At 60.0% G+C, this 112,266-nt stretch carries 111 protein-coding genes and 2 pseudogenes (2 of these 113 cut by a window edge); 65 read left to right on the plus strand and 48 right to left on the minus strand.

The features are described 5' to 3' along the window. Positions 1-861, plus strand: the 3' portion of a protein-coding gene (locus JNB85_RS22060) for an endonuclease/exonuclease/phosphatase family protein (RefSeq protein ID WP_220336431.1). 66 nt of this gene lie to the left of the window's left edge; 861 of the gene's 927 nt are visible here — the last part of the coding sequence; its start codon lies off the left edge, out of view; its stop codon occupies positions 859-861. Here the strand turns inward: JNB85_RS22060 and JNB85_RS22065 are convergent. Beyond that, the gene (locus JNB85_RS22065; RefSeq protein ID WP_220336566.1) at positions 835-2,733 is read right to left on the minus strand and encodes an ABC transporter ATP-binding protein; all 1,899 of its coding nucleotides are present in this window, start codon (positions 2,731-2,733) and stop codon (positions 835-837) included. The genes JNB85_RS22060 and JNB85_RS22065 overlap by 27 nt on opposite strands. Before the next feature lie 161 nt (positions 2,734-2,894). Here JNB85_RS22065 and JNB85_RS22070 point away from each other — a divergent pair, with 161 nt between their 5' ends. Then, positions 2,895-3,146, plus strand: a complete 252-nt coding sequence (locus JNB85_RS22070) for a CopG family ribbon-helix-helix protein (RefSeq protein ID WP_183825764.1) — start codon at positions 2,895-2,897, stop codon at positions 3,144-3,146. A 63-nt stretch (positions 3,147-3,209) separates the two neighbouring features. Here the strand turns inward: JNB85_RS22070 and JNB85_RS22075 are convergent, their stop codons facing one another. Next, positions 3,210-5,066 carry an ABC transporter ATP-binding protein gene (locus JNB85_RS22075; protein WP_220336432.1) on the minus strand — a complete coding sequence of 619 codons (1,857 nt, stop codon included), beginning with the start codon at positions 5,064-5,066 and terminating at the stop codon, positions 3,210-3,212. Between the two features lie 381 nt (positions 5,067-5,447). On the opposite strand from JNB85_RS22075, the gene JNB85_RS22080 reads away from it, so the two are divergent. Together JNB85_RS22080 and JNB85_RS22085 are read left to right on the plus strand one after the other, a co-directional pair. Next, positions 5,448-5,909 carry a tRNA (cytidine(34)-2'-O)-methyltransferase gene (locus JNB85_RS22080; RefSeq protein WP_220336433.1) on the plus strand — a complete coding sequence of 154 codons (462 nt, stop codon included), beginning with the start codon at positions 5,448-5,450 and terminating at the stop codon, positions 5,907-5,909. A gap of 189 nt (positions 5,910-6,098) precedes the next feature. Continuing rightward, positions 6,099-7,745 carry a Na/Pi cotransporter family protein gene (locus JNB85_RS22085; RefSeq protein WP_220336434.1) on the plus strand — a complete coding sequence of 549 codons (1,647 nt, stop codon included), beginning with the start codon at positions 6,099-6,101 and terminating at the stop codon, positions 7,743-7,745. 2 nt (positions 7,746-7,747) lie between these two features. Here the strand turns inward: JNB85_RS22085 and JNB85_RS22090 are convergent, their stop codons facing one another. Then, on the minus strand, positions 7,748-8,008 hold the full coding sequence (locus tag JNB85_RS22090; RefSeq protein WP_220336567.1) for a hypothetical protein: 261 nt from the start codon (positions 8,006-8,008) through the stop codon (positions 7,748-7,750). A 132-nt stretch (positions 8,009-8,140) separates the two neighbouring features. On the opposite strand from JNB85_RS22090, the gene hemF reads away from it, so the two are divergent. From hemF to JNB85_RS22105, 3 genes are all read left to right on the plus strand, one after another. Then, on the plus strand, positions 8,141-9,052 hold the full coding sequence (hemF, locus tag JNB85_RS22095) for an oxygen-dependent coproporphyrinogen oxidase (protein WP_220336435.1): 912 nt from the start codon (positions 8,141-8,143) through the stop codon (positions 9,050-9,052). Positions 9,053-9,173: 121 nt separating this feature from the next. Further along, complete coding sequence (locus JNB85_RS22100) at positions 9,174-9,449, plus strand: hypothetical protein (RefSeq protein ID WP_220336436.1); 276 nt, start codon at positions 9,174-9,176, stop codon at positions 9,447-9,449. Positions 9,450-9,573: 124 nt separating this feature from the next. Next, a complete protein-coding gene (locus JNB85_RS22105; RefSeq protein WP_220336437.1) occupies positions 9,574-9,759 on the plus strand; it encodes a DUF1059 domain-containing protein in 186 nt (61 codons plus the stop codon). Here the strand turns inward: JNB85_RS22105 and JNB85_RS22110 are convergent, their stop codons facing one another. Genes JNB85_RS22110 through JNB85_RS22120 form a run of 3 tightly spaced genes read right to left on the minus strand, consistent with a single transcriptional unit; the run spans position 9,760 to position 12,295 of the window. Continuing rightward, positions 9,760-11,016 (minus strand): CCA tRNA nucleotidyltransferase, encoded by a 1,257-nt coding sequence (locus JNB85_RS22110; protein ID WP_220336438.1) that lies wholly within the window; start codon positions 11,014-11,016, stop codon positions 9,760-9,762. Continuing rightward, positions 11,013-11,663 (minus strand): CoA pyrophosphatase, encoded by a 651-nt coding sequence (locus JNB85_RS22115; RefSeq protein WP_220336439.1) that lies wholly within the window; start codon positions 11,661-11,663, stop codon positions 11,013-11,015. The genes JNB85_RS22110 and JNB85_RS22115 overlap by 4 nt, the downstream gene beginning before the upstream one ends. After that, on the minus strand, positions 11,660-12,295 hold the full coding sequence (locus JNB85_RS22120; protein WP_220336440.1) for a DUF1285 domain-containing protein: 636 nt from the start codon (positions 12,293-12,295) through the stop codon (positions 11,660-11,662). Before JNB85_RS22120 ends, JNB85_RS22115 begins: the two co-directional genes overlap by 4 nt. Before the next feature lie 160 nt (positions 12,296-12,455). On the opposite strand from JNB85_RS22120, the gene JNB85_RS22125 reads away from it, so the two are divergent. Genes JNB85_RS22125 through JNB85_RS22145 form a run of 5 tightly spaced genes read left to right on the plus strand, consistent with a single transcriptional unit; the run spans position 12,456 to position 19,710 of the window. Continuing rightward, on the plus strand, positions 12,456-13,466 hold the full coding sequence (locus JNB85_RS22125) for an AAA family ATPase (RefSeq protein ID WP_220336441.1): 1,011 nt from the start codon (positions 12,456-12,458) through the stop codon (positions 13,464-13,466). Between the two features lie 13 nt (positions 13,467-13,479). Continuing rightward, the gene (locus JNB85_RS22130) at positions 13,480-14,400 is read left to right on the plus strand and encodes a DUF58 domain-containing protein (RefSeq protein WP_220336442.1); all 921 of its coding nucleotides are present in this window, start codon (positions 13,480-13,482) and stop codon (positions 14,398-14,400) included. Next, positions 14,397-17,216: a DUF4159 domain-containing protein gene (locus tag JNB85_RS22135; protein WP_220336443.1), complete on the plus strand. Its 2,820-nt coding sequence runs from the start codon at positions 14,397-14,399 to the stop codon at positions 17,214-17,216. The genes JNB85_RS22130 and JNB85_RS22135 overlap by 4 nt, the downstream gene beginning before the upstream one ends. A gap of 2 nt (positions 17,217-17,218) precedes the next feature. Further along, positions 17,219-19,291: a hypothetical protein gene (locus JNB85_RS22140; protein ID WP_220336444.1), complete on the plus strand. Its 2,073-nt coding sequence runs from the start codon at positions 17,219-17,221 to the stop codon at positions 19,289-19,291. Positions 19,292-19,293: 2 nt separating this feature from the next. Continuing rightward, positions 19,294-19,710, plus strand: coding sequence for a GNAT family N-acetyltransferase (locus JNB85_RS22145; RefSeq protein ID WP_220336445.1), 417 nt, complete (start codon positions 19,294-19,296; stop codon positions 19,708-19,710). Between the two features lie 101 nt (positions 19,711-19,811). Here the strand turns inward: JNB85_RS22145 and JNB85_RS22150 are convergent, their stop codons facing one another. Next, entirely contained in the window at positions 19,812-20,363 is a 552-nt protein-coding gene (locus JNB85_RS22150; protein WP_338050343.1) for a GNAT family N-acetyltransferase, read from the minus strand. A gap of 231 nt (positions 20,364-20,594) precedes the next feature. On the opposite strand from JNB85_RS22150, the gene JNB85_RS22155 reads away from it, so the two are divergent. After that, the gene (locus JNB85_RS22155; RefSeq protein ID WP_220336446.1) at positions 20,595-21,584 is read left to right on the plus strand and encodes a glutathione S-transferase family protein; all 990 of its coding nucleotides are present in this window, start codon (positions 20,595-20,597) and stop codon (positions 21,582-21,584) included. A 3-nt stretch (positions 21,585-21,587) separates the two neighbouring features. Here the strand turns inward: JNB85_RS22155 and JNB85_RS22160 are convergent, their stop codons facing one another. Next, positions 21,588-22,067 (minus strand): NUDIX domain-containing protein, encoded by a 480-nt coding sequence (locus tag JNB85_RS22160; RefSeq protein ID WP_220336447.1) that lies wholly within the window; start codon positions 22,065-22,067, stop codon positions 21,588-21,590. A 68-nt stretch (positions 22,068-22,135) separates the two neighbouring features. On the opposite strand from JNB85_RS22160, the gene JNB85_RS22165 reads away from it, so the two are divergent. The 4 genes from JNB85_RS22165 (at position 22,136) to JNB85_RS22180 (ending at position 25,339) form a co-directional block, all read left to right on the plus strand. Beyond that, positions 22,136-23,044: a metallophosphoesterase family protein gene (locus tag JNB85_RS22165; protein ID WP_220336448.1), complete on the plus strand. Its 909-nt coding sequence runs from the start codon at positions 22,136-22,138 to the stop codon at positions 23,042-23,044. A 159-nt stretch (positions 23,045-23,203) separates the two neighbouring features. Further along, positions 23,204-23,764, plus strand: a complete 561-nt coding sequence (locus JNB85_RS22170; protein WP_220336449.1) for a tetratricopeptide repeat protein — start codon at positions 23,204-23,206, stop codon at positions 23,762-23,764. A gap of 220 nt (positions 23,765-23,984) precedes the next feature. Continuing rightward, positions 23,985-24,497: an RNA polymerase sigma factor gene (locus JNB85_RS22175; RefSeq protein WP_220336450.1), complete on the plus strand. Its 513-nt coding sequence runs from the start codon at positions 23,985-23,987 to the stop codon at positions 24,495-24,497. Positions 24,498-24,502: 5 nt separating this feature from the next. Continuing rightward, positions 24,503-25,339 (plus strand): anti-sigma factor family protein, encoded by an 837-nt coding sequence (locus JNB85_RS22180; RefSeq protein WP_220336451.1) that lies wholly within the window; start codon positions 24,503-24,505, stop codon positions 25,337-25,339. Positions 25,340-25,440: 101 nt separating this feature from the next. Here JNB85_RS22180 and leuA read toward each other — a convergent pair whose 3' ends face one another. From leuA to JNB85_RS22195, 4 genes are all read right to left on the minus strand, one after another. Continuing rightward, complete coding sequence (gene leuA, locus JNB85_RS22185; RefSeq protein ID WP_220336452.1) at positions 25,441-27,165, minus strand: 2-isopropylmalate synthase; 1,725 nt, start codon at positions 27,163-27,165, stop codon at positions 25,441-25,443. Positions 27,166-27,322: 157 nt separating this feature from the next. After that, on the minus strand, positions 27,323-27,448 hold the full coding sequence (locus JNB85_RS30970; protein ID WP_262928191.1) for a hypothetical protein: 126 nt from the start codon (positions 27,446-27,448) through the stop codon (positions 27,323-27,325). 44 nt (positions 27,449-27,492) lie between these two features. Continuing rightward, entirely contained in the window at positions 27,493-28,707 is a 1,215-nt protein-coding gene (locus tag JNB85_RS22190) for a benzoate/H(+) symporter BenE family transporter (RefSeq protein ID WP_220336453.1), read from the minus strand. Between the two features lie 160 nt (positions 28,708-28,867). Continuing rightward, positions 28,868-29,455, minus strand: a complete 588-nt coding sequence (locus tag JNB85_RS22195) for an ATP-dependent Clp protease proteolytic subunit (RefSeq protein WP_112543526.1) — start codon at positions 29,453-29,455, stop codon at positions 28,868-28,870. Positions 29,456-29,612: 157 nt separating this feature from the next. On the opposite strand from JNB85_RS22195, the gene JNB85_RS22200 reads away from it, so the two are divergent. Together JNB85_RS22200 and JNB85_RS22205 are read left to right on the plus strand one after the other, a co-directional pair. Then, complete coding sequence (locus JNB85_RS22200) at positions 29,613-30,323, plus strand: hypothetical protein (RefSeq protein ID WP_220336454.1); 711 nt, start codon at positions 29,613-29,615, stop codon at positions 30,321-30,323. Between the two features lie 114 nt (positions 30,324-30,437). Continuing rightward, positions 30,438-31,199, plus strand: a complete 762-nt coding sequence (locus JNB85_RS22205; RefSeq protein ID WP_220336455.1) for a DUF2076 domain-containing protein — start codon at positions 30,438-30,440, stop codon at positions 31,197-31,199. Positions 31,200-31,304: 105 nt separating this feature from the next. On the opposite strand, the gene queF is transcribed toward JNB85_RS22205, so the two are convergent. Then, on the minus strand, positions 31,305-31,769 hold the full coding sequence (gene queF / locus JNB85_RS22210; RefSeq protein ID WP_220336456.1) for a preQ(1) synthase: 465 nt from the start codon (positions 31,767-31,769) through the stop codon (positions 31,305-31,307). Beyond that, complete coding sequence (emfA, locus tag JNB85_RS22215) at positions 31,769-32,683, minus strand: CDF family cation efflux transporter EmfA (RefSeq protein ID WP_220336457.1); 915 nt, start codon at positions 32,681-32,683, stop codon at positions 31,769-31,771. The genes queF and emfA overlap by 1 nt, the downstream gene beginning before the upstream one ends. A gap of 253 nt (positions 32,684-32,936) precedes the next feature. On the opposite strand from emfA, the gene JNB85_RS22220 reads away from it, so the two are divergent. The 4 genes from JNB85_RS22220 to JNB85_RS22235 all read left to right on the plus strand — a co-directional run bounded on the left by JNB85_RS22220 (position 32,937) and on the right by JNB85_RS22235 (position 34,999). After that, complete coding sequence (locus JNB85_RS22220; RefSeq protein ID WP_220336458.1) at positions 32,937-33,431, plus strand: MarR family winged helix-turn-helix transcriptional regulator; 495 nt, start codon at positions 32,937-32,939, stop codon at positions 33,429-33,431. Beyond that, positions 33,428-34,108, plus strand: a complete 681-nt coding sequence (locus tag JNB85_RS22225) for a GNAT family N-acetyltransferase (protein WP_220336459.1) — start codon at positions 33,428-33,430, stop codon at positions 34,106-34,108. The genes JNB85_RS22220 and JNB85_RS22225 overlap by 4 nt, the downstream gene beginning before the upstream one ends. A gap of 104 nt (positions 34,109-34,212) precedes the next feature. After that, positions 34,213-34,734, plus strand: coding sequence for a hypothetical protein (locus tag JNB85_RS22230; RefSeq protein WP_220336460.1), 522 nt, complete (start codon positions 34,213-34,215; stop codon positions 34,732-34,734). A gap of 100 nt (positions 34,735-34,834) precedes the next feature. Continuing rightward, complete coding sequence (locus JNB85_RS22235) at positions 34,835-34,999, plus strand: DUF1328 domain-containing protein (RefSeq protein WP_007824505.1); 165 nt, start codon at positions 34,835-34,837, stop codon at positions 34,997-34,999. Positions 35,000-35,074: 75 nt separating this feature from the next. Here the strand turns inward: JNB85_RS22235 and JNB85_RS22240 are convergent, their stop codons facing one another. Then, positions 35,075-37,264 carry an anthranilate synthase gene (locus tag JNB85_RS22240; protein ID WP_220336461.1) on the minus strand — a complete coding sequence of 730 codons (2,190 nt, stop codon included), beginning with the start codon at positions 37,262-37,264 and terminating at the stop codon, positions 35,075-35,077. Positions 37,265-37,531: 267 nt separating this feature from the next. Further along, complete coding sequence (locus JNB85_RS22245) at positions 37,532-39,760, minus strand: TonB-dependent hemoglobin/transferrin/lactoferrin family receptor (RefSeq protein ID WP_220336462.1); 2,229 nt, start codon at positions 39,758-39,760, stop codon at positions 37,532-37,534. Positions 39,761-40,022: 262 nt separating this feature from the next. On the opposite strand from JNB85_RS22245, the gene JNB85_RS22250 reads away from it, so the two are divergent. Beyond that, complete coding sequence (locus tag JNB85_RS22250) at positions 40,023-40,946, plus strand: extensin-like domain-containing protein (protein ID WP_338050344.1); 924 nt, start codon at positions 40,023-40,025, stop codon at positions 40,944-40,946. A gap of 81 nt (positions 40,947-41,027) precedes the next feature. On the opposite strand, the gene JNB85_RS22255 is transcribed toward JNB85_RS22250, so the two are convergent. Then, positions 41,028-42,707: a formate--tetrahydrofolate ligase gene (locus JNB85_RS22255; RefSeq protein ID WP_220336463.1), complete on the minus strand. Its 1,680-nt coding sequence runs from the start codon at positions 42,705-42,707 to the stop codon at positions 41,028-41,030. A gap of 172 nt (positions 42,708-42,879) precedes the next feature. Between JNB85_RS22255 and JNB85_RS22260 the strand changes: the two genes are divergently transcribed. Further along, positions 42,880-43,407, plus strand: coding sequence for a TIGR00645 family protein (locus JNB85_RS22260; RefSeq protein WP_220336464.1), 528 nt, complete (start codon positions 42,880-42,882; stop codon positions 43,405-43,407). A 63-nt stretch (positions 43,408-43,470) separates the two neighbouring features. Here JNB85_RS22260 and JNB85_RS22265 read toward each other — a convergent pair whose 3' ends face one another. Together JNB85_RS22265 and putA are read right to left on the minus strand one after the other, a co-directional pair. Further along, a complete protein-coding gene (locus JNB85_RS22265) occupies positions 43,471-43,743 on the minus strand; it encodes a hypothetical protein (protein WP_220336465.1) in 273 nt (90 codons plus the stop codon). A gap of 247 nt (positions 43,744-43,990) precedes the next feature. Beyond that, entirely contained in the window at positions 43,991-47,107 is a 3,117-nt protein-coding gene (gene putA / locus JNB85_RS22270) for a bifunctional proline dehydrogenase/L-glutamate gamma-semialdehyde dehydrogenase PutA (RefSeq protein ID WP_220336466.1), read from the minus strand. Positions 47,108-47,219: 112 nt separating this feature from the next. Between putA and JNB85_RS22275 the strand changes: the two genes are divergently transcribed. The 3 genes from JNB85_RS22275 to JNB85_RS22285 all read left to right on the plus strand — a co-directional run bounded on the left by JNB85_RS22275 (position 47,220) and on the right by JNB85_RS22285 (position 49,061). Further along, the gene (locus JNB85_RS22275) at positions 47,220-47,681 is read left to right on the plus strand and encodes an Lrp/AsnC ligand binding domain-containing protein (protein ID WP_113428410.1); all 462 of its coding nucleotides are present in this window, start codon (positions 47,220-47,222) and stop codon (positions 47,679-47,681) included. Positions 47,682-47,827: 146 nt separating this feature from the next. After that, positions 47,828-48,553, plus strand: coding sequence for a helix-turn-helix transcriptional regulator (locus tag JNB85_RS22280; protein WP_220336467.1), 726 nt, complete (start codon positions 47,828-47,830; stop codon positions 48,551-48,553). 46 nt (positions 48,554-48,599) lie between these two features. Further along, complete coding sequence (locus JNB85_RS22285; protein WP_220336468.1) at positions 48,600-49,061, plus strand: PAS domain-containing protein; 462 nt, start codon at positions 48,600-48,602, stop codon at positions 49,059-49,061. Between the two features lie 62 nt (positions 49,062-49,123). Here JNB85_RS22285 and JNB85_RS22290 read toward each other — a convergent pair whose 3' ends face one another. The 3 genes from JNB85_RS22290 to JNB85_RS22300 form a co-directional block, all read right to left on the minus strand. Beyond that, positions 49,124-50,245 (minus strand): DUF2333 family protein, encoded by a 1,122-nt coding sequence (locus tag JNB85_RS22290; RefSeq protein WP_220336469.1) that lies wholly within the window; start codon positions 50,243-50,245, stop codon positions 49,124-49,126. Between the two features lie 152 nt (positions 50,246-50,397). Next, on the minus strand, positions 50,398-51,471 hold the full coding sequence (locus JNB85_RS22295) for a hypothetical protein (protein ID WP_220336470.1): 1,074 nt from the start codon (positions 51,469-51,471) through the stop codon (positions 50,398-50,400). 71 nt (positions 51,472-51,542) lie between these two features. Then, the gene (locus JNB85_RS22300; RefSeq protein WP_220336471.1) at positions 51,543-52,145 is read right to left on the minus strand and encodes a thymidine kinase; all 603 of its coding nucleotides are present in this window, start codon (positions 52,143-52,145) and stop codon (positions 51,543-51,545) included. A gap of 232 nt (positions 52,146-52,377) precedes the next feature. On the opposite strand from JNB85_RS22300, the gene JNB85_RS22305 reads away from it, so the two are divergent. From JNB85_RS22305 to JNB85_RS22325, 5 genes are all read left to right on the plus strand, one after another. Beyond that, positions 52,378-53,334, plus strand: coding sequence for a choline ABC transporter substrate-binding protein (locus JNB85_RS22305; RefSeq protein WP_220336472.1), 957 nt, complete (start codon positions 52,378-52,380; stop codon positions 53,332-53,334). A 77-nt stretch (positions 53,335-53,411) separates the two neighbouring features. After that, positions 53,412-54,257 carry a choline ABC transporter permease subunit gene (choW, locus tag JNB85_RS22310; protein ID WP_007824530.1) on the plus strand — a complete coding sequence of 282 codons (846 nt, stop codon included), beginning with the start codon at positions 53,412-53,414 and terminating at the stop codon, positions 54,255-54,257. After that, positions 54,254-55,300, plus strand: a complete 1,047-nt coding sequence (gene choV / locus JNB85_RS22315; RefSeq protein WP_220336473.1) for a choline ABC transporter ATP-binding protein — start codon at positions 54,254-54,256, stop codon at positions 55,298-55,300. The genes choW and choV overlap by 4 nt, the downstream gene beginning before the upstream one ends. Before the next feature lie 37 nt (positions 55,301-55,337). After that, a complete protein-coding gene (locus JNB85_RS22320) occupies positions 55,338-56,087 on the plus strand; it encodes a HugZ family pyridoxamine 5'-phosphate oxidase (RefSeq protein WP_220336474.1) in 750 nt (249 codons plus the stop codon). Between the two features lie 114 nt (positions 56,088-56,201). Continuing rightward, the gene (locus tag JNB85_RS22325) at positions 56,202-56,519 is read left to right on the plus strand and encodes an ArsR/SmtB family transcription factor (protein ID WP_183741204.1); all 318 of its coding nucleotides are present in this window, start codon (positions 56,202-56,204) and stop codon (positions 56,517-56,519) included. A gap of 145 nt (positions 56,520-56,664) precedes the next feature. On the opposite strand, the gene JNB85_RS22330 is transcribed toward JNB85_RS22325, so the two are convergent. Beyond that, complete coding sequence (locus JNB85_RS22330) at positions 56,665-57,414, minus strand: PhoX family protein (protein WP_223216574.1); 750 nt, start codon at positions 57,412-57,414, stop codon at positions 56,665-56,667. Here JNB85_RS22330 and aptA point away from each other — a divergent pair. Continuing rightward, complete coding sequence (gene aptA, locus JNB85_RS22335) at positions 57,413-58,741, plus strand: omega-aminotransferase AptA (RefSeq protein ID WP_183741206.1); 1,329 nt, start codon at positions 57,413-57,415, stop codon at positions 58,739-58,741. The genes JNB85_RS22330 and aptA overlap by 2 nt on opposite strands. A gap of 141 nt (positions 58,742-58,882) precedes the next feature. Beyond that, positions 58,883-59,938 (plus strand): alpha/beta hydrolase family protein, encoded by a 1,056-nt coding sequence (locus JNB85_RS22340; protein ID WP_220336475.1) that lies wholly within the window; start codon positions 58,883-58,885, stop codon positions 59,936-59,938. A gap of 69 nt (positions 59,939-60,007) precedes the next feature. Here JNB85_RS22340 and JNB85_RS22345 read toward each other — a convergent pair whose 3' ends face one another. After that, positions 60,008-60,919, minus strand: coding sequence for an HD-GYP domain-containing protein (locus tag JNB85_RS22345; protein ID WP_220336476.1), 912 nt, complete (start codon positions 60,917-60,919; stop codon positions 60,008-60,010). A 619-nt stretch (positions 60,920-61,538) separates the two neighbouring features. Here JNB85_RS22345 and JNB85_RS22350 point away from each other — a divergent pair. Both JNB85_RS22350 and ade read left to right on the plus strand, forming a co-directional pair. Then, positions 61,539-62,642, plus strand: coding sequence for a branched-chain amino acid ABC transporter substrate-binding protein (locus JNB85_RS22350; RefSeq protein WP_220336477.1), 1,104 nt, complete (start codon positions 61,539-61,541; stop codon positions 62,640-62,642). Positions 62,643-62,759: 117 nt separating this feature from the next. After that, a complete protein-coding gene (gene ade, locus JNB85_RS22355) occupies positions 62,760-64,457 on the plus strand; it encodes an adenine deaminase (RefSeq protein ID WP_220336478.1) in 1,698 nt (565 codons plus the stop codon). On the opposite strand, the gene bglA is transcribed toward ade, so the two are convergent. Beyond that, a complete protein-coding gene (bglA, locus tag JNB85_RS22360) occupies positions 64,450-66,099 on the minus strand; it encodes a beta-galactosidase BglA (RefSeq protein ID WP_220336479.1) in 1,650 nt (549 codons plus the stop codon). The genes ade and bglA overlap by 8 nt on opposite strands. Positions 66,100-66,373: 274 nt before the next feature. Here bglA and JNB85_RS22365 point away from each other — a divergent pair, with 274 nt between their 5' ends. The 6 genes from JNB85_RS22365 (at position 66,374) to JNB85_RS22390 (ending at position 72,852) form a co-directional block, all read left to right on the plus strand. Beyond that, positions 66,374-67,954, plus strand: coding sequence for a peptide ABC transporter substrate-binding protein (locus tag JNB85_RS22365; RefSeq protein ID WP_183741218.1), 1,581 nt, complete (start codon positions 66,374-66,376; stop codon positions 67,952-67,954). Positions 67,955-68,002: 48 nt separating this feature from the next. Then, a complete protein-coding gene (locus tag JNB85_RS22370) occupies positions 68,003-68,926 on the plus strand; it encodes an ABC transporter permease subunit (protein WP_220336480.1) in 924 nt (307 codons plus the stop codon). Continuing rightward, positions 68,923-69,840, plus strand: coding sequence for an ABC transporter permease (locus tag JNB85_RS22375; RefSeq protein ID WP_220336481.1), 918 nt, complete (start codon positions 68,923-68,925; stop codon positions 69,838-69,840). Before JNB85_RS22370 ends, JNB85_RS22375 begins: the two co-directional genes overlap by 4 nt. Before the next feature lies 1 nt (position 69,841). Continuing rightward, a complete protein-coding gene (locus JNB85_RS22380) occupies positions 69,842-70,849 on the plus strand; it encodes an ABC transporter ATP-binding protein (RefSeq protein WP_220336482.1) in 1,008 nt (335 codons plus the stop codon). Next, on the plus strand, positions 70,842-71,828 hold the full coding sequence (locus tag JNB85_RS22385; protein WP_183741226.1) for an ABC transporter ATP-binding protein: 987 nt from the start codon (positions 70,842-70,844) through the stop codon (positions 71,826-71,828). Before JNB85_RS22380 ends, JNB85_RS22385 begins: the two co-directional genes overlap by 8 nt. A 112-nt stretch (positions 71,829-71,940) precedes the next feature. After that, on the plus strand, positions 71,941-72,852 hold the full coding sequence (locus JNB85_RS22390; RefSeq protein WP_220336483.1) for a sugar kinase: 912 nt from the start codon (positions 71,941-71,943) through the stop codon (positions 72,850-72,852). A 90-nt stretch (positions 72,853-72,942) separates the two neighbouring features. On the opposite strand, the gene JNB85_RS22395 is transcribed toward JNB85_RS22390, so the two are convergent. After that, the gene (locus JNB85_RS22395; protein ID WP_220336484.1) at positions 72,943-73,134 is read right to left on the minus strand and encodes a DUF2735 domain-containing protein; all 192 of its coding nucleotides are present in this window, start codon (positions 73,132-73,134) and stop codon (positions 72,943-72,945) included. A gap of 427 nt (positions 73,135-73,561) precedes the next feature. On the opposite strand from JNB85_RS22395, the gene JNB85_RS22400 reads away from it, so the two are divergent. After that, positions 73,562-74,602: a glutamine synthetase beta-grasp domain-containing protein gene (locus JNB85_RS22400; RefSeq protein ID WP_220336485.1), complete on the plus strand. Its 1,041-nt coding sequence runs from the start codon at positions 73,562-73,564 to the stop codon at positions 74,600-74,602. Positions 74,603-74,845: 243 nt separating this feature from the next. After that, positions 74,846-76,024 carry a glycosyltransferase family 4 protein gene (locus JNB85_RS22405; protein ID WP_220336486.1) on the plus strand — a complete coding sequence of 393 codons (1,179 nt, stop codon included), beginning with the start codon at positions 74,846-74,848 and terminating at the stop codon, positions 76,022-76,024. A gap of 3 nt (positions 76,025-76,027) precedes the next feature. Here the strand turns inward: JNB85_RS22405 and JNB85_RS22410 are convergent, their stop codons facing one another. Next, positions 76,028-77,041, minus strand: coding sequence for an alpha/beta hydrolase (locus tag JNB85_RS22410; RefSeq protein WP_220336487.1), 1,014 nt, complete (start codon positions 77,039-77,041; stop codon positions 76,028-76,030). 164 nt (positions 77,042-77,205) lie between these two features. On the opposite strand from JNB85_RS22410, the gene JNB85_RS22415 reads away from it, so the two are divergent. Beyond that, a complete protein-coding gene (locus tag JNB85_RS22415) occupies positions 77,206-77,643 on the plus strand; it encodes a MarR family winged helix-turn-helix transcriptional regulator (RefSeq protein WP_220336488.1) in 438 nt (145 codons plus the stop codon). A 60-nt stretch (positions 77,644-77,703) separates the two neighbouring features. Here the strand turns inward: JNB85_RS22415 and der are convergent, their stop codons facing one another. The 3 genes from der to JNB85_RS22430 all read right to left on the minus strand — a co-directional run bounded on the left by der (position 77,704) and on the right by JNB85_RS22430 (position 80,523). Beyond that, positions 77,704-79,128, minus strand: coding sequence for a ribosome biogenesis GTPase Der (gene der, locus JNB85_RS22420; protein ID WP_220336489.1), 1,425 nt, complete (start codon positions 79,126-79,128; stop codon positions 77,704-77,706). 13 nt (positions 79,129-79,141) lie between these two features. Continuing rightward, positions 79,142-79,825: a tetratricopeptide repeat protein gene (locus JNB85_RS22425; RefSeq protein ID WP_220336490.1), complete on the minus strand. Its 684-nt coding sequence runs from the start codon at positions 79,823-79,825 to the stop codon at positions 79,142-79,144. A gap of 101 nt (positions 79,826-79,926) precedes the next feature. After that, positions 79,927-80,523: an NnrU family protein gene (locus JNB85_RS22430; RefSeq protein WP_220336491.1), complete on the minus strand. Its 597-nt coding sequence runs from the start codon at positions 80,521-80,523 to the stop codon at positions 79,927-79,929. A 129-nt stretch (positions 80,524-80,652) separates the two neighbouring features. Between JNB85_RS22430 and JNB85_RS22435 the strand changes: the two genes are divergently transcribed. Then, entirely contained in the window at positions 80,653-81,642 is a 990-nt protein-coding gene (locus JNB85_RS22435) for a polysaccharide deacetylase family protein (RefSeq protein WP_220336570.1), read from the plus strand. A 116-nt stretch (positions 81,643-81,758) separates the two neighbouring features. Here JNB85_RS22435 and sbmA read toward each other — a convergent pair whose 3' ends face one another. Together sbmA and JNB85_RS22445 are read right to left on the minus strand one after the other, a co-directional pair. Then, positions 81,759-83,024: a peptide antibiotic transporter SbmA gene (gene sbmA / locus JNB85_RS22440; protein WP_220336492.1), complete on the minus strand. Its 1,266-nt coding sequence runs from the start codon at positions 83,022-83,024 to the stop codon at positions 81,759-81,761. Positions 83,025-83,146: 122 nt separating this feature from the next. After that, positions 83,147-84,328 (minus strand): YbfB/YjiJ family MFS transporter, encoded by a 1,182-nt coding sequence (locus tag JNB85_RS22445; protein ID WP_220336493.1) that lies wholly within the window; start codon positions 84,326-84,328, stop codon positions 83,147-83,149. A 163-nt stretch (positions 84,329-84,491) separates the two neighbouring features. On the opposite strand from JNB85_RS22445, the gene JNB85_RS22450 reads away from it, so the two are divergent. Further along, on the plus strand, positions 84,492-85,097 hold the full coding sequence (locus JNB85_RS22450) for a PadR family transcriptional regulator (protein ID WP_220336494.1): 606 nt from the start codon (positions 84,492-84,494) through the stop codon (positions 85,095-85,097). A 44-nt stretch (positions 85,098-85,141) separates the two neighbouring features. Here the strand turns inward: JNB85_RS22450 and JNB85_RS22455 are convergent, their stop codons facing one another. Next, positions 85,142-85,732: a TetR/AcrR family transcriptional regulator gene (locus tag JNB85_RS22455; RefSeq protein ID WP_220336495.1), complete on the minus strand. Its 591-nt coding sequence runs from the start codon at positions 85,730-85,732 to the stop codon at positions 85,142-85,144. A 189-nt stretch (positions 85,733-85,921) separates the two neighbouring features. Here JNB85_RS22455 and JNB85_RS22460 point away from each other — a divergent pair, with 189 nt between their 5' ends. Continuing rightward, entirely contained in the window at positions 85,922-86,320 is a 399-nt protein-coding gene (locus tag JNB85_RS22460) for a RidA family protein (protein ID WP_220336496.1), read from the plus strand. A gap of 55 nt (positions 86,321-86,375) precedes the next feature. On the opposite strand, the gene greA is transcribed toward JNB85_RS22460, so the two are convergent. From greA to glpK, 6 genes are all read right to left on the minus strand, one after another. Continuing rightward, a complete protein-coding gene (greA, locus tag JNB85_RS22465) occupies positions 86,376-86,858 on the minus strand; it encodes a transcription elongation factor GreA (RefSeq protein WP_220336497.1) in 483 nt (160 codons plus the stop codon). Positions 86,859-86,889: 31 nt separating this feature from the next. Beyond that, entirely contained in the window at positions 86,890-87,639 is a 750-nt protein-coding gene (gene map / locus JNB85_RS22470) for a type I methionyl aminopeptidase (RefSeq protein WP_183825880.1), read from the minus strand. 40 nt (positions 87,640-87,679) lie between these two features. Beyond that, the gene (locus tag JNB85_RS22475; RefSeq protein WP_220336498.1) at positions 87,680-88,741 is read right to left on the minus strand and encodes an LLM class flavin-dependent oxidoreductase; all 1,062 of its coding nucleotides are present in this window, start codon (positions 88,739-88,741) and stop codon (positions 87,680-87,682) included. A gap of 181 nt (positions 88,742-88,922) precedes the next feature. Beyond that, complete coding sequence (locus JNB85_RS22480; RefSeq protein WP_220336499.1) at positions 88,923-90,182, minus strand: RNA polymerase sigma factor; 1,260 nt, start codon at positions 90,180-90,182, stop codon at positions 88,923-88,925. After that, complete coding sequence (locus tag JNB85_RS22485; protein WP_220336500.1) at positions 90,179-90,553, minus strand: YciI family protein; 375 nt, start codon at positions 90,551-90,553, stop codon at positions 90,179-90,181. Before JNB85_RS22485 ends, JNB85_RS22480 begins: the two co-directional genes overlap by 4 nt. Positions 90,554-90,849: 296 nt before the next feature. Continuing rightward, positions 90,850-92,343, minus strand: coding sequence for a glycerol kinase GlpK (gene glpK, locus JNB85_RS22490; protein WP_220336501.1), 1,494 nt, complete (start codon positions 92,341-92,343; stop codon positions 90,850-90,852). Positions 92,344-92,524: 181 nt separating this feature from the next. Here glpK and JNB85_RS22495 point away from each other — a divergent pair, with 181 nt between their 5' ends. Together JNB85_RS22495 and xdhA are read left to right on the plus strand one after the other, a co-directional pair. Next, positions 92,525-93,301 carry a 3-hydroxybutyrate dehydrogenase gene (locus JNB85_RS22495; protein ID WP_220336502.1) on the plus strand — a complete coding sequence of 259 codons (777 nt, stop codon included), beginning with the start codon at positions 92,525-92,527 and terminating at the stop codon, positions 93,299-93,301. Positions 93,302-93,328: 27 nt separating this feature from the next. After that, positions 93,329-94,795, plus strand: coding sequence for a xanthine dehydrogenase small subunit (gene xdhA / locus JNB85_RS22500; protein ID WP_220336503.1), 1,467 nt, complete (start codon positions 93,329-93,331; stop codon positions 94,793-94,795). A gap of 27 nt (positions 94,796-94,822) precedes the next feature. Here the strand turns inward: xdhA and JNB85_RS31285 are convergent. Beyond that, positions 94,823-94,954, minus strand: a pseudogene (locus JNB85_RS31285) (endonuclease domain-containing protein); the annotation flags it as partial. A gap of 22 nt (positions 94,955-94,976) precedes the next feature. Here JNB85_RS31285 and xdhB point away from each other — a divergent pair. Together xdhB and xdhC are read left to right on the plus strand one after the other, a co-directional pair. Further along, a complete protein-coding gene (xdhB, locus tag JNB85_RS22505; RefSeq protein ID WP_220336504.1) occupies positions 94,977-97,313 on the plus strand; it encodes a xanthine dehydrogenase molybdopterin binding subunit in 2,337 nt (778 codons plus the stop codon). A gap of 2 nt (positions 97,314-97,315) precedes the next feature. Beyond that, entirely contained in the window at positions 97,316-98,167 is an 852-nt protein-coding gene (xdhC, locus tag JNB85_RS22510; RefSeq protein WP_220336505.1) for a xanthine dehydrogenase accessory protein XdhC, read from the plus strand. On the opposite strand, the gene JNB85_RS22515 is transcribed toward xdhC, so the two are convergent. After that, on the minus strand, positions 98,143-98,340 hold the full coding sequence (locus tag JNB85_RS22515; RefSeq protein ID WP_220336571.1) for a hypothetical protein: 198 nt from the start codon (positions 98,338-98,340) through the stop codon (positions 98,143-98,145). The genes xdhC and JNB85_RS22515 overlap by 25 nt on opposite strands. 100 nt (positions 98,341-98,440) lie before the next feature. On the opposite strand from JNB85_RS22515, the gene JNB85_RS22520 reads away from it, so the two are divergent. After that, positions 98,441-99,337 carry a LysR substrate-binding domain-containing protein gene (locus JNB85_RS22520; protein ID WP_220336506.1) on the plus strand — a complete coding sequence of 299 codons (897 nt, stop codon included), beginning with the start codon at positions 98,441-98,443 and terminating at the stop codon, positions 99,335-99,337. Positions 99,338-99,373: 36 nt separating this feature from the next. On the opposite strand, the gene JNB85_RS22525 is transcribed toward JNB85_RS22520, so the two are convergent. Together JNB85_RS22525 and JNB85_RS22530 are read right to left on the minus strand one after the other, a co-directional pair. Further along, positions 99,374-99,706 (minus strand): hypothetical protein, encoded by a 333-nt coding sequence (locus JNB85_RS22525; protein ID WP_220336507.1) that lies wholly within the window; start codon positions 99,704-99,706, stop codon positions 99,374-99,376. A 434-nt stretch (positions 99,707-100,140) separates the two neighbouring features. Continuing rightward, the gene (locus JNB85_RS22530) at positions 100,141-100,335 is read right to left on the minus strand and encodes a hypothetical protein (RefSeq protein WP_220336508.1); all 195 of its coding nucleotides are present in this window, start codon (positions 100,333-100,335) and stop codon (positions 100,141-100,143) included. Positions 100,336-100,502: 167 nt separating this feature from the next. Between JNB85_RS22530 and JNB85_RS22535 the strand changes: the two genes are divergently transcribed. From JNB85_RS22535 to JNB85_RS22545, 3 genes are all read left to right on the plus strand, one after another. After that, positions 100,503-101,741, plus strand: a complete 1,239-nt coding sequence (locus tag JNB85_RS22535; protein ID WP_220336509.1) for a urate hydroxylase PuuD — start codon at positions 100,503-100,505, stop codon at positions 101,739-101,741. Then, positions 101,738-103,045: a guanine deaminase gene (guaD, locus tag JNB85_RS22540; RefSeq protein WP_220336510.1), complete on the plus strand. Its 1,308-nt coding sequence runs from the start codon at positions 101,738-101,740 to the stop codon at positions 103,043-103,045. Before JNB85_RS22535 ends, guaD begins: the two co-directional genes overlap by 4 nt. A 99-nt stretch (positions 103,046-103,144) precedes the next feature. Then, on the plus strand, positions 103,145-104,287 hold the full coding sequence (locus JNB85_RS22545) for an alpha-hydroxy acid oxidase (protein ID WP_220336511.1): 1,143 nt from the start codon (positions 103,145-103,147) through the stop codon (positions 104,285-104,287). 90 nt (positions 104,288-104,377) lie between these two features. Here JNB85_RS22545 and JNB85_RS22550 read toward each other — a convergent pair whose 3' ends face one another. From JNB85_RS22550 to JNB85_RS22565, 4 genes are all read right to left on the minus strand, one after another. Beyond that, positions 104,378-104,932, minus strand: coding sequence for a cytochrome c (locus tag JNB85_RS22550; protein ID WP_220336512.1), 555 nt, complete (start codon positions 104,930-104,932; stop codon positions 104,378-104,380). Positions 104,933-105,021: 89 nt separating this feature from the next. Next, positions 105,022-105,354, minus strand: coding sequence for a four-helix bundle copper-binding protein (locus JNB85_RS22555; RefSeq protein WP_220336513.1), 333 nt, complete (start codon positions 105,352-105,354; stop codon positions 105,022-105,024). Between the two features lie 11 nt (positions 105,355-105,365). Beyond that, positions 105,366-105,806 carry a CopM family metallochaperone gene (copM, locus tag JNB85_RS22560; RefSeq protein ID WP_220336514.1) on the minus strand — a complete coding sequence of 147 codons (441 nt, stop codon included), beginning with the start codon at positions 105,804-105,806 and terminating at the stop codon, positions 105,366-105,368. Between the two features lie 37 nt (positions 105,807-105,843). After that, positions 105,844-106,170: a hypothetical protein gene (locus JNB85_RS22565; protein ID WP_220336515.1), complete on the minus strand. Its 327-nt coding sequence runs from the start codon at positions 106,168-106,170 to the stop codon at positions 105,844-105,846. Positions 106,171-106,324: 154 nt separating this feature from the next. Here JNB85_RS22565 and JNB85_RS22570 point away from each other — a divergent pair, with 154 nt between their 5' ends. Continuing rightward, positions 106,325-106,828, plus strand: coding sequence for a cytochrome b/b6 domain-containing protein (locus JNB85_RS22570; protein ID WP_220336516.1), 504 nt, complete (start codon positions 106,325-106,327; stop codon positions 106,826-106,828). On the opposite strand, the pseudogene JNB85_RS22575 reads toward JNB85_RS22570, so the two are convergent. Further along, a pseudogene (locus JNB85_RS22575) lies at positions 106,811-107,252 on the minus strand (YqaA family protein). The gene JNB85_RS22570 and the pseudogene JNB85_RS22575 overlap by 18 nt on opposite strands. Before the next feature lie 160 nt (positions 107,253-107,412). Between JNB85_RS22575 and JNB85_RS22580 the strand changes: the two are divergent. The 7 genes from JNB85_RS22580 to JNB85_RS22610 form a co-directional block, all read left to right on the plus strand. After that, positions 107,413-107,811, plus strand: a complete 399-nt coding sequence (locus JNB85_RS22580; protein WP_420852289.1) for a hypothetical protein — start codon at positions 107,413-107,415, stop codon at positions 107,809-107,811. 92 nt (positions 107,812-107,903) lie between these two features. Continuing rightward, complete coding sequence (locus tag JNB85_RS22585; protein WP_220336519.1) at positions 107,904-108,131, plus strand: hypothetical protein; 228 nt, start codon at positions 107,904-107,906, stop codon at positions 108,129-108,131. 17 nt (positions 108,132-108,148) lie between these two features. Beyond that, on the plus strand, positions 108,149-109,594 hold the full coding sequence (locus JNB85_RS22590; protein WP_222858749.1) for a TolC family protein: 1,446 nt from the start codon (positions 108,149-108,151) through the stop codon (positions 109,592-109,594). 14 nt (positions 109,595-109,608) lie between these two features. After that, on the plus strand, positions 109,609-110,955 hold the full coding sequence (locus tag JNB85_RS22595) for a multicopper oxidase family protein (RefSeq protein ID WP_220336521.1): 1,347 nt from the start codon (positions 109,609-109,611) through the stop codon (positions 110,953-110,955). 33 nt (positions 110,956-110,988) lie between these two features. Further along, the gene (locus tag JNB85_RS22600) at positions 110,989-111,468 is read left to right on the plus strand and encodes a cupredoxin domain-containing protein (RefSeq protein WP_220336522.1); all 480 of its coding nucleotides are present in this window, start codon (positions 110,989-110,991) and stop codon (positions 111,466-111,468) included. 24 nt (positions 111,469-111,492) lie between these two features. After that, on the plus strand, positions 111,493-111,780 hold the full coding sequence (locus JNB85_RS22605; protein WP_220336523.1) for a copper-binding protein: 288 nt from the start codon (positions 111,493-111,495) through the stop codon (positions 111,778-111,780). Positions 111,781-111,835: 55 nt separating this feature from the next. Then, on the plus strand, positions 111,836-112,266 hold the 5' portion of the coding sequence (locus JNB85_RS22610) for a DUF411 domain-containing protein (RefSeq protein WP_220336524.1). Its footprint extends 31 nt past the window's final position; only the first 431 of its 462 coding nucleotides appear in the window; the start codon lies at positions 111,836-111,838; the stop codon falls past the right edge of the window.

Below are 112,266 nucleotides of genomic sequence, written 5' to 3' on the forward strand. Positions count from 1 at the left end.
CGTTATCTTACCGATTTCTGGTTGCTTTCGCTCGTTTACAGCTTCCAGATTCATCTCGGCATCCTCTGCGCCATCGGCGCTGTCGTTGCCCTATTCGTCAAGCGGCACTGGTACGGTTTTCTAATGCTGGTGGCAGCAATCCTCCTGACCCTCCACGGCGTCATCATGCTGCGTGAATTCGCAGGCAAACCGCCGGCCGACGATACTCCTCGCCTTTTCCGGCTGATGTCCTTCAACATCGAGAATGACAATTTTGAAAACGGCGGGCGGATTGCTGACGCCATACTGGCTTCAGGCGCCGATGTAGTCGACATCATGGAGGCTGAGCCGGTCTTTGCGCAGTTACCGCGGCTCTCGCAGCTCTATCCCTATCGTATCGGCTGCAGTGCAAGCGAAACATGCGACACGCTTGTGCTGTCGAAACGACCATTTACCAGACAGGAGATCCATGACATCGGCGAGCTTTGGAAACAGCGGCTCGTGTCGGTATCGATCGACTTCGACGGAACGCCTGTCGATTTCCTGTTCCCTCACCTGTCAAAGCCGTATTTTGATGATTTCCAGTCTGACGAGCTTCAGGATCTCACGGCTTTCATGCAGCCTCACACGGGTGCACTTGTGGTCGCCGGAGATTTCAACTCCTCGATCCTCGCGCCGACGATTCAGCAGTTTTTGCGCGGAACCGGCCTAACTACAGATTTCCCCGAACCCACCACTTGGCCAGTCGCCGCCGGGCCATTCGGCATCAGCATCGACCACATCTTCACAAGACCGCCGCTGCTCATCCGCGCGACGAGCCGGCTGGAAGACAGCTTCGGCTCGAACCACTACGGCCTAGTCAGCGATTTCGTTCGCCAATAGTGAGCGCGCATCGTTATCGCCGGAAGCGAGGAAGCCGCCGGACTGGCGTGCCCAGAGCTCGGCATAGAGCCCGCCCTGCTTGAGAAGCGCATCATGCGTGCCTTCCTCGATGATCTTGCCGCGATCGATCACGACAAGCCTGTCGAGTGCGGCGATCGTCGAAAGCCGGTGAGCGATCGCAAGCACCGTCTTGCCTTCCATCACACGGTTGAGGTTCGACTGGATCGCCTCTTCGACTTCCGAATCCAGCGCCGATGTCGCTTCATCGAGAACGAGGATCGGCGCATCCTTGAGCATCACACGCGCAATGGCGATGCGTTGGCGCTGGCCGCCCGAGAGCTTGACCCCCCGCTCACCCACATGCGCGTCAAAACCCCTGCGGCCCTGCTGATCCCGCAGCCGCTCGATGAAATCGAGCGCCTCGGCGCGGCTGGCCGCCTCGACAAGGCGCTCCTCGCCGGCATCCGGCCGGCCGAAAAGGATATTGTCTCGCACGGAACGATGCAGCAGCGACGTATCCTGGCTGACCATGCCGATCTGCATACGTAATGATTCCTGGGTAACGGCGGCAATATTCTGCCCATCGATCAAAATGCGCCCGCCTTCGAGATCGTAGAGACGCAGGAGAATATTCACGAGCGTCGACTTGCCGGCACCGGAGCGGCCGATGATGCCGACCTTTTCGCCAGGACGGATCGTCAGCGAGAAATTGTCGATGACCGCATTCTCCTTGCCGTAGTGGAAGGAAACATTCTCGAAGCGAATACTCGGCTGCTTGATGACGAGTGCCTTCGCATCGGGGCGGTTGACGAGATGCAGCGGTTGGGAAATCAGCTCGGCCGCATTCTGAATGGTGCCGAGATTGCGCATGATGCCGTTAAATTGGGTCATCAACCGCCCAAGCAAGAAGTTCAGCCGCAGAACCAGTGTCAGCGAAAAGGCAACTCCACCCGAGCTGATCAGCCCGCGCAGCCACAGATCGACGCTGAGGCCGGCCATGGTGACGATCATCAGGCCTGAGAGCAGCGCCATGGATGCACGAACGCCGGTGATGAAACGCGTGAACTGCAGCACCGTTTCCTGATACGTATTGAAGCCGTCAAGCATATAGCGGTCGCTCTCTTCGTCGCGTGCAAAGAGTTTCAGCGTTTGGATATTGCTGTACGCATCGACGATGCGGCCATTGAGCAGCGAGGCCGCCTCTGCCGTTTCACGCGAATGATAGCGGATGCGTGGCACGAAGTAGCGGGCAAGTATACTGAAAGCGGCCAGCCAGAAGAGGACGACCGCCGCCAGCGCGAAGTCGAGCCGTCCGACGAGAATGAGTGTGGTGACGGCATAAATGCCGACGAACCAGACGCTTTCCATCAGCGATGTCACGAGATCGCCCGTCGCCTGCCCCGCGGACCAGACCTTGGTAACGATGCGGCCGGAAAAGTCGCTCTGGAAGAAGGCAAGCGACTGGCGCGACACATGCAGATAGGACTGCCAGCGCGCCAAATTGTAAAAACCCGGCGTGATCACCTGCTGGTCGATCAGCGCAATCAGGAAGGCGACGACGAAACGGACAATGCCGATCAGGGCCAGCATGCCGAAAATCTCACCACCATGAGCGGCCAGAAGTGTGCTCCAGCCGGCTCCAGGCCTGACCGTGCTGAGGATGTCGACGAGGCGCCCTACAAACCAGAAAAGGGCTGCTTCGATTGCCGCCGACATGCCGCCGAGCACCAGCATGGCGACAAACGGCCACTTGGCCTGACCGATATAGAACCAGATGAATCCGAGTGTATTACGCGGCGGCTGGACGTCGTTGCGGGCGCGGAAGGGATCTATCCAGGTTTCGAACAGGCGAAGGATCGGAGTGAGCAGCATCACCGCGATATAGGCCCGTTCGGAATAGCGGCAAAGAGGATTGGGGCGGGCACAACCTTATATTTTGGTAATCATCGGTAATATCGGCGTCATCTCCATTGATACGGGTGGAAGCGGCCACGATCTCATGCCATGATCGCGTCTTACCGGAGACTGCGGATATGGAAACGAAAACGCTCAATGCGCATCTTCCGCTTCCCCTTGCGGAAAAGCTAGACGCCCTGGCGGACGCGCTGGATGTGCCGCGCGACAGCATCGTGACGGAAGCGATAGCAAACTGGATCGAGCGCGAGGAGCGGCAGCGCATCTTCACGCTGCAATCGCTTGCTTCGAGCTCGATCATGGTCGTGGAACACCATCGCGTCATCGACTGGGCCGACAGCCTCTGCGCCGACCGGGTCCGCTCGCTATAAGCGAGCAACTGCAATTCTTCAGTCAAACAAAAGCCCTTCCCGCAGCAGCGGGAAGGGCTGTTTTTACTGGGCTGCGACCTCGGCGTCTTCTTCGTGATCGGCGAGGAATCCCCCGGACTGGCGGGTCCAGAGGTCGGCATAAATGCCGCCGCTGCTTACCAGTTCGCCATGGGTGCCGCTTTCGATTATACGGCCCTTGTCCAGAACGATCAGCCGGTCCATCTCGGTCAACGTCGACAGGCGGTGAGCGATCGCGATAACAGTCTTGCCTTCCATCAGTGCGAAGAGGTTTTCCTGGATCGCCGCTTCCACTTCGGAATCGAGCGCCGAGGTCGCCTCGTCGAGCACCAGGATCGGCGCGTCCTTCAGGAAGACACGGGCGATCGCGATGCGCTGGCGCTGGCCGCCGGAGAGCTTTACGCCGCGCTCGCCGACCTGCGCATCGAGTCCCTTACGGCCGTGCATGTCGACAAGCCCTTCGATGAACTCCCAGGCATTCGCCCGTCTTGCCGCCTCGATGACGTCCTCATCGGTCGCATCAGGACGCCCATAGGCGATATTGTCGCGGATGGAGCGATGCAGCAGCGATGTATCCTGCGTCACCACACCGATCAGCGAGCGAAGGCTATCCTGCGACACTTCGGAAATATCCTGGCCGTCGATGGTGATCCGCCCGGCCTCCAGATCGTAGAACCGCAGGAGAAGGTTCATCAGCGTCGTCTTGCCGGCGCCGGAGCGGCCGACCAGGCCAACCTTCTCACCGGCCTTGATATCGAGCGACAGGTTGTCGATGACGCCCTTGCCCTTGCCATAGTGGAAGCCGATGCGTTCGTAATGGATCGCACCCTTCTTCGCCGTCAGCGCAGGCGCACCCGGCTTGTCGACAATATCGTGCTGCTTCGACATCATCTCCATGCCGTCATAGACGGTGCCGATGTTCTCGAAGAGCGCCGAGACTTCCCACATGATCCACTGCGACATGCCGTTGACGCGCATCGCAAGGCCGATGGCGATTGAAATCGCACCGACCGAGATCGTGCCGTTCAGCCAGAGCCAAATGGATAGGCTCGAAATGATGAACAGTGAGACGCAGTTGTTCAGGTAGACGCTCATATGGAAGAGCGTCACCTTGCGCATTTGCCGGTGCACCGTGTCCAGGAAGCCCTCCATGCTCTCCTTGGCATAGACCTCTTCACGGCCTGCATGGGAGAACAGCTTCACGGTGGCAATGTTCGTGTAGCTGTCTACCACGCGACCGGTCATCAGCGAGCGGGCATCCGCCTGCTGTGCCGCAATCTTGCGAAGCCGCGGCACGAAATAGGCGACGATGCCTATATAGATGCCGAGCCAGGCGAGGATCGGCAGCATCAGCCGCCAGTCGGCAGCGGCGATGATGACGATCATCGACAGAAAGTAAGTCACGACATAGACAAAGACGTCGAGGATCTTCATGACCGTTTCGCGCACGGCAAGCGAGGTCTGCATGACCTTTGTGGCAACGCGTCCGGCAAACTCGTTGGCAAAGAAGGTCATGCTGTGGCGCAGCAGGAAGCGGTGCATCTGCCAGCGCGCGATCATCGGATAATTGCCGAGCATCATCTGGTGCATGATGAGCGAATCGAGACCGGCAATGACCGGCAGTCCGATCAGCACCAGCGCACCCATCCAGATCAGCTTGTGACCCTCATTCTGCAGGAAGGTCGCCTTATCGGCATTTGTCAACCAGTCGACGATATCGCCAAGGAACTGGAAGAGCGCCACTTCACCGACTGCGATCAGTCCCGTGAGGAAAGCCATGAGCGCAAGCCATCCCGCCGCTGGCTTGCTATAGTGCCAGCAGAACGCGAAAAGACCTTTCGGGGGAGCGATCGGCTCTTCGCTAGGATAGGGATTAAGTCGCCGTTCGAACCAGTCAAACATGAAATCGCTCCAGAACTTCCGCGTTCCGGCCCCGGCTTTGCGCTCGTAGGGCGCACGAAAGCACATATGGGAACCGGAGGCTCAAGGGGCGAGGCCGTAATGGCCGCGCAATTTTCAAAATAGGCAATTGGGAAAGAAAGGCGCCTTATATGCGCCAGATCGCCAAGCGTGGCATCACGGGCGGGAGACGCATCAGCACAAATGTATCCATGTCGGCGCTCCCTGTTGGCGATTGAAGATATGCACCGATAACGCGAAAATGCTCAAATTTCCAGTCCCAGCTACCCCGAAAGCGACCATCGAACGGTCAAAAACTGGTCTGTTGCCTCAAAATCACAGTTCGGATAGCCAAGTGCGTATTATCTCAATGGACAATGTCCCATGGCAGACCTCAGACTGGCCCTCTATCAACCCGATATTCCAGGCAATACCGGAACGATCCTGCGCCTTGCCGCCTGCCTGGGCTTTGCGGTCGACATCATCGAGCCTGCCGGTTTCGACATTTCCGATCGAAATCTGAAGCGCGCGGGCATGGATTATCTGGCGGCCGCCGCCCTCACCCGACATATCAATTGGGAACGCTTCGAGGAATGGCGTGCAGCTACTGGCCGCCGCCTGATCCTCGCCACGACAAAAGCCTCGCAGCGCTACACGGATTTTGCCTTCCGCCCCGACGATATCCTGCTCTTCGGCCGCGAAAGCGCCGGCGTACCCGATCATGTGCATGAATGCGCCGACGGACGCATCTTGATCCCGATGGTGGAAGGCCAGCGTTCGATCAACCTTGCCGTCTCCGCCGCGATGGTCACCGGCGAGGCAATGCGGCAGACCCTCTGGTCGTAAATCGGCATCAATGCCGATCCTTGGCGGCTTCTACGTCGCAACCAACGCTATGAATCAGCGTAAAAGGGTCTATATTATTTACCCAGGCAATCAATAATTCTGCTGAAGCAGTGAGATTCCAATGATTTACTCGACTGCGGAAATGTAGATCCGAGCAGACTCTCTCAATAAGAAGAAAAAGACGACGCCATGGAATCCACGATCGTGATGATCAACCTGTTCGGCGCGATTGCGCTGCTGCTCTTCGGCCTTGCGCAGGTCAAGGACGGCGTCACGCGTGCCTTCGGCGCACGCCTGAGGACCGGGCTTGCGACAGGCACGGCGAACGGATCGCGCTCGATCCTGTCAGGTTTTCTGGCAACCGTCGCCCTGCAGAGTTCGACTGCCACCGCCCTGATGACGGCCTCGTTTGTGGAACGCGACCTCATCAAGCCGCGTATGGCCCAGATCGTGCTACTCGGCGCTAATGTCGGGACCGCCGTGACCGCCTGGATAGTCGCTACCGGCATCGAATGGCTTTCGCCGCTTCTCATCCTTGGCGGTATCGTGCTCTATCGCGGAAAGTCCAGCGCTCGCCACGGCGGCGGCGCGGCCATGATCGGCATCGGCCTGATGCTGCTCTCCCTGCATCTGCTCGGCAATGCGACGGAGCCCATGCGCACGTCGCCGGCACTGGCTGCCTTCGTCAGTCTGCTCGGCGATGCCTGGCCGGTCGCTCTGGGTCTTTCTGCAGCGCTCGCCTTCATCTCGTCGTCGAGCCTTGCGGTCGTCGTTCTGATACTGTCGCTAGCTTCGACGGGCATCCTATCATCGGAACTGATCATCGTTCTCGTTCTAGGCGCCAATCTCGGCGGCGCGATTCCGCCGGTTGTCGCCACGCTCTCCGGCCCTGCCTCGGCGAGACGCGTCACGCTCGGCAATCTCATTGTCCGCACCGGGGGCTGCCTGGTTGCGCTGCCGCTTGCCGCCTATGCGGCGCCACTGCTCCAAACGCTGCCCTTCGGCCCGGCCAAGCTGCCAGTCGATACGCATCTGATCTTCAACATCCTTCTTGCCGCCGTAGCCTGGCCTTTTTCGCGGATGTTGGCCGCTTTTACTGCCCGCCTCGTGCCCGATGACGTGCAGCCGGATCAGGGCCCCAAGTTTCTCGATATGCAGGAGCTGTCGACGCCCGTCGTGGCCCTTGCCAGCGCAACGCGCGAAGTGCTCGGCGTCGGCGATCTGATCGAGCGCATGCTCCTGCGCGCTTCCGATGCCTTCGAACATAACGATATGTCCAAGCTCGCCGAGATCCCTGCGCTCGAAAAACGCGTCGATCTGCTGCAGCAGGAGGTGAAGGTCTATCTCTCCAAGCTCGGCCGCAGCGGTCTCAGCGACGACAATGCCCGCCGCTCTATCGTTATCATCGACTACGCGATTAACCTCGAGCATATAGGCGACATCATCGAGAAAGGCTTGCTGGAGCAGGTCGGCAAGAAGGTCTCGCTCGGCCTGAAATTTTCCGAAGACGGCTACAGGGAATTGCGCAAACTGTTTGATCTGACGATCGACAATCTGCGCGTCGCCCAGACGATCTTCGTCACCCGCGACTTCAATCTCGCCAGGCAGATGATGGAGGTGAAGGTGGAGGTCCGCCGGATGGAAAAACAGTCGGCCGAGAGGCATCTGGAGCGCCTGCGCGACGGGCGTGCCGACAGCCTTCAGACGAGCTCGCTGCATCTCGATATGTTGCGCGATCTGAAGCGTATCAATGCACACATCGTCTCAGTGGCGCATCCGATCCTCGACGAGAGCGGCCTTCTGATCGAAAGCCGCCTGCGTGATGCAGCCGAATAAGTTCAATCGGCGGATGGCAAGCGACGCATGGTGAATTCGATCTCGTCGCCTTCCAGCTGGCGCCAGCTTTCCACTTCGGTCCAATAGGCAGCTTTCGGATATTCGTCGAACCATTCGCGCGCCTTGGCGCGGGCTTCCAAAAGCCCCATCCGGTACGTTTCGCGGACAAAGTGATCTCGCGCGCGGGCGGACGTCTCTGCCCGATGCTTTGCAATTCTGCGCTTCAAGCCTTCTAAGGGCGGAGGCCCCGGAATTTTCGCCATAAACCTACCTCTAAATGAAAAGTAGTATCGAAATCCGCCCTTTGCGAGTCGAATCTGCAGGAGCCTTCGACTGCTGGCGAGCTTCTGCTGCACCTGCTAAAGCGGGATTGTAATCAACAAAGAGCGAATCGCATGGAAAGACCGGAACTGCCGATCGGCCTGCCCGAAGACATCGAGGACAAGAAGACGACTGCCCGTACATGGTTTGAGGGGTTGCGGGACACGATCTGTGCATCCTTCGAAGTGCTGGAAGATGAACTCGAAGGTCCCCTCTCCGATCAGGAGCCTGGCCGCTTCGTCGCCAAGGACTGGTCGCGCGAAAACGGAGCGGGCGGCGGTGGCCGCATGTCGATCATGGAAGGCCGCGTCTTCGAGAAAGTCGGCGTCCACACTTCCACCGTCCATGGCGAATTCGCGCCAGACTTCCGGTCGCAGATACCCGGCGCCAGCGAGGATCCGCGCTTCTGGGCATCGGGGATCTCGCTTATCGCCCATCCGGTCAATCCCAATGTGCCGGCCGTTCACATGAACACCCGTATGGTTGTCACCACCAGCCGCTGGTTCGGCGGAGGTGCCGACCTGACGCCGATGCTTGCTCGCCGCCGCACGCAGGAGGATGAGGACACGCAACTCTTCCACAGGGCCATGGAAATCACCTGCCGCAACCATGCGGTCGCCGATTACGATGCCTACAAGAAATGGTGCGACGACTATTTCTTCCTCAAGCACCGCAACGAGGCGCGAGGTGTTGGTGGGATTTTTTACGACTGGCTGCATTCCGCAGAGGAATCCGGCGGCTGGAATGCCGATTTCGCCTTCACCCGCGATGTCGGTCGTGCCTTCGCGATGGTTTACCCGAGGATCGTCCGCTCAAACTTCAACAAGGAGTGGACGGAGGCCGACCGTGACGAACAATTGATCCGCCGTGGTCGCTATGTCGAGTTTAATCTGCTCTACGACCGGGGAACGATCTTCGGTCTGAAAACCGGCGGCAACGTCGAATCCATTCTGTCATCCTTGCCGCCCGTCGTGCGCTGGCCCTAAACTGTGGCTGCCTGCTGATAAAATTGAAATACTATTCCGGTAAAATTGCGTTGAAGGGCCTTCATCAGAACGGAGTACGTCCTAAATACTTACTGTGCGTTACAATCGGAGGAGGATTGTCATGACGGTACAAAGTGGCTTGCCTGCGTCTGCAGGTATTCAGGAAACGCCCCGTGCAATCGACGCGCCCGAGTTCCTGAAGCGCATTGCCGAAAATTTGAGAGCAAGAAGCGGCTCTGATCTGCCGCTGTCCTGCTTTATAGAGCAGGTGAAACTGCAGCTCGCAGGCGGCAAGACTCCGGAAGAGCTTCAAGAGCAGGCAACTGAGGCTGCCAACAGCAACAGGCCCGCGCAGCTTTCGGACACCTATATGGCCTGGGCAATGCCCCACCAATAACAGAACCTGTCGGCCGACGTCCGAGTCGGCCGAAGCTTTCTTCCCCGGAACCTTCTCCGTTGCCGCACATTCCTCAAGCGCGCGAAAGCGCGATGGTTTTGCATTTCAGAGACAGGAGAAGACCATGCGACTTTTCGAATGCGGTACACTCGTCCCCGGATGCGATTGGCATACCAGGGCCGATAATGACGCTGAAGTCGTTCGCCGCGCGGTCGAACATATGAAAAGCGCACACGGCGAAACAACTATTCGCGAAAACATGGTAGACAATATCAAGGCCCGCATCCGCGACGAAGCGAACGCGGCCTGATCAGCCTGTAATCTCCGAAAGCCGGGCGAGCAATGCCGCCCGGTCAGAGACAAAATTCTCTTCTACCCACTGGTTTTCCAAGGTCGACAGGATTTCACCGACCTTCGGGCCGGGCCGTATACCCGTGGCCATCACATCCGCACCATTCAGCGGAAACTGCGGCTTCCTCCAGATGCGTGCATGATCCAGAAGCTTCGAAAGCCGGGCCGAACGGCTCATTTCATCAAAACTACCATTCTCTGCCTTGCCCCGAGCAACGCCAAGCGCCAGTTTCAACCGCACGATGATGCCGTCTGCACCGTTTCTGTAGAGCAGCTTTTCAAAGGCGGCAGCGGAGATCTCATCATTGACTGGAGCGGCTTTTGCCCAGACCCTGAAATAAGTGGCTTCCGCATTCGAAAATTTCAGCCGCGCTGCCAATTCCTCCAGCCGCGCCGGATCGGGTGGAATAATCGAGGCAAGCCGAAGCAAGGGATCAGGTGCCCAGCCGAGCGCCTTTTCGGTCGAAACGAGTGCCGGAATGGCATCGATGCCCCATTTTTCCGTCTCCGGCAGAATTTCCGAGAGAACTGCAACCTGCCGCATCCAGAGAAGCGCCCGGCCCGGATCTTCCGCCGACAGAAGCTTTCTGAGTTCCGACCAGACCCGTTCAGCCGACAGCGTTTTCAGCTTCGAACGCGCGGCAGATGACGCTCTCAGCCCTTCTGCATCGGGCCGTCCCGAACCGTACCAGGCGAAGAAACGGAAGAAGCGCAGAATGCGCAGATAGTCCTCGGCGATCCGCGTCGCGGCGTTGCCGATGAAGCGGATATTGCGCTTCTCGATATCATCGAGCCCACCGACGAGATCGATCACCTCGCCCGCAGCATTTGCGTAAAGTGCATTGATGGTGAGGTCGCGCCGTTCCGCATCCGATTGCCAGTCCGCGCTGAAGGCCACTTTGGCGCGACGGCCATCCGTTTCCACATCGGTACGCAAAGTCGTCACTTCGAAGGGGCGGCCATCGATGACGAGCGTCACCGTTCCGTGGTCAATGCCGGTCGGCACCGCCTTGACGCCGGCAGCAGTGGCCCGCTCCATGACGGCTTCCGGCAACAGCGTGGTGGCGACATCGATATCGGCTACCGCAAGCCCCATCAGGCTGTTACGCACGGCACCCCCGACCACGCGCCCTTCCCCGCCCTCGGCGTTGAGCAGCGCAAAGACCCGGCCGAGCGCCGGATCCTGAAACCATGCCTGGTCGGCCACTGAGGTCATGCATAGAGCCTTTCATAGAGCGTGCGGACGATGCCCGCGGTGATGCCCCAGATCATCCGCGTTTCATAGGGCATGCGGTAGAAATGCCGGTCGATACCATCAACCACGCGCTTGTCCCTGTTGTGATTGGCCGGATTCATCAGGAAGGAAAGCGGCACCTCGAAAACGTCGTCCACTTCGATCGGATTGAGCCGAAGCGAAAAACCGCGTCGCACCACGCCGAGTACGGGCGTAATGCGGAAACCGGTGGACGACAGATAGTTCGGCAGCCGGCCGACTGTTTCGACAAAGCCACCGCCAAGGCCGATCTCCTCCTCGGTTTCCCGGATCGCGGCCATCTCGGGCGAGACATCCCCGGGATCGATCGAACCACCGGGAAAGGCGATCTGGCCGGAATGCTTGCGCAGTGTCGACGTCCGCTTGGTGAAGATCACCTTCGCCTCATCGCCATCATCGACCACGGGCACCAGCACGGCCGCATCACGGAGCTTCAATTTCTCGGCCAGCGCAACGATATCGGGATTGAGCAGATGGTCGCCGTGGTCGCGCCAGGCATGATCGATGGGGGCTCCGACCTGGTTGAGCGCTCGGCGCCGGAACTCGGCAGCCGAAAACAGGGGATGGGTCTTGCTGATCGCTTCGCTCATCGGGAGGCTGCTTCCAGTTCGTCGGCCGGCATCATCGGAAAAATTTCGCCGCCAGAGCGAACGACGAACATCTCCCGGCCGGCGACCTCCAACACCTCACCGAGGCCGACCATTTCATACATCACGGCGCGGGACACGAGGGCTTCAAGCCGGCCCCGCACATGCAGATAGGGCTTTAATTCGCTGTCTTTCCCATACCCTGGCCCATGACCCGGAAAGCGCAGAGGATGATCCCTGCCGGCCTCTATGACATCGCCGACATTGGTGCGGAAGGTCAGCATCTGCTGGCCATCCCGCTCGCTCACATTCATCTCGACAGCGACAAACGGGGCGTCAATGACTCTGATGCCGACCTTTTCCACAGGAGTTACGAGATAGGTTTTCCCGTCTTCGTCCTTCCTCAAAACGGTCGAAAAGAGCTCGACCAGGGGCAGCCGGCCGATCGGCGTACCCATGTAGAACCACGTGCCATCCGCCCGAATTTCCATGTCGATATCGCCGCAAAAGGGCGGATTCCATTTCTCGACAGGCGGCAACCCGCGCTCTTTACCGGATTTCGCTTCGGAAGCGCGCGAAATCAGCGCGGCAAGCCCCGCTGCATCCGCCGTATGCCTCATTTCCTCGGCTGCCATTCTTCCGTCCCGGTTTGCTCTTAACAAAATAAAGTCACGAGATAGTCATTTGGAACAAACTTGTCAGCCCGCAACATCTTCATAACTGTATCGGGTATGAGGCACGCCTATTAAAGTCAGACGATTCGCAGCCGAATGATTTCAGCCGTTGGAGATGCCCGTGGGTATGATCAAGACCGAAGCCAGCCTCGATGAACAGGCGATTGTCGCCGCCGCAGAAAGAGCGCTATCCGATATCGCCGCCATCCGTACGGAAGTTTCCAAGGTCATCTTCGGTCAGGAAAGCGTAGTCGAAAACACGCTTCTCGCCGTCCTCTCCGGTGGTCACGCCCTCCTCGTCGGCGTTCCCGGCCTTGCCAAGACGAGGCTCGTGACGACGCTTGGCGAAGTCCTGGGACTTGCTGCAAACCGCATCCAATTCACCCCCGACCTGATGCCATCTGATATCCTTGGCTCTGAAGTGATGGACCAGGACGACAGTGGCCGCCGCTCCTTCCGCTTCGTCAAGGGGCCGGTCTTCGCCCAGCTTCTGATGGCTGACGAAATCAACCGCGCCTCGCCGCGCACCCAGTCGGCACTTCTGCAGGCGATGCAGGAATATCACATCACCATTGCCGGGCAGCGTTATGACCTGCCCTCGCCCTTCCACGTTCTGGCGACGCAGAACCCACTGGAGCAGGAAGGCACCTATCCTCTTCCCGAAGCCCAACTCGACCGCTTCCTGCTGCAGGTCGACGTTCACTATCCCGAGCTCGCCGCCGAGCGCCAGATCCTTCTGGAAACCACGGGTCTGACCGAAGCCAAGCCCGAACCGGTCATCGATGCCGCGCGTCTTGTAGAAATTCAGACGCTTGTCCGCCAGATGCCGGTTAGCGATACCGTCGTCGACGCTATTCTCTCGCTGGTTCGCTCCGCTCGTCCGGGCCAGGGCAATGCCTCCACCGACAAGCATGTCGCCTGGGGTCCCGGCCCGCGCGCCGGCCAGGCGATGATGCTCTGCGCCCGCGCCCGCGCGCTCTACGAAGGCCGTCTGGCACCTTCGCTCGATGATATCTACGCTCTGGCCGAACCCGTTCTCGAGCACCGCATGGCACTGACCTTCGCGGCCCGTGCCGAGGGAATGTCGGTGCGCGACGTCATTGCCGGATTGGTCAAGCAGGCAAAGGCATAAGGAAGCGCAGCGCGTGGCATCCATCGGACAGATCGTCGACCCGACGTCAGGCAATGATGCCCTTTCCCGCGCAAGGCAGCGGGCCGCCCTCGTGCCGGATTGCCTGGTTGAAGCCAAGCGCATTGCCAACACCGTGATTGCCGGCTGGCATGGCCGCCGCAAGCGCGGCATCGGCGAGAATTTTTGGCAATTCCGCCCTTATAGCGAAGGGGAAAGCCTGTCGCGCATCGACTGGCGCCGCTCCGCACGCGACGACCACACTTATGTGCGCGACCGTGAGTGGGAAGCTGCGCACACGATCTGGCTTTGGGCCGACATGTCGCCCTCGATGATGTACAAGTCGACCTATGGCAGCGTGTCCAAAGAAAGCCGGGCGCTGGTCATCATGCTGGCGCTTGCCGAGATTCTCGCCCGTTCCGGCGAGCGCATCGGCTGCCCCGGGGTGATGGAGCCAATCTCAGCCCGCAATGCTGCCGAGAGACTCGCAGCTGCCCTGATGCACACGCCGCTGACCGGCGGCCTGCCGGAAACCGTGATGGTGCGGGGCTGGAGCGATCTCATCCTCATCGGCGATTTTCTCGATGACGCGCCCGCTATCATGGCCCGCCTCGGTCCGCTCGCCCGCCGAGGCCTCCGCGGCCACGTGGTCGAGATCGCCGATCCCGCCGAGGAAATCTTTCCCTATAACGGCCGCACCGAATTCACCGATCCCGAGACCGGCGAAAGGCTGACATCAGGCCGGGCAGAAAGCCTGCGTGAGGCCTATCGCAACGCCTATCTGGCCCGACGCGAAAATCTTGGTCAGTCGCTGCGCCATCTCGGCTGGACCTTCGTTAGCCACCGCACCGATCACCTGGCATCCGAAGCGCTGGTCGCTGTCCACATGTATCTTTCCGGCATGCCGGCAAAGGCAACGCACGGAGGACAGCTTTGAGCGCGCTTCCCTTTGCCTTCGCCTATCCCGCGGTCCTTGGTGCGCTTATTGCCCTTCCCCTCATCTGGTGGCTGTTGCGGCTAACCCCGCCGCGCCCGCAAGCGGAAGTCTTCCCCCCACTGAAAATTCTCGCAACCGTGTTGAAGCGCGAGGAAACGCCGGCGCAAAGCCCCTGGTGGCTCACGCTGTTGCGCATGCTTCTGGCTGCCGCCATCATCTTTGCGATCGCCGATCCGGTCTTCAATCCGCGTACCAGCTCGCTTGCATCAGGCGGCCCGCTCGTCCTCTTCGTCGATAATAGCTGGGCTTCGGCACCCGACTGGGAGCGCCGTGTTCAGACGGCCGATGCACTGATCGACGACGCCGAATCCGCCGGTGCTGTCGTCTCTATCGCATTCACCGCCGATCCAACCAATGATGCGACACCCGGCACTGCTTCTGCCGCTCGCGAAAAGCTGCGTGCCGCCGAGCCGAAGCCGCTCGTGCCGGATCGCCAGCGAGCTTTCGAGGCTCTGCGCTCTGCTCTGAACGGCACGCATCCAGGCACTCTCGCCTTCCTCACCGATGGTGCGGCAAGCAGCGAAAACGACACTACCGTCCGTCAACTCTCCGATCTCCAGCCCGCCGAACTGCGCGTGATCGAAGGCGATTCTGCCCAGACGGTAGCAATCTCGGGCGCTACCAATGCGGCCGATGCAATGACGGTCAAGGTGACCCGGCTCAGCCCCGCTGGCGCGGCCTCCGTCCCGCTCAATGCACAGGACGCGCAGGGTCGCGTGATCGCTACCGGCAGGGCCGACTTCGCCCCCGGTCAGAGGGCCGTCAATGCCGGCATTTCCGCCCCCTTCGAGATGCGCAATGATTTTGCCCGCGTCAGCATCAATACCGGCGCCACCGCCGGCGCGGTACACCTGCTCGATGATGCCTTCAAGCGCCGTAGGGTCGTGCTTCTTTCGGGCGAAAGCGGCGATGAATTCCAGCCGCTGCTGTCCCCGCTCTACTACATCCAGCGGGCGCTCGAACCTTATGCGGATCTCGTGCGGCCGACCGATGCCGATCTCTCGGTCGCGATCCCGAAACTGCTCGCCAACAATCCCTCTGTTATCATCATGGCTGATATCGGCCGCCTTCCGGAGGATACCTACGCGCCCCTGCAGCGCTGGATATCGAATGGCGGTATGCTGCTGCGCTTTGCCGGCCCGCGTCTGGCCGCGGCACCTGCCGAAGATCCGCTGATCCCTGTCATACTGCGCCAGGGCGAACGCGCGCTTGGCGGCAGCCTGTCCTGGAGCGAGCCGCAAGCACTCGCCGAATTTCCTGGATTCAGCCCGTTTGCCGGCATACCGCGTCCGGCCGACGTGACCGTCAACCGCCAGGTGCTGGCAGAGCCGACACCCGATCTTGCCGAGCGCACATGGGCAAGCCTCGCCGATGGTACGCCGCTCGTGACCATGAACAAGATGAATGCCGGCCAGATCGTGCTCTTCCATGTGAGCGCCGAGGCGACCTGGTCGAACCTGCCGATCTCTGGCACTTTCGTCGAAATGCTGCGCCACCTCATCCAGATCTCGCGCTCCGGCGGGGTAACCTCGGAATCATCAGGCAGTGCGCGCGTTGCCGAAACCCTGCCGCCCTTCCGCATGCTGACCGCCAAGGGCATTCTGGTCACCGAAACCGGCAATGCCCGCCCGCTGATCCCGAACGCCAAGGCAGCACCCATTGCCAATTTCGACAACCCACCCGGCCTCTATGGCTCCGAAGACGGCTTCATGGCGCTGAACGTTCTGCCCGACAATGCCGAGCTGAAACCGCTCGACATTGATGGCATCAATGTCGTGCGCGCCGGCCTTGTCGGTGGCCAAAGCTGGTCGGCCAAGCCGCTGCTCTTCTTCATCGCCTTCCTGCTGCTTCTGGCCGATAGCCTGATCGTGCTCTTCATGAACGGTGCCTTCTCCCGCCTGCGCCCGCGCGCTCGAGCTGCGGCGACGATCGCCGCGGTACTTGCGGCCGGCCTGATGCTGCGGCCGGACCTCCTGCATGCCAACGACGGCCAGCCGGGCGACGACATCGTCATGCAGCGGCTGGATAATACCCATCTCGCCTATGTCGTGACCGGCGAGCAGGATGTGGACAATATTTCTGAAGAGGGGCTCAATGGCCTCACGAGGTTCCTGACCTACCGCACCACGCTGGAGCCGTCCCCACCCGTCGGCATTGACCTGAATAAGGACGAGCTATCCTTCTACCCGATCATCTACTGGCCTGTTTCGGCAACAGCGCCGATGCCGTCCAACGCTGCCATCAGCCGGATCGACGCCTATATGCGCAATGGCGGAACGGTGCTTTTCGATACGCGCGACCAGTTCGACTCTATCGAAGGCGGCAGCGACACGACCGCCAACGGTCAGCGCCTGCAGCAGATCCTCGCCAATCTGGATATTCCGCCGCTGGAACCCGTTCCGCACGATCACGTGCTGACCAAGTCCTTTTATCTGCTGTCCAGCTTCCCCGGCCGCTACGCAGGCAGCCCGCTCTGGATCGAAGCTCGGCAGGGCGCCCAGAATCAGAACAACGCCAACAGGCCGGCCGCTGCCGCAGACGGCGTCTCGCCGATCCTGATTACCGCCAATGATTTTGCCGGCGCGTGGGCCGTTGACGACAACGACACGCCGCTGCTGCCCACTGTGCCGCCGGATGAGACGCAGCGCGAATATGCCTTCCGCGCCGGCGTCAACATCATGATGTACATGCTGACCGGCAACTACAAGACAGACCAGGTTCACGTGCCCGACCTGCTCGAACGGCTGGGGCAGTGACAATGACGCTCGATTATTCGCCCTTCCTGCCCTGGCCCCTTTTGGCAGTACTGACCGGCGTCGTCCTCCTGATCGCCGTATTCGCGATCTGGCGCGGCATACGCGGCGCGTGGATCCGCACGCTTGCGGCGCTGGCGCTACTGGCGGCACTTGCCAATCCGGTACTGCTGCAGGAAGACCGCGACCAGCTTTCGACCATCGTCCCCGTTATCGTCGACCGCAGCCAAAGCCAGCAGACGGCCGACCGCATGACGATGACGGACGATGCGCTGGCGTCCTTGAAAACGCAGCTCGCCCGCTTTCCGCAAATCGAGCCGCGTTTCGTAGACGTGAACGAGGACCGCAATTCTGATGTGCCCTCCACCCGTCTCTTCGATGCCCTCACGGCTTCGATCGCCGATGTGCCGCCTTCGCGGATTGGCGGCGCGATCATGCTGACGGATGGCGAAGTACATGATGTGCCAGGCGTCAATCAGGCGCTCGGCTTCGACGCACCGATCCACGGCCTCATCACCGGCAAGCCGAACGAGTTCGACCGCCGCATCGAAGTCATCAAGGCGCCCCGCTTCGGTATCGTCAACGAGGAGCAGCAGCTCGTCCTGCGGGTCTTCGACGACGGCCCGAGCCCGGGCGGCGTGGCAAATGTGACGGTGCGCCTCAATGGCGACGAGATCGCCACCCTTCAGGCAACACCCGGCCAGGATACGCCCTTCTCCTTCAAGGTGGCCCGCGGTGGCCCGAATGTGCTGGAATTCTCCGTTGCCGGTATTCCCGGTGAGGTGACGGATGCCAATAACCGCGCCGTGCACATCATCGATGGCATCCGCCAGAACCTGCGCGTCCTCCTCGTCTCGGGCGAGCCGCATGCCGGCGAACGCGCCTGGCGTAACCTCCTGAAGTCCGACGCGTCGGTCGATCTCGTGCATTTCACCATCTTGCGCCCGCCGGAAAAGCAGGACGGCACGCCGATCAACGAGCTGTCGCTGATCGCCTTCCCGACGCGGGAGCTTTTCGTCGACAAGATCAAGGATTTCGATCTGATCATCTTCGACCGCTATCAGGATCGCGCCAATGTGCTGCCGATGCTCTATTACGATAACATCGCGCAATATGTGGAAAACGGCGGCGCATTGCTGATCGCCGCTGGTCCTGAACACGCAAGCCCGGAGTCGATCGCGATGACCCCGCTTGCTTCCGTCCTGCCGGCAGAGCCAACCGGACGTATGATCGAACAAGCCTTCTATCCCCGTCTTTCCGAACAGGGCCGCAAGCATCCTGTCACGCGCGGGCTTGACGGCTCCGGCGACGAGCCGCCGCATTGGGGCCGCTGGTTCCGCAGCGTCGATGTCGACCGGCCGCAGGGCCAGACCGTTATGGTTGGCGCCGACAACCATCCGCTGCTGGTTCTCAACCGCGCCGGCCAGGGACGTGTCGCCATGCTGCTTTCCGACCAGGGCTGGCTCTGGGCGCGTGGCTTCGAGGGCGGCGGCCCGCACGTTTCGCTCTATCGTCGCATCGCCCACTGGCTGATGAAGGAACCGGCGCTGGAAGAGGAGGCACTAACGGCCCGCACCTCCGGCCGCACGCTGGAAATCACCCGCCAGACGATCGGTGATGCCCCCGGAGATGCGGTCGTCCGTTACCCCTCGGGCAAGACCGAGAACCTGCCGCTGACGCAGACCGAGCCCGGCCTCTACAAGGCCGAAAAGCGCATGGACGAAATCGGCCTTTTCGAAATCCGCAATGGCGACCTGACGACACTCGCCCATGTCGGCGCCGTCGATGCCCCTGAATTCAAGGCGATGATCTCGACGACGGCGGCTCTGAAGCCGATCACCGACAAGAGCCGCGGTCTCGTCACACGCGTCGTCAACAATGCTGGCGCTGTCACGGTCCCGCCGATCCTTCCGGTGCGGGGACAGGTGCGTGTGGCCGACAATGATCGCATGGCGATCCGCATGACCAATGAGACCGTGCTGAAGGGCATCGATACCTTGCCGCTCTTTGCGGGCTTCGCAGGTGTCGGAATTCTGCTTCTGGCCTTTGGCGCCATGTGGTGGCGTGAGGGACGATAACGATGCCGGAATTCGAGCTCACCGCCGCCCCTTCACCGGAAGAGCTCGCTGTTATCACCGATGGCCTGACGGCTTTCAACACCGAGGATGTCGGCCCGTCCGAGCGGCAGGCGCTTGCCGTTCTGATCCGCGATACCGACGGCAAGGTTTCCGGCGGCCTGTCCGGCTACACTGCCTGGGGCTGGCTCTTCGTACAGTTGCTCTACATTCCCGATACGCTGCGCGGCAGCGGCATGGCCGGCAAGATCCTTGCAAAGGCGGAAGAAGAAGCCACCGCCCGCGGCTGCCGCGGCGCCTGGATCGATACGTTCAACCCGCATGCGCTCAGCGCCCACAAGCGTCAGGGCTACGAGGTCTTCGGCGAACTACCGGATTTCCCCGAAGGCAGGACGCGGACCTTCCTCAAGAAGATGCTCTGACGAGAGCAATTCCAGCAAAAGTGCGCAGCGGTTTTGCGTCGGGAATTACGTAAAACAAAGCGATAGAGCGTTTCCGGGATTCGAAGAAGAACGGAAATGCTCTATCGCCGCCAGGCGATCGTGCCTTTCAACCGCGCATGCGTGTCTTCGGCGATCGGGACGACGAGCACACGGCTCGGATCGACGGGACCGGGAAAAGTCAGCGCGCCATAGGCGACCTTCTCGAAGCCGAGCGGGCCGTAATACGGCGGATCGCCAACGAGAATGACGGCTTCCGAACCCTTGCGTTTGGCGGCCTCGACGGCGATACGCACCAGTTCCCGGCCAATGCCCCTGCTCTTGTGCGACGGCCGCACGGCAAGCGGTCCGAGCAGATGGCCTTTCACTGTCCCGGCCAAAACCGGCGTCATCCGCACCGAAGCGATCGTCTCGCCGTCATCTGCGCAGATGAAGGAGAGCGACAGGTCATGCGGTCCCTGCTCGCGAATACGGGCAGCAGCGCGCGTGTGCCGGCCGGGGCCGAATGCTTCTTCGTTGATGTGTTCGATTGCGGCGTCGTGAGACGCATCCTCAGTGAGGTAGACGAGATCGTGCTTGTACATGAGCATGGGAACAGAGACCGGATAGACGCAGATATATGGGTTCGCGAACACGCCTCAGGCGTTCGGGAGCATCAGCGTCGTCGCAGGCCTCTGAGAATAGACATCAAGCAGGATTCCAAAATTTGTGAAGAAGGCGGATAGCAGGAAAAATTTCTGTCGTCCATTGCAAAAATTCGGTCAAGAATTGGGTGGCCAAGACGCAGTGTTCAATCTTTGCCGACCTGCAAAATGCAGCGCGCTGCAATATCTATGCTGCAACAACCAATTTCAGAGGTAGAAAACATGGGCATGCTGGTGGACGGCGTCTGGCATGACGTCTGGTACGACACGAAGGAAACGAAGGGCCATTTCAAGCGTCAGCCCTCGCAGTTCCGCAACTGGATCACGGCCGATGGAGAGGCCGGTCCCAGCGGTAAGGGCGGCTTCAAGGCAGAAGCGGGTCGCTATCATCTCTATGTTTCGCTCGCCTGTCCGTGGGCGCATCGCACGCTGATCTTCCGCAAGCTGAAGAAGCTCGAAGACCTGATTTCCGTTTCCGTCGTTGATCCGCTGATGGTGGAAAATGGCTGGGAGTTCAAGGTCGGCAACGGCGCCACCGGCGACCACCTTTTCGGCTCCAAGGCGCTCTGGGAAATCTACGTGAAGGCCGATCCGCGCTATTCCGGCCGCGTCACTGTCCCTGTTCTCTGGGACAAGCAAACCGGCACGATCGTCAACAACGAGTCGGCCGAAATCATCCGCATGTTCAACAGCGCCTTCAATCACCTAACGGGCTCAACAGCGGACTATTACCCGGAAGACCTGCGGACTGACATCGATGCGCTGAACGACGTAGTCTATGACACTGTCAACAACGGCGTCTACAAATCAGGCTTTGCCACCACGCAAGCAGCTTACGAGGAGAACGTCGTCAAGCTCTTCGAAACGCTGGACAGGCTCGATGAGCGTCTCGGCAAGCGCCGTTACCTTTTCGGCGATCGCCAGACCGAAGCCGACTGGCGGCTCTTCACGACGCTCGTGCGTTTCGATCCTGTTTATGTCGGCCACTTCAAATGCAATATTCGCGGCGTCGAGGACTACCGCAATCTACCGGCCTATCTGCGTGACCTCTATCAGACACCCGGCATTGCCGACACAGTGAACCTGCGGCACATCAAGGAACACTATTACCGAAGCCACAAGACCATCAACCCGACCGGGATCGTGCCCGTTGGTCCGGCACTCGATCTCGACCGGCCGCATGGCCGTGACAAACTGGCAGCCGCAGCCTGAGCTTCACCAGTAATGCGCCGGCTCCGCCTCGCCGCGGAGCTCGGCAAGCCTTCTATGCGTTGCTTCGGTCGTCCCCGCCGGCAGATTGTCGATTTCGAAAAAGCCGCTCTCGGCAATTTCCCAGTCTGGCAGTCGCGGCGCTGTCTGTTCCACCGCAGCACGGTAGAAGACCACATGATCGCGCCGGGTGATACTCGTGTTGAAATAGACGTGAAAGAGCTGCGGCTTGCCCACGATCCTGAGGTTGCCTTCCTCCCGCAACTCCTTGACGAGCGCTTCTTCTGCCGTCTCGTTTCGCTCCAGCCCGCCGCCTGGCATATGCCATCCGCCTGTATAGCCGTGACGGACGAGAAAGAGGCGCCCCTGCTCGTCGAAACACGCTGCACGCACCCCCATCGTCATGCCGCGCGCGACGGAAAAATACACGTGCAGCAATCGCACCAACACTTTCATGTGAAGGGGCCATGTTTGTTTGTCTGCCATGGGCTCTTTCATATTCTCATCGCGCGGATGTGTTTGAATTGTAAATAAGCTGGTCTATGTGTCGTTGCATGTTCAAGCTCGCGCATATCTCCGACGTCCATCTCGGACCCCTGCCCCGCCTTTCCATTCACGAACTTTTCTCAAAACGTATTACGGGCTTTGTGAACTGGCACCGCAACCGGCGCAAGCATCTTTTCGGCAGCACGCTCGATCTCCTGCTGGAGGATATCCGCTCCCACAAGGCAGACCATCTGGCGGTGACCGGCGACCTCGTCAACCTCGCAAGTGGCATCGAGATCCGGAGCGCGGCAGCCTGGCTGCGCGAACTCGGCGATCCCGCTGCTACATCGGTCGTTCCTGGCAACCACGATGCCTATGTGCCGGGCGCCTATGAGAAATCGATGCGCGCCTGGTACGACTATGTGCGCGGCGATCTCGCTCCGCAGCAATGGGAAGAAGACCGGCACATATTCCCTTACCTTCGCATCCGCGACAAGGTCGCGATCGTCGGCTGCTCGACCGCCGTTGCAACTCCGCCCTTCGCGGCCTCCGGCTTTTTCGGCGCGCGCCAGGCGCGCGACACGGTCAACATGCTGCGCGCTGCCGGCGAGGCCGGTCTGTTCCGTGTCGTCATGATCCACCATCCGCCAATCCGCGGTGCGACCTCCTTCTACAAACGCATGATCGGCATCCGCCGTTTCGCAGCCGTCGTTTCCACCGGTGGAGCCGAGCTCGTGCTGCATGGCCATACCCATCTCAACACTCTCTACTGGCTGCGCGGACAGACAGGCCCGGTGCCGGTCGTCGGCATCGCCTCGGCCTCGCAAGGACCGGGCGGCATCAAGCCGCGCGCTGCCTACAATCTCTTCTCCATTTCCGGTTCTCCCGGCGCCTGGGAAGTCAAGGGCCAGCGCTTCAGCATAAACGATATGGGCGACGGCATGATGCCGGAAAGCACTGATATCTTCGGAGTTTGAGGGCGATTGCGGAATCAATTCCGGAAGCCGTTGAATCAAACCGTGAAGAGCGTTCGCCGGTGTCGCGACATAGGCAATAAAGGCCGCCGGGGCTCTTGGTATTTTTAAGCGTCGGCGTACAATTCAGCAACCGCAGCGTTTCAAAACGGAGTACGCCCGATGATCGCTTCTCTTCATCGCCTGTGCAAACTTTCGCTTGTTTCCGTCTTTGCTTTCGGCCTCGCTACGTCGGCTTTCGCGGTCGGCGGCGGGAACGATGACACCTCGCCGCCGCAGAAAACCCAAACGACCAAGACCTGCACCAAGGGCAAGGTATGGGACGCCAAGAAGAAGGAATGCGTCGATCCGAAGAAGCAGAGCTTCAACGATGACGATCTCTACAAGTTCGCCCGCGAATTCGCCTATGCCGGCCAGTATGAAAACGCCGTCACGGTGCTCAATCTCGCCAAAAACCAGAACGATCCGCGCATCCTGAACTATCTCGGTTATGCCAACCGCAAGGCCGGCCGCATGGAGCTCGGCATGTCCTACTACAAAAAGGCGCTGCAGCAGGACGAGAACTACATCCTCGCACGCTCCTACATGGGCATGGCGCTTGCCGAGCAGGGCGACATCCAGGGCGCTCGCGTCCAGCTCGTCGAGATTCGCGATCGCGGCGGCGAAAATACCTGGGCCTATCGCGCTCTGCTTCAGAGCCTGAACGGCTACAGGACATATTGAGGCAAGCTCCGCGGGCTATGGTGCGGAAATCCCTTGGGATGGGGATGGATGAATTGGACCGCGCGCTTGCGAAATACAGGCGACTTGCTCCATAAAGCCGCCTGCATAGCCAGGATGGATACGATGGCTTCGCACCCGCCGGGCAAAGCTCGTATGCAAAGCTGGCCATATATGAAGCCGGTATGAGTTTCGGCCGATGTGAACGCTTCTTGGAAAGACCATGCGCCAACCCGCCACCACCACCGATATCCGGCGTGATCTCGTCGGTCTCCTGCCCCGCCTTCGCCGCTTTGCCATCACGCTCGCGGGAGAGACGGCGGCGGCCGATGAGCTGGTCCAGGCGGTCTGTCTGCGTGCAATTTCCAAAGGGCATCAGTGGAATGGCGAAGGCCGGCTGGAAAGCTGGATCTATACACTGGCACGCCAGCAATGGGCGGACGACAGCCGCAAGCGCAAGCCGCGGCCGGCTGCGCGAGGCAATGTGACCGATATCCGTGACGCCATTCGCGATCGCGCAACCGTCGTCGATACCGACGCCCTGCACCGCATGCTTGCGGAAATGCCGGAGGGCGTGGCCAGCATCTTCGTGTTGATCGACGTGGAAGGCCACAGCTATCAGCAGGCAGCGGAAATCATGGGCATCGCAATTGGCGGCATTGCCGGTCAGCTTGCCACTGCACGACTCCATTTCGCCGCATTGTCCGGTCACAATCCGCCCGTCCACAGGTACTGACTGATTTGCTCGATTTCAAAAAACAGCCGCTCGAAGCCCAGCTTGCCGCCCTCCTCGACGGCGAAACCACACCGGAACAGAAGCTGGAGCTGGAAAGCCGGCTGGCGACGGATGAAAACGCTCGCAAACTCTACGACAAGCTCCGACACGGCGTTGATTTCGGCCGCCGCAAGTTGGACGACATGCTGAAGGAACCGGTTCCGCTGGCGCTTGTGCGCTCCATCAAGAGCACGCAGCCGCCGAAGACGCCGATCGCCCAGCGCAACGCGCGCGCGCAGTTGAAACTCGCGCCAAACGGACGCCAGGCGCTTGCAGCAGCCCTCATTCTCTTCGTCGTCGGCGGTGGCATCGGCTATTTCATCGGCAATGCGCCAGATACGGATGACGCCACACCGATTGCAGCCCCTCAGATCAATACCAATGACTGGCTAGGTGACGTCACCGCCTTCCAGCGGCTTCTCGTGCGCCAGCCGCGTCACCTCGTCGAAGTGCCAGCCTCACAGTCAGAGGAAATCTCCTCCTGGCTGACGACCGCGATCGGTGTGCCATTCCGCGTGCCGAACCTTTCGGCAGAATCCTGGACCTTTCAGGGCGCGCGTGTGATCCTTGGTGACAGCCGCCCTGTCGGCCAGCTCGTCTATTCCAATGCCGACGGCGATATCATCTCGATCTGTTTCCGCAAGGATGCGCAGCCACCGGAAACGGAAGACTTCAAGGAAACGATCCGCGACGAGATCGGCCTCGTAACCTGGCACAATGCCGGCACGTCCTATGTGCTGGCAGGCCCCTCCGCCGAAGCCACGCTGAGCCAACTCGCCATGGAAATCGCCGCCGCCATCTGAACCCGTTTGGTCGTGTGAAAGCAGGGGGCGATCTCGACGAGCTCGCCGATTGCATCATCAGGCCGCGTCGCCCTGCAGCGATCGCGGCCTGAGCAGAATAGTCAGGCCTTGCCGGCCTTCACGTCGAGCACTCGATTGGCAGCCGAGACGATCGCTTCGAGCGATGCGGCCACGATATTGGTGTTGATGCCGGCACCAAAGAGCTTGCCACCCGGATAGGACGTCTCGACGTAGGAGATAGCAGCGGCATTGGAACCGTGCTGCAGCGAATGCTCCGAATAGTCTTCGACCGACATGGCGATGCCGAGATAATGCGACAGCGCATTGATGAAGCCGTCGATCGGACCGTTGCCGCGGCCTTCGATGCGCTTGATCTCGCCGTTGTCGGTAATCTCGGCCGCGATGATCCGCTGTCCCTTGTGCTCGGTATCGGGGTAGGTGTGGTGATCGACGAACCGGAGACGCGCGCCCGGCTGGGTCACGTAACGCTCGATGAAACGATCATGGATACGCTTCGAGGGAAGTTCTTTGCCCTCTTCATCGGTAATGCGCTGGATGTCTTCGCGGAATTCCACCTGCAGATTGCGCGGCAGATTGAGCCCATAATCCTGCTGCAGGATATAGGCGATGCCGCCCTTGCCGGACTGCGAATTGATGCGGATGATCGCCTCGTAGGAACGGCCGACGTCGCGCGGGTCGATCGGCAGGTAGGGCACCTCCCAGACTGGATGGTTGGCAACCTGCGCTGCCTTCATGCCCTTGTTGATCGCATCCTGATGCGAGCCGGAGAAGGCTGTGTAGACCAGTTCGCCCACATAGGGGTGGCGTTCGGCGATCGCCATCTGGTTCGAATATTCGAACACTTCCTTGATGCGTTCGATGTTGGAGCAGTCGATTTCGGGATCGACACCCTGCGTGAACATGTTGAGCGCCATGGTGACGACATCGACATTGCCGGTGCGCTCGCCGTTGCCGAAGAGCGTGCCCTCGACGCGGTCGGCACCTGCCAGCAGGGCCAGCTCGGCAGCCGCGATACCGGTGCCGCGGTCGTTATGCGGATGCAGCGAGATGATCAGGTTCTCGCGGTTGTCGAGATTGCGGCACATCCACTCGATCTGGTCGGCATAGACGTTCGGCGTCGCCATTTCGACAGTCGACGGCAGGTTGATGATGAGCTTGTTGTCGGGCGTCGGCTTCATCACCTCGATGACGGCGTTACAGATTTCCAGCGCCACATCCAGCTCGGTGCCGGTAAAACTTTCCGGCGAATATTCGAAACGATAGCCGCCTCCGGCCTTGGCCGCCATGTCGCTGATCATCTTGGCGGCATCGACCGCAATCTGCTTGATGCCCTGCACATCCTTGGCGAAGACCACGCGGCGCTGCAATTCGCTCGTGGAATTGTAGAAGTGCACGATCGGCCTGTTGGCGCCTTCCAGCGCCTCGAAGGTGCGCGTGATCAGCTCAGGCCGGCACTGCACCAGCACCTGCAGCGAGACGTCGTCGGGCACATTGCCCTCTTCCACGCACCAGCGGGCGAAATCGAAGTCGGTCTGCGAGGCGGACGGGAAACCGATCTCGATTTCCTTGAAGCCCATATCCAAGAGCAGGTGGAACATGCGTGCCTTGCGGTCATGGCCCATCGGATCGACGAGCGCCTGGTTGCCGTCGCGCAGGTCGACGGAACACCAGACGGGCGCCTTGGTAATGGTCTTGGCCGGCCAGGTGCGGTCGGGAATGTTCACCTGCGGATAGGGCCGGTATTTGACGGCGGCGTCGGGCATGCCTTTGGCGCCTGCGGAGGATCGGCGGGTGGTCGTATCCATTGTCTTGTCTCCTCGTCCCGGCATTTGCCTCGCGTCTTAGCCGATCACATCAGGCTTGGCGACTGCAAATGCGGACCTTTGATCGGTCGTTTGGTCAATTTTGAATGTGAGTCGCGAGGAGCGATGGCCGGGCGGGCTTTCGGCCGCCGGGCGCTCCTCAAAGGACCCGGCAACCGCGCGTAAGGCCGAGGAGAAGAAGCGAGGTCAGGGCGCGCGTATTGTCACGCAGCGCCGTGCGGCCGCGTGCAATCGTGTCGGAAATCCGTGCGCTTGTGTTCTTCATGACCGCGCTTATAGCCTCCGCCGGAAAATCCGGCAACCCCTCGCCTATTTTTTCCTCGCCTGCACGATACGGGACAGCGCCAGCATCAGCCCGCCCGCGATCAGCCCCCAGAAGGCGCCCGATATGCCGCCGAAGGAAACGCCCGACGCAGTGACGAGGAAGGTGATTGCCGCCGCCTCACGCGATTCCGGCGCCTGGAAAGCCGCCATGGCTGAACTGGAGAAGGCGCCGACAAGTGCCAGGCCGGCCACGGCCTCGATCAGGATCGGCGGCGCCAGCGCGACAAAGGCGGTCACGGCTCCGGCAAGCAGGCCGAAGATGACATAGCCCACGCCTGAGATCAGCGCCGCCCAATACCGCCGCGAAGGATCGGCATGCGCGTCCTGCCCCGCGCACATCGCGGCCGTGATCGCCGCCAGGTTGACCGCATGGCCGCCAAAAGGCGCCGCCAGAAGCGAGAAGACGCCGGTCACCGCAAAGAGCAGCCCCGGCATCGGATCATAATGATTGACCTTCAGCACCGCAATGCCAGGAATATTCTGCGACGCCATGGTCACGATGAAGAGTGGCAGGGCAATCGATACGAAACCGGCAAGATTGAAGACCGGATGCACGATATCGATGACCGGCACCAGCGACTGCTCGACCGACGACAGAGCGCCCACGGGAATATCGACACCGAAGGCCAGCACCAGTGCGAAGGCCACGAGCGCCGCCGGTACCGCCCAAAGGCGCTTGAAGGCGCCGACCACGATCCAGGTCAGAATGATCGGCAGGCCGAGCAGCGGATTGAAAGCGACGGCCTTGACCGGCGCAAAACAAAGGCCGAGCAGCACGCCCGACAGCATTGCATTGGCAAGCGGCGCAGGAATAGCGGCAACCGCCCGTCCGAGCGGCTTGAACAGCCCGGCAACAACGATCAACACGCCGCAAAGAATGAACGCGCCGACCGCTGCATTGAAGCCACCGTCAATCGTTCCGATGCTCGCAAGGAGCGCAGCCCCAGGCGTCGACCATGCGATACTGACCGGCAGACGCGTGACGGCGCTGAGCATGACGGCGCAAAGCCCCATCGAGATCGACAACGCCATCAGCCCCGAAGCCGCCTGCGCATCCGTCGCACCCACCGCCTGAAGCCCATGCAACACGACGGCAAAGGAACTGGTGAACCCGACGAACGCCGTCAGAAGCCCCATGAACAGGCTCTGTACGGAGAAATCTTTGAGCATAACGCGACTCCGGCTGCGAAGATTGCGCATGGAGCAGCATAAGCGGATTGCACGCAAGCCGAATTGCCCCTCGAAATGTTCGCTTACGCGGCAATCCCACGAGATTGCATGACAGTATGCCGGCAGATATGGAAACGCCCCGCCTGCGGGCCGCAGACGGGGCGCCAATTCAAGACAGTATCAGCAGAAATCAGATTTCGCTCTGCGAGGTCACGACGCGAGCGACGAGACCATAGGCAACGGCGTCTTCAGCCGAGAGCCAGTAATCACGGTCGATATCCTTGGCGATCTTTTCTTCCGACTGGCCGGTTGCCTTCGAGAAGATCTTGATCAGGCGCTCGTTCATCTTGATGATCTCGCGTGCCTGAATCTCGATATCCGAAGCCATGCCGCGGGTGCCGCCGGACGGCTGGTGCAGCAGGAAACGGGTGTTCGGCAGGCAGATGCGGCGTTCCTTCGGAGCCGCGGCATAGATGAGCGCGCCGGCCGAGGCAACCCAGCCCGTACCGATCATCCAGACCTTCGGCTTGATGAACTTGATCATGTCGTGAATGGAATCGCCGGATTCGACGTGGCCGCCAGGCGAATTCACATAGATCCGGATGTCTTCGTCATTGGCAGCGGCGAGCGCCACGAGCTGGGTGCAGACCTTCTGCGCCAGTTCCTGCGTGATCGGCCCATAGATGAAGATCGAACGCGACTTGAAAAGGTTCGCCTCCGTTTCCTTGCCGAGCGGCAGTTCCTTCGTCTTGTCGTCCTGTTCTTCTTCGTCGTTCATTCGAACCTCTCTCGTCCAATGCGGTTCCTCGCACATAGTGCGACTCAATGCGTAAAACAATGCGGGAAAAAGAGGAAGGCCAGAACCGGTGAAGATATTCTTATGACAAACGGACGATATCATCGCATCATCTGAAAAGCCCCGGAGAAATTATAAAATGGCCTCCTCCTTTCTGCGTGCTGCCATCAGCAATAATGCATTCTGGTGCGATGCCGTCTGCAAGGCGCTGGGCTCGCCAGGTGAGTTCACGTCCACAATCTGGTTTCACCGCCGGGGCACGCCGCCCTTCTATCCGGATGTCGTAACGCTGATGGAGGCGGACGGCGAGCAGACGGAGGCGATAGCGACGCTGGTCAACAGCGAGGGACGCGTTTGGGCGATCAAGGATAGCTATGCGGCCCTCGATCTTGAGCCGCTCGGCTTCAGGCTGCTGTTCGAGGCCGAATGGATTGGAATGCGCACTCCAGTTTCAGTGCCATCCCCAATCTCGTGGCAGCGCATGGAAAGCGCTGCCGATCTTGCGCGATGGGAGATGGAATGGCGCAAGGCGAACGGCCCGGTAGCTCAGAGGATCTTCAGCGAACCCTTGCTCCACGATCCCGAAATCGCCTTTCTGCTCGCCTTCGAACACGGCAAGCCGATTGGGGGCGGCATTCTCAATCGCGCTGCCGGGGTGGTCGGCCTATCGAACCTGTTTGCCGAGGGCCGGCACGGCGAAACCATCCGTCGCGGGCTAATTGCGCAGGCGGCCGAACTCTATCCGCGAGAACCTCTTGCCGGTTACGAACACGGCGACGATCTCGACGAAGCGCTACGCGCGGGCTTCGAACTTCTGGGGCCGCTGCGCGTCTGGCTGAAGGAGGCCTGAGCTTACTGAAATGTAAGGTATCAAGGCTTTGAAATGCCCTAATCGCTTCTTAACTCAGCGTTAGCGGCCCATCCGCCGAATGTTGAAGCCGCAGAACTTTAGAGGAGACAGGACATGTCACCGGAAGAACGCCAATTGCTGACCGCCCTCTTCGATCGCGTCCGTACCGCCGCCGCCACGCCGCGCGATCCGGAAGCCGAAGCGCTGATATCGGAAGCGACCCGCACGCAGCCCTCCGCCACCTACTATCTGGCGCAGGCCGTCATCGTGCAGGAAAAGGGCCTGGAGGCAGCCGCCAACCACATCAAGGAGCTCGAAGAGCGCGTCCGTCAGCTTGAAGCCGGCGCCGGTGATCACCGCCAGGCTGAACAGGGCGGTTTCCTGAGCTCGATCTTCGGCAGCACCCAGACGCAGCAGCCGGCCCCCGCTCCCGGTCCATGGGGTGGCGCGCCGAGGGACAGCTACGAGCAGCCGCAGCGTGGCTATGACAATAGCCGCCAGACGCCGCAGCAGCCGACCGGCCCCTGGAGCCAGCAGGCCTATGCACCCTCCGCCGGCGGCAGTTTCCTGCGCGGTGCTCTCGGCACGGCAGCCGGCGTGGCCGGCGGCATGCTTCTGGCCAACTCCCTGTCAGGCATTTTCGGCAACCACATGTCGTCGCTCGGCTGGGGCTCGCCTTTTGGCGGCGCCAATCCCTTCGGCAATGCCAGTGCGCCCACCGAGGAAACCGTCATCAACAACTACTACGGCGACAACAGTCAGGCGGATGATTCCAGAGCTGATAACGATGACAACAACGACAACATCCAGCAGGCCGATTACGACGACAACGACGACTTCATGGATGATTCCGGCGACGACACGACGGATGTTTAAGGCTCGTGGCTAGGGTCGGGTGACAAGAGGTATTTAACCGCCACACCGTTGCCCGGCCCTTCGCCTTTCACCGGATCGATTGCCCGGGCCAGGCCCGGCCGCCGCTTACCCACGCCCACGATAGGTCGCAACACCCTGATCCGGCAGCCACACACCTTCCGGCGGCTTGCCGGTCTGCCAGAAGACGTCGATCGGAATGCCGCCGCGCGGATACCAGTAGGCGCCGATGCGCAGCCATTTCGGATCCAGAAGCTCGACGATCCGCTTGGCGATATAGATCGAGCAATCCTCGTGAAAGGCGCCGTGATTGCGGAAGGAATGCAGGAAGAGCTTCAGCGACTTCGATTCCACCAGAAATTCGTTCGGAATGTAATCGATGACGATATGGGCGAAATCCGGCTGTCCGGTCATCGGGCAGAGCGACGTGAATTCCGGCGCGGTGAAGCGAACCACATAGTCGGTTCCGGCATGATTGGACGGCACTTTTTCCAGAACCGCCTCTTCGGGGCTTCTGGCGGTTTCCGTCTGCTGGCCCAGCATCGAAAGGCTGGAAACGTCTGTCTTCGGCATTACGCCTCCTTGATCACTTTGACGCGGATGCCATGGGCCTTTTCGCCCTCCGGCTCCACATGAATGGCAATTGTCGAGCCCGAATGCGCGGCTCGAATGGCATCTTCAAGGCGATCGCAAATATCATGCGCTTCCCGCACAGTCATCTTCGCGGGCACGACGAGATGAAAATCGACGAAGGTCACCGACCCGGCGCGCCGCGTCTTCAGGTCATGCACGCCGATGGAGCCTGCCGCATGGGTAGTGATCGCCTGCTTGATCGCCTCCTCCTCCTGCGGCTCGACCGCCTGGTCCATCAGCCCGCCGATCGACTGCGAGATCACCTTCCAGCCCTGATAGAGGATGTTGAGCGCGACGAGAATGGCAAGAATGGGGTCGAAGATCGCATAACCGGTTGCAAGCGCCAAAAGCAGGCCAACGAGTACGCCGACGGAAGTGACGACATCCGACATGATGTGCTGCCCGTCCGCCGTCAAAGCCGCAGAGCGATGCCTGCGTCCCGTGCGGATCAGAAGCCGCGCCCAGACCGCATTGATGACACCGGCGGCGAAGTTGATCGCAAGACCAAGCACTGGCGCCTCGAGCATGCGTGGATCGACGAGATGGTTCACTGCCTCCTGCACGATCAGCAACGCGGCTACGACGATCATCGCCCCCTCGGTGACAGCGGACAGATACTCCGCCTTGTGGTGGCCGAAGGGATGATCGTGGTCGGCGGGCTTCTGCGCATAGCGGATGACGAAAAAGGCGATGAAGGCCGCGACCACATTGACGAAGGATTCCAGCCCGTCCGAGAGCAGAGCCACGGAGCCCGTTACCCACCAAGCGACCATCTTCAGCCATAGAACGCCGAGCGACAGGGGAATGCCCCAGAACGCCAGTTTCCGCACCGTGAGATTGCTCTCGTCGTTCATATCGTCCCCCTGCGGATGCGAATGAATTGCAGCATTTAAGCCATTGAAACGCAAAACCGCCCGCGCGGAAATCGCGCAGGCGGTCAATGCGGGTGATATGGGCAATCCGGTTCGAAAAGTCAAAGGCTTTGCCACATCGCCGCCAAAGCCAGATCCATCCCGTAAGAAGGCCGTCGTCAGCCGTTTGATCATTTGACGCAAACTCCATAAACGGTTATATAACTTGTTATGCAATTGGAATAAGGAGCCTGTCTTGGTTGAAGATGTCGTGAAATCGCTGGGCTACCTTTGTCTCGGCAGCCGCTTCCGCCGCATCGGCGAGCGTTTGCAGGCTGACACGCAACACGTAATCGAAGAACTGGGCGTCTCCATCCAAGCCGCCCAATATCCGTTCCTCAGCGCCATCGACAGGCTCGGCCCGCTGACCATCGGGGAATTGGCGCAAGCAGTAGGCATCACCCAACCTGGTGCCACACGCACGGTTTCCCAACTCATCGAAGCCGGCTTGCTCGATATGCAGCCTTCATCGGAAGACCAGCGACGCAGGGTCGTCTCGCTGACGAGTGGGGGCCATGAACTCGTCGATTATTCGAAACAACATGTCTGGCCGCGGGTTGCGGCAGCCGTTGCCGATCTCTGCGGGGATCTCGACGGCCCGCTGCTTGAACAACTTGCTGCGATTGAGGATGGGCTCGCCGAAGCATCGCTCATTCGCCGTGCCGGCGTCGCACGGGAGAAAACACCATGAGCCATATCCTCGACCGGCCAATCTGGAATGCGCTCCAGACGACGCATGCCGATCTTGCCGAAGGCAGCGAACTCGCGATGCGTTATCCGCCGTCGATCGTTCCCTTCGCCGCCGCTGCCGACCGCACGCGTGAAAGCCTCGAAGCGCTCGAAAGTCTGCCGGCTGCAGATGAAGTCATGGCGATCGTCGAAGCCGGCCCGTGTACTATTTCGGATGGCCTGACGGTTGTCACCGAAGGCAGACTGGTGCAGATGGTCGCCGAGCGGCCCTATGAACGCATTTCCGACAGCAGGCTGCAGCGCCTGACCACCGACGATGCGGAGGAGATGCTGGCTTTGGCGACGCTGACCAAACCCGGTCCTTTCACCCTTCGTGCCCAAAGCCTCGGAACCTTCTGGGGCATCAAGATCGACGGCCGTCTCGTCGCCATGGCCGGACAGCGGCTGCGCCTGCCTGGATTTGGCGAGCTCAGCGGCCTTTGCACCCATCCTGATTTTCAGGGCCGAGGCCTCGGCACCCTGCTCTTCCGCTTCGTCGCCGGCGAAATTTCCGCCAGGGGCGACACCGTCTTCCTGCACGCCTACCGCACCAATACGCTGGCCATAACGCTCTATAAGGCACTCGGCTTCAAGCTGCGGTCGGAAATGAACCTGCGTGTCGTCAAGCGCCACGCATAGGTTACGAAAATGCCACAGGCTAACGCTTTTGCCATTTGCGCCATGATAGCGTCCCAATTGCGTGGTGTTGACGGCCTTGCAGTCAATTGGGGACCGCGTGAGACATGCATTGGATCAATCGTTATATCGACCAACCGTTGCTCGACGGTGCGGCAAGCTCCTTACGCGCCTGGCACATCCGGACCGGCCTGTCGCCGGAACGGTTGGAGCCGCTCTGGAACATCGTCGTGACCGGCCTGCTGGTCTTCGCGGCCGGGCATTTCCTCGCTGGCCCAGCACTTCTTCTGTGCTACGGCGGCCTCGTTATGCTCGCCCTACCCTCGGCCTGGACGCTGTTCACCGGCCGCAATGCGGACGACTATAACATCGCCGCCTACAAGAGGCTCAGGACCAGGGCTTTCATGAAGCGAGAGGCGGAATGGGCCGTCCGGCTCGCCATCCTGTTCACCGCTGCCTGCCTTCCCTTCCTAACCCGCTCCGGCGATCCGTCCGCAGCCTATTTCATGATCGGCGCCAGCCTCTGGTTCGTGCTGACGGGACCGGCCAGATCCTATCTGGCGGCAGCAGAACCGCCCATGCCGCGCGATGGCGACCCGTCCTTCAAGGCGGATCTGCAGTTCGGCTGAGCAAAGTTAAATCAGCGCGCAATTCAATTGTCGCAGCGGCAATGGAACGAACGGCTCACGCTTCCGTTATCCTTGCCAGCAGCAGACAAAGGAGATCGTGATGCTGTACTATGCTCTGGTATTTCTCGTCGTAGCCCTGATTGCAGGCGTCCTTGGATTTGGCGGCATCGCCGGCGCATCCGCTTCGATAGCCCAGGTTCTGTTCTTCATCTTCCTGGTGCTGTTCGTCGTATCCATCGTCGCCCGGCTCATGCGGCGCGTATAGACTGACAATTCAACGCACATAAAAAACCCGCTTCCGGCGGGTTTTTTATTGATTGTCGCTTTGCAGGATCGGCGTTCAGGCCGCCTTGGTCTTAGCTCTCCGGGCGAGATGCGCCACCACATTCTCGATCATCCGCATGCCGGCATCACCACCGAGCGTCATGATCGATTCCGGATGGAATTGCACGGCAGCGATCGGTTCCTTGGCATGTTCGATACCCATGATCGTACCGTCTTCGCTTTCAGCAGTAATGACGAACTCCCGCGGCAGCGTCGAAGGATCGGCAAAGATCGAGTGATAACGGCCGACCGTCACCTCTTTGGCAAGGCCGGAGAAGACGATGCCCGGCTCCAGCACGCGGATGCGCGACGGCTTGCCATGCATCGGCAGCGCCAGATGGCGAAGCTCGCCGCCATAGGCTTCCGCAAGCGCCTGCAGGCCGAGGCAGACGCCGAAGATCGGCAGGTTGCGTGCTCGCGCCTTCTTGATCGTCGCCTTGCAGTCGAAATCCTTGGGATTGCCCGGGCCAGGCGACAGCACCACGAGATCCGGATTCAGTCGATCGAAGATTTCCTCGGGCACCGGCGTGCGCACGGTCGAAACTGTGGCGCCTGTCTGACGGAAATAGTTCGCCAGCGTGTGCACGAAACTGTCTTCGTGGTCGATCAGCAGGATGTTGATGCCCTTGCCGACGGAAGCGACGTCGCGTTGGGTCTTGCCGGAATTGCCCGTCTTGGCATCGCGGATTGCGGAAAGCATGGCAGAGGCCTTCAGTTCGGTTTCGGCTTCTTCTTCGTCGGGAATGGAATCGTTCAGCAGCGTCGCACCGGCGCGCACTTCGGCAATGCCATCCTTGATGCGCACGGTGCGCAGCGTCAGGCCGGTATTCATGTCGCCGTTGAAGCCGACCATGCCGATCGCCCCACCATACCACGCGCGTGGGCTTTTCTCATGGGATTCGATGAAACGCATAGCCCATAGCTTCGGCGCGCCGGTGACGGTAACTGCCCATGCGTGGCTCAAGAAGCCGTCAAAGGCATCCATACCGTCCCGCAGGCGGCCTTCGATATGGTCGACCGTGTGGATAAGACGCGAATACATCTCGATCTGGCGGCGGCCGATGACCTTGACGGAGCCAGGCTCGCAGACGCGGCTCTTGTCGTTACGGTCGACATCCGAGCACATGGTGAGCTCGGACTCGTCCTTCTTGGAATTCAGGAGCTTGAGGATCTGCTCGCTGTCGGCGATCGGATCGTCACCGCGCTTGATCGTGCCCGAGATCGGGCAGGTCTCGATGCGGCGGCCGGAAACGCGCACGAACATTTCCGGCGAAGCGCCGACGAGATATTCCTGGTTTCCGAGATTGATGAAGAAGGAATAGGGCGACGGATTGATCGCCTTCAGCCGCTTGGAAATGTCCGAAGGCTTGCTTTCGCAACGCTCCATGAACTTCTGGCCAGGCACCACTTCGAACAGATCGCCCTTTCGAAAGCTCTCCTTCGCCTTGACGACGAGCTCGGCATATTCGCCCGGGCGATGATCGCTCTTCGGCGGGATGGCGTCGGTGCGGATGAACGGTTCGGCAGCAATATCGCCTGCCTTGCCCTCGGTCGTCTTGCCATTCTTGGCGAAGTCGTAACGATCGACCCAAGCCTTGGCGGCATAGTTATCAACGACGAGGATTTCATCCGGCAGGTAAAGCACCATGTCGCGCTGGTCGGAAGGCCGCTCCAGCTTCAGGCTGATCGCGTCGAACTGGAAAGCAAGATCGTAGCCGAAAGCGCCATAGAAGCCGATGCTGGCATCGGCCTGCGAATGGAAGAGATCGGTGATGGCGCGAAGCACCGTAAAGACCGTCGGCATCTTCGAGCGCTCTTCTTCGGTGAAGACACGGTTCGGCAACTTGACCGTCAGATCGAGCCTGCGTGCCGTGAGTGCGCCGAGTTCAAGCTCACTGACCGTCTTCAGCCGCTCGACGATGAACTCGAGGATGACTTCGCCGCGCTCATTATAGGCTTCGATCCAGACATTGCGGCCGAAGGAAGAAACACCGAGCGGCGGATCGACGACGGCCGTATCCCAACGCGTGTAGCGACCGGGATATTCATAGTTCGACGAGAAGACCGCGCCGCGCCGCTCGTCGAGCTTGTCGACATAGGACGAGACAGCATCAGCATAGGGAATGGCCCGCCGTTGCCGGGTGACGGCAATACCGCCTTTGGTCTCGTAGATTTCCGCACCATCATCCCGCAGGATCGTTACCATAGTTCCACTCCGTTATCGGGCCCGGACGAAAGGCGGCCTTTGAAACAAAAAAGCCGCCTCGAAGTTTCGGGCGGCTCGTTCGTCGTCTTTGGACACGATTGGTCGAGGCCGCCTCAGCGAGCCCACCACCAAACTGCAATGTTCAAGGACTTCTTCATGGGCCAAATTGTTAGCCTGAGATGAAGCCAAGCGCAAGAGGCGATCACCTCACGAAAAAGGGCGGCCCGAAAGCCGCCCCGACCCCAGCCTGATAGGGCTGATTCTTGCTTAGAACGTCTTGGTGACCGAAATCTTGAAGGTACGACCCGGTTCCGAATACCACTCCTTCGGCTGCGAAGAACTTGAACTCAAATTGACGTCGCGAACGGCGAGAGCGTTGTAATATTCCTGATCGAAGATGTTGTAGACGCCGCCTTGGATGCGAAGCCCCTTGACCTGTTCAGGCGTCCACCATGCCGTCAGGTCGACGATGCCGTAACCCGGCGCGTCGAACGAGGTCGTCGCGTTGTCGTTGCCGGTCATCTGCGACGAGAGAGTCGAAGACAAGTCGAATCCGTACTCATCATTGCTCCAGCCACCGCCAATGATGGCCTTGAACGGCGCCACAGAGCGCAGCCGCTCCTGCGTATCGTCATTGCGGCCGTATGTATAAGCAAGCGACGTGTGAAGGTTCATACCATTGTCGAACGTCTTGATCAGGTTCGCTTCGAGACCGGAAATGGAAGCCGAAGATACGTTCGTGTAGTTGAAGGTCGTGAAGCCGGTGGCATCGACCGTCGTAACCGTTTCGATGAAGTTCTGATAACGGGTGTGGAAAGCCGCAACGCGACCCTGGAGACCACCGGTATCGAAATTCGCACCGATCTCAACTCCGCGGCCAATTTCCGGGTCGAGATCCGGATTACCCAGCTGGGCATAGCGACCTGTCGGATTGTAGAAGCGGCTATAGAGCTCATCGACGGTCGGTGCGCGGAAGCCAACGGCCAACTGCGCATAGAGCTGAACGTCAGGGGTCAGGTCGTAGGTCGCAAGCAGCTTAGGTGACATGCCGGCTTCGGTGCGATCGCGCAGATCACCGAAACGGGTAATGCCAGTGTTGGTGGCAAAACCGCCACCGGTCGACGGATTGTAATTGAACCAGTCGAAGCGGAAGCCCGGAGTCAGTGCAAAGCCGGTATTACCGATCTCGATCTTGTCTTCGAACATCAGCGCGAGATTTTGGCTGTCGACATCGGGCACTTCCGCCTGATTATTCAACGAAGGGCACGTTGTCGGTGTCGGGCAAAGCGCCCAGCTGTACTGGGTCCACTTCGACACACCAACGTCAAGGCCGACGCGAACGGAGTGGTTCAGACCGGAATATTCGAAGTCTTTCGTTGCCGTACCGCTGAAGCCCCAGGTTTCGTTTTCGATTTCGTTATTACGGCCATAGGCAACATTAGCTGCCGTGCGACCGCCGCTGCCTGCTTCCTTCTTCAAATCCAGCCAATAGAGTGTGGCCCGAGCACTGCTGAAAAATGCGTCGGAAGACTGCGCTTCATAGTCATAATCGAGCGAAACACGATCGCGGTCGCGCAAGTCACGGCCATCGAAATTGTCGGTCATATATGTGCGACCTGTGCCCTGCTGCTCCCGGAGATCGGTCTTCAGATCGCGCCGGAAACGCTCGGCCGTCAGGCCGATGCGATGGCCGCCTTCGAGATCCTGACGCAGCTTGAAGAGCAGGTTGTGTTGATCGAAATCGGCCGGATCCGCCTCGGTGCGCAAACGGCCGTAGCTGTCATTGTCACCCTTGTTGTCGCGCTCATGTCCCTTCCGATAGCTGCCTTGGAAGAGGATCGACGTATTGCCGACCTTCTTGGCAGCGGCGGCGGAGCCGGCAATGCTGCGGTCTTCGCTGTCATAGGTCGACTTGACGATCGCGCCCCAGTCGCGGTCCTCGGGGATCAGATCCTCGGGCTCGAGCGTATTGAGGACGAAGGCGCCGCCGAGCATGCCCGAACCGCCCTTGCTCGAATCCGCGCCGCGGACGATGTCGAGAGAGGAGAGTGAATCGAAATCGAAGGTATCGCCGCCGCCATTGGCGTTGCTGGTCGCAAAAGCGCCCTGACGAGAGCTGTTGGAAACATAGGGGATCGGGATGCCGTCGATCGTCGTCAGGATACGTGCGCCGGAAAGGCCGCGCAGGTTGAAGCCCGCATCCGCACGCGAATAGTTCACGGTTGCATCGACGCTGCGGCCGAGATCGTCGTAATTCGTGACCTGCTTCTCTTCCAGCTCCTTCTTGTCGATCTGGGTCGCAAGCGGCGTGTCGGCAACACTGCCGGGGGCCGCACGGTTTCCCTTGACCACGATTTTCTGAAGGACGGTTGCGCCTTCAGCATTCGTGGCCGGCGTACTCGCCGGAGCGCTCTGAGCGAAAGACTGTGAAACGGGAAGAACAAGTGCGGCTGCTGTGCAGACCATTAGAACCGAGCGCCAATGCCGGACGATCATAACCTACCCTCAAATGAAAATTACCGGGCTGGCTGTCGTGGCGTGTCAGACGCTCGAGGGGCTGGCTAGGCTTGCGGACGACGGCGGAGATTTCCGCCTTCTTTTTGCCGCATAAAAAACATGAGTTTTCTTGTCAATATATTCCGCAGACTTATCTTGAACAACATCATCAAGTTTTAAGGGATCTCAGGAAACGTTGCGCAATTGCAACGAATCCGCCGTTCTTGCGTTTCCCTTCCGCTCGATCAACGGGAAACGACGTGTGAGAGAATTTCGGAAGATGGCGGTCATTCTGGCCGCACTCGCCCTGCTCCCCGGCGCAAAACTGCCCCGAACCGGCCCCCTGCCTCAGGCAAAGCCGGAAGCAGCAATCGAAGCACCTGCGGCCCCTCAGCCAGAAAAGAAGCAGGAAGAAGAGCAGGTTCCCAAGCCTGCGCCAGCGCAAAACCTCGAAACATTGCCGGCGGCGTCCGAGGTCCCGACACCGCAGCTCAAACCCAGCGAAACCCCGGCGGCGCCAGCCGGCGAAAAATTTGGCCCCCCCTCTCCCGCACCGGAAGACCTGACACCGAAGCCGCCGACTGAACAGACGCTCGAAGAGCAGCATCTGACCGTCGAACCGGAAAGCGATGCGGACCATGCCGAATGCACTAGAGAATTGCAGAGCCTCGGCGTCGTCTTCCGCGAGACACCCCGCATCGACGACGACAACGGCTGCGGCATCGACAAGCCGATCATCGTCTCCCAAGCGCTGCCCGGCATCGCACTGAAGCCCGAAGCAACACTACGCTGCCCAACGGCACTGGCGCTCGCACGATGGATGAAGGGAAGCGTCATTCCCGCAGCCTTGGTCGCTTTGCCGGAAAGCGGCGGTATCACCGCCATCAATCAGGCTTCCGCTTACATCTGCCGGCTGCGCAACGGCGCCGATACCGGCAAGATGTCCGAACATGCCCGCGGCAATGCCATCGATATTGCAAGCTTCAGCTTCAAGAAGGGCGAGGATGTTGCCGTCCGCTCGCGCCGCGATGATTCGACGCTGACAGGGGCATTCCAGCGCACCGTCAGCGCCGCAGGCTGCCTCTATTTCACCACCGTGCTCGATCCCGAGAGCGATGCTGCCCACGAGACCCACTTCCATCTCGATGTGATCGAGAGAAAAGGCGGCTTTCGTTACTGCCACTGAAATAGGAGACGGACCAATGATGATCGCAAGATGGGTATCCAGTTGCGAAAGCCTTGAATCGGACTGTGAAGTGACCGCCGCCTAAAACAGCCCTTCGATATAACCCTGGTCGTTGAGGTAAATCCGCTCCGCCGACGGCGATTTCGGCAGACCGGGCATGGTCATGATCTCGCCGGTGATAACCACCACGAAACCGGCGCCGGCTGACAGCCGCACCTCGCGCACCGATACGATATGCCCCTCGGGCGCACCGCGCAGGTTGGGATCGGTGGAGAAGGAATATTGCGTCTTCGCCATGCAGACCGGCAGCTTGCCGTAGCCCTGTTCCTCCCAAGCCGCCAGCTGATCGCGTACAGCCTTATCAGCCGTCACCTCGCCAGCGTAATAGATCTTCGAGGCGACGATCTCGATCTTTTCGAGCAGCGGTAGGTCGTCGCCATAGAGCGGCTCGAACTTCGCCTGTCCGGATTCGGCTAGCTCCACGACCTTATAGGCGAGGTCCTCGATGCCTTCAGACCCTTCCGCCCAGTGACGGCAGAGGATGGCTTCCGCACCGTGACGCGCGACGAAATCTTTGACGGCAGCGATTTCGGCATCTGTATCAGACGTGAAATGGTTGATCGCGACCACAACGGGAACGCCGAACCGGCGCACATTGGCAATGTGGCGGCCAAGGTTGGAGCAGCCGCGAACCAGCGCCTGAACATTCTCCGCGCCGAGATCGTCCTTCTTAACGCCGCCGTTCATCTTCAGCGCCCGAACCGTCGCCACGATCACGGCAGCATTCGGCTTCAACCCTGCCTTTCGGCACTTGATGTCGAAGAATTTCTCCGCCCCGAGATCGGCTCCGAAGCCCGCTTCCGTCACCACATATTCGCCGAGTTTCAGCGCGGTCTTCGTCGCAATCACCGAATTGCAGCCATGAGCGATATTGGCGAAAGGACCGCCGTGAACGAAAGCAGGATTGTTCTCCAGGGTCTGCACGAGGTTCGGCTGCATGGCGTCTTTCAGAAGTACCGCCATGGCCCCATCCGCCTTGAGATCGCGGGCATAAACCGGCGTCTTGTCGAAGCGATAGCCGATGATGATATCGCCAAGACGACGTTCCAAATCCCTGAGATCGGTCGCAAGGCACAGGATTGCCATAACCTCGGACGCGACGGTAATATCGAAGCCGTTCTGCCGCGGGAAGCCGTTGGATACGCCCCCGAGCGAGGACACCATGCTGCGAAGCGCCCGGTCGTTCATGTCCATCACCCGCCGCCAGGTGACGCGGCGCAGGTCGATATTCTCTTCGTTGCCCCAGTAGATGTGATTGTCGATCATCGCCGCGAGCAAATTGTGCGCCGAAGTAATCGCGTGGAAATCGCCCGTGAAATGCAGGTTGATGTCTTCCATCGGCACGACCTGCGCATAACCGCCGCCTGCCGCCCCGCCCTTCACACCGAAGCAGGGGCCGAGCGAGGCTTCACGTATGCAGACGATCGCCTTCTTGCCGATGCGGTTCAGCCCGTCGCCGAGACCGACCGTGGTCGTCGTCTTGCCCTCGCCTGCCGGCGTCGGATTGATAGCGGTAACGAGGATCAGCTTGCCGTCTTTCTTGCCCTCCTGGGCAGCAATGAACTCGGCGCTGATCTTCGCCTTGTCATGACCATAGGGAACAAGCTGCTCCGATGGGATGCCAAGCTTGGCGCCGATCTCGAAAATCGGCTTCTTTGTTGCCGCACGCGCAATTTCGATATCGGATATGATGGCAGCCATGGATCCTGTTCCCGTTTTCTCTGCGCCCGATTTCTCTATGCGCGATGGACTCGGCGCTTATTTCAATCGGATAGCGAAATATGCCCACCCTGTGAATAGCGCCGCGCCTTGCCCTGCGGCTATTCCATTGTTTATTAGGGGTCAGCGATTCTAAGACTTACGGGGGTAGACCGTGAAATCACTCGAACTTTTGGTCGAGCGCATTATCCTTTCCAGCCGTTGGCTGCTTGTGGTCTTCTATATCGGCCTTGTGCTTGCCTTGGCCGTCTATGCCGTGTCCTTCGCTTCCAAATTCCTGAAGGTCGCAGGAAGCGTGTTCGAGCTCGACGAGGCCGAAATGATCCTCGCCATGCTCGGTCTCATCGATGCGGCACTCGTCGCAAGCCTCATCGTCATGGTGATGATCTCCGGCTACGAGAATTTCGTCAGCCGCTTCGACGAGGCGGAGAAAGAAGGCGAAGTGTCCTTCCTCGGCAAGCTCGATTCCGGCAGCCTGAAGATCAAGGTCGCCTCGTCGATCGTCGCCATTTCCTCCATCCACTTGTTGCAGGTCTTCCTCAACGTCAATCAATATGACGACGGCAAGATCATGTGGCTGACCCTCATGCATCTCGCCTTCGTCGTCTCGGCGCTCATGCTCGGTTTCCTCGAGAAGCTGATGAGTGTGACCTCGAAGAACGACCTGAAGGATAAAGGGTAAAGCCGCAAGAGCCGGAAGCACTGGTGCGCAGCAGAAGCGCGTGTTGCTACGGCCTCCTCAGCATCAATTTACCGATGCCAGAACGATCGCCGCCTCGGATTTCCTGGGGCATCGGACATTTTCCTTCACATTCGGTCCGCAGAAATGAGATCCAGGCTCTTCATCGTCACGGATCGCACCATCGATAATATCGAGCGCGATCGCCTGCGGATAAAGGATATCCCCTCTCCCATCGGGCGGTGTGATCATCATCGTGTCAAATGCATCAGGGCTAACGCCCATTTCCGTGAAATAGCTGTAAAATTCTTCACGATCAGTGTCGGTAAGCGTGTTCATCGGCCGGCTGAGGCCAAGCGCCGAATTTCCTACAAGCCGCAACTCTCCGCCCATGAAAGCAAGCGTGCAGCTCGAAAAACAATACGCACCACCGGTAAAGACCTCCCCTTCGGTCGGCCCGTCTTTTGCCATGCTTGCCGTGCAGCGCGCACGACTAGATTGCCTCAGTTGCATTCCGTCATACGATTAGCAATCGGTTTCAGCGGCAGCAAGCGGAGTTCCAAACACTTGCTGCCGCCTCATTACTTTATTCGCCCATCGCGATCAGGCTGGCATTGCCACCAGCCGCGGCGGTGTTTACCGAGATCACCTGTTCCAGCGCAAAACGCTGCAGATAGGCCGGACCGCCAGCCTTGAAGCCGGTGCCGGAAAGACCCGAGCCGCCGAAAGGCTGGGTGCCGACAACGGCGCCGATCATGTTGCGGTTGACATAGATATTGCCGGTATCGAGCGCGTCGGTGACGGTGCGGATCGTCGATTCGATACGGCTGTGAACGCCGAGCGTCAGGCCGTAGCCGGAGGCCTCGATCTCCTGCAAAACCTTCGGCAATTCCTTCGCCTTCCATTTGACGATGTGCAGAACCGGACCGAAGACCTCCTTGGTCAGTGCGGCAGCCTTGTCGAGTTCGACGATATGCGGTGCAAAGAAGCTGCCGCCAGCAGGCGCCTTGCCGGCAAAACGCACCTTCTGGGTCTTCTGCATGTCGGCGATATGGGCCTCCAGCATGGCCTTCTGCTTGCCGTCGATGATCGGACCGACATCGGTGGTTTCGAGTGCGGGATCACCGAGTTGCAGTTCGCGCGCCGCGCCTTCGATCATCTGTGTCATATGCTCGGCCACGTCCTCCTGCAGGAAGAGCAGACGAAGTGCGGAGCAGCGCTGGCCGGCCGAACGGAAGGCCGAGAGGACGACGTCGTCGGCGACCTGTTCCCCCAGTGCCGTCGCATCGACCACCATGGCGTTGAGGCCACCGGTTTCGGCAATCAGCGGCACGATCGGCCCGTCCTTGGCGGCAAGCGCCCGATTGATCGCCCATGCCGTCTTCGTCGAGCCGGTGAAGGCGACGCCGGCAAGAGCTGCATGCGCCGTGATCGCAGCACCGACGTCAGGCCCGCCAGGCACGAAGAGCAGTGCATCTTCCGGCACGCCCGCCTTGTGGAACAGTTTGACAGCCTCATAGGCGATCAGCGGTGTCTGCGGTGCTGGCTTTGCGAGCACCGCATTGCCGGAGACGAGAGCAGCCGAAACCTGCCCGAGGAAGATCGCCAGCGGGAAATTCCAGGGCGAGATGCAGGCAAAGACACCACGGCCGCGCCAGAGGTAACGATTGTCCTCACCTGTCGGCCCCGGCATCTTGGTAACAGTACCGAACAGTTGGCGCGCCTCACCGGCATAATAGCGGCAGAAATCCACGGCTTCGCGCACCTCGGCAACGCCGTCATCCAACGTCTTGCCGGCTTCTGCAGCGAGAAGCACCAGCAGCCTGTCGCGGTTCTCTTCCATAAGATCGGCCATTCGCTCCAGCGCCGATGCGCGCTCCTCGACGGAACGGCGCGACCATGCCTTGAAACCCTTGGTGGCAACAGCAAAAGCCTTGTCGATATCGGCGGCAGTAGCGTTGCGAATGGAGCCTACCGTCTTCGAATGATCGGAAGGCGAAATGACGGGGACATCTGCACCACCTGCCGCGACGCCGGGGATGAGCGGCGTGGCGGAAATAGCGGGAATACCCTTGCTGATACTGCCCATTAGCCTATCAAGCGTCGCCCGATGGCCGAATTCCAGTCCGGAGCTGTTCTTGCGCTTGCCGTAGAGCTGCAGCGGCATCGGAATCTTGGAATTACGGGCGCTGGCGCCGACGTCGAATTGCAGCTTGTCGGCAGGCCGCTCGAGCAATGCCTTGACCGGCACGTTCTTATCACCGGCCATAGCGACGAAAGAGGAGTTGGCGCCGTTCTCGAGAAGACGACGGACGAGGTAGGCGAGCAGATCGCGATAACCTCCGACCGGCGCATAGATGCGGCAGGCGATCCGATCGTTGGTTTCAAGCAGATGGTTGTAGAGGCTCTCGCCCATGCCATGCAGGCGCTGAAACTCGAAGCCGGAGCGGTCATTGCCGGCAAGTTCCAGAATGGTAGAAACCGTCAACGCATTGTGGGTGGCAAACTGCGGAAAGATGCGCGCCCGCTTGGCAAGCATGTGCTGCGCGCAGGCGAGATAGGAAAGATCCGTCGCCTGCTTGCGTGTCCAGACCGGATAATCATCGAGCCCGCGTTCCTGCGCCCGCTTGACCTCCGTATCCCAATAGGCGCCCTTGACCAGTCGCACCATCATACGACGGCCAAGCTTTGCGCAGAGTTCGTCAATATAGTCGATCACGGCGACGGCGCGCTTCTGATAGGCCTGGATCGCGAGACCGAAGCCATCCCAGCCGGCAAGCGACGGATCGGAAAAAACGGCGGCGATAACATCCAGCGAAAGCTCCAGCCGGTCAGCCTCTTCGGCGTCGACGGTGAAATTGAGCTGGTGGGCTTTCGCCATCTGCGCGAGCTTCAGCAGATCCGGCACCAGCTCCTTCATCACCCGATCGCGATGCGTGGCGAGGTAACGCGGATGCAGCGCCGAAAGCTTGACGGAAATGCCCATCCGGTCGGGCAGATACTTGCCCTTGCCGTTCTTCGCCATCCAGCCGCCGATCGCCTCGATCGCCACGGCATAGGACTGCCAGTAGCGCTTGGCGTCCTCAGCCGTGCGTGCGCCTTCGCCCAGCATGTCGAAGGAGTGGCGATAACCCTTCTCCTCGCTCTTGGCCGCACGGTTCAGCGCATCCTTGATCGTCTCACCGAGCACGAAATGATGGCCGAGGAAGCGCATGGCCTGCTTGGTGGCGTTGCGCACGGTCGGCAGCCCCATGCGCTTGACGAGGCCTCGCACCACGCCTTCGGGCGTTTCGCCGGGGCGGATGATGCGGGCGGAAAGGCCGAGCGCCCAGGCCGATGCCGAGACGAACCAGCTATCGGCCTTACCCTCATGTTCGCTCCAGCCGCCCTCCTTCAGCTTGTCCTCGATCAGCTTATCCTGCGTCAGCGCGTCGGGCACGCGCAGCAGCGCTTCGGCAAGTACCATCAGCGCCAGACCTTCCTTGGTGGAAAGCCCATACTCCCTGAGGAAATCCTCCACGCCGCCGATCGATCCGGAATTGCTGCGGATCGCCTCGATCATCCCGCCGGCGCGCTTGTCGATCGCCGCATCCTGGGAGGCCGAAAAACGTAAGTCTTCGGCAAAACCGTGCAGCAGGCGATCGTCGTCACCGGCAAATGGAGCGTTGAACGGTGCAAAAGGCGTGAAAATCTGGGTCGGCATGAACTGTTCTCCGTGATTTCGGCAACATAGCTGTTCATTCGTGGTGTTTTTCACTAAACTGAGCCCCGCCAACATGATCTTCGCCTACCGACTCCCTGAAAGGCCGCGAAAGATGAAAGAGCTCGACCGTCTCGACCGCAAGATTCTCCGTGCGCTGCAGAAGGAGGGGCGGCTCTCCAACATTGAGCTCGCCGAACGCGTCAACCTGTCTCCCACGGCGACTGCAGAGCGCGTCAAGCGGCTCACCCGAGACGGTTACATCACCGGCTATATGGCAATCCTTTCGCCGGAAAAGCTCGGCCGCAGTCTCCTCGTCTTCGTACAGGTGAAGCTCGATCGTACCACACCTGACGTTTTCGACGCCTTTGCCGCGGCAGTAAAACGCAGCGACGACGTCATGGAATGTCATATGGTCGCAGGCGGCTTCGACTATCTTGTGAAGGCGCGCATGGCCGGGATGGAAGCTTATCGCCAGTTCCTCTCCGAAGTGATTCTTTCCCTCCCCGGAGTACGCGAAACACACACCTATGCGGTCATGGAGGAGGTAAAAGGCACAGCCCTTCTACCCGTATAGCTCAAACATCAACTTAAACGCGTTTTTCATCTGGTTAATTTTTCAGAAAATGAATTAATCAGCGCCAGCTAAGTCAATTAGAGCTAGCGTACAACCGGATTTATGTATTTCATATTGGTCACATAGGGACTATGCGGGGGCATATAATGTCTTACATGACTACCTCTGAAAGGCATTCATTGCTGTCAAGCGAATTGGCAGGGGCGCGTACGCGCGGCCTCTTCGTGCAAACGCTCGCAAGGGTGGCCGCCGCATTCGGTTTTCAACATGCCACTCTGCTGAACGCGCCGACAATAGAAGATTTGCTGCTCAAGCCGCTGATCATCGAGAGTTCGCTTCCGGTTTCATACATCAGAGATTTCGACCGCGGGCATATGCTGCGCGTCTCACCCTTTGCCGCACGCATGAGGGAATCGGTCGTGCCGCAGGTCTGGCATCTCAACGACCCCGGTGACGCCCAGTCTTTCCCCGCCGGCGTCAGGAACTTGATGCTGCAGCACGGCATGACTACCGGCATTGCCATGCCGATTAACTCCCCCGATGGACAGCGCCTCGCCTTCTGGTTCGCCGGCGAACGCACGTCCCTCGGCCAGGCCGAGATCAACGAGCTTGCGATGGTCTTTCTTCACGCCCTCGACACCTACAACAGCGTCAAGCGCAATGAGGTGAGCGCCCATAGCGCGCTCTCGGCCCGCGAACTCGAGGTCGTGCGGTGGACGGCGCAGGGCAAAACCTCGATCGAGATCGGCCAGATCCTGGCGCTATCGGATCATACGGTAAATGCCTATATGACCAACGCAATTAAAAAACTCGATTGCGTCAACCGCACCCAGTTGGTAGCAAAAGCCATCCGATTGAAGCTGATCAACTGAGGAATCAGAAGAGAATCAGCGCGTCGTCCCGAATTAGGGGGAAACCGTGCCTCTTCGTTTCGAACAGCCAGCCGTCGAACATCGGCTGCAATCTCGCGCCCACATCGGCGTTACCGATGCCGAAGCGGTGACGATGTTCGCCGCCTACCGCCTCTTCGGCTTTTGGCGGATGGACCTTGAGACCGGACATTTCTTCGCCAGCGAAGACGTCCACCAGATCTTCGATCTTCCCTACAGTGACGGTCCGGTCAACCTGACCGAGCTCATGTCGCGCATCCATGAAGAAGACCGGTTGCTGATCGCCGAGACCTTCGAGCAGGCCAGCCTCTACCGGGTAGGCTTCCATTATGTCTATCGCGTCGACAACAGACACGGCGGCTACAAGATGGTGCGCTCGGTCGGGCAGTTCCGCGACGACGTCAGCGGCGGCGGCATCGTCGGCATCACATATGAGTTTGTAGAGAAGCTGCGAATCGTCGGCTTCGAGGACGGCGGCACTCCGATTTAACCGGGAAGCTTGGTTTCGAAGAGTTAGAGCGTCTTTGTGCGCCCGAATGGCCGCGCGGCGCTCTAACGGTCCAGCACTGAGCGGATTTCAACGAGGTTCGATCGAACCCTCAATATATAGAAGCCCATCGTGGCGAGGTGGCTCGGCATGATCCAGCCGTCCTCTCGTCCGTTGGAGATGATTGCCGGCTGAATGCGAAGTGCCGCCTGAAATTGCCGTGTCGTGCCGGCCCAGATCGCCCCGAGGTTTCGCTCCGACACAACCTGAGAGAAATCCGCCTGCGCCGCCGACAGAATCGCGTAATAGGCGTAGAGCTGGCCATAGGCGAACCAGAACCGATCGTCGGCACGCGTGTCGAACCAGCCACGATTGTGGTTTTCCGAGCGCTCGGCCAGCATGTCGGAGGTGCTACCGAGATCGTTGGCGATGCGGTCGATGAACTGCATCAGGTTGTCGGCACGGCCGTCGAAGACCGCATTGCAGCCGGCGAGATCGGTATTGAACTTGCGCAGACTGTCGATCGCCGCGCGATAATAGGCCGGCGTCGGCGTCTTTGGTCCAAAAGGACTGAGGCCGAAATACCAGCTAGATTCATCGAATTGCAGGTTGCCGCGCGCACTTTGCAGATCATTGTTGATCCCTGATGTGCCGCGCACGCGCCCCAGCGTGTCGACAAGCTCCGCCGATGTCCGACGAAGCGCCTGGTTGATGCCGCGCTGGAAGGAGGCCTTGTTGTCGAAGAAGGGTGTATGGTCCCAATCGATGCCGAAGAAGCCCATCTTGTAGAGCACCATCGACGATATCCAGGCGTTCTGGTTGACGTTAAAATCCGTCAGATCGGCCGCGACATCGACGATCGCCGAACGCTGGCAGGTCTTGGCGGCAGTTCCGTCCGCCGCTCGAATTTCCTGCCCTACCGGTGCCTTGCGATCGGAAAGGCGGTACTGATCCACGAAATTGGTATTGAAATTCGACCAGACCTGCGTCTGCCAGACGAAATAACCGTAGAGGACGACGAGAAGTGCGAGAAACGCGATGATCGGCAGCCGGATCATCCAGGTCCGCCGTGCATACCATCCGTGCGCAGCCATGAATGGCCAGATGGCCCAGGCGGCGAAAAGGCGAACCCAGCGGCTGACCGTCTTGCCGATCAGTCTGAAAAAACCGGTAATCCGGTCGAGCATCGTCGTCTCCTGTCAGGCGGCGAAAACGGGGATATCCTTTCCACCCACATATGCGCTTGATGGCCCAAGTACAACAACAGACAAGGATATTTCGGCCAAACGGCAAGCGAACCAGACGTGACAGATCGGATGCGCCTTCCCTCGCCGCCCTGTTAGGAGCGCAGCGAACGGAAGAAGCCGAGCCCGAACGTGGGAGATTTTCGCACCACATCGATCAGTGGCGCGTCCGAGCGCTCCTCGGCATAGGTGGGAAATTTCCGCGCAAATTCCTGGTCTGCGCGGCTCTTTCGCTGAACCAGATCCTGAGGCACCAGCATGCCCTTTTCGAAAAGCGCGATGGATGCGGCGATATAAGGAAAAAGCTCCGGCTTGATCCTCACCTTCATGCCTGGACGGTCAGTATCGACTTGCGCCTGATAGATGATGAGGCGCTCCTCGGTATCGACCGAAAGCTTGCGAATGAGCACGTTGCAGCTGGCGATACCGCCATTCAGCCTGTCGACGAAGGCCTGGAACATGTTGATGAAGCGTTCGCGCCGCTGGCTCTCGTCGCGCATCGCATGTTCTTCGACGGAAATGCGCTCGGCTTCCGCTTTTAGCGCCAGGCGCTCCGCCTCCATCTGCTCCCAGTGCGCCTTGTTGCCATAGACGCCGATGCGCCCCTGCGTGTTCAATGCCTTGGCGTTGAGCTCCTTCATCCGCATCCGTGCTATATCGATCTCGTCGACCAGCCGTCGCCGGTGCTCCACGATGTCGAGGAGACCAAATTCGGCGCTCTTGTGACGCGCGGCAAGGGATCGCCTCTGGCCATCGAGCAGCGCCGCCAGAAGATCGGATTTCGTCAGAAGATCGAGCAGTTGCTCCACAACCGGCGCCTCCCGCACCCGCGCGCTATGCATGCGCCACATGCGCTGTCGGGAAAACCATCCGGCCATCTTTTCGCGCCGTGTCAGCCCGCGAAAACTGTCGAGATCGGCCGAAACCTTTGATGTCAGCCGGTCGAGGGAAAAAACGAGCTCGGCAAGCAGCACGTCGAGCGCGGTACTGTCGCTCAAGAAGGCCTGAAAACGCGCATTCTGCTCCAGGAAAATCTCGTCGGATGAGCGCGACCCATCGCCATCGAAACCTGCGATGCAGGCAGCACAATAATCAGCCTCGCCAGCCGTCGCCTCGGCTAGGTCACGGGCGGCATTGTACTGGCTATCGAAAGGCGGGCTTTTGCGCACCGGGCACTCCCAGGGAATCTCCGTTCCAGACTATTCACTTGTTGCTTCAAAGAAAACAGGCGTGGATCTATTCAGACCGGCTCGGCAATCCATTCGCCGTTCATTGCATCGTCCCAATGGCGGCGACACAACGAAACATATTTCTCGTTCCCGCCGACATCGATCTGCGCGCCCTCATGCAACACCTTGCCTTTGGTATCGAGCCGCACGACCATGGTCGCCTTGCGCCCGCAATGGCAGATGGTGCGCACTTCCCGCATCTCGTCGGCAATCGCCAGCAGTTCCTGCGAAGCCGGGAAGAGCTTGCCCTGGAAATCCGTCCTCAGGCCGTAGACCATCACGGGAATACCAAGCCTGTCGACCACGCGGGCAAGCTGCCAGATATGATCGCGCGTCATGAAATGCGCCTCGTCGACGAAGACGCAGGAGATCGCCTGTCCTTCACTGCTGAGTTTGCGGACCAGCGCGTAGAGATCACTGTCACCCTCGAAAGGAATGGCCTCTGCTTCGAGCCCGATGCGGGAACCGATGACGCCCCGGCCCACCCGATCGTCGAGGGCCGCGATCAACAGAACGGTGCGCATGCCGCGCTCCTGATAGTTATAGGAGGCCTGCAGCAGCATGGTCGACTTGCCGGCATTCATCGTCGAGTAGTTGAAATAGAGCTTTGCCATCGGATTCTCCTTATCTGGCTTCTTGAAAGGTGGAGAACGCAAAGAAAAGCCCCGGCAAATCGATAGTCACAGGAAATCCGGCGATGAAATCGCCAAAAGCCTTGCAATTCAGGCTTTCCCAAAATGCGGCACGTCGCAATCGCATAGTCCGGAACGCCGCAAACGCGCCGAGATCGCTTGTAAAACTGGTCTATTGATGGTTGGCTTGGGAACGTAAGACTGGGAGTCTAAAATGAAAACAACAAGCGCATTCAAACTCGTCACCGCAACTGCGATCGCTGCCCTCTCCGTCGCGACGGCTGCTTTCTCCGCAGATCCTGAAAGCTGCTCCACCGTCCATCTCTCGGACATAGGCTGGACGGACGTCACGTCCACTACTGCGACCGCTTCGCTGCTTCTCAAAAAGCTCGGCTATGAGACCGACATCAAGGTTCTCTCCTTGCCGGTCACCTACACCTCGATGAAGAACAAGGACATCGACGTCTTCCTCGGCAACTGGATGCAGTCACAGAAGGCAGATATCCAACCCTACCTCGACGACAAGTCAGTCGAGTCCTACGGTCCGAACCTCGTCGGCGCCAAGTACACGCTGGCGACCAATGCAAAGGGCGCCGAACTCGGCATCAAGGACTTCAAGGATATCGCTGCTCACAAGGACGATCTTGAGGGCAAGATCTACGGCATCGAGCCCGGCAATGACGGCAACCGCCACGTCATCGACATGATCGACAAGAACACCTTCGGTATGAAGGAGATGGAACTGGTCGAATCCTCCGAGCAGGGCATGCTGGCGCAGGTTGCCCGCGCCGAGAAAGATGGCAAGCCCATCGTCTTCCTGGGTTGGGAACCGCATCCGATGAATACCAACTTCAAGATGACCTATCTGTCAGGTGGCGACGACACCTTCGGACCGAATTTCGGCGGTGCCGAAGTCTATACCAACGTGCGTGCGGGCTACCTCGCCGAGTGCCCGAACGTCGGGACGCTGGTCAAGAACCTCAAGTTCTCCCTGAAGATGGAGAACGAGATCATGAACAAGATCCTGAATGACGGCGAAGATCCGGAAAAGGCAGCGGGCGAATGGCTGAAGGCCAATCCGTCCACGATCGAGCCCTGGCTCGCCGGCGTCAAGACGCGCGATGGCAGCGGCGACGGTCTCGCAGCCGTCAAGTCCGGCCTCGGCCTCTGATGAAATGACCGGGGCGGATATGCCGCCCCGTTTCCGTTTTCATCCCGATCTTCATTTTCAAAAGACAGGCGCGCCTCGTGAATTGGATCACCGACGCTAAAATTCCTATTGGCCCCTGGGCCAAGTCCTTTGTCGATTGGCTGACATCGAACGGCGAATGGTTTTTCAACCAACTCTCCGCCCTGTTGTCGCACGTCATCAATGCCTTACTTTTCGTGCTGCAGACGCCCAATCCGCTGATTGCCGTCCTTGCCATCAGCCTCCTCGCCTGGTGGCTGCGCCGATCGATTACAGTGGCGGTGTTCACCTGTCTTGGCCTGCTGCTCATCATGAACCAGGGCTACTGGAAGGAGACAACGGAAACGCTGGCGCTCGTGCTCGCGGCGACCTTCGTCAGCATGGTGATCGGCATTCCGCTCGGCATCGCGGCTGCCCGCCGCGCTTGGATCTATGCCGCGATGCGGCCCGTTCTGGACCTCATGCAGACTATTCCGACTTTCGTCTATCTGATTCCAGCCCTTATCCTTTTCGGCCTCGGCATGGTGCCGGGCCTGATCGCAACCGTCATCTTCGCCATCCCCGCCCCCATCCGCCTCACCCGCCTCGGCATCATCTCGACGCCCCCTTCCCTCGTCGAAGCCGCCGTCGCCTTCGGCGCGACGCCGATCCAGGTTCTGCGCAAGGTCGAGCTGCCCTTTGCAACGCCGCAGATCATGGCCGGCCTGACACAGACCATCATGCTCTCCCTCTCGATGGTCGTCATCGCCGCCCTGGTTGGCGCTCCCGGTCTCGGTGTACCGGTCGTGCGTGCCTTGAACACCGTCAACATCGCCAAGGGTTTTGAGGCCGGTTTCTGTATCGTCATCCTGGCAATCATTCTGGACCGCATGTTCCGCACCGCAGGCGAAGGAGACGGCGCATGACCGCGGTCAGTTTCAGAGACGTCAACATCATCTTCGGCGACCGGCCGGAAATTGGCCTCGCCATGGTCGACCAGGGTCGCTCACGCGACGAGATCGGCGCCGAGACCGGCCTCGTGCTCGGCGTCGCCAATGCCTCGCTGACCATCGAGGAAGGCGAGATCCTCGTGCTGATGGGCCTCTCGGGTTCCGGCAAGTCGACGCTCCTGCGTGCCGTCAACGGGCTTGCGCCCGTCGTGCGCGGCGACGTCGCTGTTTCGACGGCAACGGGACCGGTAAACCCCTACAAATGCAATGCCAAAGCGCTGCGCGACCTGCGCACGCATACGGTCTCCATGGTGTTCCAGCAGTTCGCCCTCCTGCCCTGGCGCACGGTTGCAGAGAACGTCGGCTTTGGGCTCGAGTTATCGGGTGTGCGAGAGGCCGAGCGCAAGAGCCGGGTCGACGAACAGCTCGAACTCGTCAATCTGACGAAATGGGCGGACCGTAAGGTCAACGAGCTCTCCGGCGGCATGCAGCAGCGCGTCGGCCTTGCCCGCGCATTTGCCACCGGCGCTCCGATCCTGCTGATGGACGAGCCGTTCTCCGCGCTCGATCCGCTGATCCGCACGCGACTGCAGGACGAGTTGCTCGAATTCCAGCGGCGCCTGAAGAAAACCATCCTCTTCGTCAGCCACGATCTCGACGAGGCTTTCCGCATCGGCAACCGCATCGCCATCATGGAGGGCGGGCGGATCATCCAGTGCGGAACGCCGCAGGAGATCGTCAAGAACCCGGCCGATCAATATGTCGCTGATTTCGTGCAGAACATGAACCCGATCAACATGCTAATGGCTTCCGACGTGATGCAGCCCGGTCTTGGCGATGCGGCAATGGGCATGTCGGTCAGCGCCACCGCACGCCCCACGACGCCGCTTGTCGACATCCTTGACTCCCTCTCCCGCCAGCCCGGCAGTATCGGCGTGGTCGACAACGGCCAGATCGTCGGCACGATCTCGGCGCAGGATGTCGTTACCGGCCTCACACGGCACAGGCGAAAGGAATAGACTTGATCCTCTCACTCCGCTTTGCGACAAAGCGGATATGAAAGAACCGTCCTCTACGCTCCGCGAAACCGACGATGAGGCCCGCAAGCTGGCGCGCACCCTCTTACGCTCCGCCCGCTATGCGGCTCTCGCCGTTCTCGATGCTGAAACCGGCTTTCCCTTTGCAAGCCGGGTTCTGCTTGGCACCGATATAGACGGCGTGCCCGTTATCCTCGTTTCCGCGCTGTCGACCCACACGAAAGCGCTCGCCACCGACGCCAGAGCTTCGCTCCTGACCGGCGAGCCCGGCAAGGGCGATCCGCTCGCCTATCCCCGCCTGACGACCCAATGCCGTGCGGAACAGGTGGAGCGGGATACGCCCCTCCATGCGCGTATCCGCGCCCGTTTTCTCGGCCGTCATGCCAAAGCGGCACTCTATATCGATTTCCCGGATTTCCGTTTCTTCCGCCTCATCCCGCAATGGGCCAGTCTCAATGGCGGATTCGGCCGTGCGTACGTTTTGGACGGGAGCGATCTCGTGATTCACTCCCTGGCAAATGATGACATCGCCGAAAAAGCTGATGCTGCAGTGCAAGATTTAATAGTGCGCCATCCGGACCTGCTATCAAAGCTGACATTGAGGCTGAAGGCCTCTGAGGCGGGTCCCTGGCGCATCTGTGGGGTCGATTCGGCGGGTTTCGATATGATTTCAGGTGACTTGTTGGTGCGTTGCGAGTTCGACACACCCGCTGAAGACCTAGATCACATTTGTTCAAACATATCTAAAATAGCATACCTGATACCTTAAATTTAGGTATATACAATCTTCGAGCCCAATTGCTAGTTTTTGCCGTCAGTCAAAGAACCGTCTGACGGCCTGTGCCTGTACGGATGATGTACGTTTCGCATTAGGAAGAAAAATATGGAAACCTCTGATTTGGCCGAGCACACGAATGTGGCGGCAGCTTTATTATCGGCCATGGCCAACCCCAAGCGTTTGCTGATCCTCACCAGCCTGGTAAAGGGAGAAGTGCCTGTCGGCATTCTCGCTACCCAGGTCGGCCTGAGCCAGTCGGCGCTCTCCCAGCATCTGTCGAAATTGCGCGCTCAGAAGCTGGTCAAGACTCGTCGTGACGCACAGACGATCTACTATTCCAGCAACTCCGAGCCTGTCATGAAGATCCTCGCAACGCTCGAGGATATCTACGTGACCGAGAATCGGAGCAGGTCTGCAGCCTGATGTTAGTGCTGACATGATGTCAGTCTGAGCAACGCGCCAAGGATATGTTTCCTCAGACGCTGCTTATACTATTTCAGCACGTGAAGCCTTAGCTAGAGGCCGGCAATTCGCAAGAATTGCCGGCTTTGTTGCGGAGAAAGCAGACTTAGCTGCCCCCCACTCTGTTGCTGCCGTGCGTCAGCACGACGAATGACGGGCGGGCCGGTACGCCCGGCTTGAAGTCCGGCCAGTTGGTGCCGGCATCTTCCATCGAGGTCGCATCCTCGTTGTCGGCCACGTGCAATTCGCCCGGATGCTGAACCGAGAGAAAGACGCTGGAACCATCAGAGTTGAAGGTCGGCGAGCAGGTTTCCGAACCGACCAGCGCGATATAGATAAGCTTCGGCAGCGCGCGACCCGGACTTTCCGTATCCATCACATAGACGGAATCGGCGATCCCTTCCGGCGGCGGGCCATCGGTCGTCACCCAAAGACGGCCTGCCGGATCGACGGCAAGGTTATCAGGATCAGCAAACCAGCCGGCTGAGGTGGTCGCCGGATGGAACATCGCCTGGTCCTCGGGCTTGGCCGGATCGCCGCAGAGCGCGAAAACGTCCCACTTGAAACTTTCGGCTGCGTAATCAGGCTTATTCGGGCTGCCGGGAGTTACAAGCTCCAGTAAATGCCCATGCGGATTGGGGCCGCGTGGATTAGCGACGTTGACCTGTTCGGCCATCGATTTTTGCAGCAATGCCCTAAAGGATTGATGACGTCCGAAGTGTCCGGAAGCGACAGACAGCGGTGCTTCTTCGGCTTGACGCCTTGCCGAGCGCTGATAATTTGACCGGGCAGTAAAAATAAACGGCGCCAAGCCTAAAAACGGGAATGGCTTCCCCAACGGCCAGGAGAACAGCATGTCCAACCGCCTGAATGCAACGCCAAACGACCTTCGCGCCTTTTGGATGCCCTTTACCGCTAACCGCCAGTTCAAGAAGGAACCGCGCCTCTTTGTGAGCGCGAAGGATATGTACTACCAGACTCATGACGGGCGTCAGGTTTTGGACGGTACGGCTGGCCTCTGGTGCGTGAATGCCGGACACTGCCGACCGAAGATCACCGAGGCGATCCGCGAACAGGCAGGCGAACTCGATTATGCTCCGGCCTTCCAGCTCGGCCATCCCAAGGCTTTCGAACTCGCCAACCGCCTGGTCGACATCGCCCCCGAGGGCATGGATCACGTCCTCTACACCAATTCCGGTTCTGAATCGGTGGAAACGGCCCTCAAGGTGGCGCTCGCCTATCACCGCGTGAAGGGCAATGGCTCACGCTTCCGTTTGATCGGTCGCGAGCGTGGCTATCATGGCGTGAATTTCGGCGGCATCTCCGTTGGCGGCATCGTCACCAACCGCAAGATGTTCGGCACGCTGCTGACCGGCGTCGACCACATGCCGCACACCCACCTGCCCGGCAAGAACAACTTCACCCGCGGCGAGCCCGAAATTGGCGGCGATATCGCGACCGAACTCGAGCGCATCGTCACCCTGCATGACGCTTCCACGGTCGCCGCCGTCATCGTCGAGCCGGTCGCCGGTTCCACCGGTGTTCTCATTCCGCCGAAGGGCTATCTGCAGAAGCTGCGCGAAATCTGCACCAAGCACGGTATCCTGCTGATCTTCGACGAAGTCATCACCGGCTTCGGCCGCCTCGGCGCTCCCTTCGCCGCCCAGTATTACGACGTGAAGCCCGATATCATCACCACCGCCAAGGGCCTGACCAACGGCGTCATCCCGATGGGCGCCGTCTTCGTGACCTCGGAAATCCATGATGCCTTCATGAACGGCCCCGAGCATATGATCGAGTTCTTCCACGGCTACACCTATTCGGGTAACCCCATCGCCTCGGCCGCAGCACTTGCAACGCTCGACACGTACAAGGAAGAGGGCCTGCTGACCCGTGCAGCCGAACTCTCGGACTACTGGGCCGATGCGCTGCATTCGTTGAAGGATTGCCCCAACGTCATCGACATCAGAAACACCGGCCTCATCGGCGCCATCGAGCTCGACCCGATCGCCGGCGAGCCGACCAAACGGGCCTTTACGGCCTTCCTCAAAGCTTACGAAAGCGGTCTGCTGATCCGCACGACAGGCGATATCATCGCTCTCTCCCCGCCGCTGATCATCGAGAAGAAGCACATCGACGAACTCTTCGGCAAACTGCGTACGATCCTGCAGAATAACATCTGAACTCGATCGTCCTGATTGTGAGTTCAAGGGCGAGGCTCCGGCCTCGCCCTTTTCTTTTGATATTGGCGCCCTCGATCGCGTTATCGGTCTCCGGCGTGAGGAATTTCCTTCAGACAGCGCAAATCAGCCGATGGAGATCCCATGCAAAGACTTGCCTTCCTTCTCTTCCTCGTCCTGCTCGCATCTGCAGCACAAGCAGGAACCGGTTTCCGCGAAACCACCCTGTCCGGCACAAACGTCGATCGCCCGATGCATGTCAGTATCTGGTATCCGACAGCGTCTGACGCCACGCCGGTCCTTCTCGGCGAAACACCGGCCTTCATCGGCCAACCTGTAATCAAAAACGCCGAACCCGTAGCCGGCCCGCATCCGCTGGTCGTCCTCTCCCACGGTTATGGCGGCAGTTGGCGCAATCTCGCCTGGCTCGCCGCCGCTCTCGTAGACGCCGGCTATGTCGTCGCCGCACCCGATCATCCCGGTACGACCACATTCGACATGCGAAAGCCCGACGCCGTCGAGCTGTGGAAGCGTCCCGGCGATCTCAGCCACGCGATCGATGCTCTGCTCGACAATCCTGATCTGACGGGTGGCGTGGCATCCGATCGGATTGACGCCATCGGCCATTCGCTCGGCGGCTGGACGGTCGTCGAACTGGCGGGCGGCCGCTTCGATGCGGCCAAGGTGACGGAGAATTGCCTGGCTGAATTCAGCCCGATCTATTGCAAAATATTCGAAGCGCTCGGCATCGGGCGCGATGCGGCCTCCAATGCGGCGATGGCCGCCGACCTCGGTGATGCAAGGATTCGTGCGGTCGTGACACTTGATCTCGGCCCCGGCCGCGGACTGACACCAGCAAGCCTTGCGGCAATCCATATCCCCGTCATGGTGCTAGCTGCTGCTGCGGATGTCGACGCGGACACGGCAACCAAGGCGGACATAGCCGCTAGCAACACGGATTCCGGCTACGTAGCCCGCTATCTGCCGTTAGTGACCACCACCTACAACCTTGTCCCCGGATCGCTGCATTTCAGCTTCATGCAGCCCTGCAAACCTGGCGCCGCCCAGCTGATCGAGAAGGAAGCGCCAGGCGAGAGCATCGTCTGTCGGGACGGAATGGGCGCGGACCGAGAAGTTATTCATCGGCAGGTTGCCAGCATGGTCACCGATTTCCTGGGAAAGGCACTTCCTCGACAATAGCGCAGGTCTCATCTCGCGAGCTTCGGCGGACCAGATCCCGCAGACTCTTGTCATGAAAACAGGATTGCCTCAGGAAACGGAAGCGACCGAAAGGCAGAGAGCGAATTTTTTGACGAGCCGGCGGTCGAAATGCCCTTCATTGGCTAGCATCCAGGTCAGGGCCTCCTTTGGGCTCCACGGCGTCTTGTAGGGGCGCGCCGAAGTAACGGCGTCATAGACATCACAGATCGCGGCAAGACGTGCGTGAAGGCTGATATTATCGCGGGACAGTTTGCGTGGATAACCCTTGCCGTCGATCCGTTCGTGATGATTGAGGCAGACGTCGAGGACGATTTCCGACATGCCCTCCTGGCGCGACAGGATCGCATGCCCTTTTTCCGGATGATCACGGATCAACTGGATCTCGTCTTCGTTCAGGCGCCCTTCCTTGTTGAGCACTTCGAGCGGAATTTCGAGCTTGCCGACGTCGTGCAATAGACCTGCCGTGCCAAGCGTCTGCACCACCTCCTCATCCAGTCCGAGGTGGCGACTGAAAAGGATCATCAAGGCACTGACCGAAAGGGAATGCAGAAATGTCACTTCGTCCTTCGACTTCAGTCGGGTGACGCTGATGAAGACGGCGGGGTAGTCATCCATCGATTTGGAAACGGAGGAAATTACCGGCTCGACCTGATCGACGGTAATCGCATCTCCACCCTGCAGCCGACCGAAGACATTTTCCAGCACCTCGACGGATTTCTGAATGGTCTCGCGCGCTGCCCTGACGTCGATCTCGATCTTACGCGAGTTGTTCCTGACATCGAGGCCTTTGGTAGTGTTGATCACGACACCTGCGTCCGCACACTCGTTAAGCTTCAGCGTATCGCTCTCGCGCCGCAGTAAGAACCGCCGCCGAGATAGAAGAGGATCGTGCCAGATACCCTCGACCATCTCGATAAACATTCCGGTCCGCACCTGCCTGGCTTCAATACGCTTGAGCATCCGGATATCTGTTCCCGCTATATGTCTGCATCGACAAATCGATTTTATTGCACCGCAACAATATACTAGGGACTGGTAGTTATACTGGGATTGTTAGAATCAATTGTTAACTTGCTAAAACAGCAAAGCCGAAACACTGGTCAGCGGCGCCATTACCAGGTGTCTGCTTATCCGCAGCCGTCGATGTGCTCTGTCGGGGAATCTTCGCCTCGACTTTCTGCACTGGTTGCAAGGTATGCACGACTGAAAGCGTGCGGCCGGAAAAAACTCGCCCACACACCTGCAGATCGAGACTGCCCTGACACCGGCGCCGGGACCTGCGGAACAGCTTGGGCAGGACAGACCGAAAATTGCGGGAAACGGACTGAAAAATCAAAGAGTCAGGTGCAATCTTTCCGGATTCGGCGAAACGAGCCCAATCTTGTTATCATCTTGCGGAATCTCATCGAAATTCCTAGAAATCTTGCCATGCGCCGCGCGAGCCAAATATGGCCGCGAGGCTCATTGATCGCGCAGCTTTTCCTGTCCTTGGCACGATCCCGAAAGGATCGCTGACAAAGAAACGGCTTTCGCGGCAAGCAACCGGTGGTCGAAGAGACCCTACCCAAGGAGAGAGAACATGACCCTGAAGACTCTGACGGCGACGCTCGTCGCCTCGCTGGCATTTGCGCCGCTCGCGCATGCGGATGTCGTCATCGGCCTCATCGCGCCGCTGACCGGCCCGGTGGCAGCCTATGGCGACCAGGTAAAGAACGGCGCGCAGACCGCCGTCGATGAAATCAACAAGAGCGGCGGCATTCTCGGTGAGAAGGTCGTGCTCGAACTCGCGGACGACGCGGGCGAGCCGAAGCAGGGCGTTTCCGCCGCGAACAAGGTTGTCGGCGAAGGCATCCGCTTCGTCGTCGGTCCGGTCACCTCGGGCGTCGCCATCCCGGTTTCCGACGTTCTGGCCGAAAACGGCGTGCTGATGGTCACTCCGACCGCCACGGCACCTGACCTCACCAAGCGCGGCTTGACGAATGTTCTGCGCACCTGCGGCCGCGACGACCAGCAGGCCGAAGTCGCCGCCAAATACGTTCTCGAACACTTCAAGGACAAGCGCGTCGCCATCATCAACGACAAGGGCGCTTACGGTAAGGGTCTCGCCGACGCCTTCAAGGCAACGCTGAATGCCGGCGGCATCACCGAAGTCATCAACGACTCCATTACGCCTGGCGAGAAGGACTTCTCCGCTCTGACGACCCGCATCAAAGCCGAGAAAGTCGATCTCGTCTATTTCGGTGGCTACCACCCGGAAGGCGGCCTGCTTGCCCGCCAGCTGCATGACCTCTCCGTCAATGCTCAGATCATCGGCGGCGACGGTCTCTCCAACACCGAGTTCTGGACGATCGGCACGGATGCCGCAGGCGGCACGCTGTTCACCAACGCTTCGGACGCCACCAAGAGCCCGGACGCCAAGGCCGCTGCCGATGCGCTCGCCGCCAAGAACATCCCAGCCGAAGCCTTCACGCTGAACGCCTATGCTGCCGTCGAAGTCCTGAAGGCCGGCATCGAGAAGGCCGGGAGCGCCGAGGACGCGGAAGCCGTTGCGGCTGCCCTGAAGGGCGGCGAGCAGATCCCGACCGTCATCGGCAAGCTCACCTACGGCGAGACCGGCGACCTCACTTCGCAGAGCTTCTCGCTCTACAAGTGGGAAGGCGGCAAGATCGTCGCAGCCGAGTAATCGAAACCAACGAGACACGGGATCGGGCGCCATTGGCGCCCGGTTTCGTTTGCGGGCATCCAATCCGCAGACAGATGCGCTATAACTCGCGGAATCGATTGCATCGCGAGGATAGTTATGACTCTCAAGCTCGAACGTCTGATCGATCAGGGTGTGGGTCGCGTGCCTGCAGATATCGTTCTGAAAGGCGGGCGCTTCTTCGATCTCGTAACGGGTGAGCTCGTCCAGTCGGACATTGCCATCGGCGGCGAGCGTATTGTCGGTACCTGCGGCAGCTATAGCGGCGAGAGCGAAATCGACATTTCCGGCAAGATTATCGTTCCCGGTTTCATCGATACGCATCTGCACATCGAATCCTCGCTCGTCACGCCGCATGAATTCGACCGCTGCGTTCTGCCTTACGGCGTGACGACAGTGATCTGCGATCCTCATGAGATCGCCAATGTACTCGGCAAAGAAGGCATCGAATTCTTTCTCGCCTCGGCGTTGGAAACGATCATGGATATCCGCGTCCAGCTTTCCTCCTGTGTGCCGGCCACACATCTGGAAACATCGGGCGCCGATCTGCCGGTCGAAAGCCTCCTGCCCTATCGCGACCATCCCAAGGTCATCGGGCTTGCCGAATTCATGAATTTCCCCGGCGTAATCCACAAGGATCCCGTCTGCATGGCGAAGCTCGACGCTTTCCAGGGCGGCCATATCGACGGGCATGCCCCGTTGCTCTCAGGCAATGATCTGAACGGTTATCTCTCCGCCGGCATCCGCACCGAGCATGAATGCACGAGCGCGGCCGAAGCGCTGGAGAAAATTCGCAAAGGCATGCATATCCTTGTGCGCGAGGGCTCCGTCTCCAAGGACCTGCACGCCCTGATGCCCATCATCACCGAACGCCTCTCACCATACCTCGCGCTCTGCACCGATGACCGCAATCCGCTCGATATCGCCGAGCAGGGCCATCTCGACTATATGATCCGCACGGCGATCTCCAAAGGCGCCGAGCCGCTGGCTGTCTACCGCGCCGCCTCGATCTCGGCTGCCCGCGCCTTCGGCTTGCGTGACCGCGGCCTCATTGCGCCCGGCTGGCGGGCCGATCTTGTCATTATCGACAGCCTGGAGAACTGCGGGGCGGATATGGTCTTCTCCGCCGGCCGCCACGTCACCGACGCGCTCTTTGCCACCCGCAAGTCCGTGCCGCCTGTCGGTCTCGACAGCGTCAAGGTCCGGCCGGTCAATGCGGCCCATTTCGGCGTGCCTGTTTCGGAAGGAGAAACACCCGTCATCGGCGTCATGCCCGGCAAGATCATCACCGAGCATCGCCGCTACCGCCTGCCGGCTAGGGGCAACCAGACCACCGTCGATCTCGGCAACGACATCATCAAGGTCGCCGTCATCGAGCGCCACGGCAAGAACGGCAACCATGCAAACGGTTTCGTCCAGGGCTTCGGATTGAAGAAGGGCGCCATCGCCTCGACGGTCGGCCATGACAGCCACAATATCTGCGTTGTCGGCGTTAGCGAGGATGACATGGCCCTTGCGGCCAATCGTCTCGGCGAGATCAAGGGCGGCTTCGTCGTCGTCGAGGACGGCAAAGTCACCGGCGAAATCGCGCTTCCTGTCGCCGGCCTGATGAGCCTGGAACCCTACGAGACGGTGCGCGACACGCTGCACCATCTGCGCAAGGCGGCTTACGCGCTGGGCACGACGCTGGAGGAACCCTTCCTGCAGGTCGCCTTCCTACCCCTGCCCGTGATTCCGCATTTGAAGATCTCGGACAAGGGGATGGTGGACGTCGATCGCTTCGCGCTGATCAGCTGATCCGAGCGCAGAAAGCGTCAAGCGCGTCGAGCTGCACTGTCTTCGCACTGGCGGCGGCATTGAACCCGGGCATGGGCAATGGAGCGCCCAGCACCATGCCGGCGGGAAGCTGAAACTCCGCGGCTTCACGCGTCAGGTTGAAGACGAAGAGCAGCTTCTCGTCTCCCTTCTCGCGCACGAAGGCGAGCAGATCCTGGTTGCTGCCGACGAATTCCATACTGCCGTCAAGCAGCGCCGGATGGCTCTTCCGGAATTCCAGTGTGCGCCGATAGTGGTGCAGAACCGAGCTATCGTTGTTCTCCTGAGTGTCCACGGAAAGCGCCGCCTGTTCATAGGGCACCGGCAGCCAGCTCTTCTCGGCGCTGGTGAAACCGGCATGCGCCTTACCGGCTTCCCACGGCATCGGCGTGCGACATCCGTCACGGCCCTTGAAGGCCGGCCAGAAGCGGATGCCATAGGGATCGCGCAGGTCCTCGAAGGCAAGTTCCGCCTCCGGCAGCCCCAGTTCCTCGCCCTGATAGAGGCAGATCGAACCGCGAAGTGCCGCAAGCACCGAAATCGCCAATTTGGCAATGACCGGACGCTCCTCTTCCGTCAGCGCGAAACGGCTGACATGGCGGTTGACGTCGTGATTGGAAAAGGCCCAGCAGACCCACCCATCCTTCACCATGCGCTGGAAGGTCTCGACACAACCGCGAATGTGAGTGGCGGTGAAATCTGGCCGGAGCAGATCGAAAGTGTAACACATATGCAGCTTATCGCCGCCGCTCGTATAAGCAGCGACAGTCTTCAACGAACGTGCGCCGTCGCCAACTTCGCCGACGGTCGTGCGCCCTTCGTACTGATCGAGCAGAGCGCGGAAACGCTTGAGGAATTCGAGGTTCTCCGGCTGCGTCTTGTCATAAAGATGGTTCTGCATGCCATAGGGATTGGTATCGGGCGCATCGAGACCGACCTGATCCGGGTCCGGCTCGTGCGGCGGATTGTCCCGGAGCAGCTTGTCGCAAAAGTAGTAATTCACTGTGTCCAGGCGGAATCCATCCACGCCGCGGTCGAGCCAAAATTTCACGGTCCGCAGAAGCGCATCCTGAACCTCTTTATTGTGAAAGTTGAGGTCCGGCTGCGAGGTCAGGAAGTTGTGCTGATAATATTGCCGGCGCACGCCGTCCCATTCCCAGCCGGGGCCGCCGAAGATCGACAGCCAATTGTTCGGCGCCGTCCCATCGGGCTTCGGATCGGCCCAGACATACCAGTCGGCCTTGTCGTTCGTGCGGCTGGAGCGGCTCTCCACGAACCACGGATGCCGGTCGGATGTATGGGAAATCACCTGATCGATGATAACCTTTATGCCGAGCCTGTGGGCTTCTGCCATCATCGCGTCGAAATCGTCGAGCGTGCCGAAAATCGGATCGACGTCGCAATAATCGGAAACGTCATAGCCCATGTCGGCCATGGGCGACTTGAAGAAGGGGGAAAGCCAAATCGCATCGACGCCAAGGCTTGCAATATGGGAAAGGCGCCGGGTTATCCCCCTGAGATCGCCGAGCCCATCGCCGTTCGTATCCTGAAACGAACGCGGATAGACCTGGTAGATCACCGCGCCGCGCCACCAATCCGCATTCCCGCCCGTCTGCAACGCCATGAACCGCCGTCTCCCGCTTCATTTCGCCGCAACACTAATGGCGGCGAAGCAAAAAACAACAGTTCAATGGCTCATTTTCGAGCAAAGATCAGGCAGTCGCGATCCGACAAAAGGGAGACGCTTATAAGCTTGTCCACACCCGAATGCTACCCACCGGTTTAGGGGTTGCAACGCCAAACCTTTGCGTTAAGGTGCCGTTGACCTGCACGTAACAGGTCAAACCGGGAACAAATGACCAAAGAAAAGGCGAAAAGCCTAGAAAGGTGGACACACTATGTCCTTTTTCACGAAAAAATTTCTCGCGTCTGCAATGGTTGGCTCATTGCTCGCATTTTCGGCCCATGCGGCCACGCTGAATATCCATAACGGTGGCGACCCCACTTCGCTGGATCCGCAAAAACTCTCCGGCGACTGGGAAAACCGCATTGCCGGCGACATTTTCGAAGGCCTCGTCACCGAAGATGCCAAGGACAACCCGGTTCCCGGCCAGGCCGAAAGCTGGACCATTTCCCCTGATGGCAAGGTCTACACCTTCAAGCTGCGTGACGGCATCAAGTGGTCGGATGGCCAGCCGGTAACGGCCGGTGACTTCGTCTTCGCCTTCCAGCGCCTCGTCGACCCTAAGAACGCCGCCGACTACGCCTATCTGCAGTTCACCGTCAAGAACGCTGAAAAGATCAACAAGGGCGAGATCACCGATCTGAACGAGCTCGGCATCAAGGCGATCGACGACAAGACGCTTGAGATCACCCTTGAAAACCCGACTCCCTATTTCATCAACGCCCTGATGCACTACACGGCCTATCCGCTGCCGAAGCATGTCGTCGAGGCCAAGGGTCAGGACTGGGTCAAGATCGGCAACATCGTCACCAACGGTCCGTACAAGCCGGTCGAGTGGGTCCCCGGTTCGCACGTCACGACCGTCAAGAACGATCAGTACTACGGCGTCAAGGATCTGAAGATCGACGGCGCGAAATTCTTCGTGCTTGAAGACCAGGAAGCTGCGCTGAAGCGCTATCGCGCCGGCGAATTCGACATCCTCACCGACTTCCCGACCGACCAGTACGAGTGGATGAAGAAGAACCTGCCGGGCCAGGCGCATGTCGCCCCCTTCTCCGGCCTCTACTATTACGTCATCAACTCGACCAAACCGCCCTTCAACGACAAGCGCGTCCGCCAGGCTCTCTCCATGGCAATCAACCGCGAAGTCATCGGCCCGCAGATCCTCGGCACCGGCGAACTTCCGGCTTACTCGTGGGTCCCGCCGGGCACGGCAAACTACGGTGAGCCCGCCTACGTCTCCTGGAAGGATCTTCCTTACAAGGATAAGGTCGAAGAAGCCAAGAAGCTGCTCAAGGAAGCCGGCTTCGGCCCGGATCATCCGCTGACCACCGAGCTCAAATACAACACCAACGACAACCACAAACGCATTGCCGTGGCGATCGCCTCCATGTGGAAACCGCTCGGCGTCAACGTCGAGCTCGTCAACGCCGAAACCAAGGTCCACTACGATCAGTTGCAGCGTGGTGAAGTACAGATCGGACGTGCCGGCTGGCTCGCCGACTACAACGATCCGGACAACTTCCTGAACCTGCTCGTGACGGGCGTTCAGATGAACTACGGCCGCTGGTCGAATGCCGACTATGACAAGCTGATCAAGGACGGAAACGCTCAGACCGATCTGACGAAGCGCGCCGAAATCTTCAAGAAGGCCGAACAGCTCGCGCTGGATGATTCCGCAGCGCTTCCGATCTACTACTACGTCTCCAAGAACGTCGTCTCGCCTAAGATCGAAGGCTTCGTCGACAACGTTCAGGACATCCACCGCACCCGCTGGCTGTCCATCAAGGAATAAGGATGAAAGGCTCTTCCCGTAAGTTACGGGAAGAGCCGCTCCACGCCCATGATCAAATATGCTCTCCGTCGATTGCTGTCGACGATCCCCGTCCTGTGGATCGCCGTCACAGCCTGCTTTTTCGTTTTGCGCCTTGCCCCCGGCGGCCCCTTCGATGGCGAAAGGCCATTGCCGCCGGTGATCCTGAAAAACCTCGCGATCCACTACAATCTGGATAAGCCGCTCGTTCAGCAGTACCTGATCTATGTCGGGGACCTGCTGAAAGGCGACCTCGGCCCCTCCTTCGCAAGCGAGGACTTTACCGTCGCCCAGCAGATCATGATCGGTCTGCCCTACACCTTCACTATCGGCACAGCTGCCTTCCTGATCGCCATTATCGTTGGCGTGGCTGTCGGCTGTCTTGGGGCGCTCTATCAGAACAAGGCACCGGACTATATTCTGGGCGCCCTCATTCTGGTGGGCGTCGTTCTCCCGAACTTCCTGATCGCACCGATCATGCAGCTGATTTTCGGCATCCACCTCGCCTGGTTTCCGGTCGGCGGCTGGGGTGACGGCTCGATCAAATTCCTCGTCCTGCCGATCGTGGTTCTTGCGCTTCCGCATGCCGGCCGCATCTCGCGCATCACCCGCGGCTCGATGATCGAGGTGATGAACCAGAATTTCATCCGCACTGCCAAGGCCAAGGGCATCGGCCCGCGTCTGACTGTCATGCGCCATGCGCTGAAACCCGCCATGATGCCCGTCGTTTCCTATCTCGGACCGGCGGCAAGTTATCTTCTCACCGGCTCGCTGGTTGTCGAAAGCATCTTCGGATTGCCCGGCATCGGCCGCTATTTCGTCAACGCGGCGCTGAACCGCGATTACGGCATGGTTCTCGGTACGGTCATCTTCTACATGGTGCTGATCGTGTTCCTGAACCTTCTGGTCGATATCGCCTATGCCTGGCTGGACCCGAAAGTGAGAAACAGATGATCCTCAATCCCGCAAAAAGGGAGCTGCTCGCAGCCGAACTGCTGGAAGCCGAAGGCTTGGCGCCGGAAGGCCGCTCGCTGACCAAGGATGCGCTGCGGCGCCTCTCGCGCAACAAGGCAGCCGTCATCTCCATCGGTGTGCTGGTGCTTCTCATTCTGGCCGCCTTCCTTGGCCCGAGCTTCATCCCCTTCAACTATGAAGATCCGGACTGGGCCGCCTTCCGCATCCCGCCCTCCTTCGAAAGCGGCCACTATTTCGGCACCGATCCCAATGGCCGCGATCTGCTTGCCCGCGTGCTCTACGGCACGCGCGTTTCGCTTGCCGTAGCGCTGACCGCAACCATCGTCTCCGTCGTCATCGGCGTGCTCTATGGTGCGATCTCGGGCTATATCGGCGGCAGGCTGGACTCCATCATGATGCGCTTCGTCGACATCATGTATGCGTTTCCCTACATCCTCTTCGTCATCCTGCTGATGGTGATCTTCGGCCGCAACGTCTACCTGCTCTTTGCGGCGATCGGCGCGCTCGAATGGTTGACCATGGCCCGCATCGTGCGTGGCCAGACCCTGTCGCTCAAGCACCGCGAATTCGTGGAAGCTGCCCGCGCCTCCGGCCAGAAGCCATTCAAGATCATCACCAAGCACATCATCCCGAACCTCGTCGGCCCCGTTGTCATCTTCGCAGCGCTGACCGTACCTGAGATCATCGCAACCGAGAGCTTCCTTTCCTATCTCGGCTTCGGTGTTCAGGAACCGCTGACCTCGCTCGGCACCCTGATTGCCGAAGGCACCGATGCCATGGAAAGCATGCCCTGGCTTCTGATCTTCCCGGCAAGCTTCCTCGTCGCCCTACTTCTCAGCCTGCTCTTCATCGGCGACGGCCTGCGTGATGCGTTCGACCCGAAGGATCGATAGGATGTCTCAAGAAAAACAAAAAGATACGCTTCTCGAACTGAGGGATTACTCGATCACCTTCGGGACCCCAGAGGGGCAGGTGAAGGCAGTCTCCAACATGAACCTGACGGTTCGCCGGGGCGAGCGCATTGCCATCGTCGGTGAGTCCGGTTCCGGCAAGAGCCAGACCTTCCTCGGCATCATGGGCCTGCTTGCCAAGAACGGAAGAACGACCGGCCAGGCCCTGCTCGAAGGCAACGACGTATTGTCCCTGAAGCCGCGCGAACTTGACCGCGTTCGCGGCAAGGACATGGCGATGGTCTTCCAGGATCCCATGACTGCGCTCAACCCGTCTCTGAGGATTTCCCGGCAACTGACGGAACAACTCGAGATCCATCGCGGCTTTACCGCCAAGGCTGCATCCGCCGAGGCGCTCGACATGCTGAAGCGCGTCGGCATTCCTGACCCGATGCGGCGCTTCAATCTCTATCCGCACGAGCTTTCGGGCGGCATGCGCCAGCGCATCGTCATCGCCATGGCACTGCTCACCAAGCCGAAACTGCTGATCGCTGACGAGCCGACCACGGCGCTCGACGTCACCATTCAGGCGCAGATCCTCGATCTCTTCAACGATCTGACGGCGGAGATGAACACCGCTCTCATCATGATCACCCACGACCTCGGCGTCGTGGCGGGCCTCGCCGATAAAGTGGCCGTCATGTATGCCGGCCGCATCGTCGAGGAAGCCCCGGTTGACGAACTTTTCGACAATCCGGCTCACCCCTACACCGCAGCGCTGCACGCCTCGATCCCCCGCCCGGATCAGGATGTCGACGATCTCGTTGTCATCCCCGGGCGGCCGCCAAACCTGCAGCACCTGCCGAAAGGCTGCAACTTCTCGCCACGCTGTTCGCAGGTCCAGGACGATTGCATCGACCGGCCGCCGCAGCTCGAACCACTGGGGGCAAATCATTGTGCCGCCTGCTTCCACCCCTTCCCCCGCCGCGAGGAGTTGCTGAGCCATGGCTGAACGCTCGCTTTTGAGAGTCGAGAACCTGACGACCCAGTTCGAGATTCCCTCCAAATCCTTCTTCAAGCCGCCGCTGATGCTGACGGCAGTCAACAATGTCAGTTTCGATCTCGCCGAGGGCCGCACGCTCGGCATCGTCGGCGAATCCGGCTGCGGGAAGTCGACGCTGGGCCGCTCGATCCTGCGGCTTCTGAAGTCGCAGAAGGGGCGCATCCTCTGGCAGGGCCGCAACCTGCTCGACCTGACGGACGAGGAAATGCGTGCCGCACGCCGCGACATGCAGATCATCTTCCAGGATCCGATCGCCTCGCTCGATCCGCGCATGACAGTCGGCGACATCATTGCCGAGCCGCTTACCGTCTTCGAGCCGAAGCTGACGAAAGCTCAGCGTCTCGAGCGCGTGCGAGAAATCATGGCAGCCGTCGGTCTGGTGCCTGAGATGATCAACCGCTATCCGCACGAGTTCTCCGGCGGTCAGGCGCAACGTATCGGCATTGCCCGTGCCGTCGTCACCCGGCCGAAGCTGATCATCTGCGACGAGCCGGTCTCGGCCCTCGACGTGTCGATCCAGGGTCAGGTCATCACCCTGCTTCGCAAGCTGCGCAAGGAGTTCGGACTGACGCTGATCTTCATCAGCCACGACCTCTCGGTCGTGCGCCTGATCTCGGATGACGTACTGGTGCTCTATCTCGGCAAGGTCGTGGAGGCCGGCGACTGCGCGACGGTGTTCGAACATCCGGCCCATCCCTACACGCAGGCACTCTTCTCCGCGGCTCCGATCCCGGATCCGAAACTCGCGCGCCAGCGCACGCGCATCCGCCTGCAGGGAGACCCGCCCTCGCCGCTCAACCCGCCAAAGGGCTGCGTCTTCTCGCCGCGCTGCTGGAAGGCGACGGACATTTGCCGCACCGAGATGCCGCCGACGGAACTGGTGCGTCCCGGCCAGACGGCTGCCTGCTATCATATGGACAGGCCCTGAACTGAATTCGCCATCGCCCCGACACAGGGGCGATGGACTTTCCGCTCTCCTCGACTTGTCTCACTCCGCCTCTTCGCGTATCCGCAAGAGCAGACAAACCCGGGAGGAAAGTTTGAGCGGACGGTTTCTGTCGATCGGCGAATGCATGGTGGAGCTCTCGCAGGCGGGTGAAGGCCTCCTGCGGAAAGGCTTTGCCGGCGATACTTTCAACACCGCATGGTATGCTCGCGCCTGCCTGCCCCCAGCCTGGTCGGTCGATTATTTCACCGCGCTCGGCGATGATCCAATGTCCGACGAGATGGTCGCCTTCATGAGCAAAGCCAAAATCGGCACGAATCTCATCCGGCGCATCAAGGGCAAGACGCCCGGCCTCTACATGATCAATCTGAGGAACGGCGAACGATCCTTCAGCTACTGGCGCGACAGTTCCGCCGCCCGCAGCCTCGCTGCCGATCCTGACCGCCTGCGCGAGGCAGTGGAAAGTGCTGACGTGATCTATTTCTCCGGCATCACGCTCGCCATCCTTCCCCTCGACGACACCGAAACGCTGCTTGCCGAAATCCGCCGCGCCAAGGCAGTCGGCAAGTTCGTTGTCTTCGATCCAAACATCCGCCCCCGCCTCTGGTCGAGTTACGATATAATGCACACGACGATCAGCGAAGGCGGCCGTGCCTCTTCGCTTGTCATGCCGAGCTTCGACGACGAGGTTGCCCATTTCGGAGACGCCTCCATCGAGGCCACCATCGAACGCTATCTTGCGCTCGGCGCCTCACATGTCGTTGTCAAGAACGGTGCGGAAGGTGCAACACTGAGCTTCGCCAACGAGAAAGCTTACGTGCCGGCGGAAAAGGTCGAAACGGTGGTCGACACGACCAGTGCCGGCGACAGTTTCAACGGCGCATTCCTTGCTCATTATCTGGAGAACCGGGACGCCCCGGCAGCAGCTCGCTTCGGAGCCAAAATCGCTGCCCGCGTGGTCAGCGAGCATGGCGCACTCGTGCCGAAGGAAAAGCTCGGCCTCTGATATCGTGATTGAAGCCTGCGCATGTCGCTTATCGCCGGCCACGCGCAGGCTCGCCCCCGCCTAAGCGGTCAGTCGTCTTCGATCCTCAGATCAGGAATGGGGCTTCTTGTCGTCGCTGCGAACGGCTTCATCGTGAGACCAGCAGCTGTCGAGCGCAGCGTCACACACATCAGCGGCCTCCCGCTCCATCATGCGAAAGCGCTCGAAGCGACTCTGCGCCTGAACGGCCTTAATGGGAAACTGGTATATTGTCGCGGATTCACGATGGAAACCGATTGCCATGAGATAGCCTTTCTTCGCTCGGCCTATCAACATTCACGGTCGAAACAATAGCACAATGCACATAGTTTATGCAAATTGCACAAGATACAGGCAACGTCGCCATTATAGTCGCTCCATGCAGCATTTCCTGATTAAGCTTCCGCTGATTTGTTTAAAACTTCATCCATCGGGCTCAACGCCGGAATTTTGATCTGGTTCCAACGCGGAAAATGCTCATCTGGAAGCGGGATAGCTGCATACCGGCACTCTTCAGCCGCCTGCCGCTTCCACTCCGAAATGGCGTTGGCAGGATGATTCGTAAATTTTTTATGTCGACCGCCCGATCTGGCACGCTACGTGCTTTACAAGAGACATCCCCTGGCGGGAGAGCGCACCCTTGCGTCTGCTGCCTCAGGATTTGCTCAAGTTCGCAGCAGAGAGAGTCGCGATGACAAAGTATAAGCTCGAGTACATTTGGCTCGATGGGTACACCCCGGTACCGAACCTGCGTGGCAAGACGCAGATCAAGGAATTCGATAATTTCCCGACGCTCGAACAGCTCCCTCTCTGGGGCTTCGATGGTTCGTCGACGATGCAGGCCGAGGGCCGCAGCTCTGACTGCGTGCTGAAGCCCGTCGCCGTCTACCCCGATCCGGCCCGTACGAACGGGGTTCTTGTCATGTGCGAAGTCATGATGCCGGATGGCGTCACGCCGCACCCGAGCAACGCCCGTGCGACCATTCTCGACGACGAGGACGCCTGGTTCGGCTTCGAACAGGAATACTTCTTCTTCGAAAACGGCCGTCCGCTCGGCTTTCCGGAAAGCGGCTACCCGGCTCCGCAGGGTCCGTACTACACCGGCGTCGGCTATTCGAACGTTGGTTCGGTTGCCCGCGAAATCGTCGAAGAGCATCTCGACCTCTGCCTCGCTGCCGGCATCAACCACGAAGGCATCAACGCCGAAGTGGCCAAGGGCCAGTGGGAATTCCAGATTTTCGGCAAGGGCTCCAAGAAAGCCGCCGACCAGATCTGGATGGCGCGCTACCTCCTGCAGCGCCTGACCGAAAAGTACGGCATCGACATCGAGTATCATTGCAAGCCGCTCGGCGACACCGACTGGAACGGTTCGGGCATGCATTGCAACTTCTCGACCAAGTACATGCGCGAAGTTGGCGGCAAGGCCTATTTCGAGGCGCTGATGGCCCAGTTCGAAAAGAACCTGATGGACCACATCAACGTCTACGGCCCCGACAACGACAAGCGCCTGACCGGCAAGCACGAGACGGCTCCGTGGAACAAGTTCTCCTACGGCGTTGCCGACCGTGGTGCTTCGATCCGCGTTCCGCACTCGTTCATCAAGAACGACTACCGTGGCTATCTCGAAGATCGCCGCCCGAACTCCCAGGGCGACCCCTACCAGATCGCTTCGCAGGTTCTGAAGACAATCTCGGAAGTCCCGACCTCCGATTCCGCTTCGGCTGCAGCCTAAGTTTTAATGCGGCGCCGGCCTCCCCGCCGGCGCCGTTCCTTTTCAAGGCGCAAATGCTTTCCGGCCATTCATCGCCGACATGATTGCTGGTCTCTCCCGGCATAACGCCCTGTAAACACGCTCAGGGCTGTAATATTTCCATCATGCACTTCCGCCAGAATAACAGGGCGGGAATCGCCATTCCGGAACCCCGCCAGGGGTTGTGCGTTGCCAGAACAAAGCGGCGCTGATGGAAATGGAAGCATGCTGCAACGTCCGTCAAATTCGTATAACGGCGAAAGTTGGGCTAATGCCGCCGGAGCCGTGCCCGAGCGGCTGGTGATCGTCACGGATGCCTGGCATCCGCAGGTCAATGGCGTTGTCCGCTCGATCGAAAATACCAACCGCGAGCTGGCCAAAATGGGCGTCGAAGTGTCGATGGTGACGCCCGAGCGTTTCGCCAGCATTCCCTGCCCCACCTATCCCGAAATCCGCCTGTCGATCGCCTGGTACCGCCGCGTCGCCCGCGAGATCGAAAAGCGCAATCCTTCCTACGTTCACATCGCGACGGAAGGGCCGCTCGGCCTGTCGGCGCGGCGCTGGTGCATCCGCAAGCGCATGCCCTTTTCCACCAGCTACCACACCCGCTTTCCTGAATATGTGTCGGCCCGTCTGCCGATCCCCGAGAGCTGGCTCTACGCCTTCGTGCGCTGGTTCCATAATGGCGGCGCCGGCTGCATGGTGGCCACACCCAGCCTTGCCCGTGAACTGTCCGCCAAGGGCCTTAAGAACCTGATGCCCTGGAGCCGCGGCATCGATGCCACGCAATTTCATCCGATGCCGCTGGAAGAAAAGCCCTTCGGCCTTTCCCGGCCGATTTTCATGACGGTCGGCCGCGTCGCGCTGGAAAAGAACCTGCCGGCCTTCCTGGATCTCGATCTGCCCGGTTCGAAAGTGGTGGTCGGCGACGGCCCCGCACGCGCCGAACTCGAAGAACGCTATCCGGACGTGCACTTCACCGGCGTGAAATTCGGCGAAGAACTGGCAAAGGCCTATGCGCAGGCCGATGTCTTCGTCTTCCCCTCGCTGACGGATACATTCGGCAACACCATTCTGGAAGCGCTTGCCTCTGGCGTTCCCGTCGCCGCCTATCCCGTCACCGGCCCGCTGGATATTATCGGCGAGGCAAGCACCGTCGGTGCGCTGAACCAGGATCTGCAGGCGGCCTGCCTTGCTGCGCTTTCCGGTTCGCGGGAAAAGGCGCGCGAGCTTGCCGTGCAATATTCTTGGGAAGCGGCTACGCTGCAGTTTATCAACAATATCCGCGCCGCCAATGGCGTCATTACGCCGAAATGGAAGAAAGCGTGGCAATACGCCACCAAATCCCTTCCAAGAAGCAGAAAACCCGGCGATTCCGCCGGGCCTCTTTCTTCCGCTGACTGACCCTTACTTTTGAAGGGAAGCCCGCAGCGTATCGTTGGCGACAGAAATGGCGCTGCGAACAGCCGGTGTTTCGGCAATCGCGTTGAGCAGCACGAAGTCGTGGATCGTGCCGTTATAGCGGATCGACGTGGCCTTTACGCCTGCTTGCGACAGCTTGCGGGCATAAGCTTCGCCTTCGTCGCGCAGCACGTCGTTTTCATCGACGATGACGAGTGCTGGCGGCAGGCCATTCAGCTGATCGAGGGACGCCTGCAGCGGCGAAGCGGTCGGCTCCTTGCGCTTGGCTTCGTCAGGCAGATAGGCATTCCAGAACCACTTCATCGCTTCCTTGGTCAGCCACGGGCCATTGGCAAACTGATTGTAGGAACCGGTGTCGAAATTGGCGTCGGTGACAGGGTAGAAGAGGACCTGCTGGTCGATGGCAGGACCGCCGCGCTCCTTGGCAAGCAGCGTCACGGCGGCAGTCATATTGCCACCGACGCTATCGCCGGCAACGGCAAGGCGGCTGGCATCCACGTGGAATTCTTTGGCGTGCTCGGCGACATATTTCGTGGCCGCGTAGGCCTGCTCGATAGCGATCGGGTAACGGGCTTCCGGCGAGCGGTCGTAGTCGACGAAGACGACGGCAGCCTCGGCGCCATTGGCGATTTCGCGAACCAGCCGGTCGTGTGTGTCAGCATCCCCCAGCACCCAGCCGCCACCATGGAAATACATGACGACAGGCAGCGTGCCCTTGGCGCCCTCAGGGCGAACGATGCGCAGCTTGACGCTGCCCGTCGGGCCGACCTTGATCACCTTATCCTCTTCCTGGGCCGCCAGTTTCTTCACGTCGCCCTTCTGGGCACCGGCGAGAATGTTGCGGGCATCGGCGGGCGAGAACGTGTAGATCGGCTTGGAGCCGGCCAAGCTATCGATGAATTTCTGCGTTGTCGGTTCCAGTACCGGATCGGCAAACGCTCCAACGGCGGAAACTGCCAGGATTGCTGCTGCGGAAACTGCGGTCTTGATGCCAGACATTGTCGTATCCTCTTGGGTTCGTTGCGTTCTTTCTGAACACGATTTTTATATCGCACACGACTGATTATCGTGCGATACAAATTATTGCATAGCTGCCATGCACTAAAAGCGGATACGATTATTTATCGCACGACATAAAATCCAGTGGTTTTGGAGATTGAACCATGTCTGACCAGCTGAAACTCGACACATTCATCTGCTTCGCCGTCTATACGGCAAGCCATGCCTTCAATCGAGTCTACAAGCCGCTTCTCGACGAACTCGGCCTCACCTACCCGCAATATCTGGCCATGGTCTGCCTCTGGGAGGAAGACGGCCAGACCGTCGGCGGCCTCGGTGAGAAGCTCTTCCTGGAATCGAGCACGCTGACCCCTCTCCTCAAGCGCCTGGAAACGGCAGGCTACATCCGCCGCGAACGCAGCAGACAGGACGAGCGCGTCGTCGTGCTGCGCCTGACTGAGGAAGGCAAGCGTGTGAAGGAAAGAGCTGAGACCGTCCCGGGTTGCATCATCGACGCAAGCGGCCGCGACGCGGATCAACTAGCACGGCTGCAGGCGGAGATTATCGGTCTGCGCGAAGCACTGAATAAGAGCGCATCTTGAATCTCGGCGCCCCCGGCAAGCCTACTCCGGCTTGCACGGCATGGCCCAAGACGAGCCTGACTAGGTTCGCTTCTTCTTGCCCTCAAACGGATTGTCCGGCGACCGGTAGTGGATCCGGATCGGTACGCTCGGCATGTCGAAATCCGCACGCAGCCCGTTGATCAGATAGCGCGTATAGGATTCCGGTAGGGCGTCGGCGCGGGTACAGGACACCATGAAGGCCGGGGGGCGGGCCTTTACCTGCGTCATATATTTAAGCTTGATGCGGCGGCCGGACACAGCCGGTGGCGGATGCTGAACCTGCTGCTGCTCCAGCCAGCGATTGAGCTTGGCGGTGGAGATACGCTTGTTCCAGACACGATCCGTATCGATGATCGACTGCATGAGCTTGTCGAGCCCCCAGCCGGTCTGGCCGGAGATCGGCACGGCGCGGATGCCGCGCGCCTGTGGCAGCAGCCGGTCGGTCTTTTCGCGCAGGTCGGCAAGTACCGCCTGGCGATCCTCGATCATGTCCCACTTGTTGAAGGCGAGCACGGCCGCGCGGCCTTCGCGCAGCACCAGGTCGACGATATGCAGATCCTGCTTCTCGAAGGGGATCGTCGCATCGAAGACGATAACCACGGTCTCGGCGAAGCGGATGGCGCGCAAAGCATCGGCAACCGAAAGCTTTTCCAGCTTCTCGATCACCTTGGCCTTGCGGCGCATGCCGGCCGTATCGAACATTTTGATGGTACGTCCGCGCCAATCCCATTCCACTGAGATGGAATCGCGTGTAATGCCGGCTTCCGGCCCCGTCAGTAGCCGGTCTTCGCCGAGGAAGCGGTTGATCAGCGTCGACTTGCCGGCATTCGGACGACCGACAATTGCCACACGCAGCGGCTTGGTGTCGTCATAGGCGGGCTCTTCGTCTTCTTCGCCCTCTTCACCGGTCAGCTGCGGCAGATCGACGTCAGTGACGGCGACATCGTCCTTCGACGGATAAGCGACATCCTCGCCGAGCGCAGCAACGATGGCGTCGCGCAGATCGAGCATGCCCTGCCCATGTTCGGCCGAAATCGGCACGGGTTCGCCAAGCCCCAGCGAATAAGCATCGTAGAACCCGCTGTCGGAACCGCGCGCCTCGGACTTGTTGGCAACGAGCACGACCGGCTTGCCGCGACGGCGCAGCATCTCGCCGAGTGCCGTATCGACTGGCGTCAGCCCGGTTTTGGCATCGACGACGAAGAGCGATAGATCGGCCTCGTCGATGGCGGTTTCCGTCTGCTGGCGCATGCGGCCCTGCAGGCTCTCATCCGTCATCTCTTCGAGGCCTGCCGTATCGACAATTGTAAAACGCAGGTCGATAAGCCGTGCTTCGCCCGGACGGCGGTCGCGAGTCACGCCGGGCGTGTCATCGACAAGCGCGAGCTTCTTTCCAACCAGACGATTGAAAAGCGTCGACTTGCCGACATTCGGGCGTCCGACGATGGCGACCGTAAAGCTCATTCTTTTCCCTAACTTAGCTCTGCGCGGCGGGCGCCTTGCCGGATGCGGTGATGAGATCAAGCATCATATGGGCACGATTGGCAACACCGCGCGGGCTGTCCACATCGTCGACGATCGACTGGAACCACTGACGCGCCTGAGCCATGTTGCCGGCCTTGTAGGCGGCAAGACCAAGCGCCTCGCGTGCCGAATGGCGGAAGGCATTGCCCGGCACGGCCATTTCCTCGATGGCGGCAGAAACCTGCTCGTAGGTGCCGTTCTCGATCAGCAGCCAGCCGGCGCGCATCTTGGCGGCATCCTGCACGGCAGCCGGAACGGACTTATCCTTGGCGATCGCCTGGAAGGACGCGATCGCCCCGGCATTGTCGCCCTTCTGCGATTGAACGGTCGCGGCACGCATACGCGCCAGGACCGGGTAAGCGCCGTGGCCTTCCTTCTCCAGCTTGTCGAGCGCGGCCAGCGCCTCGTCGGTCTTGTTCTCGTCGGCGAGCTTCATCGCCGCCAGGAACTGGTCGCCGGCACTTGAGGAAGCATTGTTGTCCCAGTATTCATAGGCAACCTTGCCGATCGTTCCGAGCACGATAAGAACGGCAACGGCAATGATATAGCGGCCGAACCGGCGCACTGCGCCCTTCATCTGGTCTGAACGCAGTTCCTCATTGACTTCACGAATGAAGCTGTCGTCGTTGAATGCCATTCTCTTCTCCGGCCGCGGATACCCATACACAGTGCAAAACGCACATTGTCGGGCCTTCTACTCCATTTTGCTGCCGTTGTAAGGGGGATATCGCAGAATCGTCACGAAGCAAGCATCGGCAGCGGTGCTACGCCGATCAGCCATTCGTGAACGCGCCAGATCATCAGCGCCCAGACGACCACGCCGACGATGACGGCATAGAGATCATATTTGGACGAAACGAAGACCGGCAGCGTGATCTCGCCGCGGCGCTGGCGTCGCTTCAGCGAAATGCGCACCACCACGCCCCAGGCAAGGAATGCAGCAAAGAGCAGCACCGAATAGGCCTCGCCATTCGACAGAAGATGGGCCAGCGCCCAGATCTTCACCGACAGTACGATCGGATGTTTCGTCTTCGTCTTGATATAGCCGGCCGGCAGGAAACCGGAAACCAGACAGATCACCGCGATCAGCATCAGGGCGACGGTGAGATGCGTCATGCCCATGGGCGGATTGTAGAGCATGCCGACCGGCTCGCTGCGGGCGACGCCAAAGGCGTAGATCACGAAGATCAGCGTCAGGATGCTAGCAATCGAGTGGAAGACGACCCAGGCGGGCTTGCCCACTCTGTCAATCATCGCCTGCCGGAAGCCCGGAACGACGACGCGGATCAGATGCAGGCCGAGGAAGAGAATGAGGCTAAGGACGAGCAGAGCCATGATGATCTGGTTTTCCTATTTTGACGGTCGACAATGAATTACCGGCAGACGGCGAAAAATGCCAGCAAGACCGCAGCTTCGCCGCATTTCTGTAACAGGAAAACCGCAATGCAAATTGTCGCGGTGCCCATGTTTCGTTCTATTTTTTCTGCCCCCCTTGCCCTCTCGTTGATTTTTCCCGCCGCGGCTGGCGCCGCCGACAAGCCGAAACAGCTCGTCATCATCTCTTTCGATGGCGCGCACGACAATGCGCTCTGGCAGAAGAGCCGCGAGATGGCGGCGAAGAACGGCGCGCATTTCACCTATTTCCTCTCCTGTACCTTCCTGATGAACCGAGAGGCGAAGAAAGCATATCAGGCCCCGCATCAAAAACGCGGAAAATCCAATGTCGGCTTCGCGCAAAGCGACGACGAAATCCGCGAACGCCTTGGCAATATCTGGCACGCCCATCTCGAGGGCCACGATATTTCCAGCCATGCCTGCGGCCATTTCGACGGAAGACAATGGAGCGAGGAGGACTGGTCAGCCGAGTACGCGACTTTCAAGACGACGCTGAAGAGCGCCTGGAAGGGCGTCGGGCTGGAAGAGCCTGCCGGCTGGCAGGATCTTGTCGACCATGGCATCAAGGGTTTTCGCGCACCTTACCTTTCGACAGGTGGCCGCGCGGACATGATCGCAGCCGAAAAGAAGGCCGGCTTCACCTATGATGCAAGCCTCGTCACCAGGGGGCCGGCCATGCCCGTCGAGGAAAACGGCGTCCTCCGCTTCGGCCTGCCGCTCATTCCTGAAGGTCCAGACGAAAAGCCTGTTATCGGCATGGATTACAATCTCTTCGTCCGCCATTCCAAGGGCGAGGAGGATTCCGCCGACAGCGCCGCCTTTGAGAACCGCGCCTATACCGCGTTCAGGGAAGCCTTCGACAAGCAATATGCCGGCAGCCGCATTCCGCTGCAGTTGGGCTTCCACTTCGTGGAAATGAACGCCGGCGCTTATTGGCGCGCGCTCGATAGGCTGGTCAGCGACGTTTGCCACCGAGCGGATGTTGCCTGCGTCAGCTATTCCGAAGCAATCCCGATGATCGAAGCTCGCGGCAGGCTACAGGAGACGTCGGGGTTATAGAGTCTGATACCTTTTATGAACTTGGATACTCAACAACGGCCTGCATCAGTCGCCGTTACCGCGATGGGCATCCAGAAAAAGATGGGCCGCCGTTTCGGTGGCCCTTTTTGTTGCTGTCAGCCATCGGCGCGAACGACACCGGCCTCGCGCTCCAGATAGCGCTGATCGATCTCAGGTAGCGGCTCGTTGTCGATCGCGGCTTCGAAAGCCCGAAGACGCTTGTGGATGGAGAGCAGTTCGATGATCGTCGACCAGGAGTTGACGAGATATTGGAAGGAATTGCTGACCTGCCCGAAAGCGGTCGCGATCTGTTGGAAGATACCGTAGGTGATTGCCCCGGCGACGAGAGTCGGTGCCATAAAGAAATAGACGAAAAGATTGTCCGCCTGCAGGTAAAACGAGCGGGCGACATTGAAATACATATAGTGAAAGTAGAGCGTGAAGTAATTTCTCCGCACCCTTGAGAACAGTTCCTGGACCGTCGGCGGCTGGGCTCGGTCGGCATGATCCTCGCCGTAAACCAGCTCCTTGCGGTAGGCCGCCTCCACACGCTGGTTCTTGAAATTCAGCCCAGGCAGTTTGATACCCGCGACAGCGAGCAGGACAGTGCCAAAAGCGGACCAGAAGATAGCCAGCCAGAAGAGAGAGTTCGGCACCTCCCCCAGAAACGGCAGGCTCGTCACGTAATGCGATAGCGCCAGCATGATCGGCAGGAAGACGACCAGCGTCATCACCGAATTGATCAGATTGATGCCGAGACCTTCCAGGGTGCTGGAAAAGCGCATCGTATCTTCCTGCACACGCTGGGAGGCGCCTTCGATGTGGCGAAGCTTTTCCCAATTCGCCATATAAAAGTCGTTCATCGCCGTCCGCCAGCGGAAGATATAATGGCTCGTGAAGAAATCGGTCATGATCGATACGAACATGGCGAGGAAGGCGATCTGCGCGAAAACCAGAAATAGGTCGTAGAAGTTCTCGACGGTAATACCCGGCTTCTTCGCCAGCGCGTTCTGCAGCAAGTCGCCAAATGGCCGACGCCAATTGTTGATCACGACGGAAATCTGCACGCTGAAATAGGTCACGAAGATGATCAGCGCCGATCCCCAGATCGACCATATCTTCCAGGGGTGGCTCATCGCCTTGAGATGCCAGGCGCCACAAAAGATCAAAGCACTCGCCAGAAAATATCCGTAAAACCAAAGGTTTTCCGGCAGCAGAAAGAACGAGAGATCGATCGGTTGCTGCTCTTCGGGAACCGGCGTGAATCCAAGGGAAGCACCAAGATCGGCGGCGAAGAAATACCAGCCTAGAATCGCAGCCAGCGTCCAGATTGTGAGCGAAGTAAAGAACGCCTTTGGCTGGGGAAAGAAGGAATGAAACACGGGGGGATTTGCTTTCCTGAACTGGAGTCTCGAAGAGTGGCGAACCACTGAATGCCCGGAAATTAAGGCAGTTCGAAGAAAGCAGCAATGGGCTCAACCCATTGTTACGCACTTGTAACCACTTAAGGGATTTTCTTCATCACCGGCATGACCAGGACCGCGCAGAAAATCAGCACGATTGCGGCAATAATGGTCGGCAGCACGAAATCTCCCGTTACCTGCGCGATCCAGCCGGCCACGACAGGACCGATGATCTGGCCGACGCCGAAGGCGGCCGTCATCAGCGCCAGGATGCGGCGCGGGCTCTCCGGTGAAAGCCGGCGGCCGATCTGCAATCCATAGGCGGTGATGGCAAGGAAAGTGGCGCCGAACAGCGCGCCGCCGATCAATGGCGCCACCGAATGCGGCAGTTCCACCGTTGCAAGCACGCCGATCGCCTCGATGATGAGAGCCGCGACATAGACACCGCCAAGGCCGAGGACCCGCACGAAGGGCTTCCAGATGAACAGCGCGACCGTTGCCGTTAACCCGGCAATGAACCAGCAGAGGAACTCGACAATCGGCCCCGACGCGCTCATGCGAGCGATAGCAACCAGGAAAGTTGCGGTGATGACATAGCCGAAGCCGAAAAAGCCGTAAGACAGCGTCAGCAGCACCATCGGCCGGTTCCAGACCAGAGGCGGCTCCTTTGCCTGCCCGTTGCGGACCGGCGCCTTGGGCAGCAAGGCCGAGGCGATGACGAGGCTGACGAGGCAGAAGAGCGCGCCGCCGATCCAGTCCGCCCGCCAGCCGCCAGCTGCATCGTCAAAGACATAACCGAGCGCAAACACCATGACGGAGGAAATCGCGATCCCCGCCCCCGGTCCGCCGAAATGTGCCGCCTGAACATGGTCGTTACCGGCAGCTGCTCCGTGGCTCAACACGATCGCGGACGCGAAGACCAGGGTGAAGGCGCTCGCCACACCAGCCAGAAAACGAATGACGGCAAAAAGCATCACCGAATTCACTACCGCCATAGCGGCCAGCAGAATTGCCGTCGCAAGCAGGGAAAGCAGCGCCACCAGCCGCTCGCGCCCCGCCGCCCAGCCGTAAGCAGCCAGAACCGCGCCAACGAGATAGCCGACGAAATTGGCAGAAGCGATAAAACCAGCGTCGGCTGCCGAAAGCGGCACGCTGACCATCATGCCAGGCAGGATCGGCGTGAAGGAAAAGCGCCCGAAGCCCATGGCCGCCGCCATTGCGACGGCACCGGCGAGCGCTGTGGTGATGAGATTGACCGGGCGGTCGTCATTGGGAGCCAACATGGCGCCGTTTATCGCGCTGCACCATTGCCGTCACAAGTGACTAATTCTGATGAGTTCTTCAATTTCGCGAACAGATTTTCTGGCAGCGGCATCTTGAATGACATATCTCACGATATATGTCTTACGACATAGTGAACGATACATCCGAACAAAGGAGTGTGTTATGAGAGGTTTTCGAGGCGGCTTCGTCAGCGAAGCGATGCGCATGGGAATGGGCCGCCGGTTTTCCGCCGGCGAATTGCAGACAATCCTGCTGGCGCTGCTGGAGCAGCGCCCTAGCCACGGTTATGAATTGATCAAGACGCTGGAGGAGCGCTCCGGCGGCTTTTACGTCCCAAGCCCGGGCGTCATCTATCCGGCGCTGACCTACCTGGAAGAAACCGGACTGGCGGAAGTGGAAAACGACGGGGCGAAAAAACTCTACAAGATCACCGATGCCGGTCGCCAGAAGGTGGAAGAGAACCGCGCCATGATCGACCAGACATTTGCCAAGCTGGAGCGCATTGCCGAGGGCATGGCCTTCGTCAATCGCATGTTCGATCCGGAGCAGTACCAGGCAGGCGGCGGCGGACGGCGCCGGCGAGATGACGAGGACGACGACTTCGGCCGCGATGACGGCAGCGTCCGCGCCGCCCGTCAGTTGCTGCGTTCGGCGCTACGCATGCGCCATCCCTGGTCGGCGAGCGAAGCCGTCAGGATTTCCGGAATTTTGGAGCGCGCTGCCATGGAAATCCTGCAGGGCGGCAAGACCGACCCGCAACGGGATTGAGGGCATATCGACGATTGGCGGCGTGAACCGCCGCCTCGTCGGTGTCAGGTCTTCAGCAACCCACTCGCAAGATCACGAAAAGCCTCGACGACCTTGGCCAGAAGGCTGTGCGGGTCTTCCACGGCGGCGATCCAGAGAGCAGCACTAAGCGACGCCCCGTTGAGCAAGCGCGCGGCAGCTTCCGCATCGATGGCCTTGACGGTACCCTCATCGATCAGCGCCTGAATTGTCTGGGTCGTCGTTCGAAGGCAGGCATTCTGACTGGGCCATTGCGAGGGATCGCCGAGCACCGCGGGCCCGTCGAGCAGCATGATGCGCTGGATTTCGGGCTCCAGAGCCATTTCGATATAGGCGGTATATTCCGCCAGTAGGCCGAGCCAGGCCGTCTCCGCCCGGTCACGTTCGATACGCAGCCGTTCTCCCATTTCGCCGTCAATCTGGTCGATGACGGCCTGCAGCAAACCCTTCTTGTCCCCGAAATTGTGATAGAGAGCGCCCCGCGTCAGCCCGACATCGGCGGTCAAATCATCCATCGAAGCAGCAGCATAGCCCTTCGCTGCGAAGGCTTTTCGGGCAGCTTGGATGAGCTTCGCCCTCGTCTCCTCCATCATCTGCGCTCGGGTTTTTGCGGCCATCGTTATCTCCAAAAAACACATACGCTCCGTATGCGTATTGACATACGCACCGTATGTCTGATTATATCCACATACGGAGCGTATATCAATTGCTCCGCATCGGGCTGGCCCCTACCCACGAATGCCTCATCGCCACCGACGAGCAAATGCTCGGCGAAAGGCACCACGTTGCCTAAACAGGAGAAAACAATGACCAAACGCGATGCAATCTTTCCCGCCGGCCGGCAGGCTCTCTACGAGATCAACCGCTATTCGGCGGCAATCCGCTCGGGAGACCTTCTCTTCGTCTCCGGCCAGGTCGGCAGCCGTGAAGACGGCTCGCCCGAACCCGATTTCGCAAAGCAGGTGCAGCTTGCCTTCGACAATCTGAAAGCCGTGCTGGCGGCTGCCGGTGCCACCTTCGACGACGTCGTCGACGTCACGACCTTCCATACCGACCCTGCCGCGCAATGGCCTATGATCTCTGATATCCGCTCCAAGGAAATTGGTGAAGCGCCCTATCCGAACTGGACGGCGGTCGGCGTGAATTGGCTGGCGGGCTTCGATTTCGAAATAAAGGTCATTGCTCGCCTTCCTCAGGCTGCCTGATCCATCCTCTCGACAGTGATAAATTTGAGCGCCACGCCCAAGACGCGCGCGGCGCTCAGGAAATCTCGATAATCTCGAGTTCCTGATCACCGATGGTGACGACATCGCCGGCGGCCTTGCCCATCAGAATGCGGGCAACCGGCGCGACATAGGAAATCGATCCTGCCTTCGGATCGGCCTCATCCTCGCCGACAATGCGATATGTCTGTACGCGCCCATCGTCACGGCTGAAGGTGACAGTGCTTCCGAAGGCAACAGTATCCTTGGACACCGCATCGGGAACGACTTGCGCCGTGCGGACGCGTTCGACGAAATACCGCAGGTCGCGCAGAGGGCTTGCCTGCTGCCGCCGCCGTTCGTTGACGTCTTCGATCGCGCTCGCGGCCTCATAGGCCTGACGGGCCTCCTGCACCTGCAGTTGCAGTGCCTTTAATCCCGCTTCGGTTACGAGATTGGGATGAGGCGAAATCGCGCGGTCCGGCAACAGCGTTTCCGCTGCGGTTTCAGCGCTTTCTTCCTTGGTGAAGGCAACAGCCATATCGACCTCCAACAGCGAGGGGAAATCCCCCTCAAGCCGCCAATGTCAGAATAATCGGCCCGTTGCGGGTTGCAATGACAGTGTGTTCATACTGCACCGTTGGAGCCTTGGGATCGCCATAGAGCGTCCAGGCGTCATCGCCGCCTTCTGCCCATGTGGCGCCGAGGGAAAGGAACGGCTCGACGGTGAAGACGAGACCTTCGGTCATCATGCGCCGTTCGGACGGGTCGGGCCAGGTTGAAAGCTCGGCCGGCTCTTCATGCAGGGAACGGCCGACGCCGTGGCTCGCGAGATTGGTGACGAGCGTATAGCGGTTCTTTTGGGCAAAGGCGCCGACGGCGTTGCCGATCTTGGCCAGCGGCTCTCCGGCCTTCACCTGGTTGAGACCGACCCAGAGCGCCCGCTTACCGTCCCGGCAGAGCTTCTCGATCCGCGATTTGACCGGCGGCACGGCGAAAGAGGCGCCGGTATCGGCAAAGAAGCCGTCCTTTTCCGCCGAAACGTCGATATTGACGAGATCGCCCGGGCGGATGACACGCGGGCCGGGAATGCCGTGAGCAATTTCCTCGTTGACACTGATGCAGGTGGCACCGGGAAACTGATAGCAGAATTCCGGCGCCGAGCGCGCGCCGGCATCTTCCAGAACCTTGCGGCCGATCTGGTCGAGCTCCAGCGTCGTCATGCCGGGCTCCATGGCCGCCGCCATCACCTGTATGGCATTGGCGCAGATGCGTCCGATATCCTTGAGTTTTGTAAGTTCCTCGTCGTTCTCGACAACCATAGACCCGTTCCGGCTTCACCCGAGAGCGACAGGCTCTTCGTCAAGCGGTGGCTTTCGCGCCTTCGGAAGCCTCAGTCAATGCCTTTCTGACGATCGGCGCCACTTTTGTCCCGTAGAGCTCGATGCCACGCATGACCTGGCCATGCGGCATCAGGCCGATCGCCATCTGCAGCAGGAAGCGGTCGTTGCGGAAAACCTTGTGGGCGGCAATGATTTTCTCGGCCACGAGCTCCGGATCGCCGAGGAAGAGATTGCCGGTCGGACCGCGCGACATATCGAAATGCGCCCGGTTCGTCGGACCCCAGCCGCGCTCGCGGCCGATACGGTTCATCACCTCGGCCTGCGGGCCGTAGAACTGATCCGCGGCAGCATCCGTCGTATCGGCAATGAAACCGTGCACGTTGATGCTTGTCTTCAGCTTGGCCGCATCCTGCCCTGCACGGCGGGCAGCTTCCCGATAGAGATCCAGCAGTGGTGCAAAGCGGGGATATTCGCCGCCGATGATGGCAAGCGCCACCGGCAAGCCGAGCGCACCGGCGCGCGCCACCGACTGCGGTGTGCCGCCGACCGCGATCCACAAAGGCAACGGATCCTGCAACGGCCGGGGATAGACGCCGCGTCCCTGGATCGGCGCGCGAAGCTCGCCCTTCCAGTCGACCATCTCGCCATCACGCAGCGCCAGAAGGAGATCGAGCTTCTCCTCGAAGAGCTGGTCGTAATCTTCGAGATTGTAGCCGAAAAGCGGGAAGGATTCGATGAAGGAGCCGCGCCCCGCCATGATTTCGGCCCGGCCGTTGGAGATCAGATCGAGCGTCGCAAACTGCTGGAACACCCGCACAGGATCGTCGGAGGAAAGAACCGTGACGGCGCTGCTGAGGCGAATGTTCTTCGTCTTCGCCGCCGCAGCGGCGAGCGCAACTGCTGGTGCCGAGACCACGTAATCAGGCCGGTGATGTTCGCCCAATCCGAAGACATCGAGCCCGACCTGATCGGCAAGCTCGATCTCTTCGATCAGATGCTTGATCCGCTCGGCCCCTTCCACGCCCTTGCTGCGGGAGGGATTGGGGTTGACGTCTGCGAATGTATAAAGGCCCAGTTCCATGGTCGGCATCCTGTTGAACTTGCCCCTGAGATAAGGTCCGGCAGGGCTTGGAGCAAACGGAAATTCTGGAACGGATCGTTCGATAAAGTTGATGGCCCCGTCGGACCGATGCCCGCCACGGATCGATGATTTCCACGCCCATTCCCCGAAAGTCGCAGGCGGCATCCCATGAAGGTAGAGCTTATTTCGCCGCCGGCTGCGCCGCCTCTTCCTGCATCTTGTCGATCTGCCGGCGGATATGCGCAGCTTCCGCCGCCGAGTGCGCAAGCGCGATGGCGCGGTCGAAGGCTATGCGTGCTGGCGCAATGCGGCCGAGCTGTTTCAGCAGATTGCCGCGCAGGCCGTGATAATAGAAATACCCGTCGAGCTTATCGCCCAGTGGTTCAATGAGATCGAGCGCCTCCTGCGGACCGTTCAGCTTTGAAACCACGACGGCCCGGTTGAGTGTTACGACGGGCGAAGGCTGGACACGTTCGAGGGCGCGATAGAGCAGATCGATTTCCACCCAGTCGGTATCCTCGGCGCGTTTGGCGCGGGAATGGACGGCGGCAATTGCAGCCTGCAACTGATAGGGACCGGGCTTGCGGTGACGCAACGCCTTGTCGAGAAGCGCCAGCGCCTCGTTGATGAACGGTTGGTTCCAGAGCGAGCGGTCCTGGTCTTCCAGCAGCACGATCTCACCTTCGGCGCTGAAGCGCGCCTGCCGGCGCGAAATCTGTAAGAGCATCAGGGAAAGCAGCCCCATTAGTTCCGGCTCGGCGGGGAAGATATGCAGCATCAGCCGCGCCAGCCGGATCGCCTCGTCGCTAAAGGCGGCCGCCTCCTGTTCCGGATCGGCCTGGCTGTAGCCCTCGTTGAAGATCAGATAGATCATTGTGCTGACGATTATCAGCCGCTCGGCCCTCTCCTGCGGGCTCGGCGTCTCGAACGGCACGCCAGCCTTTGCCACCCGCGCCTTGGCCCGAGTGATGCGCTGCTCCATGGCGCTTTCGGAGACGAGGAAGGCACGCGCGATCTGCGTCACCGACAGGCCGGAGACGATGCGCAGCGCCAGCGCGATCTGCTGGGTGGCCGGCAGGTCCGGATGGCAGCAGATGAACAGAAGCCGCAGGATATCGTCGCGATAATGGGAATCATCCAGCCGATCGGCAATGTTGCTTTCAGCGTCCTCGGTGTCAGAAATCTGATCCTCGTCCGGCAGGGCCTGGATCTTCGCCCGCTTGCGCACCGCGTCGATGCCGCTGTTACGGCCGACGAAGATCAGCCAGGCCGTCGGATCACGCGGCGGCCCCTTTTCCGGCCAGGTCCGGATCGCCCTCAGGCACGCCTCCTGAAACGCTTCTTCCGCCGTATCGAGATTGCGGAAGTAGCGCAGCAGTGCGCCCAGCGCCTTGGGCCGGGCTGAGGCAAGCGCGAGGTCGATCCAGGCGATGTCTGTCATGATGCGATCTCTCCCGGCCTGAAGGTATAGAACGGCCGAATTTCGTAAGAGGTGGAACCGGGATTGACCGCCGAAAGCTGTTTCGAGAAGGCGATCGCCTCATCCAGCGTTTCGAAATCAACCGTATAGAAGCCGAGAAGCGCCTCTTTCGTTTCCGCAAACGGACCATCGACAACGAAGGCCTCGTCTCTACCTTTGCGCACGGTCGCTGCGGCCGTCGTCGGCATTAGCCGGCCGGTCGGGCCGAGCTTGCCGGCAGCGGCAAGCGGCTCGATCACGGCATGGAGATTTCCCATGACGGCTGCCTCTTCTTCCTGAGTCCAGTTGAAGACGGTTTCCTCATTGGCGTAGCAAAGGATTGCATAAAGCATCGGTAGCTCCTCTTTCCGAATGACGAATGAGTAACCGTTTGCCCGACAGGCCGCATCAAAAAATTCCAGATGGAAAAACTGATAGATTAACTCTGCGCACCGGCGCGGCCATTGCCGTCCGATTTGGCTCGAAAGCTATCCGTGCTTTCCACCATCTTTTTCATTCACACCTGGCGCGCGCCCATAGACGACAACCTCTTGACGAGGATACAGGTCACAGGTGCTTGGTTCGGAAATTCGAACACGCAGTCGTTAACCCGGAACACCAAACATAAACGCCCCGGTAAGCTCAAAGCCTACCCTTCGCTCAGCGTCCGCTTCACCGCATTCTTCCAGCCACGAAGCTTCGCAGCACGTGTCTTCTCGTCCATCGAGGGCTCGAAGCGCCGGTCACGCTTCCAGGTCGTCGAAAACTTCTCCCTATCCGGCCACACCCCAGCCCTGCTGCCGGCAAGCCAGGCAGCACCGAGCGCCGTCGTTTCCAGGATGACGGGACGATCGACGGGAGCTTCCAATAGATCGGCAAGCCGCTGCATCGTCCAGTCCGAAGCGACCATACCGCCGTCGACGCGCAGCACCGTATCCTCGGTTCCGTTCTTCCAGTCCTTCTGCATCGCTTCCAAGAGGTCGCGCGTCTGGTAGCAGACGGCCTCCAGCGCCGCGCGGGAAAGCTCCGCCGGCCCGCTGTTGCGGGTCAGGCCGTAGATCGCGCCGCGTGCCTTGGCATCCCAATGCGGGGCGCCGAGACCGGTAAAGGCCGGCACGAGATAAACGTCCTGTGTCGGATCAGCCTTCTCAGCGAGATCATTCGTATCCGATGCCTTGTCGATGATGCCGAGGCCGTCGCGCAACCACTGCACTGCGGCGCCGGCGATGAAGATCGAGCCCTCCAGCGCATAGGTCGTCTCGCCGTTCAGGCGATAAGCGATGGTCGTCAGCAAACGGTTCTTCGATCGCACCATGTCGTTGCCAGTATTGAGCAGCGCAAAGCAACCGGTGCCATAGGTCGATTTCAGCATGCCCGGTTCGAAGCAGGCCTGGCCGATTGTCGCAGCCTGCTGATCGCCGGCCACGCCGAAGATCGGAATGGCTGCACCGAAAAGCTCCGGGTCGACCATGCCGAAATCATCGGCGCAATCCTTCACCTCGGGCAGCATGGCGGCCGGTACGCGCAGGATGTCGAGCAGATCCTCGTCCCACGCGTTGGTCGCGATATTGAACATCAGCGTACGCGAAGCATTGGTCGCGTCCGTGACGAAGCTCTTGCCGCCGGTCAGACGCCAGATGAGGAACGTGTCGATCGTGCCGAAGCAGAGGTCGCCGCGCGCCGCCCTTGCGCGCGCTCCCTTCACGTTGGCGAGCATCCAGGAGAGCTTCGTTCCCGAGAAATAGGGATCAAGGATCAGGCCGGTCTTCTTCGTGAAGGTGCGCTCCAGATCCTGCCGCTTGAGATTGTCGCAATAGCTTGCCGTGCGCCGGTCCTGCCACACGATGGCGTTCTGGATCGGCTTGCCGGTCTCGCGTTCCCAGACGACGGCGGTCTCGCGCTGGTTGGTGATGCCGAGTGCGGCAATGTCCTTTGCCGTAACCTTGGCTTCGCGCAGCGCCATATGGACGGTGGAAACGACCGAATCCCAGATTTCCTCGGGATCGTGCTCCACCCAGCCGGAGCGCGGATAGATTTGTGTGAATTCCTTCTGGCCCATGCCGGCGATCTTCATGTCGCCGTCGAAGACGATCGCCCGCGTCGAGGTCGTTCCCTGATCGACCGCCAGAACATATCCACCCATGCGATTCCTCCCGCTGCACGCTGTTGTCGTGGCAAATGAATAGGGCAGGTCCGGCCGGCTTGGAAGGGTGTAAGTGGTGCTCTTGCCCCTCAGCCACTTCCCGATTGCCAGCCCGCCGCCTTTAGGCATAACCTCCCACCAACGCTGCAATGCAGCATCTCATCGGCATGGAGGAAGAAGCATGAGCAGATCAGTCGTCATCACCGGCTCCACCAGCGGCATCGGGCTTGCGATTGCCACTGCCTTTGCCGCCACGGGCGACAACGTCGTCATCAACGGCTTCGGAAAGAATGAGGAAATCAAAGCGATAGTCGAGCGCCTTGAATCATCGTCGAAAGCTCGGGCAATCTATCATCCGGCCGACATGACGAAGCCATCCGACATTGCCGATCTCATCGAGACTGCCGGCAAGACCTTCGGGACGGTCGATGTCCTCGTCAACAATGCCGGTATCCAGCACGTCGAAAAGATCGAGGATTTCCCGATCGAGAAGTGGGATCAGATCATCGCCATCAATCTGTCCAGCTCCTTCCATACGATGAGGGCTGCGATCCCGCTGATGAAGGCGAAGAAACACGGTCGCATCATCAACATCGCTTCGGCACACGGCCTTGTCGCCTCGCCCTTCAAATCTGCCTATGTAGCGGCAAAGCATGGTATATTAGGCCTGACGAAGACGGCTGCCCTCGAGCTTGCCGAATTCGGTGTTACGGTGAACGCCATCTGCCCCGGCTATGTGCTGACCCCGCTGGTCGAAAAGCAGATCCCGGATACAGCCAAGGCGCGCGGCATGACCGAGGAGCAGGTCAAGACCGAGGTCATCCTGAAGGCTCAGCCGACGCACGAGTTCGTCAAGGCCGAGGAGATCGGCGCGCTGGCGCTCTACCTCGCGAGCGACGAAGCCCGGCAGATTACCGGCACGCATATCTCGATTGACGGAGGCTGGACGGCGGCATAACCATTTTAGAAAACAACCGGGAATATCATGAACGACAGCATCCGCTTCATCCTCAATGGCGAGGACGTTACCTTGGGCAACGTCCGGCCGACGGAGACTCTTCTCGATTTTCTCCGGCTGAAGCGGCGGCTGACGGGCACCAAGGAAGGCTGCGCCGAAGGCGATTGCGGTGCGTGCACGGTGCTGGTCGGCCGGCTAATCGACGGCAAACTCTTCTATGAATCCGTCAATGCCTGCATCCGCTTCATCGGCTCCCTGCACGCGACCCATGTGGTGACGATCGAGCATCTGGCGGCGAAAGACGGCGCACTGCATCCGGTGCAGCAGGCCATGGTCGACTGCCACGGTTCGCAATGCGGCTTCTGCACGCCCGGCTTTGTCATGTCGCTCTACGGTCTCTGGCTCTCCAACGAGAAACCGGATCGTGCCGAGATCGAACAGGCACTGCAGGGCAATCTCTGTCGCTGCACAGGCTATGAGTCGATCGTCAAGGCTGCCGAACAGGTGAGCCTGCAGCGCCCGAGCACGCTCTTCGATCCACTTCAAAAGACCCGCGCCGAAATCATCTCTCGCCTCTGGGCCATGCAAGCATCCGATACGATCTCGATTGTATCAGAAGAAGGCCGTCTCATCGTGCCGCACTCCGTCGATGCGCTTGCGCGGGTGCTGGCGGCCGAGCCGACCGCAACCGTTATTGCCGGCTCCACCGATGTCGGCCTCTGGGTCACCAAGCAGATGCAGCACCTGAACCCAGTGGTCTTCATCACTCATCTGACAGAGCTTCAGACGATCACTGCAGGTGAATATGGCATCGCGATCGGCGCTGGCGTCACCTACACCCGCGCGTTTGACACCATCGCCCGAAAGATACCCGCCTTTGCCCGCCTTATTACCCGTATCGGCGGCGAGCAGGTGCGCAACATGGGCACGATCGGCGGCAACATCGCCAACGGCTCGCCGATCGGTGACAGCCCGCCGCCGCTGATCGCGCTCGGGGCGCAACTGACGCTGCGCTCGGCCGAAGGCGCACGCACGATACCGCTCGAGGATTATTTCGTCGCCTATGGCAAACAGGACCGCAAGCCGGGCGAATTCGTCGAAAGCGTCTTCGTGCCCTATCCGCTCGCAGACGCCAAATTCGCCGTCTATAAGATCAGCAAGCGCCGCGACGAGGACATCACCGCCGTGCTCGGCGCTTTCTATCTGGTGCTTGACGAGGCCGAGCGTGTCACTGAGATCCGCATCGCCTATGGCGGCATGGCGGCGATACCGAAGCGCGCCCGCAGCGTCGAGGCTGAGTTGATCGGCAAAATCTGGAATGAAGCGACAATCGAGGCGGCCCGCCCCGCTTTCGACGCCGATTTTCAACCGCTGACGGACTGGCGCGCGAGCGCTGACTATCGCCAGCTTACGGCCAAGAACCTGCTGACGCGGTTTTACCTCGAAACGGTCGGTGCGCCGGCCGAACTGAAACGGTTCGAGGAGGTCGCGTGATGAGGATGATGCAAGTTGGTGCCGTGTGGCCCCCTCATCCGCCCTTCGGGCACCTTCTCCACGAAGGGAGAAGGGGGAAACGAGACGGCGCGGCATTCCCTTCTCCCCGGCGGGGAGAAGGTGGCGGCAGCCGGATGAGGGGGCTGCAGGGAACGACATCTCCTCGCGAAGGAGCCATCTGATGGACAAGTCCACCTTCGAGGATCGCAAGCTCATCAACGGCCAGATGCACGTGTCCTTGCGCCATGATTCAGCGCATAAGCATGTCACCGGAAGTGCCGATTATATCGACGATATTCCAGAACCCGCCGATCTCCTGCACGGCGCACTCGGCCTGTCCGACCGCGCCCATGCCGAGATCGTCTCGATGGACTTTTCGGAAGTCGCCACCTATCCCGGCGTTGTCTGGGTCTTCACGGGCAAGGACATTCCCGGCGTCAACGACACCAGCTCGAACGGCAGCCATGACGAACCGTTGCTTGCCGAAACAAAGGTCGAATTCCACGGGCAGCCGATCTTCGCCGTCATCGCCGAAACCCGCGAAATTGCCCGCCGTGCGGCCCGCAAGGTGAAGATAGAATATCGCGATCTGCCGCACTGGAGCGATATCGACGGCGCGATTGCAAATGGTAGCCCGCTCGTCGTCTCCCCGATGACGCTGCAGCGCGGTGAAGCGAAAACCGAAATGGCTAATGCCCCGCGCCGGCTGAAAGGCCAGATGCGCATCGGCGGACAGGAGCATTTCTACCTTGAAGGCCATATCGCCATGGCGATCCCCGGCGAGGACGACGAGGTCGCCGTCTGGTCTTCGACCCAGCATCCCAGCGAAATCCAGCATATCGTCGGCCATGTGCTGAATATACCTTCGAACGCCGTCACGGTTAACGTGCGCCGCATGGGCGGCGGCTTTGGCGGCAAGGAAACGCAGGGCAATCAATTCGCAGCGCTTGCCGCAGTGGCGGCCAAGAAGCTGAAGCGCGCCATCAAGTTCCGTCCGGATCGCGACGAGGATATGAGCGCCACCGGCAAGCGCCACGACTTCCGCGTCGATTATGAACTCGGTTTCGATGACGAAGGCCGCATCCATGCCGTCGACGCCACTTATTCGGCGCGCTGCGGCTTCTCGTCGGACCTGTCAGGCCCGGTGACCGACCGTGCGCTCTTCCATGCGGATTCCAGCTATTTCTATCCGCATGTGCATTTGACCTCGCAGCCGCTGAAGACGCATACCGTCTCCAACACCGCCTTCCGCGGTTTCGGCGGCCCACAGGGCATGCTCGGCGCCGAACGCTTCATCGAAGAGATCGCATATGCCGTCGGCAAGGACCCACTCGATATCCGCAAGCTGAATTTCTACGGCCAACCGGGGTCAGGGCGCACCACCACGCCCTATCATCAGGAGGTCGAGGACAACATCATCGCCCGCGTCGTCGAGGAGCTTGAAGACAGTGCCGACTATCGCGCCCGGCGCAACGCCATCGTCGCCTTCAACCGCGACAACCGCTATATCCGTAAGGGTATCGCGCTCACGCCGGTGAAATTCGGCATCTCCTTCACGATGACCGCCTTCAATCAGGCAGGCGCGCTCGTCCATATCTATCAGGACGGCTCGATCCACTTGAACCATGGCGGCACCGAAATGGGCCAGGGCCTCTACACCAAGGTGGCGCAGGTTCTGGCAGACAGTTTCCAGGTCGATATAGACCGCGTGAAGATCACAGCGACCACGACGGGCAAGGTCCCGAACACCTCGGCGACAGCCGCCTCCTCCGGCTCGGACCTGAACGGCATGGCCGCCTACGATGCCGCACGCCAGTTGAAGGAGCGCCTTGTCGCCTTCGCCGCAGAGAAGTGGGATGTTCCGGCCTCCGAAGTCGTCTTCCTGCCGAACCGGGTGCGGGTCGGCGAGATCGAAATCCCCTTCCCTGATTTCATCAAGCAGGCCTATTTCGCCCGCGTCCAACTGTCGGCTGCCGGCTTCTACAAGACGCCGAAGATCCATTGGGACCGCAAGGCCGGCCGCGGCACGCCCTTCTATTATTTCGCCTATGGCGCCGCCTGCACCGAGGTCACGATCGACACGCTGACGGGCGAGTATTTGATCGACCGCACCGATATCCTCCACGATGTCGGCCGTTCGCTGAACCCGGCAATCGATATCGGCCAGGTCGAAGGCGCTTTCGTCCAGGGCATGGGCTGGCTGACCACCGAGGAACTGTGGTGGGATGACAAGGGACGGCTCCGCACGCACGCACCCTCCACCTACAAGATCCCGCTCGCCTCCGACCGGCCGAAGATCTTCAACGTGCGCCTCGCCGAATGGTCCGAGAATGCGGAAGCCACGATCGGCCGTTCCAAGGCCGTCGGCGAACCGCCCTTCATGCTGGCGATCTCAGTGCTGGAAGCACTCTCCATGGCCGTCGCCAGCGTCGCAAACTATCGCGTCTGCCCCCATCTCGATGCCCCCGCAACGCCCGAACGCGTGCTGATGGCGGTCGAGAGGATGAAGAGGGTGTAGTCATGACCCGGCGCGAAATGCTTTCCGGTTTTGTCCCCGGCAGCGACTTCCGCGCCTTTCTGGCCCTCCAGCCCGAAGCGATCCTGATCGAGATATCAGGCACGCAGGGCTCGACACCGCGCGAGACTGGCACCTTCATGCTGGTTTCGACAGGAAGCCTCTGGGGCACAATCGGCGGCGGCCAATTCGAATTCATCGCCATCGGCAATGCCCGCGAATTGCTCGCCGGCACCGGCGGCAGAGACGTCATGGACATTCCGCTGGGGCCGGAAATCGGCCAGTGCTGCGGCGGCCGCACGCAACTGCGCTTCCGGCCTGTGACGGATGCAGTCAGGGATGAACTGGACAGAAGGCAGGAGAGCGAAGCCGGACGCCGGCCGGAAGTCTATGTCTTCGGAGCAGGCCATGTCGGCCGTGCACTCGCCGCGGCACTCGCGCCTTTGCCCCTCTCCGTCACCGTCATCGAGACACGGCAGGGCGAGCTTGCCAATCTCCCGGTTTCGACGAAATGCCGCCTCGTACCGATGCCGGAGGCGTTGGTGAAGGAGATGTCCGCAGGCGCGGCGCTCGTCATCCTCACGCACGATCATGCGCTGGATTTCCTGATCGCCCGCGAAGCGCTCGTCCGCACCGACCTTGCCTATATCGGCATGATCGGCTCGGCCACCAAACAGGCGACATTCGCAAGCTGGCTTTCCCGCGAGGCAGGCGGCGAGCGCTCCTGGCTGGAGCGCCTTACCTTGCCGATCGGCGGATCGGCTGTGAAGGACAAGCGCCCCGAAGTGATCGCCGCCATGACCGCGGCCGAAATCCTGACCGCACTGGCGGCTTACCGCGACCGGTCATCCTCATAACGCGGATCGCGTCCATCCAGGAAACCGAGATCTCGCTTGATGCGATCGGGCGTGACCTCGATATCCAGCCGCGGCATTCGGCTGCCGATCCCACGGACCAGGCGGCGAATAACGGTGGTGATCAATGCCTCTCTTGCGGGAGAACGGCTCGCTTCGATAGCTTGGCAATCCATGACATCACCTTGATGGTTTGATGAGACGATTGCAGTTTGCCGGGAAAAATGCTGCAATTCCAATCGAACAACCGTCTGCATCCATAAAGAGAACTTATCCATGAAACTGTCGAAGCAGTTTCCGCTGAATGCGCTTCGCGTGTTCGAGGCCGTGGCCCGGCTCGGCAGTTTCACCAAGGCCGGCGAAGAACTCGGCATGACGCAGACGGCCGTCAGCTACCAGATCAAGCTCCTGGAGGAGAATATCGGCTCGCCGCTCTTCCTGCGCATGCCTCGCCAAATTGAGCTGACGGAAGCAGGCGAACATCTCGCGCCGAGGGTCTCGGAGGCCTTCGCCATCCTCGTCGAAGCCATGGCTTCGATGCGTAAGGCAACTGAAGAAACACTGACGATCCATTCGACGGCGACTTTTGCCCAGCAATGGCTCTCGCGCTATCTCGGCTCGTTCCAGCTAGAATTTCCTCATATTGCCGTGAGGCTCGTTACCTCGGGCCATATCGTCGACTTCCAGAAAGAGGCTGCGGATGTCGCCATACGCTGGGGCCGCGGCGATTGGCCAGGCCTCATCAGTCATCGCATTATGAAACTTGACTTCGCCCCCATGTTGAGCCCGAAGCTGGCGGCCGAAATTGGCGGCATCCATGAGCCGGCAGATCTTTTGAAACTGTCGCTGATCAGCGCCGGCGATCCCTGGTGGGCACAATGGTTTGCTGCCGCTGGCGTCGAGAACCCCGATCTCTCCCGCTACCCGAAAAGCGAATTCGGCACTCAAATCCTCGATGCCAGCATCGCCATGGCGGGCGGCGGTGTTGCCATGCTCAACCCGGGCCATTTCCAGGACGATATCGCCGCCGGAAGGCTCTACCAGCCCTTCGATCTGACGGGCAGCGACGGCCGCGACTATTGGCTGGCCTATCCCGAAAACAGGCGCAACGTTCCGAAAATCAGAAACTTCCGGAAATGGCTGCTGGAAAAATTCAATGTCGAGCAGGACTGAACTCGTCGCGCGAACGCGACAGATCTTAAATCTCGCTCAATAGCCCATCTCGGGCGCATAGAAACATCGCGGCGTATCCTCGTTCGGGAACAGGCATAGGTGGTAGTCGCTGTCGCCCGAATGCATCGCCTTTGTCATCGGTAGCAAAAAGACATGCTCGCGCGTCAGAAGCCGGTGATCGCCGGGCTTCAATGTCAGGAGATAGCCGCCAGGGGTGATGGCCACGGTCTTGGATGGGATCATCTGGCAATCGCCGTTGTGAGCATTTCCGTTGCAGCAGTAGGGGTCGTAACTCCAACCCGTAGCGGCGTCGTGGGCCGTCGCGAACGACGCATATGCAATCATCACGCATGTCAGAATGCTGCGCATGGGCATCTTCTCCGTCGATGAATGCGCCGCCAGTTCATGCGGTTTCCACCTCGTTCCGGCGGCCCAATATTTAACAACTGTAATTCAATCTGCACATTTCAAGGAACCTTCTGTTCCACATTGATGCATTCACGGCGGATAATATGTCGCAGAAATCAGCCATTTTTAAAGGCATGCGAACGACACGCCGGTTGAACAGCGCTGTCAGCAACCGGATCGCACCTCAAATTGTGTAGATAAATATTCCGATGGGAGAGCCGCGACAGGGCTTTGGCGTTTCATGCTCGGCAGCGGCACGTGGCGTGACGGCAAGCCCGCCGCCTCCGTCAGTGCGTGATCTCCCTCCGCTTAAGGCGCTGCTCGATACCGCAGGTTGCCTCGAGACTGAGAACCGTAACCAGGCTGTCCGATGACGGCGAAGGATCGCCTCACCTTCAGTGCTTCTTCTTCTGCTGTTCGGCAGCCGCGACGCGGTTCAGCATCGCCACCATCTTCGTCTTGATCGAACCATAGGTGCCGAGTTCGAAATCGCAGCTGAAGCAGGTGATGATGTCGCTGTCGATCGGCTGCGGGCGCGGAAACTTCATGCGCGTGTTGCGGCACTTCGGGCAAGGGACTTCGATCTGCATGTTTCAGCGGCTCCTTAATAGCATGGTGCCGATGCCTTAGCACAAATGCCGCACCCGGCAAGCTCTTCCTGCAATCTCCACTGCGGCAAGAAACCCCACATGCCCCCTTTCCTCACGCCGTAATTTCTCGCAATCTCACGAGTCGGGAAGAAGAACAGGGGAACTGAATGTATGAATATGCAATAGCCTGGGAGTGGCTGGCCTTTGCGGCGCGCTGGTTCCACGTCATTACCGCAATCGCGTGGATCGGGTCGTCCTTCTATTTCATCGCGCTCGACCTCGGCCTGGTGAAGCGCCCGCATCTGCCCGTTGGTGTTCACGGCGAGGAATGGCAGGTCCACGGCGGCGGCTTCTACCACATCCAGAAATACCTGGTGGCGCCGGCCGAGATGCCGGAACACCTGACCTGGTTCAAGTATGAGAGCTATTTCACCTGGCTCTCGGGCTTCCTGATGCTCTGCATCGTCTACTACGGCGGCGCCGATCTCTTTCTTATCGACCGCCATGTGCTGGATATTTCCAAGCCGGTCGCCATCCTGATCTCGCTCGCTTCTCTTGGCTTCGGCTGGATCGTCTACGATCTCCTCTGCAAGTCGCCGCTCGGTAAAAACACCTGGGGCCTGATGGCGGTCCTCTATGTCGTGCTGGTCTTCATGGCCTGGGGCTATACGCAGGTTTTCACCGGCCGCGCCGCCTTCCTGCATCTCGGCGCCTTCACCGCCACGATCATGTCGGCCAACGTCTTCATCATCATCATCCCCAACCAGAAGATCGTCGTCGCCGACCTGATCGCCGGCCGCACGCCGGATGCGAAATATGGCTACATGGCCAAGCAGCGCTCGCTGCATAACAACTACCTGACGCTGCCCGTCATCTTCTTCATGCTGTCGAACCATTATCCACTGGCTTTCGGCACTGCCTTCAACTGGGTGATCGCGGCACTCGTCTTCATGATGGGTGTCACGATCCGCCACTGGTTCAACACCACGCATGCTCGGAAAGGCAGGCCGACCTGGACCTGGATCGTCACCGTCGTGCTCTTCATCCTCATCATGTGGCTATCGACGGCACCGAAGATCCTGACCGGTGAGGATCAGAACGCATCCGTCGCCCCCGCATTCCAGCAATTTGCCGGCGATCCGCATTTTCCTGATGTCAAACAGCTGATCGGCACACGCTGTTCCATGTGCCATGCGGCAGAGCCGGTCTATGAGGGTATCGCCCGTCCGCCGAAGGGCGTAATCTTGGAAAATGACGCAGAAATCGCTGCGCACGCTCGGGAAATCTATATACAGGCGGGCCGCAGCCATGCCATGCCGCCGGGGAACGTGACCGACATTACACCGGATGAGCGCAAGCTGCTCGTAGCCTGGTTCGAAAGCGCAGTCGAAGGCAAACAAGAATGACCATGACACTCCTGCGCGGGCGCCTGCTCTCCTTCCGCCGCGCTCCGCTCAGCCTCGCCGATAGCGAGAGCTATTTCTACGAGACAGACGGTGGTCTGTTGATCGAGAACGGCATCATCGCAGCTGTCGGCACCTATACCGACGTCAAGGCCAGGGCACCTGCCGAGGTCGCCGAAATCGATCACCGTCCGCATCTGATCATGCCCGGTCTTATCGACATGCACCTGCATTTCCCGCAGATGCAGGTCATTGCCTCCTATGCCGCAAATCTTCTGGAATGGCTGAATACCTACACATTCCCCGAGGAATGCCGCTTCGTCGAAAGCGCCCATGCGCAGAGGATCGCAACGCATTTCTACGACGAGCTGATCCGCCACGGTACGACGACGGCCGTTGCCTACTGTTCGGTCCACAAGACCTCGGCCGACGCCTATTTCGCCGAGGCTCTACGCCGCAACATGCGCATGGTCGGCGGCAAAGTGATGATGGACCGCAACGCGCCGCAAGGCCTGCTCGACACGCCGCAGATGGGTTATGACGAAACCCGGCAGGTGATTGCCGACTGGCACGGCAAGGGCCGCAACCATGTGGCCATCACGCCGCGCTTTGCCATCACCTCGACGCCGGCGCAGATGGAGGCAACGGCAGCACTCGCGCGCGAATTTCCCGATTTGCACATCCAGACGCACCTCTCGGAAAACCACGACGAGATCAAGTTCACCTCCGAACTCTACCCGGAAGCGGCAGATTATACCGATATCTATGCCCGCTACGGCCTGCTTGGCCCCAAGAGCCTGTTCGGCCATGCCATTCACCTTTCGGATCGTGAAGCAGACGCCATGAGCGAGAGCGGCGCGGTAGCCGTCCATTGCCCGACATCCAACCTCTTCCTCGGCTCCGGCCTCTTCCCGCTGAAGGCGCTTGCCGGCCGCCAGAAATCAGTCCGCATTGGAGTCGCCACCGATATCGGCGGTGGTTCCAGCTATTCCATGCTGCGGACCATGGACGAAGCCTACAAGATCCAGCAGCTTCTCGGCGAACGGCTGAATCCGCTCGACAGCTACTACTACATGACCCTCGGCAATGCCGAGGCACTGTCTCTGGCGGACAGGATCGGCACGCTGGGGCCGGGCACGGACGCCGACCTGGTCGTTCTCAACGCCGCCGCAACACCGGCCATGGCCTTGAAGATGGAAGTGGTGAAGACGCTCTCGGAGGAACTGTTCCTGCTGCAGACCATGGGCGACGACCGCGCCGTAGCGGAGACCTATGTGGCGGGCGTGGCAATGAAAAGCGAGCTTTAACACAGCGCGAGCCTGAGGACGAAAACTCCTCTGAAATCAAATACCAAAGACTGAGAAAGCGTGGTATTCGACCACGTCATCAGATGTGAAAGTTTGCTCATGACCAAGCCGCTGACCATCGCCGATCTCAAGAAAATGGCTCAGCGCCGCGTCCCGAAGATGTTCTTCGACTACGCGGATTCCGGCGCCTGGACGGAATCGACCTACGCCGCCAACGAAGCGGATTTTCGCGACATCAAACTGCGCCAGCGCGTGCTGGTCGACATCACCGACCGCACGCTCGAAACCACGATGATCGGCCAGAAGGTGTCGATGCCGGTGGCCCTTGCCCCGACGGGCATGACCGGCATGCAGCACGCCGACGGCGAGATGCTGGCGGCGCGCGCGGCGGAAGAATTCGGCGTGCCCTTCACACTCTCGACCATGAGCATCTGCTCCATCGAGGACGTCGCCTCCGTCACGACAAAGCCCTTCTGGTTCCAGCTCTATGTCATGCGCGACAGAGGCTTCGTGCTTGATCTCATCAATCGCGCCAAGGCCGCCAAATGCTCTGCACTGGTGCTGACCGCCGACCTGCAGATTATCGGCCAGCGCCACAAGGATCTGCGCAACGGCCTCTCGGCGCCGCCGAAATTCACGCCGAAACATATCTGGCAGATGGCGACGCGCCCCTTATGGTGCATGGAGATGATGAAGACGAAACGTCGCAACTTCGGCAATATACTCGGCCACGCCAAAGGTCTGGACGACCTTCTCTCGATCACGACCTTCGCGAATGAACAATTCGACCCGCAGCTGTCGTGGAAAGATGTCGCCTGGATCAAGGAACAGTGGGGCGGCCCGCTGATCATCAAGGGTATCCTTGATGTCGAGGATGCCAGGCACGCAGCCGAAACCGGCGCCGATGCCATCATCGTCTCCAATCACGGTGGCCGCCAGCTCGATGGCGCCCCCTCTTCGATCAGCATGCTGCCGAAGATCGTCGATGCCGTCGCCGACCGCGTCGAAGTGCATCTCGATGGTGGCATCCGCTCCGGTCAGGATGTGCTGAAAGCCGTGGCGCTCGGTGCCCGCGGCACCTATATCGGCCGGCCCTTCCTCTATGGGCTCGGCGCGATGGGCAAGGACGGTGTCGTGCTGGCACTCGAGATCATCCGCAAGGAGATGGACATCACCATGGCATTGTGCGGCAAGCGGGATATCAAAGATATCGACTCCTCCATCATCGCCGGACGTCAGTGAGGGGCAGAACGCTGCAGAAGACGTGGTAATGCCGACGCCCACTGAAGCGAGCCCGTTTTGGCCCACACTTTCAGCGATGTCTCTCGTAGTTTACTCCATCCTGAACCGGGCATGGCAGGTCGTGCAGGTCTGCAGCAAGAGGTGGAAGGCATGTTCAGCCGGCATCGCCGAAAGCTCCCGCTCATTGCGGACTTGGGTGCCGATTGGGCCGCCGCCCATGGCCTCTCCAGGCTTCATGCGCATGCTGGCCGGCATCGATCCGGGATTTTTCTCCGCGGCTGCGTCCAGCGCGACAGCATAATCGCGCAGGTCATTCGCGATGCGGTCGAACCGGTCGCGCTCCTCGATGATGTTCGGCTTGGCCTTCGATTGCGGGCTGGCCGCCTCAGATGCGAAGTGTCCGGAGAGAACGCCCCCCGATCTGTCGCGGATGGTGTCGGCGGCCCACCTGAACTCGGCAGCCTTGTAGCTTGCCGGATCCTTGAACATGCCGGAGATCGTCTTTGCCGCCGCAGCCATGGCTTTCATGTCCGCCTGCCGAAGGATTACGACATCCTCCGCCGCCGGCGACGGAATCGCAGTCAGCAGGACCGCTCCAACGAGCGGGAGCAGTCCCCCCCTTTTTACGTAAACCGTCTGTTTCATGAGCGCTTCGTTCCGAATCCGTCGCCTGCCGCTTGCGACGGATATCCATTCTCATCTGGGCAGGAAGAGGGCGGCGGATGCGCGCTCGGTCATGCTGCCATTTTGCGGCAACTCTCTGCACAGCGGCGGCACGTGTCGACGCAGCTCTGCATGTCGCCGATCCGTTCGCAGTCGTCGGCGCACTGGGCGCAGATTTCAGCGCATTCCCGGCAAACATGCTTATGGTGCTCAGAGCCTATCAGCATGAAATGCGCAGAGGTCCGGCAGATCTCCGCGCAGGCCATCATCAGCTTGAAGTGCGCAGGCTTCGTGTGCTCGCCGCCCAGTTCAAGGCAATGGCCCATTGCCATCGACAGGCATTCGCCGTAGCAGGCCAGGCAGTTGTCGATGCAGGCCTTCATCTCGGTCGACATGTGATGCATGGCTAGATCTCCTACTTTGCTTCCTTGTCTACCCACTTGGACATTTCTTCGATCTCCTTCTTTTGGGCATCGATGATCTTCTGGGCCATCTGCTTGGCCTCCTCGTTGTCGCCGTATTTAAGCTCGACTTCCGACATGCTGATCGCGCCCATGTGGTGGGCGATCATGCCGCAGACGAAGGAAACGTCAGCATCCTTCTTCATCATTCCCTGCATCATGTTCATGTGCATGTCCTTCATGCCGTCCATCGACGCCTTCTGGTAGTCGCTCATTTCGCCCATCGGCATGCCTCCCGTCGACATGTCGTTCTTCGACATGTCCGTCTTCATGCCTTCGGTCTTGCATTTCTCGGGATAGGCCATCTCCGACTGGGCCGAAGCGGCGGACGGTAGGATTGCGAACGAGACAGTGGCGGCAACCGCCGAAAAGGCGAGAGTGGTGAGCGTGTTCATGATGGTGCTCCGATAAATGATTGAGGATGGATTGAGCTCAAGCAGGAAAATCTCGGGGAGGAGGATCGATCGGCCGGATCAACAGCAGCGGCTGGTAGCTCTCCGGCACGCTGTCATGGCGGATGGATTCGGTCGGGATAGCCGCAATGGAAGCGAGTTCCGGGAGTACCTGGCAGCAGTGCATTGCCGAACAGCACGCCGTCTGGTGTCCGCACGAATTCCCGAGACGGTGGTGCTCCGCGGCGACCGCACAGGGCTGACCTTGGAGAGCCGCCGACGGCGTGGCGATGCCGAAAGGATTCGCTGCAATCATCAGGGCGACGACGAACACCTGCGCGTAGAGGAATATGCTCCCAAGTCTCATTTGCCTGGTTTTCCTTTCCACGGCAGAACCCTGCTACAGCAGAAATGTTCCGCGTATCCGATGATCTGTGGCGGCGAGGCGTGTCGGCAACCGGCCGACGAGGAAACTTTAACCCTCATCCACTAGTCTGCGCCTCTCGCTTGGAGAGGACCTGATGAAAGGCGGCTATTCGTTGGCCCAAATAGGACTTCACTGGCTGGTCGCCCTCATGGTGCCCGTCCAGTATCTGACGGGCGGCAGCATCGAGCGGACTCATCATGCCGTCCACATGGGCATGCCGCCGTCGTCCTGGGACATCGTCCAGCACCACATCCACAACTACGCGGGAATGGCGATCGGCCTGCTGATGGGCGTGCGGCTGGTTCTTCGTGTCCTGCAGCCGCGCGAGGCAAGAGGATCCGGAACATGGGCTGGGCGGGCCGCCACAGCGTTTCATCATGCCTTCTACGCCACGATCATAGGGCAGGCCTGCATGGGATTCGCCGCGAGCTACTTCTGGTTCGGAATCGCGCCCTATCACGCCGTCGGATCGAGGATCATCCTGGCGATGGTCGCGCTGCATCTCGCCGCCGCGGCCTGGCATACCCTGATCGCCCGTGACGAGACGGTGGACCGGATCGTGTTTCCGCGCGGCAAGCGGTCAGCCCAGGAACTGTAACGTCGCCAGCGTCAGCACGACATAGCGGCCCGTCTTGGCGATGAACACGAGGATCGTGAACGGAAGCAGCGGCTCCCTGAGCACGCCGGCGACAACCGTGAGAGCGTCTCCAAACACCGGCATCCAGGACAGCAGCAGCGTCCACTTCCCGTATTTCCTGTACCAGCGGGATGAACGTTCGAACGCTTTCTCGCCGACTGGAAACCAGCGCCGGTCCCGGAACCTTTCGATGCCGCGGCCGAGGAACCAGTTGACCACGCTTCCAAGCGTGTTTCCGACGCTGGCGACTGCGACCAGAACCGGAACGGAGAACTTTCCGGTGAGAAGAAGACCCACCAGAACGGGCTCCGACTGCATCGGCAGCATCGTCGCCGCACCGAGCGCGGCAGCAAAAAAGGCCGAAGTAGGATGCGAGATCGATCATTGTCGGATGAGAACAGCCCCTGTTGACCTTACCATCGCTGGAAGCCCTGGCTATGCACCAACGTGATGTTCGCGCCACATAAAGGACTCGAATATCGATGAGAGGCAGGTCCTAATTGAAATCTCGATGCTTTGCATGTAGCTCGTTGGGAATGGGCAAGATGTACCGAATCACATTGAGCAGGCTGCTCGTGATGATGCGGCTGGTGATCATCGTATCACTGGCGGGGTACTCATTGTCGAACGCCAACGCGGCGATGCATGGCTCCTCTTTCTCAGTGCTGCAGGTCGCTGATCCAGACGTGACGCCGTCCCACGAAAGGCACGACATGGCGGGCGCGACCGATCACGGCCACTCGCACGGCGACCTGTCCGATGATGGGGATGGCATCTCGAAGCTCGTCAAGCAGCAATGCTGCAAGGACTTCTGCGGCGGGCTCGGCATCATTTGTGAAGGCCCCGACGTCGGCGGACCCGTCGTGACCTCGATCCGGCAGTTCGTGAACGACCAAACGACCTTCGGCGAACTGCCGCCCCTCCACCGCCCTCCGAATATCTGAATAGAGACGTACCCGCTTAATCGGGTCCGGTCGGTCGCCTGCCTTTGTTTGGACGGGCGCCCGTAGGCTATCTCTTATTCGGAAAATTCATAATGAAACCCTCGCTTTTCGTGGTGGGGCTGCCGCTTGTCATCGGCGGCTGTACATCCACGCTTCCTCCCGACGTGGTGGTGTCCTCCGCCGCGCTCGAGCAGCCGTCCGCGCGCCCTGCAGCCTATCGGTCGCCGGTCTCGGGATACGTCTCCAGGCAGCCCGTCGATCCCAAGCCATGGCGCAGACAGAACGATCTGCAGGCTTCAGCTAAGGGAGACGACTTGTGATCGACCCTAAAAAGCTAATGGCCGTGCTGGCGTTCCCTCTGGCGCTGAGCGGCTGCGTCACAGGCGCCGAATATTCCGGCAAGGAGGCGGGGTTCACCTCCGTCGCCAACAAGACCGCCGCCGTGACGGCTAACAAGACCGTTTGGATCCAGAACCGGAACCAGGCACGGTCGGCGGCCGAGCAGGTTAAAGGCCTCCTGGCGCGAAAGAAGACCCTCGATGCCGACACGGCCGTCCAGATCGCCCTGCTGAACAACAGGGGACTTCAGGCCGCCTATGCCGATCTCGGCGACAGTGCGGCCGATGCCTGGCAGTCGACAATGTTACTCAATCCGACCGTCTCCATCGGCACGACGGGCATCGGCACGCCGGAACTGGAGGCGTTCAAGACCATCGAAGGGATGATCACGACGAACATCCTGGCGCTCGCGACGCGGAACCGGGACATAGCGATCGCCGACACCCGCTTTCGGCAGGCGCAGTTGACCGCGGCCGTGAGAACGCTCCAGGTCGCCGCCGACACGCGGCGCGCCTGGATCGGGGCCGTGGCGGCCTGGGAGAACGTCGGACAGCTCCAGCGCGCCCAGGCGACGGCGGACGCCGCTTCCGAGCTCGCGGAGAAGCTGGGCGAGACCGGCGCGATGACCAAAGGGACTCAGGCCCGTGAACATGCGTTCGTCGCGGAACTCGCCGGAGAGACCGCCAAGGCCCGCCTGGCGGCACGCCTTGCTAAGGAGGAACTGACGCGGCTGATGGGCCTCTGGGGATCGGACCTGGATTACCAGATCCCGAACAGCCTTCCGCCGCTGCCCAGGGCCGTCGTCGGACGCGATACTATCGAGGCCGAAGCTCTGAGGAATCGCATCGATCTTCAGGTGGCAAGGCTCGAACTGGAGGCGACAGCCAAGTCCTACGGGCTGACCGAAGCGACCCGCTACGTCACCGACCTCGAAATCCTGACCGGTTTCGAAACGGAACGGGAAATCGAGGACGACGAGAAGAAGACTAGGACGACCGCCCAGGTCGAACTGGAGTTCGCGATCCCGATCTTCGATACCGGCAAGGCGCGGATGCGCAAGGCCGAGCTGGCATACATGCGGGCGGCGAACCTCCTGGCGGAAAAGGCCGTCAACGTCCGGTCGGAAGCCCGGTCCGCGTACGAGGCCTACCGCTCGAACTACGACATCGCGCAGCACTACCGCAATGACGTCGTGCCGCTTCGCACCAAGGTCGAGCAGGAGTCCCTGCTGACCTACAATGGCATGATCTCGAACACCTTCGAGCTGCTGACCGACACCCGCGACAAGATCAACTCCATCCTGCTCTCCGTCAACGCCAAGCGCGACTTCTGGCTCGCCGAAGCCAATCTCGCGCCTGCGCTTTACGGCGGCGGCGCGACTAACGCGTCGGCAGAGACCGAGGTCGCCGCTGCTTCCGAAAGCAGCGGTGGCGGCGGCCATTGAGAAAGGAACCCACCATGTTCAACAGACGACAATTATTCGGCGCGAGCGCCGCCCTGCTTGCGGCGGGTGCCTGGACAAAAACATCGGCGATGGGCCTCCCCGACGCTCCGACGATGGAATCGGCGGACATGCAGCCGCCGCTCCACCCGACCTCGGGTCCGGACTACCAGCCGGTCGTCACTCTCAACGGCTGGACCCTGCCCCACCGGATGAACAACGGCGTGAAGGAATTCCACCTCGTCGCCGAGCCGGTCGAACGCGAGATGGCCGACGGCATGACGGCATACCTCTGGGGTTATAACGGCCAGTCTCCGGGACCGACGATCGAGGCGGTCGAAGGCGACCGCGTGCGCATCTTTGTCACCAACAAGCTGCCGGAACATACGACCATCCACTGGCACGGCATGATCCTGCCTTCCGGCATGGACGGCGTCGGCGGCCTGTCGCAGCCGCATATCCCCGTCGGCAAGACCTTCGTCTACGAGTTCGATCTCGTGAAGTCGGGCACCTTCATGTACCACCCGCATTCTGACGAGATGGTGCAGATGGCGATGGGCATGATGGGCTTCTTCGTCGTCCATCCGAAAGATCCGAAGTTCATGCGCGTCGACCGCGACTTCGTCTTCCTGCTCAATGCTTACGATATCGATCCCGGCTCTTACGTACCGCGGATCATGGAGATGACCGACTTCAACATGTGGTGCTGGAACAGCCGGGTATTCCCGGACATCAGCCCTCTCGTGGTGTCGAAGAACGACAGGGTGCGGGTGCGGGTGGGCAACCTGACCATGACGAACCATCCGATCCATATGCATGGCTATGACTTCGAGGTGACATGCACGGATGGCGGCTGGGTCCGGCCCGAGGCACGCTGGCCGGAGGTCAGCATCGACATCCCCGTCGGCGCTATGCGCGCCTACGAGTTCGACGCCAAGTACCTCGGCGACTGGGCGATCCACTGCCACAAGTCGCACCACACGATGAACGCGATGGGGCACGACATTCCGACCTTCATTGGAGCTGATAAGTCGAAGCTCGCCGAGAAGATCAGGAAGCTTCAACCGGAATACATGCCCATGGGCACCAAGGGCATGGCCGACATGGGCGAAATGGAAATGCCCATACCCGAGAACACAGTCCCGATGATGACCGGCTGGGGGCCGCACGGCCCGATCGAGATGGGCGGCATGTTCTCGGTCGTGAAGGTCCGCGAGGGCATCTCGGCGGACGATTACTCCGATCCGGGCTGGTACGAGAACCCGCCCGGGACGCAGGCCTGGGAGTGGACCGGCGAGCTGCCGGACGCGACCAAGGCCAGGGACGCGAAAACGCAGATCACGCCGAAGCCGACGAACGGCTGAGGCTCGATATCCAACACTCAAAAGGATCTATGTATGAAGAATTATCTATTGGCACTGGCTCTCGCAGCGCTCGCAACTCCCGCCCTTGCCTCCGGCAACCATGCCGGCGGTCACGACGAAAAGATGGCTGTCGGGGAACCCGGCGATAAGGCCAAGGTGACACAGACGGTGCGCGTTACCATGAAGGAAACCGATGACGGCAGGATGTTGTTCACGCCGGCGGTCCTCAACGTCCGCAAGGGGCAGACCGTCAAGATCACGATCAAGAATGCCGGAACTGTCGACCATGAATTCGTGCTCGACCAGGAAGATAAAATCCTGGAGCACAAGAAGGTCATGGAGAAGTTCCCCGAAATGGAACATGCCGACGCCAACTCCATCCGCCTTCCGGCCGGTCAATCCGGCGAGATCGTCTGGAAGTTCACGACCGATGGCGCGTTCAAATTCGCCTGCCTGATCCCCGGCCACTACGAAGCCGGCATGCACGGCGACGTTACCGTCGCTGGGAAGTAACCGTCAGTAAAAGGAGTGACGAAGATGAAATCCGCAATGATCAAAATCGGCGTTGCCGCCCTGTTCTCGCTAAGCGCGGCCTTCGGTGCGTTCGCTGAGGAATTCACCAAGGGCGTCGTCAACAAGGTCGACGCGAAGGCGAAGAAGGTCACCATCAAGCATGAAGACCTCAAAAACCTCGACATGCCGGCGATGACCATGGTCTTCCGCGTCGAAGACCCGGCTCTGCTTGAAAAGCTGAAGGAAGGTTCGAACATCGAGTTCGTTGCCGAACGCGTGAATGGCAAGCTGACCGTCACCGAAGTAAAATAGCGGCCTCCTGCCGCCCGGATCCATCCGGGCGGCAGGACATCGAGGAGTGGAGACGATGCACAGAAGAAGCTTCATCGCAATAACGGCATCCGCCCTGGCGTTCCTTGGCGAAGGAGCCTTCGGCGCCACGCCGGCGAAGATGACGGTCTACAAGGATCCGAACTGCGGCTGCTGTCACGAATGGTCGAAGGCGATGGCCGCAGCAGGATTTTCCGTTGACACCCGCGACGCCGACGACCTCGCCGCGGTCAAGACACGGCTGGGCGTGCCCGCCGATTTCGAGGGCTGCCACACCGCCGTCGTCGAGGATTACTACCTTGAGGGACACGTACCGCTCGAAGCCGTCCAGCGGCTGCTGAGGGAGCGGCCGCCGGTCCGGGGTCTGGCCGTGCCGGGCATGCCTCCCGGTTCATTGGGAATGGGCGAAGACCCGCAGGCGTCATATGACGTTTATGCGATCCCGTCGGGGCCTGGAACGCCATACGT

This window comes from Rhizobium mesosinicum, assembly GCF_019511345.1.
GTDB lineage: Bacteria > Pseudomonadota > Alphaproteobacteria > Rhizobiales > Rhizobiaceae > Rhizobium > Rhizobium mesosinicum.

What these genes read in the sequence shown, in the direction of transcription:
- queF (WP_220336456.1), bottom strand. Translation starts at nt 31,769, where the DNA reads ATGCCGAAGACAGACGTTTCCAGCCTTTCGATGCTGGGCCAGCAGACG.
- JNB85_RS22245 (WP_220336462.1), bottom strand. Translation starts at nt 39,760, where the DNA reads ATGATCGTCCGGCATTGGCGCTCGGTTCTAATGGTCTGCACAGCAGCC.
- JNB85_RS22205 (WP_220336455.1), top strand. Translation starts at nt 30,438, where the DNA reads ATGTCACCGGAAGAACGCCAATTGCTGACCGCCCTCTTCGATCGCGTC.
- JNB85_RS22230 (WP_220336460.1), top strand. Translation starts at nt 34,213, where the DNA reads ATGCATTGGATCAATCGTTATATCGACCAACCGTTGCTCGACGGTGCG.
- map (WP_183825880.1), bottom strand. Translation starts at nt 87,639, where the DNA reads ATGGTTGTCGAGAACGACGAGGAACTTACAAAACTCAAGGATATCGGA.
- JNB85_RS22175 (WP_220336450.1), top strand. Translation starts at nt 23,985, where the DNA reads ATGCGCCAACCCGCCACCACCACCGATATCCGGCGTGATCTCGTCGGT.
- JNB85_RS22580 (WP_420852289.1), top strand. Translation starts at nt 107,413, where the DNA reads ATGTACCGAATCACATTGAGCAGGCTGCTCGTGATGATGCGGCTGGTG.
- JNB85_RS22585 (WP_220336519.1), top strand. Translation starts at nt 107,904, where the DNA reads ATGAAACCCTCGCTTTTCGTGGTGGGGCTGCCGCTTGTCATCGGCGGC.
- JNB85_RS22515 (WP_220336571.1), bottom strand. Translation starts at nt 98,340, where the DNA reads ATGGATTGCCAAGCTATCGAAGCGAGCCGTTCTCCCGCAAGAGAGGCA.
- bglA (WP_220336479.1), bottom strand. Translation starts at nt 66,099, where the DNA reads ATGGCGTTGCAGACGGGCGGGAATGCGGATTGGTGGCGCGGCGCGGTG.
- JNB85_RS22350 (WP_220336477.1), top strand. Translation starts at nt 61,539, where the DNA reads ATGACCCTGAAGACTCTGACGGCGACGCTCGTCGCCTCGCTGGCATTT.
- JNB85_RS22085 (WP_220336434.1), top strand. Translation starts at nt 6,099, where the DNA reads ATGGAATCCACGATCGTGATGATCAACCTGTTCGGCGCGATTGCGCTG.
- JNB85_RS22140 (WP_220336444.1), top strand. Translation starts at nt 17,219, where the DNA reads ATGACGCTCGATTATTCGCCCTTCCTGCCCTGGCCCCTTTTGGCAGTA.
- JNB85_RS22605 (WP_220336523.1), top strand. Translation starts at nt 111,493, where the DNA reads ATGAAATCCGCAATGATCAAAATCGGCGTTGCCGCCCTGTTCTCGCTA.
- JNB85_RS22380 (WP_220336482.1), top strand. Translation starts at nt 69,842, where the DNA reads ATGTCTCAAGAAAAACAAAAAGATACGCTTCTCGAACTGAGGGATTAC.
- JNB85_RS22370 (WP_220336480.1), top strand. Translation starts at nt 68,003, where the DNA reads ATGATCAAATATGCTCTCCGTCGATTGCTGTCGACGATCCCCGTCCTG.
- JNB85_RS22375 (WP_220336481.1), top strand. Translation starts at nt 68,923, where the DNA reads ATGATCCTCAATCCCGCAAAAAGGGAGCTGCTCGCAGCCGAACTGCTG.
- JNB85_RS22170 (WP_220336449.1), top strand. Translation starts at nt 23,204, where the DNA reads ATGATCGCTTCTCTTCATCGCCTGTGCAAACTTTCGCTTGTTTCCGTC.
- JNB85_RS22445 (WP_220336493.1), bottom strand. Translation starts at nt 84,328, where the DNA reads ATGTTGGCTCCCAATGACGACCGCCCGGTCAATCTCATCACCACAGCG.
- JNB85_RS22145 (WP_220336445.1), top strand. Translation starts at nt 19,294, where the DNA reads ATGCCGGAATTCGAGCTCACCGCCGCCCCTTCACCGGAAGAGCTCGCT.
- JNB85_RS22080 (WP_220336433.1), top strand. Translation starts at nt 5,448, where the DNA reads ATGGCAGACCTCAGACTGGCCCTCTATCAACCCGATATTCCAGGCAAT.
- JNB85_RS22345 (WP_220336476.1), bottom strand. Translation starts at nt 60,919, where the DNA reads ATGCTCAAGCGTATTGAAGCCAGGCAGGTGCGGACCGGAATGTTTATC.
- JNB85_RS22290 (WP_220336469.1), bottom strand. Translation starts at nt 50,245, where the DNA reads ATGCTCGACCGGATTACCGGTTTTTTCAGACTGATCGGCAAGACGGTC.
- JNB85_RS22480 (WP_220336499.1), bottom strand. Translation starts at nt 90,182, where the DNA reads ATGACAGACATCGCCTGGATCGACCTCGCGCTTGCCTCAGCCCGGCCC.
- JNB85_RS22455 (WP_220336495.1), bottom strand. Translation starts at nt 85,732, where the DNA reads ATGGCCGCAAAAACCCGAGCGCAGATGATGGAGGAGACGAGGGCGAAG.
- JNB85_RS22530 (WP_220336508.1), bottom strand. Translation starts at nt 100,335, where the DNA reads ATGCAGATCGAAGTCCCTTGCCCGAAGTGCCGCAACACGCGCATGAAG.
- JNB85_RS22090 (WP_220336567.1), bottom strand. Translation starts at nt 8,008, where the DNA reads ATGGCGAAAATTCCGGGGCCTCCGCCCTTAGAAGGCTTGAAGCGCAGA.
- copM (WP_220336514.1), bottom strand. Translation starts at nt 105,806, where the DNA reads ATGAACACGCTCACCACTCTCGCCTTTTCGGCGGTTGCCGCCACTGTC.
- JNB85_RS22300 (WP_220336471.1), bottom strand. Translation starts at nt 52,145, where the DNA reads ATGGCAAAGCTCTATTTCAACTACTCGACGATGAATGCCGGCAAGTCG.
- xdhB (WP_220336504.1), top strand. Translation starts at nt 94,977, where the DNA reads ATGGACAAGTCCACCTTCGAGGATCGCAAGCTCATCAACGGCCAGATG.
- der (WP_220336489.1), bottom strand. Translation starts at nt 79,128, where the DNA reads ATGAGCTTTACGGTCGCCATCGTCGGACGCCCGAATGTCGGCAAGTCG.
- JNB85_RS22280 (WP_220336467.1), top strand. Translation starts at nt 47,828, where the DNA reads ATGTCTTACATGACTACCTCTGAAAGGCATTCATTGCTGTCAAGCGAA.
- JNB85_RS22525 (WP_220336507.1), bottom strand. Translation starts at nt 99,706, where the DNA reads ATGCGCAGCATTCTGACATGCGTGATGATTGCATATGCGTCGTTCGCG.
- JNB85_RS22430 (WP_220336491.1), bottom strand. Translation starts at nt 80,523, where the DNA reads ATGGCTCTGCTCGTCCTTAGCCTCATTCTCTTCCTCGGCCTGCATCTG.
- JNB85_RS22275 (WP_113428410.1), top strand. Translation starts at nt 47,220, where the DNA reads ATGAAAGAGCTCGACCGTCTCGACCGCAAGATTCTCCGTGCGCTGCAG.
- JNB85_RS22115 (WP_220336439.1), bottom strand. Translation starts at nt 11,663, where the DNA reads ATGAGCGAAGCGATCAGCAAGACCCATCCCCTGTTTTCGGCTGCCGAG.
- JNB85_RS22600 (WP_220336522.1), top strand. Translation starts at nt 110,989, where the DNA reads ATGAAGAATTATCTATTGGCACTGGCTCTCGCAGCGCTCGCAACTCCC.
- ade (WP_220336478.1), top strand. Translation starts at nt 62,760, where the DNA reads ATGACTCTCAAGCTCGAACGTCTGATCGATCAGGGTGTGGGTCGCGTG.
- JNB85_RS22550 (WP_220336512.1), bottom strand. Translation starts at nt 104,932, where the DNA reads ATGAAACAGACGGTTTACGTAAAAAGGGGGGGACTGCTCCCGCTCGTT.
- JNB85_RS22565 (WP_220336515.1), bottom strand. Translation starts at nt 106,170, where the DNA reads ATGAGACTTGGGAGCATATTCCTCTACGCGCAGGTGTTCGTCGTCGCC.
- JNB85_RS22415 (WP_220336488.1), top strand. Translation starts at nt 77,206, where the DNA reads ATGTCTGACCAGCTGAAACTCGACACATTCATCTGCTTCGCCGTCTAT.
- JNB85_RS22405 (WP_220336486.1), top strand. Translation starts at nt 74,846, where the DNA reads ATGCTGCAACGTCCGTCAAATTCGTATAACGGCGAAAGTTGGGCTAAT.
- JNB85_RS22410 (WP_220336487.1), bottom strand. Translation starts at nt 77,041, where the DNA reads ATGTCTGGCATCAAGACCGCAGTTTCCGCAGCAGCAATCCTGGCAGTT.
- xdhA (WP_220336503.1), top strand. Translation starts at nt 93,329, where the DNA reads ATGAACGACAGCATCCGCTTCATCCTCAATGGCGAGGACGTTACCTTG.
- JNB85_RS22395 (WP_220336484.1), bottom strand. Translation starts at nt 73,134, where the DNA reads ATGGCAATCGGTTTCCATCGTGAATCCGCGACAATATACCAGTTTCCC.
- JNB85_RS22120 (WP_220336440.1), bottom strand. Translation starts at nt 12,295, where the DNA reads ATGGCAGCCGAGGAAATGAGGCATACGGCGGATGCAGCGGGGCTTGCC.
- JNB85_RS22165 (WP_220336448.1), top strand. Translation starts at nt 22,136, where the DNA reads ATGTTCAAGCTCGCGCATATCTCCGACGTCCATCTCGGACCCCTGCCC.
- JNB85_RS22110 (WP_220336438.1), bottom strand. Translation starts at nt 11,016, where the DNA reads ATGACCTCAGTGGCCGACCAGGCATGGTTTCAGGATCCGGCGCTCGGC.
- guaD (WP_220336510.1), top strand. Translation starts at nt 101,738, where the DNA reads ATGACCATGACACTCCTGCGCGGGCGCCTGCTCTCCTTCCGCCGCGCT.
- JNB85_RS22160 (WP_220336447.1), bottom strand. Translation starts at nt 22,067, where the DNA reads ATGGCAGACAAACAAACATGGCCCCTTCACATGAAAGTGTTGGTGCGA.
- putA (WP_220336466.1), bottom strand. Translation starts at nt 47,107, where the DNA reads ATGCCGACCCAGATTTTCACGCCTTTTGCACCGTTCAACGCTCCATTT.
- JNB85_RS22545 (WP_220336511.1), top strand. Translation starts at nt 103,145, where the DNA reads ATGACCAAGCCGCTGACCATCGCCGATCTCAAGAAAATGGCTCAGCGC.
- JNB85_RS22590 (WP_222858749.1), top strand. Translation starts at nt 108,149, where the DNA reads ATGGCCGTGCTGGCGTTCCCTCTGGCGCTGAGCGGCTGCGTCACAGGC.
- JNB85_RS22535 (WP_220336509.1), top strand. Translation starts at nt 100,503, where the DNA reads ATGTATGAATATGCAATAGCCTGGGAGTGGCTGGCCTTTGCGGCGCGC.
- JNB85_RS22265 (WP_220336465.1), bottom strand. Translation starts at nt 43,743, where the DNA reads ATGAACACGCTTACCGACACTGATCGTGAAGAATTTTACAGCTATTTC.
- JNB85_RS22520 (WP_220336506.1), top strand. Translation starts at nt 98,441, where the DNA reads ATGAAACTGTCGAAGCAGTTTCCGCTGAATGCGCTTCGCGTGTTCGAG.
- aptA (WP_183741206.1), top strand. Translation starts at nt 57,413, where the DNA reads ATGTCCAACCGCCTGAATGCAACGCCAAACGACCTTCGCGCCTTTTGG.
- JNB85_RS22400 (WP_220336485.1), top strand. Translation starts at nt 73,562, where the DNA reads ATGACAAAGTATAAGCTCGAGTACATTTGGCTCGATGGGTACACCCCG.
- JNB85_RS22195 (WP_112543526.1), bottom strand. Translation starts at nt 29,455, where the DNA reads ATGAACGACGAAGAAGAACAGGACGACAAGACGAAGGAACTGCCGCTC.
- JNB85_RS22425 (WP_220336490.1), bottom strand. Translation starts at nt 79,825, where the DNA reads ATGGCATTCAACGACGACAGCTTCATTCGTGAAGTCAATGAGGAACTG.
- JNB85_RS22365 (WP_183741218.1), top strand. Translation starts at nt 66,374, where the DNA reads ATGTCCTTTTTCACGAAAAAATTTCTCGCGTCTGCAATGGTTGGCTCA.
- JNB85_RS22070 (WP_183825764.1), top strand. Translation starts at nt 2,895, where the DNA reads ATGGAAACGAAAACGCTCAATGCGCATCTTCCGCTTCCCCTTGCGGAA.
- JNB85_RS22450 (WP_220336494.1), top strand. Translation starts at nt 84,492, where the DNA reads ATGAGAGGTTTTCGAGGCGGCTTCGTCAGCGAAGCGATGCGCATGGGA.
- JNB85_RS22320 (WP_220336474.1), top strand. Translation starts at nt 55,338, where the DNA reads ATGAAAGAACCGTCCTCTACGCTCCGCGAAACCGACGATGAGGCCCGC.
- leuA (WP_220336452.1), bottom strand. Translation starts at nt 27,165, where the DNA reads ATGGATACGACCACCCGCCGATCCTCCGCAGGCGCCAAAGGCATGCCC.
- JNB85_RS22325 (WP_183741204.1), top strand. Translation starts at nt 56,202, where the DNA reads ATGGAAACCTCTGATTTGGCCGAGCACACGAATGTGGCGGCAGCTTTA.
- glpK (WP_220336501.1), bottom strand. Translation starts at nt 92,343, where the DNA reads ATGGGTGGATATGTTCTGGCGGTCGATCAGGGAACGACCTCGACGCGG.
- JNB85_RS22225 (WP_220336459.1), top strand. Translation starts at nt 33,428, where the DNA reads ATGAGCCATATCCTCGACCGGCCAATCTGGAATGCGCTCCAGACGACG.
- JNB85_RS22385 (WP_183741226.1), top strand. Translation starts at nt 70,842, where the DNA reads ATGGCTGAACGCTCGCTTTTGAGAGTCGAGAACCTGACGACCCAGTTC.
- JNB85_RS22075 (WP_220336432.1), bottom strand. Translation starts at nt 5,066, where the DNA reads ATGTTTGACTGGTTCGAACGGCGACTTAATCCCTATCCTAGCGAAGAG.
- JNB85_RS22555 (WP_220336513.1), bottom strand. Translation starts at nt 105,354, where the DNA reads ATGCATCACATGTCGACCGAGATGAAGGCCTGCATCGACAACTGCCTG.
- JNB85_RS22155 (WP_220336446.1), top strand. Translation starts at nt 20,595, where the DNA reads ATGGGCATGCTGGTGGACGGCGTCTGGCATGACGTCTGGTACGACACG.
- JNB85_RS22190 (WP_220336453.1), bottom strand. Translation starts at nt 28,707, where the DNA reads ATGCGCAATCTTCGCAGCCGGAGTCGCGTTATGCTCAAAGATTTCTCC.
- JNB85_RS22595 (WP_220336521.1), top strand. Translation starts at nt 109,609, where the DNA reads ATGTTCAACAGACGACAATTATTCGGCGCGAGCGCCGCCCTGCTTGCG.
- JNB85_RS22105 (WP_220336437.1), top strand. Translation starts at nt 9,574, where the DNA reads ATGCGACTTTTCGAATGCGGTACACTCGTCCCCGGATGCGATTGGCAT.
- JNB85_RS22460 (WP_220336496.1), top strand. Translation starts at nt 85,922, where the DNA reads ATGACCAAACGCGATGCAATCTTTCCCGCCGGCCGGCAGGCTCTCTAC.
- JNB85_RS22330 (WP_223216574.1), bottom strand. Translation starts at nt 57,414, where the DNA reads ATGCTGTTCTCCTGGCCGTTGGGGAAGCCATTCCCGTTTTTAGGCTTG.
- xdhC (WP_220336505.1), top strand. Translation starts at nt 97,316, where the DNA reads ATGACCCGGCGCGAAATGCTTTCCGGTTTTGTCCCCGGCAGCGACTTC.
- JNB85_RS22485 (WP_220336500.1), bottom strand. Translation starts at nt 90,553, where the DNA reads ATGCTTTATGCAATCCTTTGCTACGCCAATGAGGAAACCGTCTTCAAC.
- hemF (WP_220336435.1), top strand. Translation starts at nt 8,141, where the DNA reads ATGGAAAGACCGGAACTGCCGATCGGCCTGCCCGAAGACATCGAGGAC.
- JNB85_RS22255 (WP_220336463.1), bottom strand. Translation starts at nt 42,707, where the DNA reads ATGGCTGCCATCATATCCGATATCGAAATTGCGCGTGCGGCAACAAAG.
- JNB85_RS30970 (WP_262928191.1), bottom strand. Translation starts at nt 27,448, where the DNA reads ATGAAGAACACAAGCGCACGGATTTCCGACACGATTGCACGCGGCCGC.
- greA (WP_220336497.1), bottom strand. Translation starts at nt 86,858, where the DNA reads ATGGCTGTTGCCTTCACCAAGGAAGAAAGCGCTGAAACCGCAGCGGAA.
- JNB85_RS22240 (WP_220336461.1), bottom strand. Translation starts at nt 37,264, where the DNA reads ATGGTAACGATCCTGCGGGATGATGGTGCGGAAATCTACGAGACCAAA.
- JNB85_RS22495 (WP_220336502.1), top strand. Translation starts at nt 92,525, where the DNA reads ATGAGCAGATCAGTCGTCATCACCGGCTCCACCAGCGGCATCGGGCTT.
- JNB85_RS22065 (WP_220336566.1), bottom strand. Translation starts at nt 2,733, where the DNA reads ATGCTGCTCACTCCGATCCTTCGCCTGTTCGAAACCTGGATAGATCCC.
- JNB85_RS22340 (WP_220336475.1), top strand. Translation starts at nt 58,883, where the DNA reads ATGCAAAGACTTGCCTTCCTTCTCTTCCTCGTCCTGCTCGCATCTGCA.
- choV (WP_220336473.1), top strand. Translation starts at nt 54,254, where the DNA reads ATGACCGCGGTCAGTTTCAGAGACGTCAACATCATCTTCGGCGACCGG.
- JNB85_RS22235 (WP_007824505.1), top strand. Translation starts at nt 34,835, where the DNA reads ATGCTGTACTATGCTCTGGTATTTCTCGTCGTAGCCCTGATTGCAGGC.
- JNB85_RS22435 (WP_220336570.1), top strand. Translation starts at nt 80,653, where the DNA reads ATGTTTCGTTCTATTTTTTCTGCCCCCCTTGCCCTCTCGTTGATTTTT.
- JNB85_RS22305 (WP_220336472.1), top strand. Translation starts at nt 52,378, where the DNA reads ATGAAAACAACAAGCGCATTCAAACTCGTCACCGCAACTGCGATCGCT.
- JNB85_RS22100 (WP_220336436.1), top strand. Translation starts at nt 9,174, where the DNA reads ATGACGGTACAAAGTGGCTTGCCTGCGTCTGCAGGTATTCAGGAAACG.
- JNB85_RS22200 (WP_220336454.1), top strand. Translation starts at nt 29,613, where the DNA reads ATGGCCTCCTCCTTTCTGCGTGCTGCCATCAGCAATAATGCATTCTGG.
- JNB85_RS22475 (WP_220336498.1), bottom strand. Translation starts at nt 88,741, where the DNA reads ATGGAACTGGGCCTTTATACATTCGCAGACGTCAACCCCAATCCCTCC.
- JNB85_RS22570 (WP_220336516.1), top strand. Translation starts at nt 106,325, where the DNA reads ATGAAAGGCGGCTATTCGTTGGCCCAAATAGGACTTCACTGGCTGGTC.
- emfA (WP_220336457.1), bottom strand. Translation starts at nt 32,683, where the DNA reads ATGAACGACGAGAGCAATCTCACGGTGCGGAAACTGGCGTTCTGGGGC.